The organism is Brevundimonas sp. UBA7506, assembly GCF_002479495.1.
GTDB lineage: Bacteria > Pseudomonadota > Alphaproteobacteria > Caulobacterales > Caulobacteraceae > Brevundimonas.
Map to the genome: position 1 here is coordinate 54,567 of NZ_DLNQ01000011.1, position 108,991 is coordinate 163,557.

Annotated in this window: 110 protein-coding genes, 1 tRNA gene and 1 other RNA gene (2 of these 112 only partly in view); 54 read left to right on the top strand and 58 right to left on the bottom strand. The window is 67.3% G+C overall.

What is annotated here, in order from left to right; translation table 11 throughout:
- From B3K53_RS11060 to B3K53_RS11075, 4 genes are all read right to left on the bottom strand, one after another.
- Nucleotides 1-10, bottom strand: partial view of an NAD(P) transhydrogenase subunit alpha gene (locus B3K53_RS11060; RefSeq protein WP_105562904.1) — the beginning only. It extends 317 nt beyond the left edge of the window; 10 of the gene's 327 nt are visible here — the first part of the coding sequence; it begins with the start codon at nucleotides 8-10; its stop codon lies off the left edge, out of view.
- Complete coding sequence (locus B3K53_RS11065) at nucleotides 10-237, bottom strand: hypothetical protein (protein ID WP_292084348.1); 228 nt, start codon at nucleotides 235-237, stop codon at nucleotides 10-12. Before B3K53_RS11065 ends, B3K53_RS11060 begins: the two co-directional genes overlap by 1 nt.
- A complete protein-coding gene (locus tag B3K53_RS11070; RefSeq protein WP_292084349.1) occupies nucleotides 234-1,367 on the bottom strand; it encodes a Re/Si-specific NAD(P)(+) transhydrogenase subunit alpha in 1,134 nt (377 codons plus the stop codon). The genes B3K53_RS11065 and B3K53_RS11070 overlap by 4 nt, the downstream gene beginning before the upstream one ends.
- Before the next feature lie 230 nt (nucleotides 1,368-1,597).
- Nucleotides 1,598-1,846, bottom strand: coding sequence for an aa3-type cytochrome c oxidase subunit IV (locus B3K53_RS11075; protein WP_292084350.1), 249 nt, complete (start codon nucleotides 1,844-1,846; stop codon nucleotides 1,598-1,600).
- A 160-nt stretch (nucleotides 1,847-2,006) separates the two neighbouring features.
- Between B3K53_RS11075 and B3K53_RS11080 the strand changes: the two genes are divergently transcribed.
- Complete coding sequence (locus B3K53_RS11080) at nucleotides 2,007-2,825, top strand: universal stress protein (RefSeq protein WP_292084352.1); 819 nt, start codon at nucleotides 2,007-2,009, stop codon at nucleotides 2,823-2,825.
- A 1-nt stretch (nucleotide 2,826) separates the two neighbouring features.
- On the opposite strand, the gene B3K53_RS11085 is transcribed toward B3K53_RS11080, so the two are convergent.
- Nucleotides 2,827-4,626, bottom strand: coding sequence for a M3 family oligoendopeptidase (locus tag B3K53_RS11085; RefSeq protein ID WP_292084354.1), 1,800 nt, complete (start codon nucleotides 4,624-4,626; stop codon nucleotides 2,827-2,829).
- Between the two features lie 114 nt (nucleotides 4,627-4,740).
- Here B3K53_RS11085 and B3K53_RS11090 point away from each other — a divergent pair, with 114 nt between their 5' ends.
- On the top strand, nucleotides 4,741-6,534 hold the full coding sequence (locus B3K53_RS11090) for a DUF4153 domain-containing protein (RefSeq protein WP_292084355.1): 1,794 nt from the start codon (nucleotides 4,741-4,743) through the stop codon (nucleotides 6,532-6,534).
- 112 nt (nucleotides 6,535-6,646) lie between these two features.
- Entirely contained in the window at nucleotides 6,647-8,104 is a 1,458-nt protein-coding gene (locus B3K53_RS11095) for a sigma-54-dependent transcriptional regulator (protein ID WP_292084356.1), read from the top strand.
- A gap of 7 nt (nucleotides 8,105-8,111) precedes the next feature.
- Here B3K53_RS11095 and B3K53_RS11100 read toward each other — a convergent pair whose 3' ends face one another.
- Nucleotides 8,112-8,693: a DUF805 domain-containing protein gene (locus B3K53_RS11100; RefSeq protein ID WP_292084357.1), complete on the bottom strand. Its 582-nt coding sequence runs from the start codon at nucleotides 8,691-8,693 to the stop codon at nucleotides 8,112-8,114.
- An 88-nt stretch (nucleotides 8,694-8,781) separates the two neighbouring features.
- Between B3K53_RS11100 and B3K53_RS11105 the strand changes: the two genes are divergently transcribed.
- Nucleotides 8,782-8,985, top strand: a complete 204-nt coding sequence (locus B3K53_RS11105) for a hypothetical protein (RefSeq protein ID WP_292084360.1) — start codon at nucleotides 8,782-8,784, stop codon at nucleotides 8,983-8,985.
- Nucleotides 8,986-9,032: 47 nt separating this feature from the next.
- Here B3K53_RS11105 and B3K53_RS11110 read toward each other — a convergent pair whose 3' ends face one another.
- Nucleotides 9,033-9,584, bottom strand: a complete 552-nt coding sequence (locus B3K53_RS11110; RefSeq protein WP_292084363.1) for a hypothetical protein — start codon at nucleotides 9,582-9,584, stop codon at nucleotides 9,033-9,035.
- Between the two features lie 737 nt (nucleotides 9,585-10,321).
- Here B3K53_RS11110 and B3K53_RS11115 point away from each other — a divergent pair.
- Entirely contained in the window at nucleotides 10,322-11,827 is a 1,506-nt protein-coding gene (locus B3K53_RS11115) for a serine hydrolase domain-containing protein (RefSeq protein ID WP_292084364.1), read from the top strand.
- A 5-nt stretch (nucleotides 11,828-11,832) separates the two neighbouring features.
- Here B3K53_RS11115 and B3K53_RS11120 read toward each other — a convergent pair whose 3' ends face one another.
- Nucleotides 11,833-12,276, bottom strand: a complete 444-nt coding sequence (locus tag B3K53_RS11120; RefSeq protein WP_292084507.1) for a SufE family protein — start codon at nucleotides 12,274-12,276, stop codon at nucleotides 11,833-11,835.
- Nucleotides 12,277-12,447: 171 nt separating this feature from the next.
- Between B3K53_RS11120 and B3K53_RS11125 the strand changes: the two genes are divergently transcribed.
- The 4 genes from B3K53_RS11125 to B3K53_RS11140 are packed head-to-tail and all read left to right on the top strand — an operon-like array spanning nucleotide 12,448 to nucleotide 16,012.
- Nucleotides 12,448-14,133 (top strand): sensor histidine kinase, encoded by a 1,686-nt coding sequence (locus B3K53_RS11125; protein WP_292084366.1) that lies wholly within the window; start codon nucleotides 12,448-12,450, stop codon nucleotides 14,131-14,133.
- A gap of 49 nt (nucleotides 14,134-14,182) precedes the next feature.
- Entirely contained in the window at nucleotides 14,183-14,449 is a 267-nt protein-coding gene (locus tag B3K53_RS11130) for a hypothetical protein (RefSeq protein WP_292084367.1), read from the top strand.
- A 9-nt stretch (nucleotides 14,450-14,458) separates the two neighbouring features.
- A complete protein-coding gene (locus B3K53_RS11135) occupies nucleotides 14,459-15,031 on the top strand; it encodes a hypothetical protein (RefSeq protein WP_292084369.1) in 573 nt (190 codons plus the stop codon).
- An 18-nt stretch (nucleotides 15,032-15,049) separates the two neighbouring features.
- Nucleotides 15,050-16,012 carry a hypothetical protein gene (locus B3K53_RS11140; RefSeq protein WP_292084370.1) on the top strand — a complete coding sequence of 321 codons (963 nt, stop codon included), beginning with the start codon at nucleotides 15,050-15,052 and terminating at the stop codon, nucleotides 16,010-16,012.
- 143 nt (nucleotides 16,013-16,155) lie between these two features.
- On the opposite strand, the gene B3K53_RS11145 is transcribed toward B3K53_RS11140, so the two are convergent.
- Entirely contained in the window at nucleotides 16,156-16,986 is an 831-nt protein-coding gene (locus tag B3K53_RS11145; RefSeq protein WP_292084371.1) for a hypothetical protein, read from the bottom strand.
- A 92-nt stretch (nucleotides 16,987-17,078) separates the two neighbouring features.
- Here B3K53_RS11145 and B3K53_RS11150 point away from each other — a divergent pair, with 92 nt between their 5' ends.
- The 3 genes from B3K53_RS11150 (at nucleotide 17,079) to B3K53_RS11160 (ending at nucleotide 19,875) form a co-directional block, all read left to right on the top strand.
- Nucleotides 17,079-17,411, top strand: a complete 333-nt coding sequence (locus tag B3K53_RS11150; RefSeq protein ID WP_292084373.1) for a DUF1491 family protein — start codon at nucleotides 17,079-17,081, stop codon at nucleotides 17,409-17,411.
- Nucleotides 17,412-17,850: 439 nt separating this feature from the next.
- Nucleotides 17,851-18,231, top strand: coding sequence for a hypothetical protein (locus B3K53_RS11155; protein ID WP_292084374.1), 381 nt, complete (start codon nucleotides 17,851-17,853; stop codon nucleotides 18,229-18,231).
- A 69-nt stretch (nucleotides 18,232-18,300) separates the two neighbouring features.
- The gene (locus B3K53_RS11160) at nucleotides 18,301-19,875 is read left to right on the top strand and encodes a tetratricopeptide repeat protein (RefSeq protein ID WP_292084375.1); all 1,575 of its coding nucleotides are present in this window, start codon (nucleotides 18,301-18,303) and stop codon (nucleotides 19,873-19,875) included.
- 13 nt (nucleotides 19,876-19,888) lie between these two features.
- On the opposite strand, the gene B3K53_RS11165 is transcribed toward B3K53_RS11160, so the two are convergent.
- Nucleotides 19,889-20,026, bottom strand: coding sequence for a hypothetical protein (locus B3K53_RS11165; RefSeq protein WP_292084376.1), 138 nt, complete (start codon nucleotides 20,024-20,026; stop codon nucleotides 19,889-19,891).
- Between the two features lie 144 nt (nucleotides 20,027-20,170).
- On the opposite strand from B3K53_RS11165, the gene B3K53_RS11170 reads away from it, so the two are divergent.
- Nucleotides 20,171-21,817 (top strand): peptide chain release factor 3, encoded by a 1,647-nt coding sequence (locus B3K53_RS11170; protein ID WP_292084377.1) that lies wholly within the window; start codon nucleotides 20,171-20,173, stop codon nucleotides 21,815-21,817.
- Here B3K53_RS11170 and B3K53_RS11175 read toward each other — a convergent pair whose 3' ends face one another.
- Both B3K53_RS11175 and B3K53_RS11180 read right to left on the bottom strand, forming a co-directional pair.
- Nucleotides 21,818-23,005 carry a Fic family protein gene (locus tag B3K53_RS11175; RefSeq protein WP_292084379.1) on the bottom strand — a complete coding sequence of 396 codons (1,188 nt, stop codon included), beginning with the start codon at nucleotides 23,003-23,005 and terminating at the stop codon, nucleotides 21,818-21,820. It lies immediately after the preceding gene.
- A 123-nt stretch (nucleotides 23,006-23,128) separates the two neighbouring features.
- Nucleotides 23,129-23,725 carry a YczE/YyaS/YitT family protein gene (locus tag B3K53_RS11180; protein WP_292084381.1) on the bottom strand — a complete coding sequence of 199 codons (597 nt, stop codon included), beginning with the start codon at nucleotides 23,723-23,725 and terminating at the stop codon, nucleotides 23,129-23,131.
- A 66-nt stretch (nucleotides 23,726-23,791) separates the two neighbouring features.
- Between B3K53_RS11180 and B3K53_RS11185 the strand changes: the two genes are divergently transcribed.
- Both B3K53_RS11185 and B3K53_RS11190 read left to right on the top strand, forming a co-directional pair.
- Nucleotides 23,792-25,243: a PLP-dependent aminotransferase family protein gene (locus B3K53_RS11185; RefSeq protein ID WP_292084382.1), complete on the top strand. Its 1,452-nt coding sequence runs from the start codon at nucleotides 23,792-23,794 to the stop codon at nucleotides 25,241-25,243.
- 57 nt (nucleotides 25,244-25,300) lie between these two features.
- Nucleotides 25,301-25,750, top strand: coding sequence for a hypothetical protein (locus B3K53_RS11190; protein ID WP_292084383.1), 450 nt, complete (start codon nucleotides 25,301-25,303; stop codon nucleotides 25,748-25,750).
- On the opposite strand, the gene B3K53_RS11195 is transcribed toward B3K53_RS11190, so the two are convergent.
- Complete coding sequence (locus tag B3K53_RS11195; RefSeq protein WP_292084385.1) at nucleotides 25,741-26,913, bottom strand: MFS transporter; 1,173 nt, start codon at nucleotides 26,911-26,913, stop codon at nucleotides 25,741-25,743. The genes B3K53_RS11190 and B3K53_RS11195 overlap by 10 nt on opposite strands.
- 53 nt (nucleotides 26,914-26,966) lie before the next feature.
- On the opposite strand from B3K53_RS11195, the gene B3K53_RS11200 reads away from it, so the two are divergent.
- The 5 genes from B3K53_RS11200 to B3K53_RS11220 all read left to right on the top strand — a co-directional run bounded on the left by B3K53_RS11200 (nucleotide 26,967) and on the right by B3K53_RS11220 (nucleotide 30,588).
- A complete protein-coding gene (locus B3K53_RS11200) occupies nucleotides 26,967-27,881 on the top strand; it encodes a LysR family transcriptional regulator (protein WP_292084386.1) in 915 nt (304 codons plus the stop codon).
- 111 nt (nucleotides 27,882-27,992) lie between these two features.
- Entirely contained in the window at nucleotides 27,993-28,334 is a 342-nt protein-coding gene (locus tag B3K53_RS11205) for a hypothetical protein (protein WP_292084387.1), read from the top strand.
- 132 nt (nucleotides 28,335-28,466) lie between these two features.
- Complete coding sequence (locus tag B3K53_RS11210) at nucleotides 28,467-29,717, top strand: hypothetical protein (protein ID WP_292084389.1); 1,251 nt, start codon at nucleotides 28,467-28,469, stop codon at nucleotides 29,715-29,717.
- A gap of 88 nt (nucleotides 29,718-29,805) precedes the next feature.
- Nucleotides 29,806-30,156, top strand: a complete 351-nt coding sequence (gene grxD, locus B3K53_RS11215; protein WP_292084508.1) for a Grx4 family monothiol glutaredoxin — start codon at nucleotides 29,806-29,808, stop codon at nucleotides 30,154-30,156.
- Nucleotides 30,157-30,162: 6 nt separating this feature from the next.
- Nucleotides 30,163-30,588, top strand: a complete 426-nt coding sequence (locus tag B3K53_RS11220; protein ID WP_292084390.1) for an acyl-CoA thioesterase — start codon at nucleotides 30,163-30,165, stop codon at nucleotides 30,586-30,588.
- A gap of 180 nt (nucleotides 30,589-30,768) precedes the next feature.
- Here B3K53_RS11220 and B3K53_RS11225 read toward each other — a convergent pair whose 3' ends face one another.
- Nucleotides 30,769-31,167, bottom strand: a complete 399-nt coding sequence (locus B3K53_RS11225; protein WP_292084391.1) for a hypothetical protein — start codon at nucleotides 31,165-31,167, stop codon at nucleotides 30,769-30,771.
- Nucleotides 31,167-31,295: a hypothetical protein gene (locus B3K53_RS11230; RefSeq protein WP_292084392.1), complete on the bottom strand. Its 129-nt coding sequence runs from the start codon at nucleotides 31,293-31,295 to the stop codon at nucleotides 31,167-31,169. Before B3K53_RS11230 ends, B3K53_RS11225 begins: the two co-directional genes overlap by 1 nt.
- 150 nt (nucleotides 31,296-31,445) lie before the next feature.
- On the opposite strand from B3K53_RS11230, the gene B3K53_RS11235 reads away from it, so the two are divergent.
- On the top strand, nucleotides 31,446-32,561 hold the full coding sequence (locus tag B3K53_RS11235; RefSeq protein WP_292084393.1) for an NADH:flavin oxidoreductase/NADH oxidase: 1,116 nt from the start codon (nucleotides 31,446-31,448) through the stop codon (nucleotides 32,559-32,561).
- Here the strand turns inward: B3K53_RS11235 and B3K53_RS11240 are convergent.
- From B3K53_RS11240 to B3K53_RS11255, 4 genes are all read right to left on the bottom strand, one after another.
- Nucleotides 32,531-34,915: a bifunctional diguanylate cyclase/phosphodiesterase gene (locus B3K53_RS11240; RefSeq protein ID WP_292084394.1), complete on the bottom strand. Its 2,385-nt coding sequence runs from the start codon at nucleotides 34,913-34,915 to the stop codon at nucleotides 32,531-32,533. The genes B3K53_RS11235 and B3K53_RS11240 overlap by 31 nt on opposite strands.
- A 102-nt stretch (nucleotides 34,916-35,017) precedes the next feature.
- Nucleotides 35,018-35,413 (bottom strand): hypothetical protein, encoded by a 396-nt coding sequence (locus B3K53_RS11245; protein WP_292084395.1) that lies wholly within the window; start codon nucleotides 35,411-35,413, stop codon nucleotides 35,018-35,020.
- A gap of 139 nt (nucleotides 35,414-35,552) precedes the next feature.
- On the bottom strand, nucleotides 35,553-36,170 hold the full coding sequence (gene rpsD, locus B3K53_RS11250; protein ID WP_292084396.1) for a 30S ribosomal protein S4: 618 nt from the start codon (nucleotides 36,168-36,170) through the stop codon (nucleotides 35,553-35,555).
- A 168-nt stretch (nucleotides 36,171-36,338) separates the two neighbouring features.
- On the bottom strand, nucleotides 36,339-36,950 hold the full coding sequence (locus B3K53_RS11255) for a superoxide dismutase (RefSeq protein ID WP_292084397.1): 612 nt from the start codon (nucleotides 36,948-36,950) through the stop codon (nucleotides 36,339-36,341).
- A gap of 193 nt (nucleotides 36,951-37,143) precedes the next feature.
- Here B3K53_RS11255 and B3K53_RS11260 point away from each other — a divergent pair, with 193 nt between their 5' ends.
- Together B3K53_RS11260 and B3K53_RS11265 are read left to right on the top strand one after the other, a co-directional pair.
- The gene (locus tag B3K53_RS11260; RefSeq protein ID WP_292084398.1) at nucleotides 37,144-37,332 is read left to right on the top strand and encodes a hypothetical protein; all 189 of its coding nucleotides are present in this window, start codon (nucleotides 37,144-37,146) and stop codon (nucleotides 37,330-37,332) included.
- 107 nt (nucleotides 37,333-37,439) lie between these two features.
- Nucleotides 37,440-37,703, top strand: a complete 264-nt coding sequence (locus B3K53_RS11265; protein WP_292084399.1) for a hypothetical protein — start codon at nucleotides 37,440-37,442, stop codon at nucleotides 37,701-37,703.
- Nucleotides 37,704-38,497: 794 nt separating this feature from the next.
- Here the strand turns inward: B3K53_RS11265 and B3K53_RS11270 are convergent.
- The 3 genes from B3K53_RS11270 to ykgO all read right to left on the bottom strand — a co-directional run bounded on the left by B3K53_RS11270 (nucleotide 38,498) and on the right by ykgO (nucleotide 39,614).
- Nucleotides 38,498-38,800, bottom strand: coding sequence for a hypothetical protein (locus tag B3K53_RS11270; RefSeq protein WP_292084509.1), 303 nt, complete (start codon nucleotides 38,798-38,800; stop codon nucleotides 38,498-38,500).
- Nucleotides 38,801-38,988: 188 nt separating this feature from the next.
- Complete coding sequence (locus tag B3K53_RS11275; RefSeq protein WP_292084400.1) at nucleotides 38,989-39,267, bottom strand: DUF2312 domain-containing protein; 279 nt, start codon at nucleotides 39,265-39,267, stop codon at nucleotides 38,989-38,991.
- A gap of 221 nt (nucleotides 39,268-39,488) precedes the next feature.
- On the bottom strand, nucleotides 39,489-39,614 hold the full coding sequence (ykgO, locus tag B3K53_RS11280; RefSeq protein ID WP_006274063.1) for a type B 50S ribosomal protein L36: 126 nt from the start codon (nucleotides 39,612-39,614) through the stop codon (nucleotides 39,489-39,491).
- A 367-nt stretch (nucleotides 39,615-39,981) separates the two neighbouring features.
- Between ykgO and B3K53_RS11285 the strand changes: the two genes are divergently transcribed.
- On the top strand, nucleotides 39,982-41,268 hold the full coding sequence (locus B3K53_RS11285; RefSeq protein ID WP_292084401.1) for a lytic murein transglycosylase: 1,287 nt from the start codon (nucleotides 39,982-39,984) through the stop codon (nucleotides 41,266-41,268).
- Nucleotides 41,269-41,304: 36 nt separating this feature from the next.
- On the opposite strand, the gene murB is transcribed toward B3K53_RS11285, so the two are convergent.
- Complete coding sequence (gene murB / locus B3K53_RS11290) at nucleotides 41,305-42,213, bottom strand: UDP-N-acetylmuramate dehydrogenase (RefSeq protein ID WP_292084511.1); 909 nt, start codon at nucleotides 42,211-42,213, stop codon at nucleotides 41,305-41,307.
- A 153-nt stretch (nucleotides 42,214-42,366) separates the two neighbouring features.
- Nucleotides 42,367-43,812, bottom strand: a complete 1,446-nt coding sequence (gene murC, locus B3K53_RS11295) for a UDP-N-acetylmuramate--L-alanine ligase (protein ID WP_292084402.1) — start codon at nucleotides 43,810-43,812, stop codon at nucleotides 42,367-42,369.
- A 297-nt stretch (nucleotides 43,813-44,109) separates the two neighbouring features.
- On the opposite strand from murC, the gene B3K53_RS11300 reads away from it, so the two are divergent.
- The 3 genes from B3K53_RS11300 to B3K53_RS11310 all read left to right on the top strand — a co-directional run bounded on the left by B3K53_RS11300 (nucleotide 44,110) and on the right by B3K53_RS11310 (nucleotide 48,639).
- Complete coding sequence (locus B3K53_RS11300) at nucleotides 44,110-45,189, top strand: site-specific DNA-methyltransferase (protein WP_292084406.1); 1,080 nt, start codon at nucleotides 44,110-44,112, stop codon at nucleotides 45,187-45,189.
- A 109-nt stretch (nucleotides 45,190-45,298) separates the two neighbouring features.
- On the top strand, nucleotides 45,299-46,411 hold the full coding sequence (locus B3K53_RS11305; RefSeq protein WP_292084408.1) for a glycosyltransferase family 4 protein: 1,113 nt from the start codon (nucleotides 45,299-45,301) through the stop codon (nucleotides 46,409-46,411).
- An 80-nt stretch (nucleotides 46,412-46,491) separates the two neighbouring features.
- A complete protein-coding gene (locus tag B3K53_RS11310; protein ID WP_292084409.1) occupies nucleotides 46,492-48,639 on the top strand; it encodes an amylo-alpha-1,6-glucosidase in 2,148 nt (715 codons plus the stop codon).
- On the opposite strand, the gene mutY is transcribed toward B3K53_RS11310, so the two are convergent.
- Nucleotides 48,636-49,655: an A/G-specific adenine glycosylase gene (mutY, locus tag B3K53_RS11315; RefSeq protein WP_292084410.1), complete on the bottom strand. Its 1,020-nt coding sequence runs from the start codon at nucleotides 49,653-49,655 to the stop codon at nucleotides 48,636-48,638. The genes B3K53_RS11310 and mutY overlap by 4 nt on opposite strands.
- Before the next feature lie 21 nt (nucleotides 49,656-49,676).
- On the opposite strand from mutY, the gene B3K53_RS11320 reads away from it, so the two are divergent.
- The 5 genes from B3K53_RS11320 to smc all read left to right on the top strand — a co-directional run bounded on the left by B3K53_RS11320 (nucleotide 49,677) and on the right by smc (nucleotide 55,709).
- Nucleotides 49,677-50,240, top strand: coding sequence for a DUF721 domain-containing protein (locus B3K53_RS11320; protein ID WP_292084412.1), 564 nt, complete (start codon nucleotides 49,677-49,679; stop codon nucleotides 50,238-50,240).
- A gap of 101 nt (nucleotides 50,241-50,341) precedes the next feature.
- Nucleotides 50,342-50,974, top strand: a complete 633-nt coding sequence (locus B3K53_RS11325; RefSeq protein WP_292084413.1) for a DsbA family protein — start codon at nucleotides 50,342-50,344, stop codon at nucleotides 50,972-50,974.
- A gap of 25 nt (nucleotides 50,975-50,999) precedes the next feature.
- Entirely contained in the window at nucleotides 51,000-51,605 is a 606-nt protein-coding gene (locus B3K53_RS11330; protein WP_292084415.1) for a DsbA family protein, read from the top strand.
- Nucleotides 51,602-52,258: a DsbA family protein gene (locus tag B3K53_RS11335; protein WP_292084416.1), complete on the top strand. Its 657-nt coding sequence runs from the start codon at nucleotides 51,602-51,604 to the stop codon at nucleotides 52,256-52,258. Before B3K53_RS11330 ends, B3K53_RS11335 begins: the two co-directional genes overlap by 4 nt.
- 10 nt (nucleotides 52,259-52,268) lie before the next feature.
- A complete protein-coding gene (gene smc, locus B3K53_RS11340; protein ID WP_292084417.1) occupies nucleotides 52,269-55,709 on the top strand; it encodes a chromosome segregation protein SMC in 3,441 nt (1,146 codons plus the stop codon).
- Nucleotides 55,710-55,848: 139 nt separating this feature from the next.
- Here the strand turns inward: smc and B3K53_RS11345 are convergent, their stop codons facing one another.
- Entirely contained in the window at nucleotides 55,849-56,709 is an 861-nt protein-coding gene (locus B3K53_RS11345) for a WecB/TagA/CpsF family glycosyltransferase (RefSeq protein WP_292084418.1), read from the bottom strand.
- A gap of 69 nt (nucleotides 56,710-56,778) precedes the next feature.
- On the opposite strand from B3K53_RS11345, the gene B3K53_RS11350 reads away from it, so the two are divergent.
- Nucleotides 56,779-57,234 carry a hypothetical protein gene (locus B3K53_RS11350; RefSeq protein ID WP_292084419.1) on the top strand — a complete coding sequence of 152 codons (456 nt, stop codon included), beginning with the start codon at nucleotides 56,779-56,781 and terminating at the stop codon, nucleotides 57,232-57,234.
- A gap of 122 nt (nucleotides 57,235-57,356) precedes the next feature.
- Here the strand turns inward: B3K53_RS11350 and B3K53_RS11355 are convergent, their stop codons facing one another.
- The 16 genes from B3K53_RS11355 to B3K53_RS11430 all read right to left on the bottom strand — a co-directional run bounded on the left by B3K53_RS11355 (nucleotide 57,357) and on the right by B3K53_RS11430 (nucleotide 74,724).
- Nucleotides 57,357-58,487 (bottom strand): mechanosensitive ion channel family protein, encoded by a 1,131-nt coding sequence (locus B3K53_RS11355; RefSeq protein WP_292084420.1) that lies wholly within the window; start codon nucleotides 58,485-58,487, stop codon nucleotides 57,357-57,359.
- 49 nt (nucleotides 58,488-58,536) lie between these two features.
- The gene (gene murG / locus B3K53_RS11360; RefSeq protein ID WP_292084421.1) at nucleotides 58,537-59,622 is read right to left on the bottom strand and encodes an undecaprenyldiphospho-muramoylpentapeptide beta-N-acetylglucosaminyltransferase; all 1,086 of its coding nucleotides are present in this window, start codon (nucleotides 59,620-59,622) and stop codon (nucleotides 58,537-58,539) included.
- 12 nt (nucleotides 59,623-59,634) lie between these two features.
- The gene (locus B3K53_RS11365; protein WP_292084422.1) at nucleotides 59,635-60,816 is read right to left on the bottom strand and encodes an FtsW/RodA/SpoVE family cell cycle protein; all 1,182 of its coding nucleotides are present in this window, start codon (nucleotides 60,814-60,816) and stop codon (nucleotides 59,635-59,637) included.
- Nucleotides 60,813-62,291 (bottom strand): UDP-N-acetylmuramoyl-L-alanine--D-glutamate ligase, encoded by a 1,479-nt coding sequence (gene murD / locus B3K53_RS11370; protein ID WP_292084423.1) that lies wholly within the window; start codon nucleotides 62,289-62,291, stop codon nucleotides 60,813-60,815. Before murD ends, B3K53_RS11365 begins: the two co-directional genes overlap by 4 nt.
- A gap of 4 nt (nucleotides 62,292-62,295) precedes the next feature.
- On the bottom strand, nucleotides 62,296-63,405 hold the full coding sequence (gene mraY, locus B3K53_RS11375) for a phospho-N-acetylmuramoyl-pentapeptide-transferase (protein WP_292084424.1): 1,110 nt from the start codon (nucleotides 63,403-63,405) through the stop codon (nucleotides 62,296-62,298).
- 59 nt (nucleotides 63,406-63,464) lie between these two features.
- Nucleotides 63,465-64,880 (bottom strand): UDP-N-acetylmuramoyl-tripeptide--D-alanyl-D-alanine ligase, encoded by a 1,416-nt coding sequence (locus B3K53_RS11380; protein WP_292084426.1) that lies wholly within the window; start codon nucleotides 64,878-64,880, stop codon nucleotides 63,465-63,467.
- A complete protein-coding gene (locus B3K53_RS11385) occupies nucleotides 64,873-66,333 on the bottom strand; it encodes a UDP-N-acetylmuramoyl-L-alanyl-D-glutamate--2,6-diaminopimelate ligase (protein ID WP_292084427.1) in 1,461 nt (486 codons plus the stop codon). Before B3K53_RS11385 ends, B3K53_RS11380 begins: the two co-directional genes overlap by 8 nt.
- The gene (locus B3K53_RS11390) at nucleotides 66,330-68,123 is read right to left on the bottom strand and encodes a peptidoglycan D,D-transpeptidase FtsI family protein (RefSeq protein ID WP_292084513.1); all 1,794 of its coding nucleotides are present in this window, start codon (nucleotides 68,121-68,123) and stop codon (nucleotides 66,330-66,332) included. The genes B3K53_RS11385 and B3K53_RS11390 overlap by 4 nt, the downstream gene beginning before the upstream one ends.
- 20 nt (nucleotides 68,124-68,143) lie before the next feature.
- Complete coding sequence (gene ftsL, locus B3K53_RS11395) at nucleotides 68,144-68,560, bottom strand: cell division protein FtsL (RefSeq protein WP_292084428.1); 417 nt, start codon at nucleotides 68,558-68,560, stop codon at nucleotides 68,144-68,146.
- Nucleotides 68,557-69,534, bottom strand: coding sequence for a 16S rRNA (cytosine(1402)-N(4))-methyltransferase RsmH (gene rsmH, locus B3K53_RS11400; RefSeq protein WP_292084429.1), 978 nt, complete (start codon nucleotides 69,532-69,534; stop codon nucleotides 68,557-68,559). Before rsmH ends, ftsL begins: the two co-directional genes overlap by 4 nt.
- Nucleotides 69,531-70,007 (bottom strand): division/cell wall cluster transcriptional repressor MraZ, encoded by a 477-nt coding sequence (locus tag B3K53_RS11405; RefSeq protein WP_292084430.1) that lies wholly within the window; start codon nucleotides 70,005-70,007, stop codon nucleotides 69,531-69,533. The genes rsmH and B3K53_RS11405 overlap by 4 nt, the downstream gene beginning before the upstream one ends.
- Before the next feature lie 386 nt (nucleotides 70,008-70,393).
- An RNA gene (gene rnpB, locus B3K53_RS11410) (RNase P RNA component class A) lies at nucleotides 70,394-70,784 on the bottom strand.
- A gap of 32 nt (nucleotides 70,785-70,816) precedes the next feature.
- A complete protein-coding gene (locus B3K53_RS11415) occupies nucleotides 70,817-71,578 on the bottom strand; it encodes a peptidoglycan recognition protein family protein (RefSeq protein WP_292084431.1) in 762 nt (253 codons plus the stop codon).
- A gap of 9 nt (nucleotides 71,579-71,587) precedes the next feature.
- The gene (locus tag B3K53_RS11420; RefSeq protein WP_292084432.1) at nucleotides 71,588-71,911 is read right to left on the bottom strand and encodes a hypothetical protein; all 324 of its coding nucleotides are present in this window, start codon (nucleotides 71,909-71,911) and stop codon (nucleotides 71,588-71,590) included.
- 123 nt (nucleotides 71,912-72,034) lie between these two features.
- Nucleotides 72,035-73,822, bottom strand: a complete 1,788-nt coding sequence (sppA, locus tag B3K53_RS11425; protein ID WP_292084433.1) for a signal peptide peptidase SppA — start codon at nucleotides 73,820-73,822, stop codon at nucleotides 72,035-72,037.
- A 149-nt stretch (nucleotides 73,823-73,971) separates the two neighbouring features.
- Entirely contained in the window at nucleotides 73,972-74,724 is a 753-nt protein-coding gene (locus tag B3K53_RS11430) for an SIMPL domain-containing protein (RefSeq protein ID WP_292084434.1), read from the bottom strand.
- 188 nt (nucleotides 74,725-74,912) lie between these two features.
- On the opposite strand from B3K53_RS11430, the gene B3K53_RS11435 reads away from it, so the two are divergent.
- A tRNA-Ile gene (locus B3K53_RS11435) sits at nucleotides 74,913-74,988 on the top strand.
- Between the two features lie 70 nt (nucleotides 74,989-75,058).
- Here B3K53_RS11435 and B3K53_RS11440 read toward each other — a convergent pair.
- Nucleotides 75,059-76,081: a tyrosine-type recombinase/integrase gene (locus B3K53_RS11440; RefSeq protein ID WP_292084436.1), complete on the bottom strand. Its 1,023-nt coding sequence runs from the start codon at nucleotides 76,079-76,081 to the stop codon at nucleotides 75,059-75,061.
- Between the two features lie 2 nt (nucleotides 76,082-76,083).
- The gene (locus B3K53_RS11445) at nucleotides 76,084-76,392 is read right to left on the bottom strand and encodes a hypothetical protein (RefSeq protein ID WP_292084437.1); all 309 of its coding nucleotides are present in this window, start codon (nucleotides 76,390-76,392) and stop codon (nucleotides 76,084-76,086) included.
- A gap of 1,387 nt (nucleotides 76,393-77,779) precedes the next feature.
- Here B3K53_RS11445 and B3K53_RS11450 point away from each other — a divergent pair.
- Nucleotides 77,780-78,307 carry a hypothetical protein gene (locus B3K53_RS11450; RefSeq protein ID WP_292084438.1) on the top strand — a complete coding sequence of 176 codons (528 nt, stop codon included), beginning with the start codon at nucleotides 77,780-77,782 and terminating at the stop codon, nucleotides 78,305-78,307.
- A gap of 60 nt (nucleotides 78,308-78,367) precedes the next feature.
- Here the strand turns inward: B3K53_RS11450 and B3K53_RS11455 are convergent, their stop codons facing one another.
- A complete protein-coding gene (locus tag B3K53_RS11455) occupies nucleotides 78,368-78,916 on the bottom strand; it encodes a recombinase family protein (protein WP_292084439.1) in 549 nt (182 codons plus the stop codon).
- 193 nt (nucleotides 78,917-79,109) lie between these two features.
- On the opposite strand from B3K53_RS11455, the gene B3K53_RS11460 reads away from it, so the two are divergent.
- Nucleotides 79,110-79,853: a hypothetical protein gene (locus tag B3K53_RS11460; RefSeq protein WP_292084440.1), complete on the top strand. Its 744-nt coding sequence runs from the start codon at nucleotides 79,110-79,112 to the stop codon at nucleotides 79,851-79,853.
- 33 nt (nucleotides 79,854-79,886) lie between these two features.
- Here the strand turns inward: B3K53_RS11460 and B3K53_RS16220 are convergent, their stop codons facing one another.
- Together B3K53_RS16220 and B3K53_RS11465 are read right to left on the bottom strand one after the other, a co-directional pair.
- Nucleotides 79,887-80,168, bottom strand: a complete 282-nt coding sequence (locus B3K53_RS16220) for an excalibur calcium-binding domain-containing protein (protein WP_414632906.1) — start codon at nucleotides 80,166-80,168, stop codon at nucleotides 79,887-79,889.
- A 264-nt stretch (nucleotides 80,169-80,432) separates the two neighbouring features.
- Nucleotides 80,433-80,612 carry a hypothetical protein gene (locus B3K53_RS11465; RefSeq protein WP_292084441.1) on the bottom strand — a complete coding sequence of 60 codons (180 nt, stop codon included), beginning with the start codon at nucleotides 80,610-80,612 and terminating at the stop codon, nucleotides 80,433-80,435.
- Between the two features lie 173 nt (nucleotides 80,613-80,785).
- On the opposite strand from B3K53_RS11465, the gene B3K53_RS11470 reads away from it, so the two are divergent.
- The 7 genes from B3K53_RS11470 (at nucleotide 80,786) to B3K53_RS11500 (ending at nucleotide 87,679) form a co-directional block, all read left to right on the top strand.
- Nucleotides 80,786-81,280: a GAF domain-containing protein gene (locus B3K53_RS11470; protein ID WP_292084443.1), complete on the top strand. Its 495-nt coding sequence runs from the start codon at nucleotides 80,786-80,788 to the stop codon at nucleotides 81,278-81,280.
- Entirely contained in the window at nucleotides 81,277-82,173 is an 897-nt protein-coding gene (locus B3K53_RS11475; protein WP_292084514.1) for an ROK family protein, read from the top strand. The genes B3K53_RS11470 and B3K53_RS11475 overlap by 4 nt, the downstream gene beginning before the upstream one ends.
- Before the next feature lie 65 nt (nucleotides 82,174-82,238).
- Nucleotides 82,239-82,916, top strand: a complete 678-nt coding sequence (locus B3K53_RS11480) for an SDR family NAD(P)-dependent oxidoreductase (protein ID WP_292084444.1) — start codon at nucleotides 82,239-82,241, stop codon at nucleotides 82,914-82,916.
- Complete coding sequence (locus B3K53_RS11485) at nucleotides 82,916-83,734, top strand: HpcH/HpaI aldolase/citrate lyase family protein (RefSeq protein ID WP_292084445.1); 819 nt, start codon at nucleotides 82,916-82,918, stop codon at nucleotides 83,732-83,734. The genes B3K53_RS11480 and B3K53_RS11485 overlap by 1 nt, the downstream gene beginning before the upstream one ends.
- A 219-nt stretch (nucleotides 83,735-83,953) precedes the next feature.
- Nucleotides 83,954-86,017, top strand: coding sequence for a capsular polysaccharide biosynthesis protein (locus B3K53_RS11490; protein WP_292084446.1), 2,064 nt, complete (start codon nucleotides 83,954-83,956; stop codon nucleotides 86,015-86,017).
- A gap of 149 nt (nucleotides 86,018-86,166) precedes the next feature.
- Complete coding sequence (locus B3K53_RS11495) at nucleotides 86,167-87,312, top strand: beta-ketoacyl-ACP synthase III (protein WP_292084448.1); 1,146 nt, start codon at nucleotides 86,167-86,169, stop codon at nucleotides 87,310-87,312.
- 100 nt (nucleotides 87,313-87,412) lie between these two features.
- Complete coding sequence (locus B3K53_RS11500) at nucleotides 87,413-87,679, top strand: hypothetical protein (RefSeq protein ID WP_292084450.1); 267 nt, start codon at nucleotides 87,413-87,415, stop codon at nucleotides 87,677-87,679.
- A gap of 85 nt (nucleotides 87,680-87,764) precedes the next feature.
- Here B3K53_RS11500 and B3K53_RS11505 read toward each other — a convergent pair whose 3' ends face one another.
- From B3K53_RS11505 to pelA, 6 genes are all read right to left on the bottom strand, one after another.
- Nucleotides 87,765-88,292 carry a porin family protein gene (locus tag B3K53_RS11505; protein WP_292084451.1) on the bottom strand — a complete coding sequence of 176 codons (528 nt, stop codon included), beginning with the start codon at nucleotides 88,290-88,292 and terminating at the stop codon, nucleotides 87,765-87,767.
- A gap of 231 nt (nucleotides 88,293-88,523) precedes the next feature.
- Complete coding sequence (gene ppdK, locus B3K53_RS11510; protein WP_292084453.1) at nucleotides 88,524-91,214, bottom strand: pyruvate, phosphate dikinase; 2,691 nt, start codon at nucleotides 91,212-91,214, stop codon at nucleotides 88,524-88,526.
- Between the two features lie 149 nt (nucleotides 91,215-91,363).
- Entirely contained in the window at nucleotides 91,364-92,098 is a 735-nt protein-coding gene (locus B3K53_RS11515) for a prephenate dehydrogenase/arogenate dehydrogenase family protein (protein WP_292084455.1), read from the bottom strand.
- A complete protein-coding gene (locus B3K53_RS11520) occupies nucleotides 92,095-93,432 on the bottom strand; it encodes a dihydroorotase (protein ID WP_292084456.1) in 1,338 nt (445 codons plus the stop codon). The genes B3K53_RS11515 and B3K53_RS11520 overlap by 4 nt, the downstream gene beginning before the upstream one ends.
- Nucleotides 93,433-93,497: 65 nt before the next feature.
- Nucleotides 93,498-94,454, bottom strand: coding sequence for a glycosyltransferase family 9 protein (locus tag B3K53_RS11525; RefSeq protein ID WP_292084458.1), 957 nt, complete (start codon nucleotides 94,452-94,454; stop codon nucleotides 93,498-93,500).
- 91 nt (nucleotides 94,455-94,545) lie between these two features.
- Nucleotides 94,546-95,853, bottom strand: a complete 1,308-nt coding sequence (gene pelA, locus B3K53_RS11530) for a pectate lyase (protein WP_292084459.1) — start codon at nucleotides 95,851-95,853, stop codon at nucleotides 94,546-94,548.
- A gap of 139 nt (nucleotides 95,854-95,992) precedes the next feature.
- Between pelA and B3K53_RS11535 the strand changes: the two genes are divergently transcribed.
- The 10 genes from B3K53_RS11535 (at nucleotide 95,993) to B3K53_RS11580 (ending at nucleotide 102,213) form a co-directional block, all read left to right on the top strand.
- Nucleotides 95,993-96,538 (top strand): hypothetical protein, encoded by a 546-nt coding sequence (locus B3K53_RS11535; RefSeq protein WP_292084461.1) that lies wholly within the window; start codon nucleotides 95,993-95,995, stop codon nucleotides 96,536-96,538.
- 209 nt (nucleotides 96,539-96,747) lie between these two features.
- Nucleotides 96,748-97,539 (top strand): YgfZ/GcvT domain-containing protein, encoded by a 792-nt coding sequence (locus tag B3K53_RS11540; protein WP_292084463.1) that lies wholly within the window; start codon nucleotides 96,748-96,750, stop codon nucleotides 97,537-97,539.
- A gap of 102 nt (nucleotides 97,540-97,641) precedes the next feature.
- Entirely contained in the window at nucleotides 97,642-98,112 is a 471-nt protein-coding gene (locus B3K53_RS11545; protein WP_292084466.1) for a hypothetical protein, read from the top strand.
- Nucleotides 98,109-98,309, top strand: a complete 201-nt coding sequence (locus tag B3K53_RS11550) for a helix-turn-helix transcriptional regulator (RefSeq protein ID WP_292033751.1) — start codon at nucleotides 98,109-98,111, stop codon at nucleotides 98,307-98,309. Before B3K53_RS11545 ends, B3K53_RS11550 begins: the two co-directional genes overlap by 4 nt.
- A 60-nt stretch (nucleotides 98,310-98,369) precedes the next feature.
- Complete coding sequence (locus tag B3K53_RS11555; protein WP_292084467.1) at nucleotides 98,370-98,534, top strand: hypothetical protein; 165 nt, start codon at nucleotides 98,370-98,372, stop codon at nucleotides 98,532-98,534.
- A 24-nt stretch (nucleotides 98,535-98,558) separates the two neighbouring features.
- Nucleotides 98,559-98,705, top strand: a complete 147-nt coding sequence (locus tag B3K53_RS11560) for a hypothetical protein (protein ID WP_292084468.1) — start codon at nucleotides 98,559-98,561, stop codon at nucleotides 98,703-98,705.
- A gap of 82 nt (nucleotides 98,706-98,787) precedes the next feature.
- On the top strand, nucleotides 98,788-99,768 hold the full coding sequence (locus tag B3K53_RS11565) for a TraB/GumN family protein (RefSeq protein ID WP_292084469.1): 981 nt from the start codon (nucleotides 98,788-98,790) through the stop codon (nucleotides 99,766-99,768).
- 86 nt (nucleotides 99,769-99,854) lie between these two features.
- On the top strand, nucleotides 99,855-100,451 hold the full coding sequence (locus B3K53_RS11570; RefSeq protein ID WP_292084470.1) for a DNA-3-methyladenine glycosylase I: 597 nt from the start codon (nucleotides 99,855-99,857) through the stop codon (nucleotides 100,449-100,451).
- A 261-nt stretch (nucleotides 100,452-100,712) separates the two neighbouring features.
- On the top strand, nucleotides 100,713-101,435 hold the full coding sequence (locus tag B3K53_RS11575; RefSeq protein WP_292084471.1) for a hypothetical protein: 723 nt from the start codon (nucleotides 100,713-100,715) through the stop codon (nucleotides 101,433-101,435).
- A gap of 127 nt (nucleotides 101,436-101,562) precedes the next feature.
- Entirely contained in the window at nucleotides 101,563-102,213 is a 651-nt protein-coding gene (locus B3K53_RS11580) for a ribonuclease HII (RefSeq protein WP_409515783.1), read from the top strand.
- On the opposite strand, the gene B3K53_RS11585 is transcribed toward B3K53_RS11580, so the two are convergent.
- From B3K53_RS11585 to B3K53_RS11605, 5 genes are all read right to left on the bottom strand, one after another.
- Complete coding sequence (locus B3K53_RS11585; RefSeq protein WP_292084474.1) at nucleotides 102,210-102,362, bottom strand: hypothetical protein; 153 nt, start codon at nucleotides 102,360-102,362, stop codon at nucleotides 102,210-102,212. The genes B3K53_RS11580 and B3K53_RS11585 overlap by 4 nt on opposite strands.
- A gap of 36 nt (nucleotides 102,363-102,398) precedes the next feature.
- On the bottom strand, nucleotides 102,399-103,439 hold the full coding sequence (locus B3K53_RS11590) for a DNA adenine methylase (RefSeq protein WP_292084475.1): 1,041 nt from the start codon (nucleotides 103,437-103,439) through the stop codon (nucleotides 102,399-102,401).
- A gap of 9 nt (nucleotides 103,440-103,448) precedes the next feature.
- Nucleotides 103,449-104,903 (bottom strand): pyruvate kinase, encoded by a 1,455-nt coding sequence (gene pyk, locus B3K53_RS11595; protein WP_292084476.1) that lies wholly within the window; start codon nucleotides 104,901-104,903, stop codon nucleotides 103,449-103,451.
- A gap of 149 nt (nucleotides 104,904-105,052) precedes the next feature.
- Complete coding sequence (locus tag B3K53_RS11600; protein ID WP_292084477.1) at nucleotides 105,053-106,741, bottom strand: alkaline phosphatase family protein; 1,689 nt, start codon at nucleotides 106,739-106,741, stop codon at nucleotides 105,053-105,055.
- A 108-nt stretch (nucleotides 106,742-106,849) separates the two neighbouring features.
- Nucleotides 106,850-107,605: a FadR/GntR family transcriptional regulator gene (locus B3K53_RS11605; protein WP_292084478.1), complete on the bottom strand. Its 756-nt coding sequence runs from the start codon at nucleotides 107,603-107,605 to the stop codon at nucleotides 106,850-106,852.
- A 115-nt stretch (nucleotides 107,606-107,720) separates the two neighbouring features.
- On the opposite strand from B3K53_RS11605, the gene B3K53_RS11610 reads away from it, so the two are divergent.
- Nucleotides 107,721-108,991: the 5' portion of an IlvD/Edd family dehydratase gene (locus B3K53_RS11610; RefSeq protein ID WP_292084479.1), read on the top strand. It continues 526 nt past the right edge of the window; the window shows 1,271 of its 1,797 coding nt (coding positions 1-1,271); it begins with the start codon at nucleotides 107,721-107,723; its stop codon lies beyond the right edge, outside the window.

Consider the following 108,991-nt stretch of genomic DNA (forward strand, 5'->3'; position numbering starts at 1 on the left):
CGTGTTCCATCAGCTTCTAGCCTCCAATCGCGCGTCAATGCTGACCAGCAGTCGCAAGATGCCGCCTCCCAGCAGACTCATCACAGCCATTTCGATGATGTTGCCCAGGGCTCTGCCGGCGACAACGCCTCCCTGGAACGAAAGCCCTACCAGAACCAGAAGCGCCAAAGCCGGGCCTACGATCATGATCAAGACGGCGAAGGCTGCGAGGCCGTCTCTCAACTTGGTCGAGATCATCCCTTCACGCCTTCATGCACGATGGCCCCGCCGTGCGTCACGACAGCTGCCTTGAGGATTTCGTCTTCCAGGTCCAGCGTCACGACACCGTCCTTCAGCATCAACCCGACGAAGGCGGTCAGGTTGCGGGCGTAGAGAGCGCTGGCGTCGGCGGCGATGCGGCCCGGCAGGTTGGTGTAGCCGACGATGGAGACGCCACCAGCCGTGGTCACGACCTCGCCCGCCTTGGCGCCCGCGACATTGCCGCCCGCCTCGACCGCCAGATCGATCAGGACCGAGCCCGGCTTCATCGAGGCCACCTGTTCGGCGCTGACCAGCACCGGCGCCGCGCGTCCGGGGATCAGGGCCGTGGTGATAACGATGTCCTGCTTCTTGATATGCTCGCCGGTCAGGGCGGCCTGCTTGGCCTGATATTCCGGCGACATGGGCTTGGCGTAGCCGCCCGCCGTCTGGGCGTTCTTGAACTCTTCGTCCTCGACGGCCAGGAACTTGGCGCCCAGGCTCTCGACCTGTTCCTTGGTGGCCGGGCGGACGTCGGTGGCGGTGACCACAGCGCCCAGACGCCGCGCCGTGGCGATGGCCTGCAAGCCCGCCACGCCCACGCCCATGACGAAGACCTTGGCCGGGGCGACCGTGCCCGCCGCCGTCATCATCATCGGGAAGCCCTTGCCGAAGGCGTAGGCCGCCTCGATCACCGCGCGATAGCCGGCCAGATTAGCCTGGGACGACAGCACGTCCATGACCTGGGCGCGGGTGATGCGCGGCACGAATTCCATGGCGAAGGCGGTGACGCCGGCGCCCTTCAGCGCCTCGACCGTATCCTTCTCGCGATAGGCGTCCAGCATGGCGACAACGATGGCGCCGGGCTTCAGCGCGCTGGTCTCCTGCGCCGTCGGACCGCGCACCTTCAACACAATGTCGGCGCCCTCCAGCACCGCACGGGTGTCGGGCTTCACCGTGGCCCCGGACTCGGCGTAGTCGGCGTCGGGAATGGACGAGCCAATGCCCGTCCCGGCCTCGACCGACACGGTCGCGCCCAGGGCGATCAGCTTCTTCACCGTCTCCGGCGTTACAGCGCAACGCGTCTCGCCTTCTCGGCGCTCGCGGGTCACGGCGATGGCGACAGCCAAGCGAATCCCTCCCAAATCCCCCAGAGCCGGAACGTTAGGACGAAGCCAAAGCGGGCGTCAAAGCGCAAATCGCCCCCTCGCCTGACAATTTGTTGCAGCGCGAGAGAAAATTATCCTCACAGACGCAAGTTTCAACCTTTTCCTGCGCGGCGCGAGACATGAAAAAGCCCGCCGAACGCGTGTCCGACGGGCCTTTCAAGTTTCACTGCGCCGCGAGCGCGGCGCCGAACTCAGTGCGCAGGCTTGGAGCGCAGGGCGAAGAAGCCCGCCACGAACACCACGACGCCGCTGATGGCGCCGGCCAGGAAGCCCGCGCCCACGGCGAACCATACCGTCAGCAGGACCAGGATCGCAGCCGTCAGCAACGAACCCCACTTGGCCATGAATTTGAACAGCTCCCAGGTCGAGACCTGTTCCGAGATTTCCATCGAGCCGTGCACATAGGCGTGTTCGGCATTGTCTGCGTGCTGGTCGGCCATTCCGGTCTTCCGAAAAAGAGTCAAGATTTCGACGGCTCTTATAGCGGTCGGGGCGCGAGGCTCAAGACCCGAGCACACGCGGTCCAGCTTGTCGCGTTGACGTCGCCCGATCAGCGTTCATGATGCGAGTGCGAACGTCTTGCCGGACCCAGGAGCTCCCATGCCTTCCTCGACCGTTCTCGTCGCCACCGACCTGACCGCCCGCAGCGACCGTCCGCTGGATCGCGCCGCCCTGCTGGCCGATCAGATCGGCGCCGGCGTCACCGTCGCTCATGTCATCGAAGGCCCAGGCTTCGACCGCGAGCAGGACGAGGACATCCTGCGCGCCGTCCGCGCCTCGCTGCCTCCCGCTCTGGACGAGGCCGCCGTGGTGTCGGATCATGGCGCCGCGCCCGCGGTTCTGGCCGCCTTGGCGAACAGCGAAAAAGCCGCCGCCATCGTTACCGGCACAGGCCGCTACAACGGGCTGAGCGACTTCTTCCTGGGCACCGCGGTGGACCATCTAGTGCGCCACGCCGAGCAGCCAGTGCTGGTGGTGAAGCGACGTGCGAGCGGCCCCTATCGCTCCATCCTGCTGGCCACCGACTATTCCGACGGTGCGCTGCAGGCCTTCCAGACGGCGCTGCGGCTGTTCCCCGACGCCGAGTTTGAACTGGTCAACGCCTACAGCGTGCCCTTCGAGACGCGCGCGCCCTCGGCCGACATCACCGAAGCGGCCCGCGAAGAGGCCGAGGCCGAGATGGCCGCCTTCGTCGCCCGCGCCGCCCCGCCTAAGCTCGACGCCGTCCACACCCTCGTCGCCAAGGGCGACGTCCAGACAGTGATCGAGCAGCGCGTCATCAGGGACGTCCCCGATCTGGTCGTCATCGGCTCGCACGGCCGCAGCGGCTGGGTGCAGGCGACCCTGGGCAGTCAGGCGTCGAACCTGCTGAAACGCCTGCCCTCCGACGTTCTGGTGGTGCGTCAGACCCGGGACTGAATCAGCCCAGCGCCTCGAACTGATCGACCAGACGCTCCAGCCGCTTCGTGCCGATGGTCCAGAAGGCGGGATCCCGCGGGTTGAGACCGAACGGCTTCAGCGCCTCGACATAGGTGTGGGCGCCGCCGCCCGACAGCAGGTCACGATAGAGGGGCGTGAAGGCCGCCGGGTCCTTGGCCCGTGTCTCCATCAGGGCAGCGACCAGCAGGTCGCCGAAGGCGTAGGCGTAGACGTAGAAGGGCGAGTGGACGAAGTGGCTGACGTAGGCCCACCAGTTCTCATAGCCGGGGTTCAGCGTCACCTCCGGGCCGAGGCTGGCGCCCAGTTCCTCCATCCAGATCTCGCCAAGGCGTTCGACCGAGACCTCGCCCGTCGCGCGCTCGTCGTGGAAACGGGTCTCGAAGCGGTGGAAGGCGATCTGGCGCACGACCGTGTTCAGCCCGTCCTCGATCCGACCGGCCAGCAGGGCGCGCTGATCCTGCGGCGTCGCCTCGGCCAGCAGACGGTCGAAGGTCAGCCCTTCGGCGAAGATGGACGCCGTCTCGGCCAGGGTCAGGGGGGTGTCGGCCAGCAAGCTGCCTTGCGCCGCCGCCAGGGTCTGGTGCACGCCGTGACCCAGTTCGTGGGCCAGGGTCAGCAGGTCGCGCCGCTCGCCCATCCAGTTGAGGAAGACGTAGGGGTGGCGGTCCGCCGTCACCGGGTGGGCATAGGCGCCCGACTGCTTGCCCGGCCGGGCCCTGGCGTCGATCCACGGCCGGTCGAAGAACCAGGCCGCGCGCTCGGCGAAGTCGCCGCCGAGGTCGGCGAAGCTGGCCAGCACCACCTCGCGCGCCTGCGCCCAGTCATAGGTGCGCGGCGGTGTGGCCTCGATGGGGGCGTTGCGGTCCCAGTGGTCCAGCGCCGTCTTGCCCATGGCCTTGGCTTTCAGCGCATAATAGCGGTGCGAGATGCGCGGATAGGCCACGGCCACGGCCTCGGCCATGGCGTCGACGCTCTCGCCGTCGACCTCGTTGCCCAGGTGGCGGCTGTCGGCGGGGCGTTTGAAGCCGCGCCACTTGTCTTCCAGCGCCTTGTCGGCGGCGACGGTGTTCATGACCATGGCCATGGTCTGGGCCTTGTCGGCGAAGGCCTTCGACAGGCCCTCGGCGGCCGAGGCTCGCTTGGCGGCGTCGGCGTCGCTGAGACGGTTCAGGGCTTCGGACAGGGTCAGGCTCTCGCCGTCGGCGTCAGCGCGCAGCGCCGCCAGGGTCTCGTCGAACAGGCGCGGCCACTGGGCCTGAATGGGGCCGCGCTCGGCGATGAAGGTTTCCAGCTCGGTGGACAGTTCGTGCGGCTTCATGGCCCGCACCCGGCGCAGCCAGGGCGACCAGCGCGTGGCGGCGGGATGGGCGGAAAGCGCCGCGGCGATCTCGGCCTCTTCCAACTGGTTGATCTCCAGCGTCAACCAGACGGTCGGGGTGGCGATGACCGTCATCTTCTCGCGGATATTGGCCTCGAAGCCCTGCGCGCCCGCGTCGTCGCGCGCCGTCGAGGCCGCGAGGAAGGCATAGGCGCCCAGACCGCCCATGACGTCCGCCGCCTGTTCATACAGATCAACGGCCTGATCCAGCGCCGCCCCCAGAGCCGCCGCGTCGCCGCGATGGGCGATCAACTGGCCCTGAAAGGCGTTCATCTGATCCACAAGGGCCTTGGCGCGATCGAGGTCGGCGCCGATGCGCGCATCCTCGCGCGAGGCGTAGAGGTCGGACAGGTCCCACAGGGGGGCGTCGGCGAAGTCGGTCGTGTTGACGGGCGCGTTCATGCTCTTGCTTGTGGGGACGCGAAGGCGATGGCGCAACTCCCAGAGAGGCCCAGATGGGCTTCCACTTCTGGCCGTCCCGGTCCACCCTGCCGGTGAAGCTTAAGGGGCCCCGCCATGACCGACCCGTTCCACGACCAGACCGGCCGCGCCTCGCTGGGCGGCGCGCGGGGGTTGGCCGTCGCCCGCCTCGGCATCGGTCTGGTGCAGGGGCTGCTGCTCTATGGCCTCTATCGCGGCATGGCGACTCACGACGCCCTGACCTGGCCCGCGACCCACCCACCGCTGTTCGCGGCCCTGGTTCTGGCCTGCGCCTTTACGCCCGTCATGCTGCTGGCCGGGGTCGGACGATTGTCGGTCAAGGCGCTGGCGATCTGGGGCGTGGTCGCCGCCGCCGCGCTGGCGCTGCTGGGCTGGCACGACGCGGCGCAACAGGCCAGCGGCTCCTTCCGGCCGCCCTATCTGCGCTTCCCCGTTGTCGCCTTCAGCGCCGCCGCCCTGTTCATCGCCCACCATCTGATCGTCCCGGCGGCGGCAAGTCGCCGCTGGATCGCCGACTTCGACGACTATTTCGACACGGCGTGGAAGGCGGGGGTGCAACTGGCCCTGTCGCTGGGCTTCACCGGCGCCTTCTGGCTGCTGCTCTTCCTCGGCGCGGCCCTCTTCCATGTCATCGGCCTCAGCTTCCTGTCCGACCTGATCGGCCAAGAATGGTTCGCCATCCCCGTCACCTGCCTGGTCTTCGCAGTGGCGGTGCAGTTGACCGACGTGCGCAGCGGTCTGATCCGCGGCGTGCGGACCGTGGCCCTGATGTTGCTGTCCTGGCTGCTGCTGGTGATCACGGTGCTGGTCGGAGGCTTCCTGATCGCCCTGCCCTTCACCGGGCTAGACGGATTGTGGAAGACGGGCAGCGCCACGGCCCTGGTGCTGTCGGCGGCGGCGGCCCTGATCATCCTGATCAACACGGCCTATCAGGACGGGCGCGAGGACAACCTCCCGCCCGTCGTGCTGCGCATGGCCGTGCGGGTCGCTTCGATCCTGCTGACGCCGCTGATCCTGATCGCCCTCTGGGGGCTGAGCCTCCGAATCGGCCAGCACGGCCTGACGCCGGACCGGATCATCGCCTCGGCCTGCGCCCTGGTCGGGGTCGTCTATGCGGCGGGCTATGGTTGGGCCGCGCTGTCGCCCTTCTGGAAGAAGTCGGCGTGGATGAAGCCGCTGGAGCGCACCAATGTCGCCGCCGCCGTCCTGACCGTCGGCGTCATCCTGGCCCTGTTCAGCCCCCTTCTGGATCCCGCCCGCCTGTCGGTCGGCGATCAGGTCGCCCGACTGAAACGCGGCGCGGTCAGCACGGCCGAATTCGACTACAGCTTCCTGAGGTGGAATGCGGGCCGGACCGGCCAGCGCGCGCTGGCCAAACTGTCGCGCTCCGACAACGCCGACATCGCCGCCCGCGCCAAGCGAGCACAGGCGTCCACGTCGCGTTACGACGACGATCAGGTCACGCCGCCGGGCAAGCCCCGCATCACCGCCTGGCCCAAGGGCGCCGTCCTGCCGGAAGGATTTGACGCCCCTGTCTCCAGCGGCGACCCGCGCTTCGCCTGCAGCGGGACCGAGGACTGCGTGGCGGTTCTGCGCGACATGAACGGCGACGGGCGCGACGAAGTTCTGCTGGCCACGCGGTTCCAGATCACCCTGTTCGCGGCCGAGGCCGGCAGCTGGAAACCTCAGGCCGATTACCGCGCCAACGGCTGCGTCGGCCCGCGCACTTCTGACCACCGCGAGTTTCTCAAGTCGCCGGACGTCGCCCCCGTGTCGTCGCCCTGGCCGGACCTTAAGCTGGGCGCGACCACCGCGCACCGTCAGGTTCGCATCGACTGCCCGCCGATCATCTCGCCCGTTAACCCCTGACTCAGTTCTCCGAAACCCGATCTTCACCCCCTTTGGTCTAGGGTGTGCTTGAAGCGAGCCGATCCCGATCAACGAGGACGGCCGTCACGGTGATGTTTAGGGTGTGTATCCAATGGCCAAGACCGTTCTGGTCGTCGACGATGATCCCACGCAGCGCCGCCTGATTCAGGCGGTGCTCGACCGCGAAGGCTATGCCGTCGTCCACGCCGAGAGCGGGGGCGAGGCCATTGACCGCCTGACCAAGGGCGGCGGCGCGGACGTGGTCCTGCTGGACCTCGTCATGCCCGGCCTGTCGGGGCTGGAAACCCTGGCGGAGATCCGCACGGCGGGCGTGGCCGTTCCGGTCATCGTCCTGACGGCCAACGGCGGCATCGAAACCGTGGTCAAGGCCATGCAGGCCGGAGCCCAGGACTTCTTCGTCAAGCCCGTCGGGCCCGAGCGACTGCTGATCGGCGTGCGCAACGCCCTGCAATTGACTCAGCTTTCAGCGGAAATCGGCCGCCTGAAGAAACACGTCTCGGGCCGCACCTCGTTCGACGACATCGTCGGCGACAGCCCGCCGATGCGGATGGTCAAGGCCCTGGGCGTTCGCGCCGCCAAGTCCGGCATCCCTGTGCTGATCACCGGCGAAAGCGGCGTGGGCAAGGAAGTCATCGCCCGCGCCCTGCACGGCGCCTCGGACCGGGCCGGCAAGCCCTTCGTGGCCGTCAACTGCGGCGCCCTGCCCGCCAACCTGGTCGAGTCCATCCTGTTCGGCCACGAGAAGGGCGCCTTCACCGGCGCCGTCGACAAGCACGCCGGCAAGTTCATGGAGGCCAACGGCGGCACCCTGTTCCTCGACGAGATCGGCGAACTGCCGCTGGACATGCAGGTCAAGCTGCTGCGCGCCCTTCAGGAGGGCGAGGTCGATCCGGTCGGATCGAAGCGCGCGGTCAAGGTCGACGTCCGCATCGTCTCGGCCACCAATCGCGACCCGGCCCAGCAGGTCAAGGAAGGCGCCTTCCGCGAAGACCTCTTCTATCGCCTGAACGTCTTCCCGATCGAGGCCCCAGCCCTGCGCGAACGGCGCGAGGACATCCCGGCCCTGGTCGAGCACTTCATCGCCCGCTTCAACGTGGAAGAGGGCAAGCGCGTCGCCGGTTGCGCCGTCGAGACCATGGCCCTGCTGCAGGGCTACGACTGGCCCGGCAATGTGCGCCAGCTGGAAAACTCGATCTATCGCGCCCTGGTGCTGGCCGATTCGCCGCTGTTGCAGCCCCACGACTTCCCGGCCATCTCGGGCGTCGCCATGCCGCTGACCTCCGGCGCCGCCATATCGCACGACCGCGCCGAGACGCCGCAAAGCCAAGACAGCGGCGAGGCCCAACCCGACAGCCCTGTGCGCATCATCGACGCGCGCGGCCACCTGCGTACGCTGGAAGAGATCGAACGCGACCTGATCCAGCACGCCATCGAGGTCTATTCCGGCCACATGAGCGAGATCGCCCGCCGCCTCGGCATCGGCCGCTCGACCCTGTACCGCAAGGTCCGCGAACAGGGACTGGAAGAGCAGTTGAAAGAAGCGGGCTGAAGCGGCCTCAGCCCGGCTCATGCCCATAGCGGTTAGGCCCCGTCGTGCCTTTCAGGCACAAAAGGACCACTAGGCCGATCAGGCTGGCCATGTAGAGCATATTGTTGGCGAACAGCAGGAAGAAGGGGCCGAGCGCCGCCTCGTCCGACTGCGTGAAACGCTCCATCACCCAGGGAAACAGGGTGGCTGCGATCACGCCGAACACCAGCGGCGGCAGACCCCACCAGCCGGGTCGCCCCGTGTCATGCAGCCGCCGCGTCACCGCCGCCGCCAGCAGGAGCCCCGCCGCGACGAACACCAGCCGCATCGCCCAGAACAGCCCGCTCATGTCCGGCATCAACTCGGCCTCGGGGTCGTTGATCCGGACCGAGTATTGGCCGGGCCCCGCCGTCACTGTCACCTGCTCCGGGTTTGCGGCGGCGTAGCGCGTCGCCTCCTCGAAGAAGCCGGACATGGCCGGGATCATGGCCGCCGCCATGCCGACATAGAGCAGGACCGCCACGACCAGGGCGTAGGGCCAGAAGCGCCCCCGCCGATCCCGCCCGCGGAAATCCGCCAACCGCCTGAACCCGTCCCATACCGCAGACATTTTCCGCCCCCGCGCACTTCCACTGGAAGCACAAGGTTACGTCAGACGTCGTGACGGGTCATCTGCAATGACGTGCTAGACTATGACCATGAACGACAAACGCGACGGCCAGCCCGCCTCCCTCGCCCCGGCGGACGCAGCGCCGACCGAGACCCCGATCCAGCGCGCCCTGCGTGAAAAGCAGGAAGCCATCGCCGCACGCCCCAAGCCCCCGCGCGGCGGCCGCTTCCAGCGCGAACAGGCCGCCCGCGTCAGAAGCGGCGCCGTAAGGCCCTGGAGCACCAAGGGCTGACCTCGAAGCGGACGGGCTGGATGTCGGTTAAGGGTGGGAAGCTGACATCACCTAGGTCCGTCCTCTCCTGTCCCGAAATAGAGAAGGTTAGGAGCGCATGTCTCCAAGAGAGCTAACAGCGTTCTCATGCGATCCAATGTCACTTTGCTCGGGTCTCTTGGATGGATCAAAACTGCGTCGTTGCCCGTCACCGAAAGCAGGTCGCCTCGTTCGGCGTTGCACGCGATTTCGACGCGGGCAGCAAAATCGCTCACACTCTCTTTCCCCGGATCGAACTCACGAAAAGCCGACAGGCCCTGCGTCTTGAGCCATTCGTGTTGCTGATTGAGTGCCTGATCTCGCAGCGCGACCAATCTGGGCAACTTTGAAAGTATGTCTTGAAAGGCTTTTTCTAGGTCTTCCGATGCGAACACGAAGCGACTTGGCCACGACAGATATAAATCGGCGAGGCCGATCAGCGCCGCATTTGGGATTTTGGATGCTGAAAAGGTGAGGACATCCTCTTGGCAGTCGGCATCCCATTCTACCTTTACTTCGACCGGTCTGATGCCGCATGAAATCAACGCATCTGCTAGGTCGCCTGTGGGGTGAGCGCACATGGTCTCAAATCCTTCCCCTGCTCTGACGTAACTCTAAGACGGCGCTCAGAGAGTCCGCAACGGGTCGTTAGCGGACGTTCCAGCACGGCGCGTCCTCGCCTCTTCGGGCGCACAAGGCTCCGGCCACCCAGGGCGAACGTGTTTCAAACCATTCATCCGATGCCTCAGCGCGATGGTGCGTCAGGATGAGCGGGTCAGGCGCTTCAGCCAATCCTCGGCGGCCCCTGTGGATAGTTCATCGGCGGCCAACCGCCTGACACCGGGCGCAATTCCTACATTCATCAACAAAAACCGCTGTTATCCACATTTGCTAACAATTGTTAAGGACTCGGGCTTCGACCGTATGGCTCCGTGATTCGCATGGAACCCATGGGGGAAGCCGATCGCGCGCTGGACGCTCTGTGGCGAGGCCTTTACGGCCAGCCGCTTCCGCTTCTCGGCGCGCCGGAACTGGCCCTCATGGTCATCATCGAAACCGAGAGGCCCCAATGGCTGCAAGAACCCGCCGACGTCGTTCCGCTTGGTCGCTTTCGCCGTTTGAGGCGCTGCTCCTGACGCTGGCCATCGCCGCCCTGATCGGAGCCTTCCTGTCCATCCTCTGACAGCCGGCCGGGGCCTCCGCTCCCGCCATCTCTCTTCTCTTCCGACAATCCGCTTTTCTTCACCTGCAGCATTGACGCGCGCCCTATCTCGCTACAACTGTAGCGCTACATTTGTAGCGAACAAGAAAGCGGTAGATGAGCAGGATGATCAAAGGGCTGACGCTGGCCGTTCTGATAACGGCTGCGACCGGATCCCATGCGGCCGCCGAAGACGGCGTCGCCGCTTCCGCACCCGCGTCACAGGTGCAGATCGCGCCCCTGTCCAGCGCCCTTCAGGCCGAGATCGACCGCTACGTCCTGGCCGAGATGGCGCGGCAACGCGCGCCCGGCCTCGCGGTCGGCGTCTATCGCCATGGCGTTCCTGTCCTGATGAAGGGCTATGGCCTGGCCGATGTCGAATGGGGCGCTCCGGTCGCCAGCGACACGCGGATGCAGACCGGATCCCTCGGCAAGCAGTTCGTCGCCGCCGCGATCCTGAAACTGGCCGAGGAAGGCCGGGTGGATCTCGACGCCCCCGTCGCCCGGTACTTCCCCGAGGCGCCACGCGGATGGGCCGGCGTCACCGTGGCCCATCTGCTGTCGCACACTTCCGGCATCGGCGCCTATGACGGGGACAAGCTGACCGGGCCGGGCGGGGCGTTCGACTACCGGAAGGATTTCACCGAGGATCAGCTGGCCGCCGCCATCGCCGCCCTGCCGACGGAGTTCGAGCCCGGGACGCGCTGGAGCTACAACAACGCCAACTATGTGCTGCTGGGCATCCTGATCCACCGGGTCACGGGCAGGCCCTACGGCGACTACCTGACCGAGGTCTTTTTCGCCCCGCTGGGGATGAGCGCCACGCGGGTGATTTCCGACGCCGACATCATCCCGCGCCGGGCCTCGGGCTATGAGATGCGCGACGGCGTCCTGCGCAATCAGGCCTGGGTGTCGCCGACCTTCAACGCCACCGCCGACGGCACCATCTATTCGACGGTCGAGGACATGGCCCGATGGGACCGCGCCCTGTACGGCGACGCCCTGCTGTCTCCGGAATCCCGGCGGAAGATGTGGACGCCCTTCGTGCTGAAGGACGGCAAGCCCAACGCCCAGGGCTATGGCTTCGGCTGGAACATCAATGTGTTGAACGGCCAGCGGCGCATCATGCACAACGGCGCCTGGCAGGGCTTCACCAGCACCATGACCCGCTATCCCGACCTCGGGCTGACGGTCGTGGTCTTCGCCAATCTGGACTCCAGCTATGGTCGCCCCGACCTGATCGCGCGCGTCGTGGCCGGACTGGTCGAGCCGGAGGTGATGCCGTCCCTGTCTCCCGCCCTGCCGGACGACCCGGCGCGGGCCGAACGCCTGCGCGCCTTTCTGGACCGGGCGGCGGCCGGGGAGGACCTGACCCAGGACTTCTCGCCCGGCTCGGGATACCGCCCCGACCCCGGACACGCCCGCGACCTGACGGCCGCCCTGCCGGAAGGATGGCGCGACGCCCCCATGACCCTGGTGCGGGACCTCAGCCGGCCGGACGGCGGCGGACGCTACAGCTATCGCGTCGGTCCGGTTGGAAACACCCGGCTGTTCACCGTCGCCCTGGCCCCCTCGGGCCGGGTGGCTGGCTACGGCGTGGCGGCGGACCCCGACAACCGATGAAGCGGCTAGGATTCGGCCGCGGCCTCGCGGATGCGGCCGACCATGCTGTTCAGGCCGTTGGCCCGCTGGCGCGTCAGGGCCGAGGGCAGGCCCAGGCGGTCCAGCGCCGCGCGCGCGTCGAAGCCCAGGATCTCGGCGGGCGTACGGCCGGAGTAGAGCTTGAGCAGCAGGGCGATATTGCCCTTGGACAGGGCGCTGTCGCTGTCGGCGTCGAAGAACAGTCGGCCTTTGGCGCGGCGGGTCGACAGCCAGACCTGGGCGGCGCAGCCCGGCACCTTGTTGGCCTCGATCCGCGCTTCCTCCGGCAAGGGGGCCAGGCCCTTGCCCAGGTCGATGACGTATTCGATCCGCCCCTCCCAGTCGCCCAGCAAGTCGAATTCCTCGACCAGTTCAGCCAAGGCTTCATCGAGGGTTTGGGTCGGGCCCAAGGGGGGAAGGTCGCCGGTCATGCTCATGCGGGCGACATAGGCCCCGCCGCCCGCCACGCCAAGCCCCAAGGCCCGACACACAGCCGGCTCCTGCGCCAGTTTGGGACAGTCGCCTGCGAGGCGAGCGACCTAGGGGCGGGGCCGCTCCGGGTCTAGACTGCGCCCCTTGAATCAACCGCGCAAAGCCCCGGATTGACCGCTCCCGCCGCCCTGCCCGCCACGCCTGATCCCGCCGCCGACGAGGCGCGCGGCGGATCGGCGCTGGCCGCCTGGCACGCGGGATGGGCCGCGACGGTCGGGCTGTCGGCGCTCGCCGCCGCCGGACTGGGCCAGCCCGCGACCGTTCAAGGCTTGAGCGTTCCTGCGGCCCTGACCATGGCGACGCCGGGCCTGCTGGGCCTCATCCTTCTGGGCCGCGACGGGCGGGCGGTGCGCGCCGCCCTGCTGGCGGCCTGGTCGCTGGCGGCGATCGCGGCGTCCGGCCTGTCAGGCGGACTGACCGGACCGCTGGGAGGCTTCCTCTTCATGCCTCTGGTCGCCGCCGTGGCCCTGGGGTCGTCGCGGCTGGTCCCGTTCGGCGCCCTGGGGGCGGCGCTGGCGGTTCTGGCCGGTCTGATCGCCGTCGCCGTCCATGGCCCGCCCGAGGCCTCGCCCGGCATGGCGGCCGTCGCCGCCCTGCTGACGGGGGGCGCCGCCGCCCTGGCCCTGCGCCTGAGCGCCGCGCGACAGGCCCGCCGTCTCGCCGCCGCCGAAGGGGCCGTGACCCGGATCGAAAAGATTCTGGCCGGCCAGCCCGGCCTGACCCTGGTGCTGGACGCCTCGGGCGCGGCCCTGGCCGCCTATGGCGCGGCGCCCGCCGCCCTGCCCGTCGATCCCCTGTTCGACGAGGGGCTGATCGCGGCTGTCCATGCGCCCGACCGCCCCGCCGTCCAGGCCGCCCTGGCCAAGGCGCGGGCGGGCGTCGAGGCCCAGGTCCGTTTCGCCCCGCGCCTGGCTCTGGATCGCCGCATCCTGCTGGTGCTGCGGCGACTGGATCAGGGCGACCCGCCGCGCCTGATCGCCCTGGCCCTGGACGCCACCCTGGCCCACGCCCGCGAGGCCGGACTGGAGGCCGCCCGCGCCGAGGCCGAGGCCCAGAACGCCGGCAAGTCCCGCTTCCTGGCCAATATGAGCCACGAGCTGCGCACCCCGCTAAACGCCGTGCTCGGTTTCTCGGACATCATGCGTCAACGCCTGTTCGGGCCCATCCCCGACCGCTACGCCGACTACGCCCGGTCGATCCACGAGGCGGGCGGCCACCTGCTGGACCTGATCAACGACGTGCTGGACGTCAGCCGCATCGAGGCGGCGCGCTACGACCTGACCATCGAGCGCTTCGACGTGCGCGAGATGGTGTCCGAGGCCCTGTCCCTGGTCCGCGTGCAGGCCGACGACAAGGGGGTCGATCTGGCCGCCGTCCTGCCGCCCCAGCCGCTGACCGTCGCCGCCGACCGCCGGGCGCTGAAGCAGATCGCGCTGAACCTGCTGTCCAACGCGGTGAAGTTCACCCCGGCGGGCGGCTCGGTCACCGTTCGCGCCGAGGCCCTCGGGCCGGTTCTGGAACTGACCGTGGCCGACACAGGCGTCGGCGTCGCGCCCGAGGACCTGGCCCGTCTGGGCCGTCCCTTCGAACAGGCCGGCGGCGCCGAACAACGGGCGCAGGGCACGGGCCTGGGCCTGTCGCTGGTCCGAGCCCTGGCCGAACTGCATCACGGCGCCATGAGCATCGACAGCACCCTGGGCGAAGGCACGGCGGTCACCGTCCGCCTGCCGGTCGTGGTGGCGCGCGAGCCGATCCTCGGCGACGCCGAGGTCATCCCCCTGAACCGCAGCGCCTGAGCGGAGACGCAGCCTTGCCGCGCCCGGCGGCGCGCCCTATGACATACCCATGGTCATCGAGCTTCTGTATCTCGCGCTGGGATTGGCGCTGCTGATCCGCCCCCAGGGGTTCGCCGGGATCCCCGAGAGCCGACGTCAGCGTCGGCTGGCGGCGCTCGAAGCTGGAGCAACCGAGGCCTTCTTTGAGGAAAAGAGGGCGCTCGAAACCTATCCGGCGCGGCGTTCGGGCCTGGGCCTGTGGCGCCTGCTGGGCGGCCTGATGGTCCTGACCACGCTGGCGCTTCTGCTGCTGCCGCTTTTTCCGACCAACACCTGAGGCCTGTCCATGATCGCCCTGCTTTTCGCCGCCGTGGTCGCGACGAACCCCGTGGTCAGCGAGCCTCAGACCCTGAGCGAATGCGTCTGGTCGCGTCTGCCCGCCGGGGACCGGTCGCAGGTCCTGACCGCCTACGAGCGCGGCATGAACTCCGGCATGAACGCCCTCAACCATCATGACCTGAAGGTCATGGCCGCCGCGCCGACGTGCGCGGGCCGCGCCGACCTGCCGGCCATGTGGGTGCGCTCCGCCGTCGCCGCCCATGTCATCCAGACGGGGGCTTCGGCCTCTGTCCTGTCGGAGAAGGGCCTGGACCGCGCGCGGCTGGACGCAGCCTGGGACGCGGCCCCGCTCGAGGCCCGCAACTGCACCCTGGCCAACGCCGCCAAGGTGTTCGGCATCGACGGCCCGGCCTGCGCGGACCGCCGCGCGCCGCGCGCCTTCGCCGAGAGCCTGGGCCTGACCCATTCAATCCGCGCCGACCGCAAGGCGGCGGAACAGACTCTGATCTATATGAACGCCAAGGCTCAGGAGCAGATCGCCCTGACCCTGATCGCCCGCATGCCGCCTGCCCGCCAGTAACATGGAGCCCGACCGGCCATGATGTTCCAAAGGCTGTTGCCTCTCGTCCTGATCGCCCTGGCCGCCTCGTCGCCGGGCCAGGCCCAGTCGGTTGAGACCCCGCAGCAGGACGCCGCTGCTTCGCAGGTGGAAGACATCCTGGTCCAGGGCCTGCGGAACGACCAGATCGCGCAACAGTTCGCGTCGACGGTCGGTGCGCCGGCCACCGGCCGAAAGCTGGCCGTCTGGCGTATGCCGATCTGCGTCGGAACGGTGGGAATGCGGGGCGAGCCGGCCCGCGCCATGATCGACCGGGTTTCCGACTGGGGGTACAGCCTGGGTCTTCGCATCGGCGCCCCGGGCTGCAGACCGAACATCCTCATCGTGACCGCGGAGAACGGCGACGAGGCCGCACGATCCATGGCGGTCACCCATCGCCGCGTCTTCCGAACCGGCACCTCGGGCACGACCGCGGGCGCGGCCGCGTTGCGCGCCTTCCAGACATCCGGCCGCCCGATCCGCTGGTGGCACACCAGCATGCCGATCAACACCGACACCGGCAAACCCGCCGTTCGCGTACGCGGCGAGGATCCATTCGGCGCGAGAGAGATCCGTACGCCTGCGGACCTCGGCCCCTACGGCGTAATCGTCCAGCCTTCCCGTTTGCGCGACGAAACCCAGGACGACCTGCGCCAGGCCCTGATCATTCTCGAGAACTCGGCTCTGGATCAGGCCGATTTCATGCAGGTCGCCGACTATGTGGCCATGGTCGCCCTAGCCCAGATCAGTGCAGACACCTCGCCGCCGACCGCCTCGATCCTGCACCTGTTCGACGCGGCAAAGGCGCCGTCTGAAACCCTCACCGCCTGGGATCAGGCCTATCTTCAGGCCCTCTACGCCAGCGACCAGAGCAAGGCCTCTCAGGGCGCGAATGAAGCCACGATCGCCTCAGCCATGGTCCGCATCGTGGAGCGGGACAACGCCGCGAGCCAGGCGGATTAAGCCGCCCCGCAAACCCCCGCCGCTTGCGCGACGGGGGCCTACCCGCTGGCTGGCGGATATGGGCTGACGGGACCTTGGAAACGCCAGCCCGAAGATAGAATTCTGGCCGGTGTCGCGGGGTTCCAAACGGCTCAGTCAGACGTCTAGATGGCGCCCATGGCCAGGAAGGCGCGTCCGGCGGCGAAGTCCCCCGCCTCGAAGCGAGCCTCGGCCACGCTGTCGTCGCGGAACAGAAACTGGATGACGAAGGTCTCGCGCGGGTCCAGTTGGGCCAGGGCGTCGGCGGCTTCGGTCGAGAATGTCCAGACCTCGCCCTGACGCGCGCCCTCGGGCAGCAGGCCCGGCGCGGCGGAACGGGCCGAGGCGGCGAAGAAGGCCCGGCGCACCGATTCCGGCGGCAGGCCGCCCCCGGTCAGCCAGACGCGCGGCGCCTGTTCGCGATCGCGCATGACCAGCCGGGCGGCATAGGGCCTGGGCCGTCCGACGAAGGAGACCACCGCCACCGGCGTCGTCGCCTTCGGGTGCGTGCCCGCCAGACCGAAGCGCACCGGCGAGCCGCCGGTGGCGCTGTCCTGCACCAATCGCCAGCCAAGGGTCTTGCTTTCGTAGCGGTCCCCGCGCCAGGCGGCGCGATCGCCGGGGAAGCTCATCCGGGCCGCGCGCGACCAGCCGGCGAAGCCCGCCTCGACCCGCGCCCGCACCCGGCTGAGATCGCCGTCGTCGCAGGCCGTGATCGACGCCTTGGACCGTGCCCGCGCCGCCGCCGCCGACAGGTCCGCCGCCGGCGTCCCCGCGCGCAGGGCCGCATTGCGCGCCTGCAGGGCCGCTGCATCCAGGGCGGCGATCAGTTGAGGCTCGAACAGGTCGCACTTCTGATGCGCGGCCAGCATGAAGGCGCGATCATAGAAGGCGTCGGTCACGGCCGCGCCGACGGGCGTCGCCAGCGTCGTCGCGACGATCGTGGCGGCCAGCATTCTGCTGACGGAACGGGGAGAAAGGCCTATCCTCATACTGATGACCCTAGGGCCGCAAGGTTCCGGTCCCGTGTCCAAGCAGGGTTAGCGAATTGCTTCTATCCACCGACGTCTGGGCCGGCGCCCTGATCCGCCGCGCCGAACTGGAGGGCGCCTACGCCACCGTGGTGAAGAAGGGCGACGCGCGCGGCGGGGCCGTGATCGTCAAGGCCTACAACACCGCTGATCGCACGGCCCGCCTCTATACCGAGGCGACCGGCCAGGACGGCGAGCCCCTGTGGATCCAGCCGGTCGTCAGCGAGATGGAGGACGAGTTGGACGCCTATATCGAACGCCAGCGCCGCTACGACCCCGACCTCTGGGTCGTCGAGATCGAGGACCGCCAGGGCCGGCACTTCCTGACCGAGAAGGTGCAGGAGGCGTAACGGCCGAGAGGATAGACTCGACACCAAGGGGGAATGACATTGAAATTAAAGATTTTTCTTCAGTTATCAATGATAACGTCAATTTTTATATCTATATACATATACAACTATGAGAGCATTACCCACAAAACTGGGATCATGATTTATCCAGTTTCATTCTTCGGGACATGGAAATACACAAGCTTTGTTTTATTTTGCATATATTGGCTCTGGGCAGCATCACTGATTTTGAACGCGGTATACTTCTCAACGAAAGGAAAAGAGCCCTAGACATCCTATTTTCACGGCCCACTTGCCCCGAGGATGACGACGGAAAAAGGTCTGCCTGACCTAAAAATGGTAACCGTCCTGTTCACCGCGTTCGTGAACGGGACCGCAAGTGAGACGGCTTAAACCTGTCTCATCGGGCCAGAAGGGCCTGCGTAGCGGTGGACGGCCCATGCTGTTTCTCTTGAACGACGTCGTCTTCGATCTGGACGAGGCCTGCCCGGCCCCGAGCCACGACGTGCGGCGCTTCGAGAAGCTGGACTTCGACTATGTGCTGGAGATGGGCTGCGACCTGTTCGCCGAGGACCCGATGCTGCACCGGAACGATCCGGCCCGCGCGCGACGTCTGGCCTGGCTGATCGCGCACAAGACCGAGGGCGTGAACGCCGCCCTGTTCGCCGCCCCTGTCGTCGGCTGCGCCCCCGAACTGGTCGAGCCGCGCTTCTGCGCCCTGCCCGAAATGATCATGCGTCAGCTTCAGGTCCGCGCCGCCCACGGCGGCCTCAGCGCCGTCGCCGCCGACAAGGCGGTTTGGGGCCGAATGGCGGCCTGACGCCGCAGCCCCTTCCGTCGAACAACGTGGTTCGCTATCCCTGAGACATAGCTATCAGGGACCATCGACGTGAAACTCTTCAACGCCATGCTGCTGCGCCTGAAACGCGGCGCCGCGGTTTCCGTCCTGTCGGCCCTGGCTGCGACCGCAGCCGGCGTCGCTCCCGCCCACGCGGACTGGCTGAAGGCCGAGAGCGAACGCTTCATCGTCTATAGCGACGGCGGCGAGAGCAAGCTGCGCGACTTCGTGCAGGAACTCGAGGCCTATGACCGCTTCCTGAGGCTGCGTATGGGGCTGGACGCGAACGAGGCGCCCCCGCGCAAGCTGCCCATCTATCTGGTCGCTTCGCGACGCGGCCTGACCCAGGTGCGTCCCGACCTGCCCGAGAATGTCGCCGGCTTCTACATGGCCACCGACGAGGACATTTTCGGCATCGCCCTGCGTGACCAGACCGTCAACACGCTGAAGCACGAATATGCGCATCACTTCATGATGCAGAACTTCTCCTATCCCTATCCGGGATGGTTCGTGGAGGGCTTCGCCGAATACTACGCCACGGTCGAGGTCGAGAAGTCGCGGATTCTGGTCGGCAAGTACAATGAGAACCGCGCCTACTGGCTTCAGGCGGCGTCGTGGATGCCGATGGCCGAACTCTTGTCCAAACGTCCGCTCGAGCGCGCGCGCAACCGCGACACCTATTACCCCCTGGCTTGGCTCCTGACCCATTGGTTCATCGGCGACGCCGACCGGCAGAAGGCGCTGGACGCCTATCTGCGCGACGTCGGGGCGGGCGGCGATCCGGTTGAGGCCATGGAAAGGGCCACCGGGTTGAACCCGACCGAGCTGCAACGCACCCTGCGCCGCTACATGAATGGACGGATCCCCTATCAGGCTGTCACCGTGGCCTACCCCCCGACGCCACTGACCGTGACCCGCCTGCCGCGGTCGGCCGACGACCTGCTGTTGCTGAACCAGAGGCTGAAGGTCGGCGTGCCGGAAGACAAGCGCGCCGCCACCGCCGAGGAGGTGCGCCGCGCCGCCGCTCGCCATCCCGACGATCCGCTGGCGCTTCTGGCGCTCGGCCACGCCGAACTGCACTTCGGCGACCCCGCCGCAGCCGAGGCCCCGCTGCAACGTCTGCTGGCGCTGGACCCCAACCACGTCGAAGCCCTGCAATACCTGGCCCGCGCCCGCTTGAAGGCCGCCGCAGACGCGGACAGCCTGGAAGAGACAGACCGACTGAACGGCGAGGCCCGCGCGTTCCTGCACCGTGCCTATCGCGCCGACGACGCCAACTACGCCACCCTGATGCTGATCGCCGAGAACCGGAACGGCGGGGAAGGCTATCCTAACGACAACGACGTCGCCGTGCTGGAACAGGCCTTCGCCCTGGCCCCGCAACTCGGCGAGGCCCGGATCAACCTGGCCCAGGTGCTGATGATCCGCGACCGCAACGCCGAGGCCGTGCCTCTGCTGGAGCCCCTGGTCAACGACCCGCACAGGCCGTCGGCGGGCGCCCGCGCCTTGCTGCTGCGCGCCAAGGGCATGACCGAGGCCGAGGCGGACGCGGAGGAGGCCGAGATCCTGAAGAAGGGCGAGGCTGAGGGCGAGGACACCCCTTCGGACAGCCCCGCCGGCGACTGACCCAGCGGCGGGCCTAGATCAAGCCGAACAGGATATGGACCGCCGTCGCCGCCAGGGCGATCAGGCCGAAGCCGCAAATCAAGCCGATAACGGGGTGGAGTTCCCTTTCGCTGCGCGCGGGCGGGACCTTGCCCGGATGCACCAGAGCCATGTCGTTTCCTTTCCCTTGCGGCGTCGATCTCATGGACCGGCGTCTCACAGAAACGAGCATGCCTCTAAAAGCCCCGCTTCGCGAAGGGTCTTTCACGGCATCGTGACAATCGACTTTCGGTCCCGCGCGCGCTAGGTCCGCGCCATGTCGAAACTGACCCTGCCCGAAGAAGCTGCGCGCCGTCGCACCTTCGCCATCATCGCCCACCCGGACGCCGGCAAGACGACCCTGACCGAGCACATCCTGCTGGCGGGCGGCGCCGTGCGCGCGGCCGGCGCGGTCAAGGCGCGGGGCGACAACCGCCGGGCGCGCTCGGACTGGATGAAGATCGAGAAGGAACGCGGCATTTCGGTCACCGCCTCGGTCATGACGTTCGAGCACGACGGCAAGATGTTCAACCTGCTGGACACGCCGGGGCACGAGGACTTCTCGGAAGACACCTATCGCACCCTGACCGCCGCCGACTGCGCCATCATGGTGCTGGACGCCGCCAAGGGCATCGAGCCGCAGACGCTGAAGCTGTTCGAGGTCTGCCGCCTGCGCGACATTCCGATCATCACCTTCATCAACAAGCTGGACCGCGAAGCCCAGGACCCGATGGTCCTGCTGGACGAGATCGCCAGCCGCCTGCAGCTGGACCCCTCGCCCATCTGGTGGCCGGCCGAGAGCGGCAATCGCCTGCGCGGCATGGTCGAGGTCGGCGGCGACGGCCGCTTCCAGCCCTATACGAAGAAGCCTGCCGGCTCGACGGAGGACGTCCCCCACCCCGACGCCCTGCCGCTGGGCGAGGCCGCGCAATACTTCGAGGGCTCCGAACAGGCCGACCTGACCGACGCGCTGGAACTGGTCGAGGCGGGCTACAAGCCGTTCGACCGTCAGGCCTTCCTGGAAGGCCACATGACGCCCGTGCTGTGGGGCTCGGCCCTGCGCCACTTCGGCATCGAGGAGCTGCTGAAGGCCATCGGCGAATGGGCGCCGCCGCCCAAGGTCATGTCGGCCCGCAAGGAGGCCCCGCCCGAGACCCGCAACGCCCCCGCGCCCGAGGACCTCACCGTCGAGCCGGGCCGCGACGAGGTCACCGGCTTCGTCTTCAAGGTCCAGGCCAACATGGACCCCAACCACCGCGACCGCATCGCCATGTTCCGCATGGCCTCGGGATCGTTCAAGCGCGGCATGAAGCTGAAGGTGCAGAACACCGGCAAGCAGCTGAGCGTCAACGCCCCCATCATGTTCTTCGCCTCGGACCGTGAACTGGCCGAGGACGCCTATGCCGGCGACGTGATCGGCATTCCCAACCACGGCGTCCTGCGCGTCGGCGACAGCCTGTCGGAAAGCGGCCTGGTGCGCTTCGCCGGCCTGCCCAACTTCGCCCCGGAAATCCTGCAGCGCGTCCGCGTCAAGGACCCCCTGAAGGCCAAGCACCTGAAGAAGGCGCTGGAGGGTCTGGCCGAGGAAGGCGTGACCCAGCTGTTCCGCCCCGAACTGGGCTCGGACTTCATCGTCGGCGCCGTCGGCCAGCTGCAGTTCGAGGTCATGGCCGACCGCCTGGGCGAGGAATACAACCTCGACGTCGTCTTCGAGCCCAGCCCCTACGCCGAGGCCCGCTGGGTCGCCCCGGCTGGCGACGGGACCAAGGCCGATCTGGAAGACTTCGCCGGCAAGTACCGCCCGCAGATGGCCGTCGACATCGACCAGAACCCGGTCTTCCTGGCCAAGTCGGCCTGGGAGACGGGCTATGTCGCCGAACGCTTCCCCAAGATCAGCCTGACCAAGACCCGGGAACGGGGCTGATCAGATATCTCGGAACAGGGCGAGATAGCGCTCATAGACGAACAGCCTGTGTCGCTTCTGTCCCGTGACTTCCCGCAGGATTCCAAGTCGCTCCATCTCGGCCACGATGTTGTTGGCGTTGACGAAGCTCACCCCTAAGGCCTCGGCCGCCTGGTTCACATCCAGATATGGATCCTGGAAAAGCCCCTCCAACAGGGTCAGCGCCTTGCCGACTCTCGCCCCCATGGCACCCACCACTGCGTCCCGATGCTCTTCTCTTAGGGCCAGAATGTTGCGCACCGTGCGGGCGGCATCCTGCGCAGCCTCGGTGACACACTCCAGAAAGAAAACGAGCCAGGGTTCCCACTCGCCACGATCCCGAACCGCCTGAAGCCGCTCGTAGTATTCCTGCCGTCGCTTTTTCAGCGCCAAGGAAACATAAAGCACCGGCTTGCTGAGCACTTGGTTCTCACAGAGCAGGAAGGTGATCAGCAGTCGTCCCAGCCGCCCGTTCCCGTCCACGAAGGGGTGAATGGTTTCGAACTGAGCGTGCGCCAGGCCGATGCGGATCAGCAAGGCCAAGTCGCTAGGCGCATGCAGGAAGCGCTCCAGATCAGCCACATGCTCCGCCACCGTTTCAGGCGGGGGCGGCACGAAGACAGCGTCGGCCAGGGTCGCATTCTGCGGGCCGATCCAATTCTGCGTCGTGCGAAACTCACCTGGGGTCGCATGCCCTCCCCTGACATCCTGCATGAGCCGCGCATGGATCTCTCGGAGCAGGCGCGACGACAGTGGCAGCGTCTTGAGTCGCTCGATGCCGGCGGTGAGCGCAGCGACATAATTGATGACTTCGTTAACGTCTCCAACCGGCCGTTCGCCTGAGAAACGGGCCTCAGCTGCGACCAGATCGTCCATCGATGCTTGCGTGCCCTCGATCTGACTCGACAGCACCGCCTCACGTCGCACGTACATGGCGGTGAACAATTCTGGATGCGGCAGCGTGGCGACAGCCCCATCGAGACGACCTAGAGCCACATCCGCCTTGCTGAGCGCGGCGGCCATTGCCCCTGCAGCATCAAGGGTCAATGGTGGCAAAGGCGCTGGAATGAAGGCGCGATAACCGCGCAACTGGCGGACATATCGTCCGGCACGGTTGGCTTGCAGCTCACCACTCATGTTTTCCGTCCGGCGAATATGTTCAACGATCAAGAGCCATACTATCCAGATCGTTTAACATGGCTAGGCCCGTACGTTTTAATTGTCGGTTCGAACAACACGAAAGCCGTCGCCTCAACGGCAACGGCTCTTTTCGAATCGAAGATTCAGTTCAACTCACGCTGAAGCCGCCGCCTCCCGCTTCGGGGCGATCTCGAAGCGGGCCATGAACCACTGGACCAGAGGGCCGTTGGCCAGGGCGTAGAGGACGGTTCCGACCCCGGCCACGCCGCCCAGCAGCCAGCCGAGGCACAGGACCGCAACCTCGATCGCCGTGCGCGCCCAGCCGATGCGCCAGCCGGTGATCCGCACCAGGCCTGTGGTCAGTCCGTCGCGCGGACCGGGGCCGAGGCCTGCGCCGATATAGGCCGCCGTCGCCGCCCCGTTCAGCACGATGGCCGCCGCCAGGAAGGCGATCCGCAGCGCCAGCCCCTCGATGGGCGGCAGGGCCCACAGGGCCACATCCGCCGCCGTGCCGATCAGCAGGACGTTGCAGATGGTGCCCACGCCCGGCTTCTGGCGCAGGGGGATCCAGACCAGCAGGACCAGCAACCCGACCAGGTTGACCACCATGCCGAGACTGATCCCCGTCCGTTCCGACAGGCCCTGATGCAGGACGCTCCACGGATTGAGGCCCAGATCGGCCCGGACCATGAGGGCCAAGGACGCTCCATAGAGCAGGAGGCCGATCTGGAGCTGGATGAAGCGACGCATGAACATGGGGCCATAGAGCGCGTCATTGGCCTTGTTTTATAGGGCCGCTTTCGCAAGGATGGCCTTATGCGCGACACCCTCGTCAACGCCGCCTCCCTGTCGCGTCAACTGAACGGCTGGCGCGGGCCGGACGGCGAGCCCGCCTATCGCCGCCTGTCCGAGGCGCTTAAACTGATGATCCTGGACGGGCGGCTGTCGCTCAACGCGCGCCTGCCCGGCGAGCGACGCCTGGCCGAGACCCTGGGCGTCAGCCGCATCACCGTCAGCGCGGCGCTGGACCGGCTGCGGGCCGACGGCTTCGTCGTCAGCCGCACGGGATCGGGCAGCGTCACCGCCCTGCCCGCCAGCGCCGCCTCGCGGCCGGTGCGGCTGGACGGGCCGATGCAGGGCGACGACACGCCCGGCGTCATCGACATGGCCACCGCCTCCATGCCCGCCGACGAACAGGTTCACGCCGCCTACGCCCGGGCGCTGGAGGCCCTGCCCGCCCACCTGCCGGGTCGGGGCTATGAGCCGGTGGGGATCGAGGCCCTGCGCCGCGTCGTCGCCGACCGCTACGCCGCCGAAGGTCTGGCGACATCGCCCGATCAGATCGTGGTCACGGCCGGGGCGCTGGGAGCCCTGGCCATCCTGCTGCGAGCCGTGACCCGGCCCGGCGACCGGGTGGTGGTCGAGCACCCCGGCTATCCCCATGCGCTCGACGCCCTGGTGCAGGCAGGCCTCGACCTGACGCCTGTGGCCATGACGCCGCTGGGCTGGGACATGGACGGGATGCTGGCGGCCATCGCCCGCGTCCGCCCGCGGCTGGTCTATCTGATCGGGGCGCACCAGAACCCGACCGGCAATGTCCTGTCGGCGGGCGACGAGGCTGCTCTCGCGGAGGCGGCCGCCCGCGTCGGCGCCCTGCTGGTGCTGGACGACACCCTGCGCGAGCTGTGGTTCGACCGACCGCCGCCCCCGCCCGTCGATCACGGCCCGCACGTCATTCGGCTGGGTTCTACCAGCAAGCCCTACTGGGGGGGCTTACGCGTCGGCTGGCTGCGCGGCCACGCCGACGTCATCGACAGGGTGATCCGCCGCCGCCCGTCGCTGGACCTCGGCGTGCCGGTGATGGAGCAACTGGCCGCCGCCGTCCTGCTGAGCGGCGATCCCGCCCCGCTGGAGGCGCGGCGCAGAACCATCGCGCGGCAGGAAGCCCACCTGCGCGCCCGGCTGGCCGAGGTCCTGCCGGACTGGAAGACGCGCCGACCCGAGGGGGGCCTGTCGCTCTGGGTCGAGCTGCCCCGGCCCGACAGCACCCGCCTGGCCCTAGCCGCGCCGGACCACGGCGTGCGCATCGCGCCCGGCGTTCGCTTCGGGATCAACGGCGCCTATGAGCGCTTCCTGCGCCTGCCCTTCAGCCGCAACGAGGCCGATCTGGACCGCGCGGTGGAGGGCCTGACCGCAGCGTGGAACACGCTGGATCGCAGCAAGCCGCGCAAAGCGCTCATCCGGGCCGACGCCGAGCCGGTGATCTAGGTTCGTCGAAAACCCGCGCGTTGCCATAGGTTGCAACAGACGCCACGGTCATCCGCCATGCAAATCAGAACCCATACGAAACGGTCGATACGCTTTGCGACTGCGTTCGCCGCCTGTTTCGTGGTCGGCGGGTCGCTGGCGTTCCTACTTCCGCGTCAGTACGCCAGCCTGCTGATGACCTTAAGTCTGGCCCTCGCCTTTCCCTTGATATTGCTGGGCCGAAAATCTCAGCGCATCGTCACGGTGACTACAGCCATATCCACAGACGAACGAAACAGGTTCATCGCGCGAAATACCTTCTGGCTATTCGTTTTTCTTGCCGGATTGGGCTTTTCATCGTGGTGCGCACTTTTCGCTCCATCTTTCACTTCGAGACCATTCGTCGGACTCGGCTCGGTCATGGTTGCTGCCGTCGGCCTCTGCATGATGTGGAAGACCACGATGGATCACGTCGCCAAGCTGACCGCCGCAGAAACCGACGCTCCGAGTGAGGCCCATCATCCATGAGGCGATACTAGAGCTCCATTCCTCCGCTCCAGCCCGAAGGTCATGGCGAACATCAGGACGCATACGAGGCTGGACGCCAGCAGAGCCAGCGTCGCGGAGCGGTCCAGCAGGACCCCGTAGCTGAGCGGCGCCGCCGCCTGAAGGAAGCGCGCCGGGGTCAGGATCAGGGCCTGACGCGTGGCGTAGTTCTCTTTGCCGAACAGGTGCAGCGGCAGGACGCCCGAGGCCACCGACAACAGGCCGTTGCCCGCGCCCTGTCCCAGAGACACCGCCCCAGCCAGCGACTTGCCGCCGAAGAAGGCGATGGCCGCGCCCAGCGGGTGCAGCAGGGTGGCGAAGCGCAGCACCATGACCGGCGAACCCTTGCCGGATGTGAGGAAGGACAGCAGCCGCACGACCACCGCCGCGCCCGCCATCAGGCTGGCCGCGCCCGCCGCCTGGGCCGGATCCAGCCCCAGCCGACCCAGCAGACGCGGCAGATGGGCGCTCATGGCCGTGGCGATCCACCAGGCCCCTGCGAACAGCACCGCCAGCCGGATCATCCGTCCGTCCCAACGCACCGGCTCGCCGTCCGCCGAAGGTCGCGGCCCGGCGCGCCCATCCGGCAGCAGGGTCAGATACAGCGGCAGACAGACCAGCAGATGCAACCCCGCCCAGCCGAAGCAGGCCCCGCGCCAGCCGACCGTCTCGGTCATGGCCAGGGTCATGGGCCAGCCCAGCGCCCCGCCAAAAGCTCCGATCAGGGAGACCGCCGTGATCGGCTTCTTCGCCTCTTCGCCGTGGATGGCGACCAGCACAGCATAGGCCGGACCGTAGAAACCGACGCCCATGCCGACCCCCAGCGTCAGGATCGACGCGATCACGCTGACCGGCCCCTGCGACAGGCCCAGCCCCGCCAGCCCTAATGCAAAGACCACCGAGGCGACTGTCAGCGCCTCGCGCCCGCCGCGCCGGTCGACCCAGCGCCCGCCAAAGGGACTGAGCGCCGCCGAGACCAGAAAGGCCCCCGACAGCCCGGCGAACACCAGCGACGGCGTGGTCCCGGTCCCCGCCGCCAGCGGCTCGGCCAGCACCCCCAGCAGGTAGTAGCTGGAGGCGAAGGCGACGATCAGGCCGAAGCCGAGGACGGGGACGATCAGATGATGAGCAGCGGACGACGACATGGGCCGGTGTCACCGCATTGCCGCCAGGGCGAAAGCGACCTATCGGGAAGGGTATGTTCGAAAACCTCACATCCGGCGCCGCCCTGCCCTCGCTGAATGCGCTGCGGGCCTTCGAGGCCATGGCGCGGACCGGCAGCGCGACCCTGGCCGGGGCCGAACTGAACGTGACCCACAGCGCCGTCAGCCGTCAGGTCAAGGCGCTGGAGGCGCAGATGGGGGTGCGGCTGTTCGAGGGGCCGCGTCATGCCCTGACGCTGACGCGGGCGGGGCGGGACCTGCTGCCGGGCCTAACCGCCGCCTTCGACGGCCTCGCCGCCGCCGTGGCGCGGGCCCGCAGCGAGGGTCAGGACCTGCACGTCGCCGTCAACGCCAGCCTGTCGGTCAAGTGGCTGATCCCGCGCCTGGCCGATTTCGGGCGGCTGCACCCCGAGATTCGGGTGCATCTGGTCGAACTGGCGCCCCACGCCGTCAGCCGGCGCGGCGCCGACGTGGTGCTGCGCCTGCTGGACCCCGACCGGATCGAGACGTTGCACGCCGAGCGGATCATCCCCAACGCCGTCGGTCCGGTCATCGCCCCTTCTCTGGTCGGGGCCCTGACGGGCAATGACCCGCGTGCGGCGGTGCTGAACGCCCCGCGCCTTGTGGCCCGTACCCACCTGAGCGGGTGGAAGGACTGGTCGGCGTTCAGCGGCCGGCAATCCGTCGCGGCGTCCGAGCGCCCCGTCGCCCACCTGCATTTCGCGCTGGACGCGGCCCTGGCCGGCTGGGGCGCGGCGGTTCTGCCCTGGGCCCTGGCGGCCGAGGCGGTCGCGGACGGGCGGCTGCTGGCGCCCTTCGGCTTTCACGCCGACGGCGGGGCGGTCGCCGCCATTCCCGGCGCGGGCGAGGCGTCGCGGGCGCGCCGCGCCTTCGTCCGCTGGCTGGTCGATCAGGGCAGGGCCATGCCGGCCGCGCCGATCCCGAACTGACTGCAACCTGAAGTTTGGCTGAACGCGTCTTTCATCCGACACACGACCGTGGTTCTCTAGGGACGTGCGGCGCCGGGTTTTCATCCTCGTCGGGGCGCCGTGGAGTTTTTGATGTTCATCGCTGTCGTCACCGCCGCGCTTGCGGTTCTGGGTCCGCCCCAGACGACCCGACTCGTCTCCTATGACGAGGCGGTGCGGTGCGCCGGGCTGACCCAGGCGGCGTCTGAACTCGAAGGCGGCGAGAGCCGCTATGGCCGCACCCTCTATGACGCGGCCCTCTACTGGTCGCTGGCGGCCATGCAGGCGGCCACGGCGGCGGGACGTGACCCGACGGTGGCCGAAAACGACCAGACCCGCGCTCGCCTCGATTCGGTGAAGCGCCTGTCCGCCGGTGAAGCCGAGGCCCGCACCGTGCTGCAACGCTGCCGTCAGAAGACCCCGCGCCTGGGCTGATCCGGCCCCGCGCCGGCCCCCGCGCGAGGTCGGCGATTATGCTCAAGCCGAACCCATCCGGCGGCGCTGCGTTTGCTTGTGCGTCTGCAGGATCGCCCCCGCGATCCCGAAGCGGGACGACGAAGGTCTGGAATGTTCGAATTCGGCAGAGATCTGCGACGGCTGTTCGAGAAAGCGCGCGACAGCGACGATCTCGGCTGGCTGGAACTGATCGGCGTCGGCCTTGTCGAGGTCGAAGCCCGACAGCAGTCGATCGAGGCCGGACGCGTCTCCTGCGCCCGCCCCCATGACGCCGCCCTGCGCGCCTCGGCCCTATGGCGTGAACACGCCCGCCGCAGCGGCGCCGCCCTGAGCCTCGACAAGGCCGAGGCGGCCGCTCGTGACGCCGTCCGTCACGCCCGCCACGACGACGAGACCATTCGCGCCACGCTGGAGCTGGCCCAAAGCGGGATGCTGGCCTTCGACCTGTGCGGCGAGCCCGCACGGCTTGACGCCGTCCTGGCCCTGTTGGCGGCCCTGCCCGCCGCCCGGCGCGGCGACACCGCCGCCGCGGTGGCCGCCCTGCACGCCCGGCTGCGGGCGCGCCAGGCCTCGCTCTCGGGCGAGGCGGCGACGCTGCAGGACGCCGCCGTCATGCTGGACAGCGCCCTGCACGGCCTCAAGGGCCAGCAACGTCCGGTCGAGGACGATCTGAGGCTGGACCGCGCCGCCCTGATGCTGGAGGCGGGTCTGGCCGCGCGCGACCCGCGGATGCTGGATCAAGCCGGCGCCGACCTGCGCGCCCTGGTCGAAGCGGCCACGCCGGAGCAGCGTCCCCTCAGCCGGGCCCGCGCCTTGGCCCTGTGCGCGACCGGGATGGCGGCCCTGGCGGCCGTCGCCGACGATGTCCTGGCGCGCGATCAGGCCCACGCCCTGTTCGACGCCGCCGCCGACCAGTTCACCCCCGACCACAGCCCGCTGGACTGGGCCGCCATCCAGGTGTTGCGGGCCGAGCGCGAGACCCTGCCCCTGCTCGTCCTGGTCCAGGCCGAGGCCCTGACCGAAGGCGGCGGGCTGGTGCTGGGCGCCCTGGCCCATGAACGCCGCGTCGCCCAGGAGGCCTCGCGCGCCGGATCGATCGGCGACCTGACGGCCCTGCTGGAGATAGAGACGGGCCTGCGCCGCCGCCTCACCCGCCCTTCGGTGGTCTCGACCCCGCTGGACTGGGCCTCGGACCAGATCGGCATGGCGCGGATCGCCCTGGCCCGCGCGCGCTGGACCGGCCAGACCCCGCGCGGCCTGGGGTTGATGCTGACCGAGGCCGCCGCCACGGCGCGCGAATACGGCGCCCCGGCCCTGGCCCAGCGCGCCGAACGACTGGCCCGGGCGCCGGAAACCGCCTGAGCTCTTACGCCGCAGCGGCCTTGACCCGGCCCCAATGGGCGCCTAGCTGACGGGCTTCCCTGAAAGGCCCCTTACCGTGACCGATCAAATGACCGCTGACGCCGCTGCCGACCCCGTCCACGCCTTCATCGCCCAGACCGTGGCGGAGCATGACGTGGTCCTGTTCATGAAGGGCACGCCGGATGCGCCGCGCTGCGGCTTCTCCTCGCTGGCGGTGCAGATTCTCGACCACGTGGGCGCGGCCTTCGTCGGCGTCGACGTGCTTCAGGACGAAGCCCTGCGCGACGGCATCAAGAGCTTCACCGACTGGCCGACCATCCCGCAGCTCTACGTCAAGGGCGAGTTCGTCGGCGGTTCGGACATCGTGCGCGAAATGTTCCAGGCCGGCGAACTTCAAGCCCTGATGGCCGAGAAGGGCGTCGCCCTCGGCGAGGCCTGAGACCGGATGGCCCGGCCGCAGTTGCAACCGCGCGAGGACCGCGAGGTCTTCGTCGTCCCCCTGGACGTGCGGCCGGAGCACATCGACGAGAACAACCACGTCAACAACGTCGTCTATGTCGGCTGGCTGCAGGACGTCGGCACGGCCCACTGGAACGCGCGCTTCGACGAGGACACGCGGGCGAAGTGGTCCTGGGTCGCCCTGAGGCACGAGATCGACTACCTGCGCGCCATCGCGCCCGGCGCGACCGGCGTTGTCGCCCGCACCTGGGTCGGCGACCCGCAAGGCCCGCGCTTCAACCGCTATGTCCGTATCGAGGACGGCGAAGGCCGCCTGTGCGCCCAGGGCGTTTCCGAATGGTGCCTGGTCGACGCCGCCACCCTGCGCCCCGCCCGAATCCCTGCGGAAATGCTGGGGCCGTTTTCGGCCTGAGCTTCCCTTCTCCCCTTGCGGGAGAAGGTGGCCCGTCAGGGCCGGATGAGGGGTGTCGGCGCTACGGCCAACCATTCGACAATCAGGCGGCGAAGCCTTCACAGGATGCGAGGCGCTGACACCCCTCATCCGTCAGGCTTCGCCTGCCACCTTCTCCCTCAAGGGGAGAAGGACTTTTTCTTAGAGGCTGACCGGGTTCAGCACGCGCACGTGCTGGCCGGTGTTCAGGCCCAGTTCGGCGTAGGTCCAGCTGACGGCGACGCCTTCGCGAACGATGGCCTTGCACAGGTCAGGGGCGCGGCGGATCAGGCTGAGCTCGGCCGGATCCGTGTCCTTGATCTTGACCTCGAAGCTGGACGCCTCGGTGCAGCCGTTGGAGCCGACCACGACGGTCAGGCGCTGGCCGTCGAAGTCGACCTTACGGACGGCTTCCAGAACTTCAGCCTGGGACACGGCCTGACTGGCGGTGTTGATGTTGACCTTCCGCTCGCCGCCGTCGTTCGAATAGATGACGCAGCCGCCCAGCAGCGGCAGCAGGGCGACGGCCGCGACGGCTGCCCTGATGGTGGCTTGGCGCATCAGTTGGCCTCGGCCGGGGTCGAGTGGATGACGCGGGTGGTCGGCTTGTCGCTGGCGATGATGATGCAGCCCGACAGCACGGGCGCGGCGATGGCGGCGACGGCGAGAGCGATGATGATACGGCGCATAGGTGTTCCCCTTCTTTGCTGGTGGGGAAACTGCCAGCGTCGCCGTTCCAGATCACGTGAATAATCGGAAAGGCGGGGCTTGAACCGAACCGCCACAGTCATAGCTACTATGCCCCGTCTCCCCCGGGACATCATCCGAAAGTTCTCTGCATGAGCCTGCTGTTCACCCCGCGCGCCGTCGGCCCCCTGACGCTTAAGAACCGCATCGTCGTCGCCCCCATGTGCCAGTATTCAGCCGTGGACGGCGTTCCCCAGCCCTGGCACGCCCAGCATGTGGCCCGTCTGGCCCTGTCGGGCGCCGGTCTGGTGGTGATTGAAGCGACCGGGGTCGAGGCGGCGGGCCGCATTTCGTGGGCCGACACCGGTCTGTGGAACGACGAGCAGGAAGCCGCCTTCGCGAAGATCATCCGCGACATCCGCACCTATTCGGACACCCCCATCGGCGTCCAGCTGGCCCACGCAGGGCGCAAGGCCTCGACCAATCCGCCGTGGATCGACCGGGGCGGCCCCGCCCCCTCCGAAAAGGCCTGGGAGACCTTCTCGGCTTCGGGGCAAGCCTTCAAGCCCGACTGGCACACGCCGACGGCGCTGGATCGCAAGGGCATGGATCGCGTGGTCGACGCCTTCGTCGATTCGGCCAAGCGCGCCGACCGGGCGGGCTTCGATCTGGTCGAGTTGCACGCCGCCCACGGCTATCTGCTGACCCAGTTCCTGTCGCCCCTGTCGAACGAGCGGACGGACGAGTTCGGCGGCTCGCTGGAGAACCGGATGCGTTTCCCGCTGCGCGTGGCCCAGGCCCTGCGCGACGCCTGGCCCCGGACCAAGGCGCTGGGCGTGCGCTTCAACGGCTCGGACTGGACCGAAGGCGGCATCACAGTGGAAGAAGCCCAGGCCTTCGGCGCCGCGCTGCACGCCATGGGTTACGACTATCTGCACCTGACCAGCGGGGGCAATGTCGCCACGGCCCGCATTCCGGGCGATCAGCCCAACTATCAGGTCGCCTTCGCCGAGGCGGTCAAGGCGGCCGCGCCCGAGGCCAATGTCATGGCCGTCGGCATGATCGTCACCCCGCAACAGGCCGAAGACCTGCTGGCCGAGGGCAAGGCCGATCTGATCGCCCTGGCCCGCGCGGTGCTGGACGATCCCAACTGGGGCCACCACGCCGCCGTGGCCCTGGGCCAGCCTGAGGGCCTGCCCGTCCAGTACGAACGGGCCGGCGCCGGTCACTGGCCGGGTTATGCGACTGCGCGGGCGGCCTTGAGCTGAGTCTCGTCTGACGGCGTCGTCGCCACTGCGGCGGCGCCGTTGGCCAAGGCGTCGGCTTCCGGCTGGGGCCGGCCCAGCAGATAGCCCTGGACCTCGTTGCAGCCCTGATCGCGCAGGAAGGCCAGCTGTTCGGGCGTTTCGACGCCCTCGGCCAGCACCGGAATCGACAGGCTTTCACCGATGGTCAGGACGGCCCGGATGATGGCTCGCGACTGGGGCGCGGCGCCGTCCAGCTCGGTCATGAAGGACCGGTCCAGCTTGATCTTGTCGAAGGGGAAGGCCCGCAACGTCGACAGCGACGAATAGCCGGTGCCGAAGTCGTCCATGGCGATGGTGACGCCCAGAGCCTTCAGCTGACGCAGCACATGGGTGGTGCGCTCCATGTCGCTGATCATGGCCGTCTCGGTGATCTCCAGCTCCAGCCGCGAAGGCGCCAGCCCGGTCTCCAACAGGACCTGGTGCACCAGCCGCGGCAGATCGACGTGACCCAGTTGCACCGGCGACAGATTGACCGCGATGCGATGCGGCTCGGGCCAGGCGGCGGCCTGTCGGCAAGCCTGACGCAGCACCCACTCGCCGATCGGCAAGATCAGGCCGGTCTCCTCGGCCACCGGAATGAAGTCTGACGGCGGGATGTTGCGCCCGGTCTCGTCCTTCCAGCGCAGCAGGACCTCGTAGCCGATGGCCTTGCCGGTCTCGACCGAGGCCTGGACCTGATAGTGCAGCTCGAACTTCTCGTTATCCAGGGCCTCGCGCAGGGCCTGGGTGACGCGGCGGCGGGCGCGCACGGCCTGATCCATGTCCGCCTCATAGAAGCAGATATCGACCGTCAGCGAGCCCTTGGCGCGGTACATGGCCAGGTCGGCGTTGTTGATCAGGGTCGAGATGTCGTCGGCGTCCTCGGGCCACAGCGAGACGCCGATGCTGGCGCCGCACGACAGGTCCGCGTGATCGATGGTGACGGGCTGGAGGATGGCGGCGCGCAGGCGCTCGGCCACGGCCTGGGCCTCCGCGCGGGACGACACCTGTGCCATGGCCACGAACTCGTCGCCGCCCTGGCGAGCCACGAACTCGCCCTCGTGCAGGGCCTCGCGCAGACGGTCGGCGATGCGGCACAGCAGCAGGTCGCCGACGGCGTGGCCGTACAGGTCGTTGACCTCCTTGAACCGGTTCAGGTCCAGGGCGAACAGGGCCAGGGTCTCGCCGGGCTTGATGGTGGCGGTCTGGCGGCTCAGGCGCTCCAGGAAGGAGGCGCGGTTAGGCAGGCCGGTCAGGCTGTCATTGCGCGCCAGATGGGCGATGCGGCGTTCCTGGGCCTGGCGGGCGCGCAGGTCGCGCACGGAATACAGCATGACCTCGCCTTCGCTGACGTGATCGCGCTTGGCCGCCAGTTCGACCGGCAGGACCTCGCCCGAGACGGTCTTCAGCGACGACTGCACCATGTCGCCGTCGGCCAGACGCGCCGCGTCCTCGGCCCAGCGCGACAGGCTGTGGCCGATCGCGGCCTCGCGTTCGGCGCCGAGCAGGGTCAGCAGGGCGCTGTTGACGCCGACGATGACGCCGTCGCGCTCGACCGCCATGCCGTCCACGCTGCCCTCGATCAGATGTTGCAGGCGCACCTCGGCCTGGCCGCGCGACTGGCTGTCCAGGGCGTAGCTGGCCGCACCGGCGCCCAGCACCAGCAGGCCCACGCCCGCCACGCCGATGGCCAGGATATGCTTGGCGTCATTGCCCGTCAGCGCCCCGTCCAGCGGCGTGAAAGGCAGGATGGTCATGGCCGACATGGCGGTGAAGTGCAGCACCACAATGCCCAGAACCATGAAGAGGATGGCCAGCCAGCGTCCCTCGACGGTCGGCCACAGCTTGTCGGCCTTGAAGGCCAGGGCGGCGAACACGACCGAGCCGCCCACGGCGAACGCCACATAGGGAACCGACCACTGGATCACGGCGTCGACGGCGAAGGCGGCCATGCCGATGAAGTGCATGGCGGAGACGCTCAGGCCGAACAGGACGCCGCCGACCAGACCCGATCCCGGAAAGCGTTGCGCCGCGATGTACTGGGCCGTCCCAGATCCGAGGATGGCGACCAGCAGCGACAGGCCCGTCAGCCCCGGCTCATAGGCGACGGCGATCCCCGGCTCATAGGCGATCATGGCGACGAAGTGGGTGCACCAGACGGTCGCGCCGCCCGCCACCGCGCCCAGGAAGACCCAGGCGGCGCGCGCGCCCGCCCGCGTGCTGCGGACCCGCTTCAGCAGGCTGATGGTGATCCAGCTGCCCAGCACGCAGACAAGAGCGGCCAGGGCGACCAGCGCCAGATTGTGGGCGGTGGTCAGACAATCGACGAGACGCATGGAATCCGGGGGGAAAGATACTGAAACGATCCTTTCCCTAACGGCTCAACTCTTAATCCGACGTCGTCCGAAATGGCTAACGAAGCCTTGCGACGAACCCGATCAGGAAGCCTCGTGCGGCTTGTCGTTCTGACGCATCAGATAGGGGTTGTTGACCGAAACCTCGGCGCCCGGAGGCAGGCCCAGCTCTTCGAAGCTCCATTGCAACTGCACCCCGTCGGATTTGGGATTTTCGCAGCGGTCCTCGTCCAGACGACGCAGGGTGATGACGGCGCTGTCGCGCAGGCGGGTGATGAAGGGTTTGACGTCCGCCTTGCTGGTGCAGCCGTTCGAGCTGACCCAGAAAACCGCCGTGTCGCGCGTGAAGGCGGCGGCGTGGATCGGCTCCAGCTGGCCCGGCATCCCGGCGGTGCGCACGGGCTGATCGCCGGTCACGGCGCAAGCCCCCGCCAGGGCGGCGACGGCGGCGACAGCGCAAAGAGCGATGATTCGTCTCATCTCGACCTTCCGGGGCGGAGCCTGTCCACCCGGTCAGAATGCGCTGCTTCCTTCCCCAAGGGAACAGCGAATGCTGAATAAGAAAGAAGCCCCGGTTCGCACCGGGGCTTCCATCAACTCTATCGTCGATCGCCTGAAATCAGGACGAGTAGTATTCGACGACCAGGTTCGGTTCCATCTTGACCGGGTACGGCACGTCCGACAGCTCCGGAACGCGGACGTAGCGGACCGAGAAGCCGCGGTCGCCCAGTTCCAGGTAGTCGGGGATGTCACGTTCCGACGACTGCTGGGCTTCGAGCACCAGAGCCATGTTGCGCGACTTTTCCTTGACCTCGATGACCTGGCCCGGCTTGACGCGGTACGAACCGATGTCGACCTTCTTGCCGTCGACGGTCACGTGGCCGTGGCTGACGAACTGGCGAGCGGCCCAGACGGTCGGGACGAACTTGGCGCGGTAGACGATGGCATCCAGGCGCGATTCCAGCAGACCGATCAGGTTTTCCGAGGTGTTGCCCTTGCGGCGGCCGGCTTCGGCGTAGATGGCCGAGAATTGCTTCTCGGTGATGTTGCCGTAGTAGCCCTTGAGCTTCTGCTTGGCCTTCAGCTGCAGGCCGAAGTCCGAAACCTTCGACTTACGACGCTGGCCGTGCTGGCCCGGGCCGTACGAACGCTTGTTGACCGGCGACTTGGCGCGGCCCCACAGGTTTTCACCCATGGCGCGGTCGATTTTGTACTTGGCGCTATGGCGCTTGGACATAGATCACTCTTCATGCTGATGCGGCCCGGCCCCTCCCCGATTGGAGCGGCGATCTCAACGGCGGTCCACGCATCGTCCGTAGTCAGTTCGCGCCTCGGGCCGAAACCCGATGCGAGAAGGGCGGGCTTATGAAGGCCCGCCCTCCCAGAGTCAAGCCAGACGGGCGTTTCAGCCCTTGGCGGCGGCGTACAGCTCGTTGACCTTGTTCCAGTTCACGATGGACCAGAAGGCGGCCAGGAACTCGGCGCGACGGTTCTGATACTTCAGGTAGTAGGCGTGCTCCCAGACGTCGGCGACGAGCAGGGGCGCGCCCTTCTCCTCGGCGAAGTCCATCAGGGAGTTGTCCTGGTTCGGCGTCGAGATGATCTTCAGCTTGCCGTCCTGCACGATCAGCCAGGCCCAGCCCGAACCGAAGCGGCCCAGACCCGCCGCGTTGAAGGCCTCCTTGAAGGCGTCCATGCCGCCCAGGTCGGCGTCGATGGCGGCGGCCAGTTCAGCCGAGGGCGCGCCGCCCGTGCCGACGGGGGCCAGGCCTTCCCAGAAGAAGGTGTGGTTCCACACGCCGCCGGCGTTGTTGCGCACCGCGACCGGCAGGGTCGACATCTTGGCGAACAGCTCGTCGAATGACTGGCCTTCGACGCCGGCGGCGGCCACGGCCTTGTTCAGGTTGTCGACGTAGGTCTGATGGTGCTTGTCGTAGTGGAAGCCCATCGTCTCCTTGTCGATGACGGGCTCCAGCGCGTCATGGGCGTAGGGCAGCGGGGGCAGGACGAAGGCCATGGGAGGTTCCTCTCGGCGGTTTTGATTCTTCCGGCCCCTATCTAGGGCCGCGCGCTGCATACCCAAGCCTTTACCGCCGAGTTTGTTCAGATTTTCCGCTCGGCAAGGGCCGATTGGGAACCGGACGGGCGAAATGTCCGTTTCGCCAAGGTGATTTCAGCGCCCTCAGCCCCCTCCCGAAAGGAGGATCGCCATGCCCGTCAGATCACTCCGCCGGCCGGCTCCCCTGACCGACGCCGAGGCGGAAACCCTGCGGCTGCAACTGCTGGAGATCGTTCCCCGCCTGCGCCGTCACCACCTGCTTGACCTGGCCGACACCCTGCACGACGCCGCCCGCGAACGGCGCGACGGCGAACCGCGCCATTTTGACGTGAGAGTGTAGGCGGCCGCTCCTGCTCAAGACAGGGCAGGATACAAGAACGGCTGGCTCTTGCGCAGCGCAGTCCTTCAGACAAACTGGCGAGAACGGGAGTGGTGAGGAGCATCGCCATGCTGAAGTCTTGCGCCATTACGGCCGCCGTGCTGGCGACCGGGCTGACCCTGTCCGCCTGCGCCGCCGGTCCGGCAGAGACGGTGCGGTCAGCGGACGCCGCCAAGGCCCAATGCCGGATCACCTCGCAACCCGGCGGCGGCTCGTCGATGGACTGCACCCTGTGGGAGCGAACCGCCACGACAACCACGACGACGACCACCCGGCCCAATGGCGAAACCACCACGACGGTCGAGCGAATCCAGACAGGCGGCGACGCCTAGGCTTTCAGCCCACAGCCAGTGCTTGCCCCTTGAGAGGCCTGAGCGTCGAAAGCGGCGGGGTCGAATGTCCGCAACGGGTGGGAAGCGGTCATGAAGGGTCTGATGAAGGTAATTTAGACCGGCAAGCAACTCTCACGACGAGACTTGCCAATATGAGAAACAATCCCGCATCGAATAATGTCGTAAAAAATATATAACTGCTAGGGCATTTCTTTATCTTTAAGAGCTGAAACCCTTGATGGGGAAATGGAAGAACGTCACAATACGTGTCAGCCCAACCGAAGTAAGGGTTTGCACCCACAAGCAGGATGCAGAGGACACCCAATACTGCAAGCGCGTGCACCAGCCGCGACTTACGGCATGGCCAAGAACGTACGCACGCGGCAACGGCCCAATAGATCGACGCTATTACTAATAGCAACTCGGCGATGCTGCGAGCGGCCCATTGAGCATACCCATCCCCGTTTCCAATCAAAGCATACGCACCAAAGTGCATCACCAAGTAAAGTCCAAAAATGGACAGGCTACAAAGTAAGAAGCCCTTCCGTGCTGATCGCCACCCCTGTCCCATCCGAACCCCCAAGCTGTTCCTGGAGTGTGGTTACGCTTATGGATGTCTGCAATGGGTCGAAAGCGGACTGCCGTCCTTTCGCCGTCACCCCGGACGGCCTGGAGGGGCGATCCGGGGTCCAGGCGCCAAGTGCATTGGCATGGACGGAGAAAATAGCAGTCGCCTGGGCTCCGGGTTCGCTGCGCGCCCCGGAATGACGGAAGGGGGCGGCGAGAGCGGTTCCTTATTCCTCCGCCTTCTTCACCTTGCGCATCCAGGGGCGGGTTTCCTCGCCTTTGGCCTTGGCGGTGATTTCCTTGAGCTTGCGGGTCTGCATGGTCGAAAAGGCCTGCCCCGGAGCGCCCTTATCGGGGTCGGCGAAGGCGCGGCCGTGAGTTTCGATTCGCTCGCCGACAGAATCGAGGAACTCGCCCTCCCATTCGGACAGCGAAACGCCCGCCTTCTCGGCCGAGCGGCGGGCGCGTTTCAGGGCGTTGAGCGCCGAGCGCTTCGCCGCCTCACGCTGTTGCTCCCAAGGAGACAGCAGCGTCTTCTTTTTAGGGGCGCTACCGTCCTTCGGACTACTTGAGCGCGTCTTGAGGGCGCTATCGCCGTTCGGGCTGCTCTTGAAGCCGCTCGACCGCAGCCTGGACGCGTCGTCGCCCTTCAGGCTGCTGGAGCGCGAAGGGCGGTCGCTGGGGGGCTTGAAGGGCGTGCGCTTCAGGCCCGCCTCCCTCAGACCTCGCCGAGAGCCGACAGGTAGAGGTCCAGAATCGCCTCTTCCTCCTGGCGCTTGGCCTTGTCCTGCTTGCGGATGCGGATGACCTTGCGCAGCGTCTTGACGTCGTAGCCCTCGCCCTTGGCCTCGGCGAAGACCTCCTTCATGTCGACCATGACGGCCTGCTTGTCCTCTTCGAGGCGCTCCAGGCGTTCGATGATCGAGCGCAGACGGCCCTGGGCCGTGGCGGTCAGGACGTCCGAGGCGGCGTCAAAGGCGGGGGCGTCGTCGGCCATGAGGAAAGCTCCGAAACTTGAATTGGCCGGCGGGCGACCTTGAGATCACTCTCAAGCAGACCGGGGGGCGCGAGGGCAAGAAGGGAATCGCCCGAAGGGGCCTCTGGCGCGAATCGCGTCCGATTCCGAGGCCTGACGCCGGACACGAAAAAGGCTGCAGGCGAAGCCTGCAGCCTTTGAATATCGTAACCGCGGCGCCGTTGCAGGCGCCGACGCGGTTCTTAGCCTTGCTTGGCCTTGAAGCGCGGGTCGGTCTTGTTGATCACATAGACCACGCCCTTGCGGCGAACGATCTTGCAGTCGCGGTGGCGACCCTTGAGCGACTTGAGCGAGCTGCGGACCTTCATGGTCGGACGTCCCGAAGATTGGAGGCCCGTGAGGGCGGTCAAAAACAAATGCGCGAAACCCTGCGAGCAGGACCTTGCGGCGGAGCGGTGCGTATAGAGAGGCCCCGGCCTTTCGTCAACATTCCGCGCGGGGATTCCGCTGGAGGCCTGGCCTCCGAGTTGAACGGAGGGTCTCCGGACATGCACGTCCGGCGCGTCGCCCCTCCGCCACCAGGCCGTGTCCAGGGGAGCCGAAATGTAAAACGCAGTTCGTTAAGGCGCGACTTTCGCAAAGGGTTAGCGACGACTTAACCCTTTTCACGGAAACCCCTTTTGGCTTCGCGCGCTTGTGATTGGTCGTGGAATTCGGGGGCGTTAGCCTGTGGTCATGCGTATCGCCTATCGTCTTGCCCTGATTGGATCCGTTGCGGCCTGCGCGCCCATGGTGCCGACGCCGCCTCAACCGCAGCCCGCACCGCCCGCCGTCGTGGAGCCCGCGCCCGCAACGCCCGCGCCGCCGCCGCCGCCCGCCGCCGTCGACCTGTCGGACGCCTATGATCAGGCCAGCTTCGAGTCCTGGAAGCAGAGCTTCCTCGACCGCCTCGGCGGATCGCGGAAGTGGGAATATTCGCGCGAGCTGAACGGCGTCACGCCTAACGCCAGCGTCATCCGGCTGGACCGCAACCAGCCCGAGTTCTCGCGCCCCGCCGGCGCCTATATCCAGAGCGCCACCGCCCCGGCCCGAATCGCCATGGCCCGCCAGCGCGTCGATCGCGTGCCCTGGGAGGTGACCCAGAAATACGGCGTGCCGACCGAGATCCTGCTGGGCGTCTGGGCGCAGGAGAGCGCCTTCGGCCAGGTTCAGGGTGACTTCGACGTCATCCGCTCCCTCGCCACGCTCGCCTATGACGGCCGCCGCCGCGCCTGGGCCGAAGACCAGCTGAAGAACGCCCTCGACATCGTGGTGGACGGCAAGCGCGCCCGCAGCGGCCTCAAGGGCAGTTGGGCCGGCGCCATGGGCCAGACCCAGTTCATGCCCGACAGCTATCTGAAGCTGGGCGTCGATCAGAACGGCGACGGCAAGGTCGACATCTGGGGCTCGGACGCCGACGCCCTGGCCTCGGCCGCCAACCTGCTGGCCCAGGCCGGATGGAAGCGCGGTCAGGGCTGGGCCTATGAGGTCATCCTGCCCGCCGGCTTCGACTACAGCCAGGCAGAAGGGCCCAAGCACGACTGGGCCTTCTGGTCGGCGCGCGGCGTGCGTCTGGCCAACGGCGCGACCCTGAACGCCGCCGAGGCGGCCGAGGGCGCAACCATCCTGCTGCCGCAGGGCGCCAAGGGGCCGGTCTTCCTGGCCCTGCCCAACCACTATGTGATCCGGCGCTACAACAACTCGGTCAGCTATGCCCTCGCCATAGGTCTGATCGCCGACGGGGTGGCCGGCAAGCCCGCCCTGACCGCGACCTGGCCCAACGACGGACCCCTGACCCGCGAACAGCGCGTCGGCGCCCAGACGGCCCTGACGCGCATGGGCTTCGACACGCAAGGGGTGGACGGCGTCATCGGTTCGAACACCCGCGCCGCCCTGCGCCGCTGGCAGCAGGCCAACGGACGGACAGCGGACGGCTATCTGACCGACGTGCTGGCGGACGAGCTGATCCGGCGGGCGCGGTAGTCCGCCTCACAACCCGGGCAGGGCGAGGACGTCACCTTACTTCCGGCCGATGCGCTTGATTTCCCAGTCCAGCTGCACGCCGGTCTTTTTCAGGACGTCCGCGCGGACGGCTTCGCCCAGGCCTTCGATGTCGGCGGCGGTGGCTTCGCCCGGGTTGATCATGAAGTTGGAGTGCAGCTCGCTGAACTTGGCGCCGCCGCCGGTTTCAGCGTGCAGCTTGCCGCGCCAGCCGGCCTCGTCGACCAGCTTCCATGAGGAATGACCTTCGGGGTTCTTGAAGGTTGAGCCGCCGGTCTTTTCACGGATCGGCTGGGTCGTTTCGCGGCGGCTGGTGATTTCGTTGATGCGGGCCGCGACGGCCTCAGGCGCGTCCGCTGTGCCGCGATAGGTGGCCTCCATCCAGATGACGCCCGCCGGGGCGTTGGAGTGGCGGTAGGTGTAGCCGAAGTCGGCCAGGGCCAGCTCGATCCGCTCGCCCTGACGGGTCAGCCCCCAGGCCGAGACCAAGACGTCCTTCGTCTCCGATCCATAGCAGCCCGCGTTCATGGTCAGGGCGCCGCCGATGGTGCCGGGGATGCCGGCGTAGAACTCCAGCCCGGCGATGCCCGCCTTGGCCGAGGCCTTGGCCACCATGGAGTCCAGCGCGCCCGCGCCCGCCGTAATGGCAGCGCCGTCGGTCGTGATGGCGGCGAAGGCCCGTCCGGCCAGACGGATCACCACGCCCTCGACCCCGCCGTCGCGGACGATCAGGTTGGAGCCGACGCCGATGATGGTGACGGGCACGGTTTCGGGCAGGGCCTTGAGGAAGTCAGCCAGATCCTCGGCGTCCGCCGGAATGAACAGGGCGTCCGCCGCTCCGCCGACGCGGAACCAGGTGTAGGGCCCCAGCGGCTCGTTCAGCAGCAGCTTGCCGCGCACGGTGGGAAGATTATCGCGCCAGGACATCATTATTTCCGCTCATCCCCGCGGAGGCGGGGACCCAGTAAGAGCTACTGCGATGCCCGGTTGAGCATTTCCGCGCAAGACCCTGAGCGTCGTGGCTTGAGGCCAAAGCACTGGGTCCCCGCCTCCGCGGGGATGAGCGGATGGTGGAAAGCCTCAGCCGAGGGCTTCGAGTTGCGCCGGCAGGGCGTAGGCCCAGCTGGTGATGTCGCCGGCGCCCAGCAGGACGACCAGATCGCCCGGCTTCGCCTCGTCCTTGATGACGCGCGGCAGGACGGCGGCGTTTTCCAGAGCGGCGACATTGCGGTGACCGTAGCGGCGGATGCCTTCGGCCAGGGCGTGCTTGTCGACCCCCTCGATCGGCTGCTCGCCGGCCGGATAGACGTCGGCGACCAGAACGCTGTCGGCGTCGGCGAAGCAGGTCGAGAAGTCCTGCATCAGGTCGCGCAGGCGGGTGTAGCGGTGCGGCTGGACCACGGCGATGACGCGGCCCGGATTGTCGGCCGACTGGACCACCTGACGGGCGGCCTTGAGCACGGCGGCGATCTCGACCGGGTGGTGGCCGTAGTCGTCGATGACGCGCACGCCGCCGACCACGCCCGTGGTGGTGAAGCGGCGCTTGACCCCGCCGAAGCCGGCCAGGCCCTGACGAATGGAGTCGTCGTCCACGCCCAGCTCACGCGCCACGGCGATGGCGGCCAGGGAGTTGGAGACATTGTGCCAGCCGGCCATCGGCAGATAGAGGCCCTCGATCCGCATCGGTTCGTCCAGCGCGGCCAGACCCTGCCCCTGCACGACCACGTCGAAGCGCGAACCGTCGGGCGACATCTGCACGTTCTCGGCGCGGACCATGGCCTGGGGGTTCAAGCCGTAGGTGACCAGACGACGGTTATCGATCTGGGCCGCCAGCTTCTGCACCTCGGGATGGTCCAGGCAGACCACGCCGAAACCGTAGAAGGGAATGTCCTCGATGAAGTCACAGAAGGCCTTCTTGACCGCATCGAAGTCGCCGTAGTGGTCCAGGTGTTCCGGGTCGATATTGGTGATGACGGCGACCGTGCACTTCAGGCGCAGGAAGGAGCCGTCGCTCTCGTCGGCCTCGACCACGATCCAGTCGCCCTCGCCCACCTTGGCGTTGGTGCCGTAGGCGTTGATGATGCCGCCGTTGACCACCGTGGGATCCAGCGAGCCCGCGTCCAGCAGGGCCGCGACCATGGAGGTCGTCGTCGTCTTGCCGTGGGTGCCGCCGACGCCGACCGAGAATTGCAGACGCATCAGCTCGGCCAGCATCTCGGCGCGACGCACCAGGGGAATGCGGCGCTCTCGCGCCACGACCAGTTCCGGGTTGGTCGCCTTGACCGCCGTGGAATAGACCACAGCCGAGACGCCCTCGGTCACGTGGGCGGCGTCGTGGCCGATATAGATGCGGGCGCCCAGCTTCTCGAGCCGCTCGGTGTTGGCGCTGGCCTTGGCGTCCGAACCGGACACCTGATAGCCGATCTTCAGCATGATCTCGGCGATGCCGCTCATGCCGATGCCGCCGATGCCGACGAAGTGGACAGGCCCGAGGGCGAACGGAACGGGGCGAAGGCGTGCGATCATCCTCGCCTCATAGCTCAGGCACGGTCGATTGTGCACCACTCTTCGTCGCTCATCCCGGCGAAGGCCGGGACCCAGATCATATGACTGGGCGCGTGCCTCCTGCGGCGCGACTGCGTCAGCTCGGGCGACCGGTGCGCCTTACAATCTGGATCCCGGCCTTCGCCGGGATGAGCGGGGTTTGGGGTGGCGAGCCGGGGCGAAGGATTCTCTCGATCTGTCGGGATCTTAAGTTTGGTTACTCCGCCTTAACCGTAAGGATTCACCATAAGCCCCTCATCTGTCCGGGGCCGCTTTTCCATGTCCGAGTTGAAGACCGACGTCATCCTGCGTGGCGACTGCATCGAGGTGCTAAAGGGCCTGCCGGACAAGTCGGTGGACATGGTCTTCGCCGACCCGCCCTATAATCTGCAACTGGGCGGCGACCTGCTGCGGCCCGACAATTCCAAGGTCGATGCGGTCGATGACGACTGGGACAAGTTCGACAGCTTCGCCGCCTATGACGCCTTCACCCGCGCTTGGCTGACCGAGTGCCGCCGCGTGCTGAAGGACGAGGGCAGCCTCTGGGTCATCGGCAGCTATCACAACATCTTCCGGCTCGGTTCGGCGATGCAGGACCTGGGCTTCTGGGTGCTGAACGACATCATCTGGCGGAAGTCGAACCCGATGCCGAACTTCAAGGGCACGCGCTTCACCAACGCCCACGAGACCCTGATCTGGGCCGCCAAGTCGCGCGAGCAGAAGCGCTACACCTTCAACTACGACGCGCTGAAGGCCTTCAACGAAGACACCCAGATGCGCTCGGACTGGACCCTGGCCCTGTGCACCGGCAACGAGCGGCTGAAGGACGACAACGGCGACAAGGCCCATCCGACCCAGAAGCCCGAGGCCCTGCTGCACCGGGTGCTGCTGTCGGCCAGCCGCGTCGGCGACGTGGTGCTGGACCCCTTCTTCGGCACCGGCACGACGGGCGCCGCGGCCAAGCGCCTGGGCCGCCACTTCATCGGCATCGAACGCGACGAGACCTACGCCAGGCTGGCCGAGAAGCGCATCAAGGCGGTCATCCCCGCCGCCCCCGAGGACCTGGTCGTCACCGGCTCCAAGAAGGCCGAGCCCAAGGTGCCGTTCGGCGCCCTGGTGGAAGCCGGCCTGCTGGCCCCCGGCGACAAGCTCTACTGCCCCAAGGGCGACCATGAGGCCCGCGTGCGCGCCGACGGTTCGCTGGTCTCCGGCTCCATGACCGGCTCGATTCACAAGCTGGGCGCCCTGCTGGAAAACGCGCCGGCCTGTAACGGCTGGACCTACTGGCGCTTCAAGACCGACACGGGCCTGCGCCCCATCGACGCCCTGCGCGCCGAGATCCGCGCCGGGATGCAGTAGGCGCAAGCTAGCGTAAAGCTTGCGACTATCGTTTCAGCCAAGCTGGAACCCCGGTCGTTGACCCGTGTTGACGATTCCAGTGCGCCAGCGGGGGCGCGGGAGTCGGTCTATGAAAATTGCCCAGGTCACGCCCCTCTATGAGGCGGTGCCGCCGCGCCTTTATGGCGGCACCGAGCGGGTCGTCGCCCATCTGACCGACGCCCTGGTCGAACTGGGCCACGAGGTCACCCTGTTCGCCAGCGCCGAGGCCGAGACACGGGCCCGGCTGATCCCGGTGCGCGATCAGGCCATCCGGCTGGACCCGGAGCCGCTGAAATCCGACCTGGCCGCCCACATGACCATGTTGGCCGAGGTGCTGGATCGCGCCGACGACTTCGACGTGATCCATTTTCATACCGACATGGCCCACTTCCCCTTCTTTCAGGGGTTGGCGGACAAGACCGTCACCACCCTGCACGGTCGGCTGGACCTGAAGGACCTGCCGGAGGTCTATGAGCGCTGGCCGCAGTTCGGCCTGGTCTCCATCTCCGACGATCAGCGCCGCCCCCTGCCCGCCGCCAACTGGAAGGCGACGGTGCATCACGGCATGCCGGGCGATCTCTATCGCTTCTCGCCGAAGTCACAGGGGTACCTTGCCTTCCTCGGCCGCATCTCGCCCGAGAAACGCCCCGACCGCGCCATCGAGATCGCCACGCGTCTGGGCAAGCCGCTGAAGATGGCGGCCAAGGTGGATGCGGCGGACAAGACCTATTGGGAGACGGTCATCCGGCCCCTGGTCGAGGGCAATCCCCTGATCGAGTTCGTCGGCGAGATCGGCGACGACCGGAAATCGGCCTTCCTCGGCGGGGCCGAGGCCCTGCTGTTTCCCATAGACTGGCCCGAGCCCTTCGGTCTGGTGATGATCGAGGCCCTGGCCTGCGGAACGCCGGTCGTGGCCTTCCGCTGCGGCTCGACGCCCGAGATCATCGAAGACGGCGCCACCGGCTTTCTGGTCGACACCATGGATCAGGCCATGGCCGCCGCCGGACAGGCGCACCGTCTGGACCGCGAGGCCATCCGGGCGCGCTTCGACCTGCGCTTCTCGGCCACGGCCATGGCCCGGCGCTATCTCGACGTCTACGGCGACCTGCTGGCCCGCCGTCCGTTCGCGGCCCATGTTCTGGACGGCGGCCGGGCGTCGCGGGTCGCCAACGAAGATCGCAGCTTCGCGGCCATAGGCTGAGTTCCGGCTGAACCCTTCACCGCTTCGGCCATTTCCCTGAGGGGCGCCTGAGCGACTTTCGCGCAGCAGCGAGGCAGACGATGGACGACGCCTATTCGGTCCAGACCACGGCCGCCGACAACAGCGATCAGGACGGTCTCGAGACCCTGATGGCGCTGAAGGACGCCGACACCTTTCTGGTGGCGGACCACTGGGGCGACGTCAAAAGCGGCGCCGACGGCCTGTTCGACCGGGACACGCGGCTGCTGTCGCATTTCGTCCTGACGGTGGGGCGGGCGCGGCCGTCGCGGCTCAGCTCTGGCGTGACCGAGGACAACGTTTTCTTCACCTGCCATTCGACCAACCGCCCCCTGCCGCCGATGGGGGGACGCTCGGCCCCGGCAGGCGTGCTGCATCTGGAGCGGCGGCGCTTCCTCTGGGACAAGCGTCTGTTCGAGCGGGTGCGGATGGTCAACCACGGCGTCGAGGACATCCTGCTGCCGCTGTCGTTCGAGTTCGGCGCCGATTTCGCCGACATCTTTCAGGTGCGCGGCACGCCCCGCCTGAGGCGCGGCGAGGTCCACGCCCCGATCATGGACGGACGGCGCGTCACCTTCGGCTACACCGGGTTGGACGGCGTGACCCGAACCAGCTGTCTGGCCTTTTCCGAACCGCCCGCGCGCCTCAGCGCCAACCGGGCGGAGTTCATGTTCAGCCTGCCCAAGGGCAGGCGGCTGGACCTCTACATCGAATGCGGCATCGACGTCTGCGACGCCCCGGATCAGGAGCGCTGGCGCTGGAACTCCATCCAGGCCCGGCTGGCCATGCGTCGACGGATGCGGCGCGGGGCCGGGGTGGCCGCGCCGCGCGATCCGCGCATCAACGACTGGCTGACCCAGTCGCGCACCGATGTCGCCCTGCTGACCACCGACCTGCCGACCGGCCCCTATCCCTATGCCGGGGTGCCGTGGTTCTCGACCCCGTTCGGACGCGACGGCATCATCACCGCCTGGCAGATGCTGTGGGTGGACCCCAGTCTGGCGCGCGGGGTGCTGACCTATCTGGCGGCGCGGCAGGCGACCGAGGTGGACGCCTTCAAGGACTCCGCCCCCGGCAAGATCATGCACGAGACGCGCGGCGGCGAGATGAGCGCCCTCGGCGAGGTGCCGTTCAGCCTCTACTACGGCGGGGTCGACACCACCTGCCTGTTCATCGCCCTGGCCGGCGCCTACGCCAGGCGCACCGGGGACATGGAGACCATCCGCGCCCTGTGGCCCAACCTGATCGCGGCGGCGGGCTGGATGAGCGACTACGGCGACAGCAACGGCGACGGCCTGATCGACTACGCCCGCGCCGCCGAGACCGGCCTGTCCAATCAGGGCTGGAAGGACTCGGAGGATTCCATCTTCGACAGCGACGGCCGCTTTCCTAAGGGGCCGGTCGCCCTGCTGGAGGTGCAGGGCTACGCCTTCGCCGCCTGGATGGCCCTGGCCGAGATGGGCGTGCAGATGGGCGACGAACGGGCCAGCCAGTGGCGGGCGCAGGCTGAAACCGTGCGGTCCCTGGTCGAGGACCGGTTCTGGATGGAGGACCAACAGTTCTACGCCGTGGCCCTGGACGGCGACGGCAAGCAGATGCAGGCCGTCGGCTCCAACGCCGGGCACCTGCTGTTCAGCGGCCTGCCCTCGCCCGAGCGCGCCCGTCTGGTGACGCGAAGGATGCTGACGGCCGAGTTCCGTTCCGGTTGGGGCCTGCGGACCCTGGCCAAGGGGCAGGCCCGCTTCAATCCGATGAGCTACCACAACGGTTCGGTTTGGCCGCACGACACGGCCATGGCGGCGGCCGGCATGGCCCGCTACGGCGAACGGCGCGCGGTGGCCATGCTGCTGGGCGAGATCTATGGCGCGGCGGCCCATTTCCAGCTGCGCCTGCCCGAGCTGTTCTGCGGCTTCATCCGCGAAACGGGCGAGCCTCCGATCGCCTATCCGGTCGCCTGCCTGCCGCAGGCCTGGGCGGCGGGTTCGGTCTTCCTGATGCTGCAGGCGGCGCTGGGCCTGTCGATCGACGCGCCCGAGCAACTGGTCGAGATCGCCGACCCGACCCTGCCGCCGGGGGTGGATCGGCTGTCGGTGACGCGGCTCAGGGTCGGCGACGGGGTCATCGACCTGCACTTCCAGCGGCTGGACGGTCAGGTCGTGGTCATGCCGCGCGAACGCAGCGGCATCGTCAACCTGCGGGTGACCGGCTAGGCCGCCAGGCCGCGCTCCAGCGCCTTGCGGAAGACGGTCGGCAGGGCCGCCAGGGCGTCGTCCGCAGGGGTCCAGACGAAGTCCCCCTCGCCTGCGCCGACATGGACGGTCAGGGTCAGGCTGAAGTGGGTGAAGACGTGCTCGACGGCCCCGGCCTGGGCCCAGTCGGCGGCGGCGGGCGGATCAAAGGCGGGCGCGGCGCTCCAGTCGGAGGTCGGCAGGCCGACCATCCCGCCCAGCAGGCCCTTGTCGGGACGACGCACCAGACCGATCCGCCCCGCCGCGTCGCGCAGGACAAAGGCGTGACCGAGACGATGCGGGCGCTCGGCCTTCTTCGTTTTCAGCGGATAGCGCGCCGGGTCGCCGGTCTTCAGCCCCTCGCAGCCGAAGGCCAGTGGACAGAGCTCGCACGACGGCCACTTGGGCCGACAGACGCCCGAGCCGAGGTCCATCAGGGCCTGCGGCCAGTCGCCGGGGCGTTCGTCGCTGACGAAGAGGGCGGCCAGTCGCTTCAGCTCGGGTCGGGCGCCGGGCAGAGGCGTCTCAACCGCGAACAGGCGGCTCATGACCCGCTCGACATTGCCGTCGACGACGTTGGCGGGTCGGTCAAAGGCGATGGCGGCCACGGCGGCGGCGGTATATGCGCCCACACCCGGCAGGGCCAGCAGGGCCGCCTCATTGTCGGGAAAGACGCCGCCGTGATCGCGGGCCACGGCGCGGGCGGAGGCCAGCAGGTTGCGGGCGCGGGCGTAGTAGCCCAGCCCGGCCCAGGCGGCCATCAGGTCGCCGTCCTCCACCGCCGCCAGATCGCCGACCGTCGGCCAGCGCGTGGTGAAGCGCTCGAAATAGGGGGCGGCGTGCGGCACCGTCGTCTGCTGCAGCATGACCTCGGACAGCCAGACACGGTAAGGGTCCGTGCGCGTCTTCGCCCCCGGCGGCGCGCGCCACGGCAGGGTCCGCGCATGGGCGTCGTACCAGTCAAGCAGGGCGGCGCGGAGGGAAGAGACGTCGAGCATGGGCCGAGCTATATAGGACGAATGCGTCGTCCTCTGCCCACCGAAAGCGAAGCCCGCGAAATCCTGACGAGGCGCCGGACGCGGCCGCAACTGCGCCCGCCGCCCCCGGCGGGTCGGTCGCTGGCCCCGCTGATCAAGAAGCTGGACGCCCAGTTCGGGCGCGGCGTCAGCGCACTGGAAAGAAACTGGTTTGAGATCGTCGGCGAACGCCTAGTCGGCGCCACCCTCCCAATAAAACTGATCAAGGCGCGAGGCGACACCCCAGGCATTCTCGAACTGAGAGTCGCCAGCGCAGTCGCGTTCCTCATCCCCTATGAGGAAAAGGGTATCGTCGAACGGGTGAACCTGGCTCTGGGTCCGAAAACCATAGGCAAAGTCCGCATAACCCAAGGCCCGGTGAAGCCCCTGCCCGTCGCCGGTGCCAAGCCCCGCGCGCGCGGCAAGGCGGTGCTGCCGCCCCTGCCCGCCTCGGTCGAAGCCGAGTTGGCCAACTCTGTCGAGGACGCCCCCGACAGCCTGAAAGCCGCCCTGCGCAAGCTGGGTCGCGCCGTGCTGTCGCAGCCGCCGGAAAACGAGCGCCGTTGACAAACCTTCGCCGCACCTGTTCTCGACAATTGAGCTGATCGCGCGCGTCCCAGGGAATCGCGCCATCCTTTTTGAGTCACACTCTCGTTCAAGGACGACCCATGGCTACGTTCCGTTACGCATCGATGAGCCGCCGCGCGGCCCTGACCGCCGCCGCCCTGGCCGCCATGGCCACGGTCGCCGGCTGCACCGCCAAAACCGGCGGCGCCGCACAGGGCGACATGGGCATGGGCGCGGGCGAAGACGCCAAGGTCACGGTCGTGGAATACGCCTCGGTCACCTGTGGTCACTGCGCCGTCTGGAACGAGGAAGTCTGGCCCGAATTCAAGACGAAATACGTGGACACCAAGAAGGTGCGCTACGTCTTCCGCGAGTTCCCGACCCCGCCGCAGGACATCGCCGTCGCCGGCTTCCTGATCGCGCGCTGCGCCGGCCCGGACAAGTATTTCGACGTCGTCCACGACATCATGGCCAGCCAGAAGGAATGGATGGCGGGCGTGGCCCCGCGCACCACCCTGTTCCGCGCCGCCGCAGCCGCCGGCCTGAGCCAGGAACAGACCGAGGCCTGCATCAGCGACAAGGCCGCCATCGAAGAGATGAGCAACCGCATCAAGGCCGGCATCGACGCCGGCGTGACCGGCACGCCGACCTTCCTGGTCAACGGCACCAAGGTTCTGGACAGCAGCCTGTCGGGCCTGTCGGAAGCCATCGACGCGGAACTGGCCAAGAAATAACTTCAACCAACCGGGGGGCGTGGACATGCTGAAGAAGCTGGTCGGGGCCGCGAGCCTTGGCGTCGCGCTGGCGCTGACGGCCTGTAGCGGCAAGGACGCGCCCCCCGCCGAGGGCGACATGGCTCTGGGCGCGCCCGAGGGCGCCAAGGTGACGGTGGTCGAATACGCCTCCGTCACCTGCTCCGGCTGCGCCGCCTGGAACGAACAGGTCTGGCCCCAGTTCAAGGCCAGGTATGTGGACACCGGCAAGGTGCGTTACGTCTTCCGCGAGTTCCCCACCCCGCCTCAGGACGTGGCCGTCGCCGGTTTCCTGCTGGCGCGCTGCGCGGGCGAAGACAAATACTTCCACGTCATCGACCAGATCATGCGGTCCCTGCCCGAACTTCATTCCGGCACACCGCCGCGCGACATCCTGCTGCGCACCGCGCGCGACGCGGGACTGAGCGAAGCCCAGTTCCAGACCTGTGTGGCCGATCCGGCTGGCGTCGCGGGGATGGAAAAACGCATCAAGGCGGCCCAGGACGCGGGCGTGACCGGCACGCCGACCTTCATGATCAATGGCGAGGTCGTGGCTGATCGCTCGCTGGACGGCCTGTCGCAACGGATTGATCCCCTTTTGAGCGCGAAATGACCATGAAGACCCTGTGGCGCACCCTGCCCCTGACGGCGGCTCTGACACTGGCGGCCCTGCCCGTCTTCGCCGCCGAAGCTTCGCCCACCGCCGCGACCGCGACGACGACCGTCGCCGCCGTGCCGGCCGTGACCGCCGCCGACCGCGTCCTGGGCCGCGCCGACGCCCCGGTGACCGTGATCGAGTACGCCTCCTTCACCTGCAGCCACTGCGCCGACTGGACCAACGAGGTCCTGCCGACCTTCAAGGCCCGCTATATCGACACCGGCAAGGTCAAGCTGGTGTTCCGCGACATGCCGACCCAGCCGGCCCAGATCGCCGCCACCGCCGCCGCCATCGGCCGCTGCGCCGCGCCCGACAAGTTCTTTGACGTGGCCCATCACTTCATGGCCGGTCAGGCCACCGCCTTCGCCAGCGGCAACGCCCGGCAATGGTACATAGGCGCCATCGGCGTCAGCGGCCGCACCCAGGCCCAGGTCGAAGCCTGCCTGGCTGATCCCGCGACGGGCCAGGCGCTGGAACGCGATATCGAGGCCGCCGTAGCCGCCGGGGTCGACGGCACCCCGACCTTCTTCGTCAACGGCCGTCGCACCCTGGACCATTCTCTGGAAACCCTGTCGGCAGCCATAGACCCGCTGCTCAAGGGGCGCTAAGCCCCCGCCGATGCAGTTCCAGAGACTGAAGCTCGTCGGCTTCAAATCCTTCGTCGACGCGGCGGAAGTTCAAATCGAGTCCGGCCTGACCGGAGTGGTCGGGCCGAACGGCTGCGGCAAGTCCAATGTGTTGGAAAGCCTGCGCTGGGTCATGGGCGCCAACTCGGCCAAGGCCATGCGCGGCCAGGGCATGGACGACGTCATCTTCGCCGGCGCCGCGGGCCGTCCGCCGCGAAGCCACGCCGAAGTCGTCCTGACCATCGACAACGCCCAGAAGCGCGCGCCCCAGCCCTTCACCGACAGCCCGGTGCTGGAGGTCTCCCGCCGCATCGACCGGGGCCAGGGCTCGACCTATCGCATCAACGGCAAGGAGGTCCGCGCCCGCGACATCCAACTGCTGTTCGCCGACGCCTCGACCGGGGCGAACAGCCCGGCCCTGGTGCGTCAGGGCCAGATTTCGGAACTGATCGCCGCCAAGCCGCAGAACCGACGCCGGATTCTGGAAGAGGCCGGCGGCGTGGCCGGCCTGCACACCCGCCGTCACGAGGCCGAACTGCGCCTCAAGGCCGCCGAGACCAATCTGGACCGGCTGGACGACATCGGACGCGAGCTGGAAACGGCGCTGAACCGGCTGAAGCGCGAGGCGCGTCAGGCTGAGAAGTACAAGAAGATTTCGGCCGAGATCCGCGCCCTGCAGGCCGCCCTGCTCTATGTGCGCTGGAACGACGCCAAGGCGGCCGCCGAGGTCGCGGCCCAGGAACTGCGCGACGCCGACCGCGCCGTGGCCGAGGCCAGCGCCGCCGCGACCAAGGCCGAGGCCGACGCCCTGAAGGCGCAGGAGGCGATGAAGCCCGCGCGCGAGGAAGACGCCGTGGCCGGCGCCCTGCTGCACCGGGCCACGCTGGAACGCGATCGCCTCGACATGGCCGAACAGGCCGCCCGCGCCGAGGTCGAGCGCCTGAAGGCCGAGGCGGCCCGCATCAACGCCGACGTCGAGCGCGAAGAACGGATGGCCGCCGACGCGAAACGCGAACTGGACCGGCTGGACCACGAGCTGACCAGGCTGAAAGCCGAGATCGCCGCCGCGCCCGAGCGCGGGCCGGAGCTGGAAAAGGCCCTGCTGGCCGCCGAGGACGCGCGCAAGGCCGCCGACGCCGAGGTCGAGCGTCTGGCCGGGACCCTGGCCGCCGTCGAGGCCCGCGCCAACGCCGAGAGCGCCCGAAAACGCGACGCCGAGGCCCGTCTGGCCCGCGTCGTCGGCCAGTTCGAACAGGCCAAGCGCGACCGCGAGGCGCTGGGTCCGCTTGAGACGCCGGAACTGGCCGTCGCCCGCACGGCGCTGGAAACGGCCCAGGCCGAGCTGATCGCCGCCCGCGAAGCCGTCGAGGCCGCCGAGGTCGCGCGCGGCGATCTGGCCCGCGTCGAGGCCGAGGCCCGCACCCATGCCCGCGCCGCCGAGGACCGGCTGGGCCGGTTGCAGACCGAGGCGCGGGGACTGGCGCAACTGCTGGTGACCGGCAAACGCGATCACCCGCCCGCCCTGGACAAGGTGTCGGCGGCCAAGGGGTATGAGGCCGCTCTGGCCGCGGCCCTCGGCGACGATCTGGACGCCGCGCTGGACGCCCGCGCCGCCGCCCATTGGGCGGGCGCCGATGCGCCCTCGCCCGTCTGGCCCGAGGGCGTGACGCCGCTGGCCGCCCATGTGACCGCCCCCGCAGAACTGGCCGCGCGCCTGGCCCTGTGCGTCGTCGCCCGCCAAGCCGATGCGCCGCTTCTGGCCAAGGCCCTGCCGACCGGCGCACGCCTGGTGACGGTGGAAGGCGACCTTTATCGCTGGGACGGCTTCGTCAGCCGGGCCGAGGCCCCGCGTCCCGCCGCCGTGCGTCTGGCCCAGCGCACGCGTCTGGCCGAGCTGGAAGCCGAGATCGACACCGGCAAGCCCGCGCTGGAGGCCGCACAGACGGCCCAGAAGACGGCGACCGAGGCCTTCCGCGCCGCCGAGGAGGCGGTGAAGACCGCCCGCCTCAAACCCTTCGCCGCCGACAAGGCCGTGGTCGCCGCGCGCGACCGGGTCGAAAGCCTGATGCGTGACCAGACCCGGCGCGAGGCCCGGGCCCAGGCGCTGGACGAGACCGTCGCTCGGCTGGACAGCGAGGTGGCCGAGGCCAAGACGGCGCTGGAGGCCGCGCAGTCGGTCGAGGCCCCGTCCGAGACCATCGCCGGTCTGCGTGACGAGCTGGCCGCCGCCCGCGTCGCCGCCGATGCGGCCCGGCAAGCCGCCCAGACCGCCCGCTCGACCCGCGACGAAGAGGCCCGCGATCGCGCCGGACGCGAGCAGCGGCTGGGCAGCCTGACCCGTGCTCATGAGGGCTGGGCCGGGCGCTCGAAGGAAAGCGCCGCCCGCGTCGCCGCCCTCGGCAAGGACGCCGACAAGACCGCCGCCCTGCTCAAGCAGGCCGAGATCGCGCCGCAGGGCTTCGCCGAACAGCGCGGCGCCCTGATGGACGCTCTGATCGCCGCCGAGACGCGCAAGAGCGCCGCCGCCGAGGCCCTGTCCCTGGCCGAGGGCACGGCGGGCGAGAGCGACCGCGCCAGCCGCGCCGCCGAGGCCGCCGCCGGGGCCGCGCGCGAAGCCCGCGCCGGTCTGGCCGCCCGCGCCGAGGCCGCGACCGAGCGTCTGGCCGAGGCCGAGGCCAATGTCCGCGAAACGGCGCAGATGTCGCCGGACGAACTGGGCCAGAAGCTGATCGACGACGCCATCGCCCGCCCGCCGGACACGGCCGGCGCCGAAAGCCTGCTGACCGGGCTGGAGCGCGAGCGCGAGGCCCTGGGCGCCGTCAACCTGCGCGCCGAGGAAGAGGCCGCCGAATACGGCGAGCGTCTGGGCGCCATGAAGTCCGAACGCATCGACCTGACCCAGGCGATCGCCAAGCTGCGCGACGGCATCGACGAACTGAACGCCGAGGGCCGCGAGCGGCTGGTGGCGGCCTTCGACGTCATCAACGCCAACTTCAAGGCCCTGTTCGAGGCCCTGTTCGGCGGTGGTCAGGCGGAGCTGAAGCTGGTCGAGAGCGACGATCCCCTGGAAGCGGGCCTTGAGATCTACGCCTGCCCGCCCGGCAAGCGCCTGTCGGTCATGAGCCTGATGTCGGGCGGCGAACAGGCCCTGACGGCGGCGGCCCTGATCTTCGGCGTCTTCCTGGCCAACCCGGCGCCCGTCTGCGTGCTGGACGAGGTGGACGCGCCGCTGGACGATGCCAACGTCGACCGCTTCTGCCGGATGCTGCACGAAATGCGGTCGCGCACCGACACCCGCTTCATCGTCATCACCCACAATCCCGTGACCATGAGCCGGATGGATCGCCTGTATGGCGTCACCATGCCGGAACGCGGCATGAGCCAGCTGGTCAGCGTCAACCTGAAACAGGCCGAGCAGATCGTGGCGGCGTAGAACGGGTTTCTCCTCCCCATTTCATGGGGAGGTGGATCGGCGGCGAAGCCGACGAGACGGAGGGGCTCGGTTGAGCCTGGCGCATCGCCCCTCCACTGCTACGCGGTCCCCCTCCCCACAGAGTGGGGAGGAAAGAGGGTCAGCGCGGCTTGCGCCGCATCGCGGCTCGCACGTCCCCCAGGGCCGGGCCGATCAGGAACCAGGGCTCGACGCAGTAGCGGGTGAAGAGGCGTTTCGGGTCGGCGAACAGACGGAACAGCCATTCAACGCCAAGCCGCCCCATCCAGCGGGGCGCCGCCTTCTGGACGCCCGCCTCATAGTCAAAAGCCGCGCCGACCGGCAGGATGACGGCCTCGGGCATGGCCTCGATGTTGTCAGCGATCCACAACTCCTGACGCGGCATGCCCATGCCGACGAAGAGGACGTTGGGTTGGAAGTCACGCACGGCGGCAAGGACGGCGGTATTGCCGGCCGATCCCGGCGTGGCGTCGAAATAGCCCGACAGACCCTTGATAGCGGCGCCGGGATAGCGCGCGCCCAGACGCTCCGCCGCCGTGGTCGCCACACCGTTTGCGCCGCCGACATAGAGGACGCGCCAGCCCTGACGGTTCGCCATGCTCCAGAACTGGTCGCGCCAGTCCAGATAGGTGCAGCGATGGAAGGGCCGGCTGTGCAGGCCCAGCAGCCGCGTGAAGTGGATCAGGGGGGTGGAATCCAGCTCGACCACATCGGCCAGATCATAGAGCCGCCGCATGCCCGCCGTACGCGGCAGAAGGTAGAGGCTGTGCAGGTTGTGGTTGGCGATGATGCTGCGCTGGCCCGTCTCGATGCAGCGCTCGACGTGCAGCAGCACCTCCTCGGGCCGCATCAGGTCGACCATCTCGCCCAGAATGCGGACGCGCTCTTCGGGGCGGCGTTTCTGCCGGAACGGACGACGCTCACGCGCCCGCCGGTCGGGCGGGGCGAGGGCGGCGTCGACTCCGAGCGGTTCCTGATACATGGCTTGGCTATAGACGCGGCGTCTCAACACGTGGTTTGCGGATGCGGTTAACAAACACAGGATGCCACGATGACGCGAGCCCTGACGCTCCTGACGGCCGCCGTCGCCCTGTCCGCGACCAGCGCGACGGCCCAGGATCACGCGATGGTCCTGACCGGCGTGGGACGGTTCGCCATCTTCGCCGACGCCGCCTCGACCACGCCCGACGGCGAAGGGGTGCGGATGCGGTCCCTGCAGGTCAGCGAGGAGGACATGGTGATCGGCGGCGTCGCCTATGCCGGCGGCTGGTCGTGGTGGCGGTTCGACTGCGCCGGCCAGACGGCGGATCGGCTCGACTTCGCGTCATTGAGAGCCGACGGGATCGAAGGGCCCATCACGCCGGAGAACGCTCCGCCTTTCGCCATCGCGCCCGGCGGGGACGCGGCGGAACTGGCGACGGTGGCTTGCAGTCGCGAGCCGCGGACGGCGGATGCGCTCAGCACGGCCGACGCCGTGCGCATGGGGCGCGAGCGGATGAAGGACTAACAGCCCTTCTCCCTCCCCTTTCATGGGGAGGGTGGTCGCGCAGCGACCGGGTGGGGAGGGCTTGGCGATAAAGGGGCCAGCGGCTGAATTGCCGAGCGCCCCCACCCGTCTGACGCTGCGCGTCAGCCACCCTCCCCATGAAGGGGAGGGAGAATTCCGCGACCGTTACGATCCAGGTCCACCCGATCCCTCGGCAGGGCCTGCGGGCATTCGTCCCGCATGAAGGCCAGCATCTTCTCGCGCACTTCGCAGCGCAGATCGAAGGCGACCGAGGCGTTCCTGGCGCTGGTCAGGCAGCGGACCTGGGCCACGCGGTCGGTGATGTCGGTGACCTGCAAGGCCACCACGTCGCCGTCCCACAGGGGCGAGGCGTGGGCGATGGATTCCAGCTTGACCCGCAGCCGGTCGATCGGCGCCTCGTAGTCCACATAGAGGAAGGCCACGCCGATCAGGCGGCTGTCGTCGCGGGTCCAGTTCTGGAACGGCTTCTGGATGAAATAGGTCAGCGGCAGGACCATGCGCCGCCAGTCCCACAGCTTGACCACGACATAGGTCGAGGTGATCTCCTCGACCCGGCCCCACTCGCCCTCGACGATGACGGCGTCGTCCAGGCGGATGGGCTGGGCCGTGGCGATCTGGATGCCGGCGATCAAATTGGTCAGGAAGGGTTGCAGCGCCAGACCGGCGACGATGCCCACCACCCCTGCCGAGGCCAGCAGGGACAGCCCCCACTGGCGCACGCCCGGAATGGTCATCAGCGCCAGCCCCAGGGTGATCAGTCCAATAAGGATGGCCGCCACCCGCTGCAGGATGCGCGTCTGGGTGACGTGCTTGCGGGCCAGGAGGTTGTCCTCCGTGTCCATGTTGAACTTCTTCAGGTGGACGACGGCCCCCATGTCCACGGCCCCGGCGATCATCCACCCGCACACCAGGATGAAGCCGAACAGCAGGGTGCGCCGGATCAGCAGCGACGGCTCGGGGTCCAGCGGCGAGACCGTCACCGCCAGGGCCAGGGCGATGATCATGACGGCGATGCGGACCTTGAGCCGGGCGCGGCCCAGCATCCCCTTCCAGAAGACGTCGCGGTTGCGCACCGCCAGCTTCAACAGGGCGAAGACCACCTGATTGGCCGCCCAGCCGATGAAGACGAAGACGACGGTGATGATGGTCACCACGGCCCATTCAGGCAGCCAGTGGAACTGGTTCCACAGGGCGAAGACGTTGTTGGTCAGGTCGACGACGAACTGGGGCATGGGCGCAGCCTAGCCAGCTTCGCCGCCCGACCCAAGGCCGTGCGGCGCTTCAGCGCGCCGCCGCTTCGACCAGATCAGCCAGGCGGGCGGCGGCGTCGGGGATGGCGACCGAGCGGGCGGCGGCGGACATGGCGGCCAGCCCGGCCGGGTCCGACAGGACTTCGCTCAGAACGGCGGTCAGGCTGTCGACCGTCACATCGTCCTCGGCGATGACGCGGGCGGCGCCGGCCTCGGACAGGGCGCGGGCGTTCAGGGTCTGGTGGTCGTCCATGGCGATCTTGAGCGGGATCAACACCGACGGCAGGGCCGCCACCGCCAGCTCCGAACAGGTCGAGGCCCCGGCGCGGCCGATGACCAGATGGGCCTTCGACAGGCGCTCGGCCATGTCGCGGAAGAAGGGGGCGACCTCGGCGTTAATGCCCGCCTCCAGATAGATCTGGCGGGCGCTCTCCAGGGTTTCCGGGCGCGACTGCTGCTGGACGTGCAGGCGGCGGCGGATGGCCTCGGGCAGGGCCGCCAGAGCGCGCGGCGCGGTCTCGGACAGGATGCGGGCGCCCTGACTGCCGCCGGTGACCAGCACATGGATGGGGCCGTCGCCTTCCGGCGCGACATAGGCGCGGTCGAACAGGGCGCGGATGTCCGGGCGGACCGGGTTGCCGACGACCTGGGCGCGAGCCTTCACCGCCTCGGGCGCGCGGCCCAGCGTCGGGAAAGCCGAGGCCACGGCGCCGACGCGCGGGGCCAGCATCCGGTTGGTGCGGCCCAGGACGGCGTTCTGTTCGTGGATCAGGGTCGGACGCTTCTGCAGGATGGCGGCGACCAGAGCGGGAGCCGACGGATAGCCGCCGAAGCCGACGACCACGTCGGCGCCGGTGCGGTCAAAGGCTGACTTGGCCTGGCCCACGCCGCGCATGATGGCGAGGCCCGCCTTCAGCAGACCGATGGGGCCGCTGCCGGTGGCGGCGTCCAGCGCCAGACGCTCCTCGGCGGGAAAGGCGTGGGCGTACTGCTCGCCGCGCGCATCGGTGGCCAGCACCACGCGCCAGCCACGCGACGCCAGTTCGCGGGCCAGGGCCTCGGCGGGGAACATGTGGCCGCCAGTGCCCCCGGCGGCGACGACGCAGACCTTGTTCATGCGGATACTCTCTTACGGCAGCAGGCGACGGCGCGGCGGGGAGATGTTGGAGCCCGGCTCATAGGCCCCCGGACGACGGCGTGTCAGGGCCAGGGCGAAGCCCATGGTCAGGCCCATGGCCATCATCGACGATCCGCCATAGCTGATGAACGGCAGCGTCATGCCCTTGGTCGGGATCAGGTTCAGGTTCACCGCCACATTGATGCAGGCCTGAAGCCCGATCAGCATGAAGAGGCCCGCCGCCGCCGTCTGCTCGAACGGGTCGTTCAGCTTCATCGCCTTCTTCATCCCGCGGATGACGATGAAGGCGTAGAGGCCGATCATGAACAGCGACAGGATCAGGCCGAACTCCTCGGCGCCGACCGAATAGATGAAGTCGGTGTGCAGGTCGGGCACCCGGCGCTTCATGACGCCCTCGCCGATGCCGCGTCCGACCAGACCGCCGGCACGGATGGCCTCGGAGGCGCGGTCGATCTGGTGGGTGTCGGTCGTCTCGGGCGACAGGAAGCGGCTGAGGCGGTCGCGCATGTGGCTGAAGGTGAAATACAGCGACACCACTCCGCCCGCACCCATGGCGGCGATCACGGCCACCCATTTCAGCGGCACCCCGGCCATGAAGAAGACGGCCATGAAGGTGGTGGTGATCAGCAGGGTCTGGCCGATGTCCGGCTGGATCAGCAGCAGGCCGACGGTCAGGGCCCACAGACCGAAGGCGATGCTGACGCCCGGAACCCCCTGCCCCTTCTGGGCCTCGGCGAACATCCAGGCGGCGAAGACGATCAGGCCGGGCTTGGCGAACTCCGACGGTTGCAGGCTGAACGGGCCGAGGTTCACCCAGCGCGCCGCGCCCTTCACCGTGTCGCCGATGAAGGGCAGGGCCGCCATGACGACGATGGCCCCGAACAGGGCCAGGACCGCGATCCGCCGCACCCCGCGCGGCGACAGCAGGGAGGTGGTCAGCATCAGGCCCGTGCCCATGCTGGCCCAGACGATCATCCGCCACGAATAGTGGAAGGGATCGGTGATGGATTCGTCGGCCAGGATGGCGGCGGGGCTGGAGGCGAAGCTGAGCGATACGCCCAACGCCACCAGGGTCAGGGCCGCGCCCAGCAGGCCGCGATCCACGGTCCAGAACCAGCGCGCGATCAGGCTCTGGTCGTTGCGCGAGAAGGGATGGCTGTAGCTCTGGCTCATGCGGCGGGCTCAGGCTTGGCGCCCAGCGCCAGGACGGCGGCGCGGAAGGCTTCGCCCCGCACCTCGAAATCAGGGAACTGGTCGAAGCTGGCGCAGGCAGGCGACAGCAGGACGACCTGCTCGCCGCCGGCTTTCGCCGCGTCGGCGGCGGCCAGTTCGACCGCGCGCTCCATGGTGCGGGCCACGACGTGCGGCGTGTCGGCCAGGGTGACGGAGAAGGCGTCCGCCGCCTCGCCGATCAGATAGGCCTTGGCCACATGACGGAAGAGGTCGCGCAAGCTGTCGATGCCGCCCTCCTTGGCCTTGCCGCCCGCGATCCAGAAGACGGAGGGGTAGGAGGCCAGGGCCTGACGCGCGGCGTCGGCGTTGGTGCCCTTGGAGTCATTGATGAAGCGGACGTCGCCGAGACGGCCCACGGCCTCCATGCGGTGCGCCAGACCAGGGAAGGTCAGCAGGCCCTCGACCGCCGCCTCGTGCGACACGCCCAGCGCGCGGGCGGCGGCGTAGGCGAAGGCGGCGTTTTGGGCGTTATGGCGACCGGGCAGAGAGCGGGCCTTCGTCAGATCAGTAATCATGACGTCGTCAGCGGTCAGTTCGCCGGATGCAGCCTCTATCCCGCTCATCCCCGCGGAGGCGGGGACCCAGTTCTTTGTCTGCAAGGACTCGGTCGGCGTGGTGGACGCGGCTCTCACTGGGTCCCCGCCTCCGCGGGGATGAGCGGAAGTGGAAACCGTGCAGACGCGCCGCCCCTGCGCGCGCAGGTCCGTCGCGATCCCCTGCCCCCAGGCTTCGTCCACGCCGACCAGGGCCAGCGCCTCCGGACCCTGCGCCTGGAAGATGCGGCGCTTGGCGGCGACATAGCCTTCCATGCCGCCGTGGCGGTCCAGATGGTCGGGGCTGATGTTGGTCAGGATGGCCACGTCGGGCGCGAAAGTCGTGGTCAGGTCCAGCTGATAGGACGAGACCTCGATGACATAGACGGCGTCGGGCGTCGGGGCCGGCAGGGCCAGAACCCCGATGCCGATATTGCCGCCGATGTGGACGCTCAATCCCGCCGACTTCAGCACCCAGCCGATCAGGGCCGTGGTCGTGGACTTGCCGTTGGTGCCGGTGATGGCGACGACGCGGGGGCGCCGGTCTTGCGGCAAGGCGTCCAGGGCGCGGGCGAACAGCTCGACGTCGCCGATGACCGGCACGCCCGCCGCATGGGCTCGCTCGACGGTCCAGTGCGGCTTGGGATGGGTCAGGGGCGCGCCCGGCGACAGGACCAGGGCGGCGAAGCCCGACCAGTCGGCGCGGGTCAGGTCCTCGACGAGGAAGCCCTCGGCCTCGGCCTGCATCCGGCCCGAGACGCCGTCGTCCCAAAGGACCGGGACGGCGCCGCCGGCCTGAAGCGCGCGTGCAGCCGTAATCCCGGACCGGCCAAGGCCGAAAACCACGACGCTACGCCCCTCGAAACCGGGAACCGGGATCATGGGATCAGCGCAGCTTCAGCGTAGCCAGACCGAGCAGCGCCAGCATGGCGGCGACGATCCAGAAACGGATGACGACGGTCGATTCCGGCCAGCCCATCTTCTCGAAATGGTGGTGGATGGGCGCCATCAGGAAGATGCGCTTGCCGGTCAGCTTGAAGTAGCCGACCTGGATCATGACCGAGGCCGCCTCGACCACGAACAGGCCGCCGACGATGCCCAGGACCAGTTCGTGCTTGGTAGCCACGGCGATGGAGCCGAGCGCGCCGCCCAGAGCCAGCGAGCCGGTGTCGCCCATGAAGATCTTGGCCGGGGGGGCGTTGTACCAGAGGAAGCCCATGCCGCCGCCGATCATGGCGGCGCAGAAGATGGCCAGTTCGCCCGCGCCGGGCACGTGGTGGACCTGCAGATAGTCGGCGAACAGGAAGTTGCCGACCAGGTAGGAGATGATGCCGAAGGCGCCCGCCGCCATCATGACCGGCACGATGGCCAGGCCATCCAGACCGTCGGTCAGGTTCACGGCGTTGGAGAAGCCGATGATGGTGAAGGCCGCAAAGGCCACATAGAACCAGCCGATGTTCAGCAGGATGGCCTTCAGGAAGGGGAAGGCGATTGAGGTTTCCAGACCCGGCGAGGTCGGCGAATAGGTCATCCAGACGACGGTCAGCACGCCCGCGATCACGGCCACGACGGCCTGGGCCGCCAGCTTCTGTTTCGAGGTCAGGCCCGCCGAGGTCTGCTTGGTCACCTTGGCGTAGTCATCGATGAAGCCCAGAACGCCGAAGGCTGCCGTGACGCCGGAAACGATCCAGATATAGGGGTTGGTCAGGTCGCCCCACAGCAGGACAGCCACGCCGATGCCCGCCAGGATCATCAGCCCGCCCATGGTCGGGGTGCCGACCTTGGACAGGTGCGAAACTGGGCCGTCTTCGCGGATCGGCTGACCCCGGCCCTGCTTGGCGCGGATCCAGTTGATGAAGCGGCTGCCCATGGCGACCGCGACGATCATGGCCGTGGCCATGGCCAGGGCGACGCGCACCGTCTGATACTGGATCAGGTGCAGCAGCGGATATTCCTGAGCGATATCCGCGTAATAGAGATAGAGCAGGTAGAACATGGCTTTTTAGTCCCCTATCGGACCGCGCGCGGCGCGGTCCTGCTTGAGGGGGTCTCTCCTCATTTCTCTATCGGTCCGCGCGCGGCGTCATGCAATCCGGCCAGGGCCGCCGCGACCAGCGAGGCGCGCGACCCGTTCGATCCCTTGACCATGACCACGTCGCCGGGCTGGACCAGGCGGGCGGCCTCAGCGGCCAGTTCGGCGGCGGTTTCGCGCCATTGGCCCCGCAGCGACGGCGGAAGCATGTCGTAAAGCTGGCGCATCTGCGGTCCGGCGGCGTGGACCACGTCCAGCCCGGCGGCCTCGATCGCCGGGGCCAGGCCCTCATGCAGGGCGCGGCTGTGCTCGCCCAGCTCCAGCATGTCGGTCAGGACCACGACGCGGCGACCGCCCTGCCCGACGGGCTTGGCGCCCAGACTGACGAAGCCCGCCTTCATCGACAGGGGATTGGCGTTGTAGCTCTCGTCGATCAGGGTGAAGGCGCCGCCGGGGATGGCGACCGTCTTCATCTGGCCGCGCCCGGCCAGAGGCTGGAACCCGGCCAGGGCTTGCAAGGCCGTGTCCAGCGACACGTCCAGCGCCTGCAGCATCAGGATGACGCACAGGCTGTTCAGGCCCCAGTGCACGCCCGACTGGGCCAGCCGATATTCGATGCGCTGACCGTCCAGCTCGGCGACAACCGTCGCGCCCTCGCTGTCGGGCGTGAAGCCCAGCAGGCGGGCGTCGCAGCCGGCGTCATGGCCGAAGGTGCGCAAGGTCGCCCCGGCGTCCAGCGCGCCCTGACGCACGATGTCGGCATGGGCGTCGGCGGCGTTGACCACGGCGATCCCGCCGGGGATCAGACCCTGGAAGATGGCGGCCTTTTCACGCGCCACGCCCGCCTCGCCGTCGGCGAAGGCTTCGATGTGGACCGGGCCGACCGTAGTGACGCAGGCGGCGTGGGGGCGGACGAAGGCCGACAGCGGGCCGATCTCGCCCGGATGGTTCATGCCGATCTCGAACACGGCGCGGTCGGTGCCGTGCGGCATCCGCGCCAGGGTCAGCGGCACGCCGATGTGGTTGTTGTAGCTCTTGATCGAGGCGTGGGCGGAACCGGCGAGGTCCAGACCCGCCTTGATCGCCTGGGTCACGCTGGTCTTGCCGACGCTGCCGGTGACGGCGCCGCGCAGGGGTGCGCGCTCGCGGGCGGCGACGCCCATGGCCTCCAGCCCCTTCAGGGTGTCGGGGACCAACACATAAGGTCCGCCCTCGACCGGGCGGTCGACCAGGGCGACGGCAGCACCCGCGGCGAAGGCGGCGGCGGCGAACTCATGCCCGTCGCGCGCGCCGTGCAGGGCGAGGAAGAGGTCGCCCGGCTGGATTTCGCGGCTGTTGTAGGTCAGGCCCGAGACATCAGCGTCGGGTCCGTGGAGCTGGCCGCCGGTCGCCGAGGCGATGGCTTCGGCGGTCCAGAGCGGCGTTTTAATGTCAGGCATGATCGCGCAGGGCTTCGGTCGCTTCGGTGGCGTCGTCGAAGGGATGCACGACCCCGGCGACGATCTGTCCCTGTTCATGCCCTTTTCCGGCGATCACCACCACATCTCCTTCGCGCATCAGCGATACGGCGTGGCGGATGGCCTCGCGACGGTCGCCGATCTCCAGCGCGTCGGGGCAGCCGGCGCGGACCTGGGTGCGGATGGCGGCGGGGTCTTCCGAGCGCGGATTGTCGTCGGTGACGATGGCCACGTCGGCCAGACGTCCGGCGATCTCGCCCATCATCGGTCGCTTGGCGCGGTCGCGATCACCGCCAGCGCCGAAGACGACGATCAGTTTGCCCGTCGCGTGGGGACGAAGCGCGTTCAGCACCGTCTCCAGACCATCGGGGGTGTGGGCGTAGTCGACATAGACCTCGCCGCCGCGAGAGCCTTCGCCCGGGATGCGTTGCAGACGCCCCTGGGCGCCCTGGATGAACTCCATGGCCGGGATGACCCGGTCGGGGTCTTCGCCGCCCGCGATGCACAGGCCCGCCGCGACCAGGGCGTTCGAGGCCTGGAAGGCGCCGGCCAGGGGCAGCAGGATGTCGTGGATGCGGCCGCGCGCGTCGATGGTCAGGCGCTGGCCTTCCGGCGTGGCCCGGCGCGCCAACAGGCTCAGGTCGCGCCCGCGCTCGCCCACGCCCATGACGCCTAGACCCGCCATGATCGAGGCCGAGGCGAAGGCCGAATAGGCGTCGGAGTCGGCGTTCAGAACGGCGGTGCGGCCACGCGGCAGCAGGGCCTCGAACAGGCGCAGCTTGGCGGCGCGATAGCTCTCCATCGTGCCGTGATAGTCGAGGTGGTCCTGGGTCAGGTTGGTGAAGCCGGCGGCGCGAATGGCCACCCCGTCCAGACGGCGCTGCTCGATGCCGTGCGACGAGGCTTCCAGCGCCAGGTGGGTCACTTCCTTGGCGGCCAGTTCGGCCAGCAGGCGGGCGGCGTCGGCGGCGTCAGGGCTGGTCAGGCCGGGGCCGGTCAGGGCGTAGGTCTTGTCGCCCTTCTGACCGACCACGCCGAGCGTGCCCATGCTGGCCGACTTCAGACCCAGACCGGCCCAGATCTGGCGGCAGAAGTTGGCCACCGAGGTCTTGCCGTTGGTGCCGGTGACAGCCACGCAGGTCCTGGGCTGGGCGCCGTAGAAGCTGCGCGCCGCCAGGGCATAGGCGCGGTGCACGTCGCCCGAGGCGACCAGCAGGGGCGCGGCGCCCGCCGGGGTGTCCGCCGGGGCCAGGATGGCGGCGGCGCCCTTGGCCAGGGCCTGCGGGATGAAGGCGCGGCCGTCGGCGGACGCGCCCGGCAGGGCCACGAACAGGGCGCCGGGGACGACCTTGCGGCTGTCGGCGGTGACGGCGGTGATCTCGGGGTCCGAGGAGACGTCGCGACGCAGCAGTTCGGAGAGACGAAGCGCGCTCATCGACCGTCGCCCTCTACGTCCTCGAACTCGGGGATTTTTTCGCCCAGGGCCGTGGCCCAGCGGTCGGCCTTGCGCTCGACGCCCAGGAAGGGCGCGATGCGGTCGGCGATCTTGCCGACGGCGGGCGCGGCGACATAGCCGCCGGTGCGCGGATAGGAGGACGGCTCGTCCACCAGGACGAAGATGGTGTAGCGCTTGGCCGTCACCGGGCCGTCGGCGGGGAAGACGGCGGCGAAGGAGCCGACGGCGTGGGTTGGATCATAACGGCCGTTGACCAGCTTGTTGGCCGAACCGGTCTTGCCGCCGACCCGCAGGCCCGGCGCATCGGCGAAGCGGCCCGAGCCGCGCGTCACGTTGCGGCGCATCAGGTCCAGCATGGTGGCCGAGGTCTCGGGCGAGACGACCTGACGGGTGCGGGCGTTGGGCAAGCCGCCCTTGCGCAGGGTCAGGGGCACATAGCGCCCGCCGTTGGCCAGAGAGGCGTAGGCGGCCACATACTGGATCGGCGTGACCATGATGCCGTAGCCGAAGGACAGCGAGGCCAGGGTGCTGTCGTCCCACTTGCGCACCCGCGACGGGCGGGCCGATTCCTTGAGTTCGATCGGCGCGGCGTCCAGCAGACCCAGCCGCTGGAAGTAGTCGCGCATCACGTCGCCGCCCATTTCGACGGCCAGACGCGAGGTGCCGATGTTGGACGAGTGCAGATAGACTTCCTCCAGCGTCAGCACCTTGTTGGTGGCGTGGAAGTCCTTGATGCGGCGCTTGCCGATCTGCAGCGCCTGGGAGGCGTCGAACAGGGTGTTCATGTCGGCGCGGCCGGTGTCGATGCCGGCGGCGACGGTGAAGCTCTTGAACACCGAGCCCATTTCATAGTGGCCCGAGGTGACGCGGTTCAGCAGGGCCTCTTCCGGGGCGCTGTTGCGGCGGTTGGCGTCGTAGGTCGGCCAGCTGGCCATGGCCAGAACCTCGCCGGTCTGGACGTCCGTGACCACGGCGACGGCGCCCTTGGCCCCCGCGGCCTCGGCGGCGGCGGCCAGTTCGTTCTCGACCACGCCCTGCACCCGAAGGTCGATCGACAGCTGGAAGTCCTCGCCGGCGGCGCCGGCCGCGCGGATTTCCTGGTTGAAGGCCAACTCCGAACCGGACACGCCCTCGCCGCCCGTGTCGGCGCGGCCGATCAGGTGCGCCGCCGAGGTGCCCAACGGATAGACGCGGCGATCCTCAGGCTCGAACGAGACCCCGCCCAAGGCCAGGGCGTGGACGGCGCCACGCTCGGACGGGGTCAGGCCGTTCAGGACCAGCAGACGGCGGTCGCCGCTCAGCACCCGATCCAGACGATGGGCCGAGACGCGCGGCAGGGCGCGACGCAGCTGGACCTTGGCGCTGGCCGGGTCCCAGATCTCGCGCGGGTCGATATAGAGGCCGTAGTGGGTGATGTTGGTGGCCAGCAGCTGGCCGTTGCGGTCCACCAGATCGGCGCGCGTCAGGGCGTTGGCGTTAAAACCGGCGCCCGCCGCACCGCGCGGCGCAAAGAGGGCGGCGTGGGCCGCGCCCAGGGCCAGGCAGGCGAAGACCGCGCAGAAAACCGCCATGATCAGGAAGATGCGGACGCGGGTGTCTTCCTCGGGACGACCGTCGGCGCGGGCGCGCTCGAACGAGTGCTCCATCCACCAGACGCAGTTGGCGACCCAGCGCCCCCAAGCGGCGAACAGGCCCCCGACCGAAGGCCCCACCGAGGGGCCTTGCGCGCGCGACTGCGGGCGGCCCGGCGCGGGTCGGCGATAGTCCATGCCGTGATGATCATGCACGCTCAATGCAGGCTCTCCCCGGCGACGGGTTCAGCCGCCTGAGCGACTGGCGCGGCGGCCACGGGCGCAGGCGCCGCGACGACGGCCGGCGGCGGGGCGATGGCGGGCAGACCCGCCTCGACCGCCTGACGATGAACATCGACCGGCCCCAGGCCGATTTCGCGCGACAGGGCCTCCAGCCGCGCGGGCTGCTCCAGCCGGGTCGCCTCGGCGCGCAGCAGGCGGACCCGCTGGCGGTTCTCGCGGATCTCGCTCTCGATCCGGCTGATCTCGGCGCTTTCGCGGGCGGCGGCGGCCTTGGCGATATAGACCGAGAAGACCAGGGCGGCGACGCAGACCACGCCGATGATCTCGACGCAGCGCACGCCGCGGACCTTCCAGTCGAACAGGCGCTTCACCGGAACGGGAACGGCGATCATGCGCGCTTCCCTCCGCCAGACCTTCCCTCAATCGCGCCCCAGGCCGGAGCCTCGGTGCGGACGGCGGCGCGCAGGCGGGCGGACCGGGCGCGGGGGTTGGCGGCCAGCTCGGCCTCGCCCGCTTCGCGCGCACCCTTGAACATCAGGTCGAAGCTGGGCTTGCGCAGCTCCACCGCGACGGGGGCATGGCGCGAACCGCCCGGCGCATTGCCGGTGCGCTCGGTCAGGAAGGCCTTGACGATGCGGTCTTCCAGCGAATGGAAGGTGACGACGACCAACCGGCCGCCCGGCGCCAGGGTCGCCTCGGCCGCTTCCAGTCCGCGCTCCAGCTGGCCCAGCTCGTCGTTGACGGCGATACGCAGGGCCTGGAAGACGCGGGTGGCCGGATGAATGGCCGCGCCGCGACGACCGCCCAGAGCCTTCTCGACCACCTCGGCCAGATCCAGGGTCCGACTGAACGGCTGCTCGACGCGGCGGCGCAGGATGGCGGTGGCGACGCGGCCCGACTGACGTTCGTCGCCGTACTGCTTGAAGATGTGGGCCAGCGGCCCGTGATCCCAGGTGTTGACGATGTCGGCGGCGGTCGGCCCCGTATCGCCCATACGCATGTCCAGCGGCCCGTCGCGCATGAAGGAGAAGCCGCGCTCGGCCTGATCCAACTGCATCGACGAGACGCCGATATCGAAGACAGCGCCGTTCAGCTGAGCCTTGCCGCTCTCGGCGAAGGCCTCGGCCAGGCCCGAGAAGGGGGTGCGGATCAGCTGGAACTGACCCGGCCAGGCGGCGGCGACCGCGTCGGCGTGCGGCTGGACGGTCGGGTCCCGGTCCAGACCGATGACCTGGGCACCGCGCTCCAGAATGGCGCGGGTATAGCCGCCGGCGCCGAAGGTGGCGTCGATGATCAGGTCGCCGGGCTGAGGGTTCAGAGCGTCAAGAACTTCGGCCAGCAGGACGGGCGCGTGCGGAGACGTCATGCCGCGCCACCGGTCTTGGCGGCCGCCGCCTGACGGCGCATTTCGCCGAACTGCTTCAGGCCCTCGCGCGCCATGCGGCGCTGCTCGGCGCGGTGCGCCGCCCACTTGTCCTTGTTCCAGATCTGGAAGCGCTCGCCGACGCCGTAGATGACGACCGTGTCGGACAGGTCGACCTCGGCGCACAGGTGTTCCGGCAGGGTGATGCGGCCCGCCGAGTCGTAGGACAGCGGCTTCTGCTCGCCGAAGATCGAAGCTTCCAGCGCCGAGCGATAGGGATCGCCGAAGGGCAGGCTTTCGATGACGGCGCGATATTCGGCGAACAGCTTGTCGCCGCCGGCTTCCAGGCAGTCGGCCTCAATGGAGGGGAAGCAGAAGACGCCGTGCTCGGCGCCGTTTTCAGCCGTGCGGAATTCCTGGGGGATCAGGAGACGGCGCTTGCCGTCCAGCTGCTTCTCGTAGGTCGAGAGAAACACGCCCTGCCCCAATCGAGCCCCTCGGCCCGTCCCTGAAATCCGTTGATGACACCACGCGTCGGGCGACAGCCCCTACTCATGAGGTTGTGGGATAGCATGGGATCAGATGGGCCTCAATGGGATTAGTTGACACCCTTTAACCAAATTTGCAGTTCGCCGAACGGCTCACACAGTCAAAAATGAGAACATACAAGCAACATCAAGAGTATTCACAGCCTGTGGAGCGCTTTTTCCGCCATGTTTTCAACGCAGGGGTTAATGAGCGCCTCGCCAGCGAGGACGAGCACGCATCCACGCTCGATCCTCGGGTCAAGCCCGAGGATGACGGCGGAAGTTGAACGGAGAACGGGCCTCAAGTAGCGCGAAGCGCGGTAGGCCCAGGAAAATATGCCAGACGGCCTGTAAGCCGGGTTCTGTTCCGCCCCGAAGGGCGGCGACGATCATTCCTCTGGACCGCCCATTGCTGAGCGGTTCTCGCGACCTACCCGGACGCCTCGGGCGGTGAACCCTGCGGCCCAGAACGAATCTTGGCCCGCGCGACGTCCCTATTCGGTCTTGCTCCAGGCGGGGCTTGCCATGCCGCCGACGTTGCCGCCGACGCGGTGGGCTCTTACCCCACCCTTTCACCCTTCCCCGGGCCGGAGCCCAGGCGGTTTGCTTTCTGTGGCGCTATCCCTCGGGTCACCCCGGGCGGGAGTTACCCGCCGCCTCTTCACCGTGGAGCCCGGACTTTCCTCGACAAGAGCAAGCTCTCGCCGCGACCGCCCGGCCGTCTGGCGGGGGCTAAGTGCGCGCGAACGCGCCGCGCGTCAATCCAGAACGCCGGTGACGCTCTCGACGCTGGCCAGTTGCAGCAGGCCGACCAGGCGGGCGCGGGTCTCGCCGTCGGCGATCCCGTCGATGCGTTCAGGCCGCCAGTGGCGCTGGAAGGCCTCGACCGTCAGGCGGGTTTCGTCGTCATAGTCGCCGCCCGGCTTCAGAGCGTAGCCCAGTCGGTGCAGGCCCGAACGCAGGACGATGACGCCCAGCCCCTCGTCGCCCGGCGACAGGTCAGCGCCGAGGGCGGCGACGCGTTCGGGGGCGGGATCGAACCACAGGCCGTGCCCGACCTCGGCCAGACGCCGCCACGGGAAGAGCTCGCCCGGATCCTGCTTGCGGTCAGGCGCGGCGTCGGAATGGCCGATGATGCGCGCGTCGGGAATGGTCCAGCGCGAGCGGATGTCGGCAATCAGGGCGATGACGGCCTCGATCTGGACTTCGGGAAAGGCGCGGTAGCCGAACTCGTGGCCCGGATTGACGATCTCGATCCCGATGGAGGCGGCGTTGACGTCGGTCTCGCCCTGCCAGGCTCCGCGACCGGCGTGCCAGGCGCGGCGCTCTTCCGGCACCAGACGCAGGATCACCCCGTTTTCGTTGACGACATAGTGGGCCGAGACCTCGGCGGCCGGGTCGCGCAGGCGGGCGACGGCTTCGTCAGCCGTCCTCATGCCGGTGTAGTGCAGCACGACCATGTCCGGCGGACCGCGCCGGGCGTTGAAATTGGGAGACGGGGCGTCGATGAAGCTCGGCATGGCGCCCGATCAGCGCCCTTCGCGTTCCCAGCCGTAGGCGACCCAGGTGTCGCCGACCTTCTGGGCGTCGATCACGCCCTCGTCCTGACGGGCGCGCGCGGCGCGGGCGCGGCGGGCGCGGAAGGCGAAACCGGCGAAGAAGACCACCACGCCGGCGATCAGGGCGATCACCGCCACGGCTGCGGCGGTCAGAACAGCCAGAACCGCGCCCACGGTCACGGCGATGGCCGTGGCCACAAGGCCGCCGAGCCAGACGAAGGGCGCCAGCAGGCCGCCGCCGGCGCGGCGTCGGGCGTTGAAGCCGATCTGAACAAAGGGGTCGGACTGGATCATGGAACTGCCTTTCGCGGCGCGCCGATGAAGGAACGCCTGAATCCCAATGTCGGTCCATCGACCTGAACGGTCAATGGACTGCGACATCACGCATCAGTCAGGGTCTTTTCGCGGTTACGGCCATCAAAATGCCGGCTGGTCGGCCAGCACCACCGCGCCGCGGCTGCGCAGGCGCTCTGCCTCGACCCGGTTCAGCATGGCCTGGGCCGCCGGATCGCCCATGACCCGCCCCACCGAAACCATGGCGTCCGCCGCCTGCCCCGATGCGCCGAAGGCGCTGGCCAGGGCCTCCCACGGCGACTGCGGCGTGGGGAAGCGCTTGAAGCGCACGGACTCGCTGGTCGGGATATTGGCCAGCTTGCGGGCCTTGATGATGGCTTCGTTGAGGCCGCCCAGCTCGTCGACCAGACCCAGCGCCTTGCCCTGAGCCCCGGTCCAGACCCGGCCCTTGGCGATTTCGCGCACGCGCTCGACCGGCAGCTTGCGGCCCTTGGCGACGCGCGCGACGAACTCCTCGTACACGCGGTCCATCGAGGCGGCGAAGGCGGCGCGCTGGCCCTGATCGAAGCCCTGCACCGGCGAGAAGGCGTCGGCGTAGTCGCCGCCGACCGACAGGCCGCGCATGTCCAGGCCAAAACGACCCAGGGCGTCGGCCAGCACGAACTTGCCGCCGAAGACGCCGATGGAGCCGGTCAGGGTCGAGGGCTGGGCCACGATCCAGTCGGCTTCCGAACTGATCCAGTAGCCGCCCGAGGCCGCATAGGCCCCCATGGACACGACCACCGGCTTGCCCGCCGCCTTGGCTGCGCGCACGGCGGCCAGGATCTGCTCAGACGCTTCGGGCGAGCCGCCCGGCGAGGAGACGCGGAAGACGATGGCCTTCACAGCCTTGTCCTCGATGGCGTCATAGATGGCCTTGGCCGTGTCGTCCGACCGGATGTCCGAGCCCGAGCCGAAGGGCGAGGCGCTCTGGCCGCGCCCGGTCATGATCGCGCCCTCGCCGCCGACGATGGCGATGGCCGACTTGCCCGAGCCGTTGCGCGCGCCCTGCATCGAGGCGTAGTCGCCGAACTTGATGATCTTGGCGTCCTTGCCCGCCTTGGCCTTGGCGGCGGCTTCGGCGTCCTCGACCTGACCGATCTTGTCGACCAGCTTCAGCGACAGGGCCTGTTCGGCGGAATAGGGACCGGCCTCGATGGTCGCCTTGAGCGCCTCGGGCGTGGCCTTGCGGTCATGCGCCGTATTGGCCAGGGCGCTGTCGTAGATGGAGGTCATCCAGGCCAGCATCGCCTCACGGTGCGGACCGGTATAGTCGCTCTGCGTGTATTCGTTGACGGCGTTCTTGTACTCGTAGCGCTGCTCGAACTCGGCCTGCACGCCGTATTTCTGGAAGGCGCGGCCCAGGAACAGGCTGTCGCTGGCCAGACCCGTCACCTGGAAGTTGGCGGTGTTCTGCATCCACAGCTGATCGGCGCTGGCCGCCACCATGTAGCTGGAGACCACCGCGCCGACGGGCATAAAGCCCTGGCTATGGGCGATGACCGTCTTGCCCGAGGCGCGGAACCGGTTGATCGCCTGGCGCACCTCGTCGGCGGCGGCCGGCGTCATGCCGCTCTCGGGCGCGCGAACCAGCAGGACCTTGACGCTGTCGTCCTTCTCGGCCTGGGCCAGGGTGTCGACGATGTGGACCACCGACAGGCCGGAACCACCGAAGGCCGCGAAGGGATTGCTCGGCTGCTGATCGGTCAGCCCCTCGCGCAGGTCCAACTCCAGCACCGAGTTGGCCGGCGTGGTGGGCTTGGACGCACCGGCCGCCGCCGCAAAGAACAGAAGGGCCGCAATCGGCAGGACGATGAAGAAGGCCACGAGCCCGGCGAAGACGCCGAGCATGGTCAGGAAGAACTGTTTCATAAAAAAGCCGGCCGTCCCGTAAGTGGCCACGCGCGGCCTGCCGCGAGCATAGGGCGCGGAAGGCGAGCGTCAAATGAAGCCGCGGTAATGGAAATGGAAAAGGGCCCGCCGTCGCCGGCAGGCCCTCCCCTCGTCTTGGTTTCAACCGATCAACGACCGATGTCGTAGGTGCCGCTGATGTCGATGCGGACCGTCAACTCGCCCGCGGAGACCGGGGTCGAGGCGTTTCCGGCGTCCATGGCCATGGCGCGAGCGTACATCGGGCGCGGCGGCTCCGGCATATAGCCGCCGCCCTCGGTCAGGGTGCGGACGCTACCCAGTTGAACGCCCAGGGCCTGGGCGTAGAGCCGCGCCTTGTCCTGCAGGGCGCGCACGGCCAGCTGACGGGCCTGATCCTCGGCCGCCTTGGCGTCCTTCAGGCCGAAGGCGATGCCGTCGATCTGGTTGACGCCCGCCGCGACCACGGCGTCGGCGGTCGTGCCGACCTTGGTCAGGTCGTTGATGACGACAGTGACGCGGTTCTGGGCCTGATAGCCGCGCAGCTTGGGCGGCTGGTTCTGCTGATAGTCATACTGAGCCGACAGGTTCAGGCCCGAGGTCTGGATGTCGCGCTCAGCAATGCCTGCCCGGCGCAGGGCGGCGACCACGCGGGTCATCTGCTGGGCGTTCTGGGCCATGGCCTCCTGGGCCGTGGCGGCCTCGGTGACGACGCCGAAGTTGATCGTCGCCTGATCCGGCGCGACCTTGACCTCGCCAAAGGCCGACAGGTTGAGAGCGGGTTGTTGCGCCATGGCGTGCACCTGCATCGGAGAAGCGCCCGTAGCCTGGGCAGAGGCGACGGCGGGAGCCGCCAGGGTCATCAGGGCCGTGCCCAGCATCAGGGCGCGTGCGGTGCGGGTCATCATCGTCTCCGTCGAAAATTCATCGGCCAGCCGCATTCGCCAGCCACGACCCTACCTTGGCCGTTTCAAGCTGAACGAACGCAGAAGACCCCCGTGCAGGTTCCGTTCATCGTCATGAAAAGCGCGACAGGTCAGCGGCGGCTTTGCAGCGGACGCATCCCCTGCTAGGCACGTCCTCCCTGCTTCGGGGGCCTGTAGCTCAATGGTTAGAGCCGACCGCTCATAACGGTCTGGTTGGGGGTTCGAGTCCCTCCGGGCCTACCACCCCCACCATTTTTCCCTTACATATCAAATCGCATCAGCGGGTTTGACAGCAAGGTTTGACACCTGCCGTTCACCCTTTGCCCTCAAGCCGAACAAAAGCATCATCCGCAAGACGCCCCTGATCCGCATCGCGGGTGTAAGTCTCAACCTCGTGAAGCGTCTGATGACCAAGGACCGCAGCAATCTGTTTTGCTGAGCAGCCAGCTTCAGCCAGCCTCCGACCACATGCCTTCCTCAGTCCGTGCGGGGTTCGATCTTGAAGACCTGCCATACGGGCTCGCTCGACAAACCACTTCGTAAAGCCCGCCCTCGTGAAGGGCCTCCCATACTGGGTCATCAGGAATGTCAGACCACCGACCTGATCTATTTCTGCCTGCAACTTGTGATGGACCGGGATACGGACGCGAGCATCAGTTTTGGCCTGAACGACGCTAATTCGCCCCTCTGCGACATGCTGCCATCCGAGCGTCACCACGTCCGAGCGTCGCATCCCGGTATGGAGCAGAAGAGCCAAGGCTAGCCTCTCCCTAGTACCCGAGGGCCACCGCCTTTCGAAGGCTGCGATATCCTCCTCTGACCACGGAATGAAGCCCTGCGACTGACGCTTGCGCTGCTTGGTTTCCCTCACAGGATTATCTTTTCGCCACCCAAGATCGACGGCGACTGCAAAAGCAGTGGATAGCCGCTTTCGAAGCGTTCGAACCGCTCCGGGTGTTGAGGCCATCTCATGAAAAATAGCATTGAGATGGGTCGGGCCAATCTGGACAGCACTACGATCACCATATTTCGCTCGAAAGCGATCAAGGATGCGTAGATAGTTTTGCTGGGTCGCAGGCGCCAAACTCAGAAACGCCTCTGATCGATAGTACTCGATAAACAGCGCATTGATGGATCGCGGCTTCACTGAAGGGTGCTGACGCGCATCGACCACATCAATGGACCTGCCAGCGACTGCATATGCCTTCATGAATTCGGCTGAACCCGGCAGACCGGGGAGCTTCACGCGAGCGAAGCCCTTACGACGGTAATAGAAGCGAGCCTTGCCGTGCCGGTCTTTGAAAGACTGGACGTGGCGGATTTCGATCTTTGCCATCTTCATGCTCCCTCTCTCCCAATTAGGACGTCATCCCATTCATTTGTCGATACGGGACCGGCTGCGTGGGTGGTCAGGAGCAGTGAAAAGCCGTCAAAGCTCACGGCCCCAACGGTCTTGCCCTGCTTCTCCAGCGCCTTAACTGCGCGGTTGATGTCTCGCTGGGTGAAAGCAGACCTGCTGCGCCCTTTGGATGCCTCCTGTTTGCGGCTCTCTTGGGCATGAGGACGAGTCTTTCGGCTTGTGGTGCGGCGTAGGGTGACTGACTTGGTGATCCGCTTCTGCGCGGACTTGCGGGCTGTCTGGTTCATGCATTCTCCTGTTCTGGGCATGAAAAAGGCCCGAGACGGAATGTCAGGGGCCGATATGGGTAGTAGTAATGTTGTCACTTATATTAGAAATTATATGTAAAACTTCCCCATATCACTTGCCGACGGAGCAGTTACCCCCCCGCGACAGGAACCTATATACGGGAAACGGCGCCCCTCAGCAACACTATTTCACCATTTTTTCTCCAATATTTGCAATCCTATACCTATAATTAGCTTCAACCAGAATATGAATAGCTAGATTATTGTTGCAACGATTGCACTGGAAGTTTCAGGCATATTATCTAACCTCCCTGAATAAGCCCGACCTTCCTTTCTTGATAACCACTCTCAACAATGTGTAGGGCCATCTCGCTCAGAGGGTGTCGTTCACCACCCCTTCAATCTGATACTGCCTGTTATACGCTCGGCCATCGGCTCGACTGTTAGGCTAGCTATGCATCTGGGTAAGCGGTGCCATTACCCTCGCTTTCGTAGCAGGGGCATGGGGCAAGGCTTTGCGATGCTAGAGGGCAGCCTCATCCGGTTCGGGATTCTACATGCGGCGAGGGCTGTCGTCAGATTTAGGCTTGGATATACCTTGGCAAGAATTCTCCGGCCCACAGCACCTTTGACGGGTCGCCGTTGATGAGGTCGGTTTCTTTCGAGCAGTATGCGACCCAGCCTTCGGGGTCGGTGAGAGGCTTGATTAGAAGTGAGCCGCCTGCGTGGATAGCGGCGAACTGCTCATTGTAGAGGCTTGCTAGGCCCTCAAATCCGCACCGCTCAAGGTCGTCGGCGGGTAGCCGGATGAGGCCGTGATAGTGCGGGTGTCCAGCATCGAATAATTCGGGGGACGCCAAGATGGCTAGACGGTCGTTAGGGGGTTTTTGGTAAAATCGGCCACCGAGTCTTCGCTCATCCACATTGGCCTGAAAATTCTTAACTATCGCCTTTGTGGCGGAGTGGGAAAATGACGATCTGTTAAATACGATTGATATCGCTGCTGGATTTGGTGAGTACCAATCAACGCATTCTTTTACTATTCTTCTTCTGCTCAATAATATTATCCATTTGTATCTCTTTTTTCATTGTTCATCCCGGAATTTGGACGAAGTTATACTATGTCAATTGGACCATTTCGTCAAGCCGATACTTGAGAAGGTCCTTACGCGAGGGTGAAATTTTGCAGCGCGTTTAACCCCGCCCCAGAAAGAGGCCGGGCGGGTGTGATTGCTGGATTTGAATCATGCAGCCGCTCGCGCGCCCCACTGGCAACGGCACGTTCGGTGCTAGGCTTTGATTCTATAACTCTTAGCCGACCCATTGCAGGTCTTTGCAAATTTTTTAGTTCAACAAACGACGCACAAATTACAGTCGAGGATAAAAAATGGAATCGAGCGAACTTCCACACTCTGAATATTATGAGGCCGTTGGTCGCGGCATCAGTGCATGGCAACAAGTCGAGGCGCAGCTAACCGGATTGTTTTCTAGGCTGCTTATATGCGCCTTTCACGGAACCATGATGAGATCGTCATACGAACACATGTGGATAACGAGCAATATACTAAATTCTATAACTAATGTGAACACAAGAGTTGACATGGTCGGATCAACTTTTGGACGCCTAGTTATGGATGAAGCTCTTTCTAAGGAATGGAACTCAATTAAAAACAAAATAAAAGAAAAATACAAATATAGAAACGTTCTTGCGCACTGGTCTCCTTACGGTAATGAGGGAGGCATCTCTATAATAGGAACGCCCTTCGCGGCTAGAAAAGATGATAGCTATCCAGCAGAACAATTAAAGCAATGGGAAGATGTGTTCAAAAAACTTGCGGATAGAATCGAGAAGCTCGCCATTGATGTTAATAGGTACTTGGTGGAGAACCCGCTTCCTGAAGTCCGTCGAACGTAATACATATATGAATGCACTGAGGTTTGATGGATATTTAAAGGCAGGCGGTTTTCCTGTGGGTCAGCTAGGCGTTATGGCCCTGTAGACGCTGGCGCGGCCAATCTGGAGCCGTCTAGCTATCTCTGCTGGCCCAACCCCCTCCGCGTGTAGCTTTCTAACTTCATCGGTAGGGACAGATGGCTTTCTGCCCTTGTAGACACCCTTAGCCTTGGCCTTATCGATACCTTCCCGCTGGCGTTCACGCCTGAGGTCCAGTTCGAACTCTGCGAAGCTGGCGAGCATATTGAGCATCAGGCGTCCTGAGGAGGTGGTGGTGTCAATCGCGCCCTGTTGAAGAACCTTGAACTGGACTTTCTTCTCTGTGAGGCGATCCACCACCTCCCGTAGGTCGATCATTGAGCGGGCGAGACGATCTAGACGGGTGACGATCAGCACGTCCCCCTCGCGCAGGTAGTCGAGAGCTAGGGCTAGTTGCTCACGCCCCTCCTGACTGCCCCCGCTCCGCTTCTCTTCGAAGACCTTCTCGCATCCAGCTGAGGCAAGCTGCTCACGTTGAAGCTCAAGAGACTGCCCGGTAGAGCTAACCCGCGCATAACCGACAATAGCCATAACAGCTGTCCCAATAGGTTCTAGACCATCCGAACCTATGGTGTCCGAAATTTCAGGTCAACCCTATTGGGACGCTAAAGCTGCCTCAACCCAATGACTCAAATGGGTATAGTCAATTGAGGCGATAGATCGCTCTCGTTGCGCAACTTCCGTATCGCGGGTATCTCACAGAGCGCATACGGGAGGCGGCACGATGTTCTGGTGGATTGTTCTGACTGTTGTTTTGATAGCTTTCGCGAGCTTTCTCGCGCTTGCTGCGTCTTACAAGCCACCAAAGAAGTCTCTGGAAGACTATTGGAACGAAGAGCGCAGCAAACCGGAACCTATAATTCAAAAATACAACCAAGACATTGGAATATTTGACGATTCCGAAGAGGTAGAGAAGGCCAGACTTCAAAAAGCTCGATTGGAATCTAGAGATAGATTTTACAAGGAATTGCTAAGAGGACTTCCAGTTACCTTGTGTCGCTCTGGAGGTAATGGAGCAGCGATATCCATTGATGAAAAATCAAATGAAATAATAATGCTTGATTACAAAATAGAAACAGAAGGACACATTGTAATTGATCACAAGTGCATCTCCGCCAAAAACATAATCAAAATAGATGTAATTCAGCTAAAGAAAACAACAACCGTACCTGTTGAGTCTTACGTTCCCGTCGTCACAACTAAGAAAAAAAGCGCCCTTGGAAGAGCAGCTGTAGGTGCCGTAGTTCTCGGACCCGTTGGGGCTATCGTCGGTGCGGTTTCCGCTGTTCCAGCTACCAATATCACGGAAAACAAAAAAGTCATCTCAATGGAACAGAGAGAAATTGACGGCGATATCGTCCTCTCCATATGGGAAAAGGGCAACCTCACAAGCCCTAAAAAGTTTATATTTTCTAATACAGACGCCGCTCTTGCAGTAAAATATCACATAGAATCTTTGAACACCTAGATAACCGAGAACCCTAGTTAATCAGGCTCTCTTTTATCTTCTCCTGCGTGGCACGGGCTCACAAGCCCAGCCGTCACGGTCCCTATCGTGTTCCAAATGGTAGCCCGGCTCCCCCCTTCTCGCAGGAGCTAGGCGAACTAGACGGGTTGCTGAACAGTTCGGCTTTGCGAGGACGTGCCTCACGTTTTCGATTGTTGAGAAGGGACGCTCGTAAGACGGCTTGTCAGGCCAGAGAACCACCGCACCGAACAGGCCAATGCAGAGCACTCCTCCCAGCAGGGCCTCAACGCTCAGCCTTCGTCTAATTCTCGACACCCAGCCCCTCCCACAGCGCAAGTCGGGTTGACGATGACGGCCTAACCCTTTGATTGCGTTAAGCTGGCTATAGACCCGTTTGACCTGCTTGCGTCTTGATATGCCTTGGGAAGCCTCGGCCCTCCGGGCCTACCACCTTCTTCTTTCGCGCGGCCGCCTCGGCGGCGCCCTCGGCGAGACGGTGCAGGTCCCGGCCAGAACAGCGCGACCAATCGATCTCGTCCAGCCTCAGGCGGCTTAGCGCCGATGGCGCCGCACTCGCGATCACGACGACGCCTTCCCGCCGCGCGTCATGCCCGCGACCAGACCGATCAGCAGACCCACGGCCAAAGCCCGGTTGCCGGGATCACCCGATCGCGCCTCCTCGACCCGCAGGGTCAGTTCGCGATCCAGCCACGCCAGTTGCCGCGCGAAATTCTCGTCGGGCCGCGATGCGCTGCTCATTTTACATTCCCCTGAACCAGCCTGCAGGACAGGCATGGACTGAAGCTAACGCGCGGTCGACGTTCCCCTCAAGTCAATTGTTCCCTTTATGTTCTAATTTTCACTGCGCACCGCCTCCCCCTTTGTAGAGCGGTGGCGGAGCCTATATGGCGGTCTCAAGAAGGAGAGCCGCCATGTCCTATGTCGCCCGCGACGACCGCCCCGCCGACAAGGCCGAACGCTATGCGGAGGTCGAGGCCGAGATTCTGGCGGTGCTGGACGGCGAGCCGAACCGGACGGCGAGAATGGCCACCGTCGCCTCGATGCTGGCGGACGCCTTCCCCGCCTTCTTCTGGACCGGCTTCTACGTCGTGGACGAGACGAAGCCTGAGGAATTGGTGGTCGGTCCCTATCAGGGGACGCTGGGCTGCCTGCGTATTCCCTTCGGGCGCGGCGTCTGCGGCGCGGCGGCGAAGACGCGCCAGACCCAGGTGGTCGAGGACGTTCACGCCTTCCCCGGCCACATCGCCTGCGACAGCCGTTCGGCCAGCGAGATCGTCGTGCCGGTGCTGGACGCCTCGGGCGGGCTGATCGCGGTGCTGGACGTGGACGCCACCGAAAAGGCCGCATTCGACGCCGTGGACGCCGAGGCGCTGGAGCGTCTGATGGCCAGGGTGTTTTCCGCCTGATGCGGATCGGGGTCGATTTCGGCGGCACCAAGATCGAAGCCGCCGCCCTGAACGACGAGGGCGCCTTCGCCGCGCGGATCCGCGAGCCCAATCCGGGAAGCTATGACGCCGCTCTCGCCCTGGTGTCCGACCTGATCACACGGGTCGAGACCGAGGCGGGACCGGCACGGTCTGTCGGCCTGGCCATTCCCGGCTCGCCGTCGCCGCGCACCGGCCTGATCCGCAACGCCAACTCCGTCTATCTGAACGGCCGTCGCTTCGGCCAAGACCTGGCGGCGACGCTGGGCCGCCCCGTGCGGCTGGCCAACGACGCCAACTGTCTGGCCCTGTCGGAAGCGGTGGACGGTGCAGGCGCCGACGCGGCCAGCGTCTTCGGCGTCATTGTCGGCACCGGCTGCGGCGGCGGACTGGTCATCGACGGCAAGCTGGTCGAGGGGGCGCACGGCGTGGCGGCTGAGATCGGCCATATCTCCCTGCCCTGGCCCGCCGCTGAAGAAGCGCCCGGCCCGGCCTGCTGGTGCGGGCTGAACGGCTGTCTGGAGACCTGGGTGTCGGGCACGGGCTTCCAGCGCGATCACGAAGCGACGACGGGAAGGGCGTGGAAGGCGCAGGCTGTCGTCGAGGCCGCCCGCAGCGGCGACGCGGGCGCAGCGGCGGCTCTGGCCCGCTATATCGACCGCCTGGGTCGGATGGTGGCCATGGTGGTCAACCTGGTCGATCCCGAGGTCTTCGTTCTGGGCGGCGGCATGTCGAATGTGGGCGAGTTGTATGAGCGCCTGCCTGAAGTCGTGGCCCGCCACGCCTTTTCCGATCATTGGGGCGGTCGAATCCTGGCGGCCAAGTGGGGCGATTCCTCGGGCGTGCGCGGCGCCGCTCGGCTTTGGTCCGGCTGATCCCCGATTGATCGCGCCACGGGCGCCGCTATGGTCCGCCGCCTGAACTTCAAGGGAGCGGGACAATGAGCCAACGGGTCGTGGCGATCACCGGCGGACACGGCGTGCTGGGCAAGGCCGTGGTCGAGGTCGCGCTGGCGCAAGGGCTGATGGTCGCGGTCATCGACCACGCCAGCGGCCATGCCGTCCCCGAAGGCGTGCTGGAGGTCGGCGGCGTCGATCTGACCGACGCGACGGCGGCGAAGACGGCGATCGAGGCCGTGGCCGCCCATTTCGGCCAGCTGGACGCCCTGTTGAACATCGCCGGCGGCTTCGTCTGGCAGGGGATCCAGGACGGCGGGGATGAATGGGACCGGATGTTCGCCCTGAACCTGACCACCGCCCTGAACGCCAGCCGCGCCGCCCTGCCCCATCTGAAGGCTTCGCCAGAGGGCCGGATCGTCAACGTCGGGGCCAACGGCGCGCTGAAGGCGGCGCACGGCATGGGCGCCTATGCGGCATCGAAGTCGGCGGTGCATCGCCTGACCGAAGCCCTGGCCGAGGAGCTGAAATCCACCTCGGTCACGGTCAACGCCGTCCTGCCCTCCATCATCGACACGGCGGCCAATCGGGCGGACATGCCCGACGCCGATCCGGCGAAATGGGTCGCCCCCGCCGATCTGGCGACGACCATCCTGTTCCTGGCCTCGCCCGAAGCGCGCGCGATCACCGGCGCCCTGCTGCCGGTCACGGGCCGCGTCTGATGCGGGCGCGCAGCGTCCTCTACCTGCCCGCCTCGAATCCGCGGGCGATCGAGAAGGCCCGCACCCTGCCCTGCGACGTGGCGGTGCTGGATCTGGAGGACGCGGTCGCACCCGAGATGAAGCTTGAGGCGCGCGCGGCGGCGGTTACGGCGGCGCGCGAGGGCGGTTTCGGCCCGCGCCTGGGCGTGCGGATCAACGGGTTGGACACGCCCTGGGGCGCCGACGACCTAGCCGCGCTACGCGACGCGCCGGTCGATCTGATTGTCGCGCCCAAGGTCGAGAGCGCCGCGACGGTGCGCGCGCTGTCGGACGGGATGCGCCCCGGCGTCGATCTGTGGGCCATGATCGAGACGCCGCGCGCCCTGGTCGACCTGCGCGACATCGCCGAAGCCGGCGGGGCGCTGAGCGGCCTGATGATGGGCGTCAACGATCTGGCCAAGGAGTTGAGGACGGGCCCTTCGACGGATCGGGAGCCGCTGAAACCCTGGCTGGCGGCGGTCGTGGCCCATGCGCGGGCCAATGGCCTGAGCGTCATCGACGGCGTGTTCAACCGCATCAAGGACGAGGCCGGTTTCGCGGCCGAGTGCGCACAGGGCAGGCTGTACGGCTTTGACGGCAAGAGCCTGATCCATCCGTCGCAGATCGACGGCGCCAACGCAGCCTTCGGGCCGTCGGCCGAAGAGGTGCAGTGGGCGAAGACCGTGGTCGCGGCCTTCGCCGCGCCCGACGCCGAGGGCTTGGGCGTCATCCGCGTCGAGGGCGAGATGGTGGAGCGGCTGCATCTTCATGCTGCTAAGGAATTGCTGGCGGGACTCTGACCCTTCTCCCCTTGTGGGAGAAGGTGGGCGCCGGAGGCGCTCGGATGAGGGGTGTCGGCGGCGCCGTTTGAATATTTGGCGACTTGGCTTGGAGCACTTTTCGGATAGGGGGCGCGCTCACACCCCTCATCCGTCAGGCTCCGCCTGCCACCTTCTCCCACAAGGGGAGAAGGAAGAGCGGGGGTGGCGTCCTGCTACGGCAAACCGTAGACAAACCCCATGACCGCACCGCTTCCGCCCTCGTCCAAAACCCGCGCCTGGGTCTGTGCGCCGGGGGTGTTGAGGGCGCCGTTTCTGTCCGCCTTCCTGCCTGACTACGAGTTGGCGGCCCTGCCGGGCGTCCAGACCGAGGCGGTGCTGGGCTGGGGCATGAAGCCGACGGCGGCGGCGGGGCGGCGCTGGGCGGAGAAGCAGGGCAAACCCTATGTCGCGCTGGAGGACGGCTTCCTGCGCTCGGTCGGCATCGGCGAGAGCGGGGCGACCAGTCTCAGCCTGATCGTCGATGACATCGGCGTCTATTACGACGCGACCCGGCCTAGTCGGCTGGAGCAGCTGATCGCGACCGCCCCCGACTGGTGCGACGACACGATGCGCGGACGCGCGCGCGGCCTGATCGACACGATCGTGGCCTCGGGCGTGTCCAAGACCAATATGGGCGGGGCGTTAGACACGAGCATGCTGAAACCCGGCCGCCGGGTTCTGATCGTGGATCAGACCTTTGGCGACGCCTCCATCGGCTATGGGCTGGCCAGCGAGCAGAGCTTCTCGGACATGCTGGCGACCGCGCGGCGCGACGAGCCGGGCGCCCAGTTGATCGTCAAGCGTCACCCGGCGGTGGCGGCGGGTCGCAAGCAAGGCTGTATCCCGGCCAGCGAACTGGACGGCGTCACCCTGATCGACACCGACGTGCGGCCCGCCGACCTGCTGGCGGCGGTGGACGCGGTCTATGTCGTGACCTCGGCCCTGGGGTTCGAGGCCCTGTTGCGCGGTCTGCCGGTGCGCTGCTTCGGCGCGCCCTTCTATTCGGGCTGGGGCCTGACGACGGACGCGGTGCAGACCGGGCGGCGCGGCGAGGCGCGGGATCTGGAGCAGGTCGCGGCGGCGGCGCTGATCGCCTACACCCGCTATGTCGATCCGATCACCGGCCGGCGATGTGAGGCCGAGGCGGCGCTGGAGCGTCTGATCGCCCTGCGCGACCGGGCCGACCGGCTGGCGGGGGATTGGGCCGCCGTCGGCTTCGCCCCGGCCAAGCGGCCGCCGGTGCGTCGCCTGCTGAACTCGCCCAAGGGCCGCGTCCGCTATTTCTGGCGCTCCTCAGCCGCCGTCGCCCATGCGCTGACGACGGGCGGCAAGCTGATCTGGTGGGCCGGCAAGGAAACGCCGCAGATCCGCGCCGCCGCCGACGCCTTCGAGGGGCCGGTCGTGCGTATGGAGGACGGCTTCATCCGCTCGCGCGGGCTGGGGTCCGACTTCTTCGGCGCCCTGTCGGTCGCTCTGGATGATCAGGGCGTCTATTACGACCCGACCCGGCCCAGCCGTCTGGAAAGCCTGATCGAGGCGGGCGAGCCGTCCCCGGATCAGGCGGCGCGGGTCGAACGCTTGCGCGCCCGCGTGGTCGAGGCGGGCCTGTCGAAATACAATCTGAAGGGGGCGGGCGTTCCAGCACACTGGCCCAGGGACAGGCCCATCCTGCTTGTCGTGGGTCAGGTCGAGAACGACCGCTCGATCATGATGGGATGCGGCCCCGATCTGCGCACCAACTCGGCTCTGGTGAAGGCGGCGAGGGCGGATCATCCCGAGGCCTTCCTCATCTATCGCAATCACCCCGACGTGACGGCGGGCAACCGGCCCGGCCTGCTGGACCATGCGGCGATGGAGGAGGTCGACGCCTCGGCCGACGATCTGGACATCGTGGACTGTCTGAACGCCTGCGACCGGCTGGCGACCCTGACCTCGCTGACGGGGTTCGAGGCCCTGATGCGGGGCAAGCCGGTCAGCGTCTATGGCCGCCCCTTCTATGCGGGCTGGGGCCTGACCGACGACCGACTGACCTTCGAGCGCCGCACCCGCCGCGCCTCGCTGCAAAGCGTCATCCACGCCGCCCTGATCGGCTATCCGGTCTATGTCACGCCCGAGGGCTGGCCGTGCGAGGCCGAGGACCTGGTCGAGGCCCTGATCGCGGCGCGCGACCATCCCCTGCCCGCCCCGCCGCGCGGCCGGATCAATCGCTGGATGCGGGGCGTAAAAGCCAGTCTCGACCGGAGCCTTCCACCGGCCTATTGAGAAAGTTCGTCATCGCAACGGACTGAGTCCGGCCCGCGAGGCGCCCGAACTTCGCCGCGAGGCGCCGACATAAGACTTGTCGAGCGCCGGGGACTCCATGTTCCTTCATGCAGCGAGGCGCCGCGCGCCGAGCGTTAGGGAACTACACTGTGCAAAAAGCCGTCATCTCCGCCACCGGCCTGTTCACGCCGGAGCAGTCGATCTCGAACGAAGAACTGGTCGCCGCCTACAACGCCTGGGCGGAAGGCTGGAACGCCGAGAACGCCGAGGCCATCGCCGCCGGCGAACTGGAGATGAAGACGCCGTCGTCGGAGGCCTTCATCGAGAAGGCTTCGGGCATCAAATCGCGCTTCGTCATGGACAAGTCGGGCATCATCGACCCCGAGCGGATGCTGCCCCACCTGCCCGCGCGCGGCGACGACGAGCTGTCGATCCTGGCCGAGATGGCCGTGAAGGCGGCTGAGGACGCCATCAAGGCCTGGGGCAAGCCGGTCAGCGAGATCGGCGCCGTCATCTGCGCCGCGTCCAACATGCAGCGCCCCTACCCCGCCATGGCCATCGAGGTGCAGCAGGCCCTGGGGATCGAGGGCTTCGCCTTCGACATGAACGTAGCGTGCAGCTCGGCCACCTTCGGCATCAAAACGGCGGCGGACTTCGTGGCCTCAGGCTCGGTCAAGGCCGTGCTGATGGTCAACCCGGAGATCTGCTCGGCCCACCTGAACTTCAAGGATCGCGACAGCCACTTCATCTTCGGCGACGTGGCCACCGCCGTCATCATCGAAGCCGAGGATCAGGCCGGACCGGGCGGCTGGGATATTGTCGGGACCAAGCTGAAAACCAGCTTCTCGAACAACATCCGCAACAATTTCGGCTTCCTGAACCGCGCCGCCCTGCCGACGGGGGCGAACGAGCCGGTGTCGTCCGACGGCCTCAGCGACAAGATGTTCGTCCAGCAGGGCCGCAAGGTCTTCAAGGAGGTGGTGCCCATGGTCTCGGAGATGATCCTGGACCACGCGGCTGAGTTGAACCTGGACCCGCACGGCCTGAAGCGGATGTGGCTGCACCAGGCCAACATCAACATGAACACCCTGATCGGCAAGAAGGTGCTGGGCCGCGAACCCGAGCCCGAAGAGAACGTCATCATACTGGACGACTACGCCAACACCTCGTCGGCCGGATCGATCATCGCCTTCCACCTGAAGCACGACGGCTTCGCTCCGGGCGAGACCGGCCTGATCTGCAGCTTCGGCGCGGGTTACTCGGCGGGCACGGTTTTTGTGCAAAAGCGCCCCTGAGGCCAGATAACGGGAATCATTATTTCCGGCGGCGCTTGCACTGTTCGGAAAATTTTGCAAACCGTAACAGGTGTTGAGAGCGAGGGGGGATGGCGCCCGAATGACTCAGACCGTTTCACCGTGGGCAGAAAAGCTCAGCGATCCGTTGGCCCATGACGTGGCCACGGTGCTGAAACATATGGGCGGATCGGCTCATCAGGACATCGTGGTCAACTGCGTGGCGGCGCTGAAACGTCAGCGCGGCGAGTCGGTGACCCAGGACCTGAAGACGAAGATCATCGAGGTCTTCGAACGCTACCGCGACTTCTTCATCAAGCCCTTCGGCGAGAACTCGCTGCGCTGGGCCCTCGCCCCGGGCCTGGCCTAAACACCTTCTCAGACGAACGAAAAGGCCCGCTCCTTCCGGAGCGGGCCTTCGTCGTATCCAGCGCCAGACTGGACGTCAGACAGACCTAGAAGCGACGGACGTAGCTGACCGAATAGGCGTCGGCCTCCCCGCCGTTGTCGCGGAAGTCGCGACGGGTCCAGTCGGCGCGGACGCCGTTCTTGCCGTCCAGGTAGTAGTTGGCGCCCACGCCGTAGTTCCAGCTGTCGCCGCCCACGTCGGTGTTAGCGCCCGGGAACTCCTGTTTCAGCTCGGTGTGGCCGTAACCGCCGCGCGCGAACAGCTCGAGCTTGTCGCTGACCGGGTACTTGCCGACCACGTAGCCGGCGGCGTCCCATTCGTGCTTGATCGAGCCGTCGACGCCGGCTACGGCGAAGTCGTCGTCCTTGACGCCGACCGAAGCCTCGGTCTCGACGGCCAGATAGCGGTTCAGGTTGACGCCCAGGCGGCCGGTCACGGCGCCGGTCGTGGCGTTATCCCCTTCAACATGCGTGTAGCCCAGCGAGCCGTATCCACGGGCGTCCGGGCCCGACTGAGCGAAAGCCGGAGCGGCGATAGAAGAAATGGCGGCGGCAGCGAGAAGAATGTTACGCATTGTTTCTATAACTCCTAGTAGAACTAGATGCGGTGACTTCTGCGGTCACCGGCCCCATCCAGCGAGTAGTTAAATGGTCATCCCGCACAGCCGTTCCATATGAGATCGAATACACAGCCCCACCCGTGTGCAGCTTGACACACACATCGTTACGCCGATCACGACCTTATTCCGGCACGAAAAAGGCGGCCCCGAGGGGCCGCCTTTGCACGCTCAAGCCTGAAGCAGGCTCTAGCGGTCCTTTTCGCGCTCCTCGCCGGAACGGGCCGCCAGCGCGGCCTGGGCCGCCGCCAGACGGGCGATCGGCACGCGGTAGGGCGAGCACGACACGTAGTCGAGGCCCACGCTCTCGCAGAAGGCGATGGAGGACGGATCGCCGCCGTGTTCGCCGCAAATGCCCATCTTGATGCCCGGCCGGGCGCCGCGACCGCGCTCGGCGGCGATGCGGATCAGGTCGCCCACGCCGTCCTGATCCAGACGCACGAAGGGATCGGTCTCGAAGATGCCCTTGTCCAGATAGGCCTGCAGGAAGTGGCCGGAATCGTCGCGGCTGATGCCGAAGGTCGTCTGGGTCAGGTCGTTGGTGCCGAAGCTGAAGAACTCGGCGTGCTCGGCCAGATCGGCGGCGCGCAGGGCGGCGCGCGGCAATTCGATCATGGTGCCGACCAGATATTCGACGCTGTCGCCCGCATCGGCGAACACGGCCCTGGCGGTGCGGTCGGTCAGTTCACGCAGGAACTTCATCTCCAGGCCCAGGGCGACCAGCGGGTGCATGATCTCGGGGATCGGGGCGACGCCCGACGCCTTCTTGACCTCCAGCGCCGCCTCCAGGATGGCGCGGACCTGCATCTCGTAGATCTCGGGATAGGCGACGCCCAGGCGGCAGCCGCGATGGCCCAGCATGGGGTTGGTCTCGTGCAGTTCACGCGCGCGACGCTTCAGCTTGGCGGCGTCCAGACCCGAACCGGCGGCCAGGGCGTCGATGTCGGCGTCGGTGTGCGGGATGAACTCGTGCAGCGGCGGGTCCAGCAGGCGCACCGTCACCGGCAAGCCGCTCATGATGGTGAACAGCTCGGCGAAGTCGGCCTTCTGGAAGGGCGCGATCTTGGCCAGGGCGACGCGGCGGCCCTGCTCGTCGTCGGCCAGGATCATCTCGCGCACGGCGGCGATGCGGGCCTCGTCGAAGAACATGTGCTCGGTGCGCGACAGGCCGATGCCCTCGGCGCCGAAGCCGCGCGCGGTCTTGGCGTCCAGCGGGGTCTCGGCGTTGGCGCGGACCTTCAGGCGGCGCACGCCGTCGGCCCAGGCCATCAGGGTCTGGAAGTCGCCCGTCAGTTCAGGCTCGATCATGGGCACGGCGCCGTCCAGCACCTCGCCCTTGCCGCCGTCGATGGTGATGACCTCGCCCGCCTTGAAGGTGCGGCCGCGCGCGGTGAAGGTCCCGGCCTTCTCGTTGATCGAGATTTCACCGGCGCCGGAGACGCAAGGACGGCCCATGCCGCGCGCCACCACGGCGGCGTGGCTGGTCATGCCGCCGCGCGCCGTGACGATGCCGCGCGCCGCGTGCATGCCGTGGATGTCTTCGGGCGAAGTTTCCTCGCGCACCAGGATGACCGCATCCCCGACCTGCGACAGGCGCTCGGCCTCGTCGGCGTCGAAGACGATCTTGCCGGTGGCCGCGCCGGGCGAGGCCGGCAGGCCCGCCGCGACGACGGTGCGGGCGGCGTTGGGGTCCAGGGTCGGGTGCAACAGCTGGTCCAGAGCGGCGGGCTCGACCCGCGACACGGCCTCTTCCTGCGAGATCACGCCTTCCGAGGCCAGGTCAACGGCGATCTTCAGCGCCGACTTGGCCGTGCGCTTGCCGTTGCGGGTCTGCAGCATCCACAGACGGCCCTGCTCGACCGTGAACTCGATGTCCTGCATGTCGCGATAGTGGCTTTCCAGCCGGTTCACGACCTCGACGAACTGGCCGAAGACCTCGGGCATGGCCTCTTCCATCGAGGGAGCGGTCTCGCCCATCTCCTCGCGGCCGGCCTTGGTCAGGGACTGCGGCGTGCGGATGCCCGCGACCACATCCTCGCCCTGGGCGTTGATCAGGAACTCGCCGTACAGGCGCGCTTCGCCGGTCGAGGGGTTGCGGGTGAAGGCCACGCCCGTGGCGCTGGTCTCGCCCATGTTGCCGAACACCATGGACTGGATGTTGACGGCGGTACCCCAGCTTTCGGGGATGTCGTGCATGCGGCGATAGAATTTCGCGCGGTCGTTCATCCAGCTGGCGAAGACGGCCGAGACGGCGCCCCACAGCTGGTCATGCGGGTCCTGCGGGAAGGGCTGGCCCAGCTCGCGCTCGACCAGGACCTTGTAGTCGGCAACGACCTTTTCCCAGTTCTCGGCGGTCAGCTCGGTGTCGACCGAGACGCCCAGACGATCCTTGTGGTCGTCCAGAACCTCTTCAAACTGATCGTGGCCGATGCCCAGGACCACATTGGAATACATGGTGATGAAACGACGATAGCTGTCGAAAGCGAAGCGGCGGTCGCCGGACAGTTTGGCCAGACCCTCGACCGTCTGGTCGTTCAGGCCCAGGTTCAACACCGTGTCCATCATGCCCGGCATCGAGGCCCGCGCGCCCGAGCGCACCGAGACCAGCAGGGGGTTGGCGGCGTCGCCGAAGGTCTTGCCGACGATGCCCTCGACGGTCTTCAGACCGGCGGCGACCTGATCAGCCAGCTCAGCGGGATAGGACTGACCGTTGGAATAATAGTGGACGCAGGCTTCCGTCGTGATCGTAAAGCCGGGCGGCACCGGAAGGCCCAGCGACGACATTTCCGCGAGGTTCGCGCCCTTGCCGCCGAGAAGGTTCTTCATCGACGCATCGCCGTCAGCGGATCCCCCGCCGAAGCCGTACACCCACTTGGTCATCTTGCAGTCCCTGAGCCGTGGTCGTCGCGGGATCTGTTGAGTCCCGCTTACGGGGGACTTCACTAGCGCGCTGCACCTGCGAAGGCGAGGCCGGGCGCGTAACAATCCGTGAGAGGATGTATCGGAAACGCCTGTTCGCCCCTCTCCGATCAGCCGTCCAGCTCGGCCCGCGCCTGTTCGGCCAGGTCGAAGAAACGGCGACGGACCTCGGCGGCGTAGGGGTTGTCGTGCTCGATGGCGCGGAACACCGCCGCGCTGTCGTGGCGGACCATGTCCACGCCCTGCATGACCCGCTCGAAACTGGTCGTGGTCATGCGCGTCGGCAACGGCTCCATGGCCAGCAGGACCTTGGCGATCAGGTGGGTCAGGCCCTGCACCGTCGCCGCCTCGCGGTCGTGATCCTGGGGCGTGACGACGAAGACCTTGAGCCCCAGCGCCTTGCGGCAGAAGGCGGCGACGCGCCATGCGACCTTGTCGCCGCGCACCGGACAGACGGCGATGCGCAGGCCGACGATGCCGTCCTTGCCACTCTGGGGGCCGAACAGGGGGTGGGTGCCGACGACATCCACGCCCTCCGGCAGCCCCTCCAGCATGACCTGGGCCGGCTTCACCTTCACCGATCCGACGTCGAGGATCAGGGCGCCGGGCGTCACATGGGGCGCGATGGACGCGACCGTTTCCGCCAGAACCCCGACCGGCACGGCCAGCACCACCACCGGACAGGCCGCCGCCTCATCCAGCGTCGTCAGCCGCGCCACCCCCTCGCCGTCGCTGACCGCCAGGTCATGGGCGAGGATGTCGAAATATGGCGACAGATGCCTGGCCGTCAGCCGCCCGAAGGCGCCGAAGCCGATCAGTCCAAGCTGAGGCCGGGCGCTGGTCACCCCGCCAGGGTTTCCTGGAACCTTACCGGCTGGCCGTGGGCCTGACCGATCAGTTCGCCGTCCTTCATCACCACCCGGCCGCGCACGATGGTGGCCACAGGCCAACCCGTCGTTTCGAAGCCGTCGAAAGGCGTCCAGCCGCAACGGCTGGCTTGCTGGTCGTGGGTGATGGTCTTCTTCGCCTTCAGGTCGACAATGGTCAGGTCGGCGTCGTAGCTGACGGCCATCCGCCCCTTATTGGCCGTGCCGAACACCCGCTGCGCCCCGCCCGAGGTCAGGTCGATGAAGCGCTCCAGCGACAGGTGACCGTTGGCCACATGGGTCAGCATCAGCGGCACCAGGGTCTGCACCCCCGGCATCCCCGACGGCGAGGCCGGATAGGGCTTGGACTTTTCTTCCTTGGTGTGCGGCGCGTGGTCCGAGCCCAGGACGTCGGCCACCCCCTGCTGCATGCCCCACAGCCACAGGGCGTCGACATGCTCCTGCGAGCGGATCGGCGGGTTCATCTGGGCGTAGGCGCCCAGCCGCTCATAGGCCTCGGGCGCCACCAGGGTCAGGTGCTGGGGCGTGATCTCAACCGTGGCGACATCCTTGTGGAAGCGCAGGAACTCCATCTCGTCCTTCGTCGTGACGTGCAGGACGTGGATGCGGGCGCCGGTCTCCTTGGCCAGTCCCACCAGACGGCGGGTGGACATGATGGCGCTCTCGGCGTCGCGGACTTCGGGGTGGCTGGTCCAGTCGCCGGTGCGGGCCAGGCTGCGGCGCTCGACCAGTCGGTATTCGTCCTCGGAGTGGAAGGTGGCGCGGCGGCGCACGTTCGACAGGACCTTGCGCACCCCCTCGTCGTCAGCGATCAGCAGGTCGCCGGTCGATGCGCCCATGAAGACCTTGACCCCGCAGCAGCCCGGCAGGCGCTCCAGATCGGCCAGATGCTCGGCGTTCTCGTGCGTGCCACCGACGTAGAAGGCGTGATCGGTCCACATCCGGTTGTTGGCCCGGACCAGCTTGTCGGCCATGGTCTCGGGATCGGTCGTATTGGGATTGGTGTTCGGCATCTCGAACACGGCGACGACGCCGCCAAGAGCCGCCGCGCGGCTGCCGGTCTCGAGGTCTTCCTTCCACTCCAGCCCCGGCTCGCGGAAGTGGACCTGGGTATCGATGACGCCCGGCAAGACCGTCAGGCCCGTGGCGTCGAACACCTCGCCCGCCGAGGCCTGGCTCAGGTCGCCGATGAAGGCGATGCGCCCGTCGATGACGCCGACGTCGGCCATGCCGCGTCCGGCGTGGTTGGCGACTTCGCCGCCTCGCACGATCAGGTCATAGGTCTGGGTCATGGGCGCATCTCCTGAGGTCGAGCGCTTATGCGCGCCCGACGCCCCAGGGGACAACCCCCGAAGGCTCAGCCGGCCAGTTGGGCCAGCAGCTTCTTGGACGCCTTCAACACCCGCTCATAGGGCAGGTCCATCATGTGCTGGATGTGCTGATTCAAGCGCGGGTCCAGGTCGATGAACTCCTGCAGGCTGCGCGGCCCGCGCACGGCCACCCCGGTCCAGGGTCGGCGCAGGGTCTCGTCCGAGGGGCCGAACACCCCCACCGTCGGCACGCCCGCCGCGACCGCCAGTTGGGTCCATAGCGAGTCGCCGCCGATGTAGAAGTCAGCCCGCGACAGGGCCGCCACCGTCTGCAATCGCGTCAGCCGGCCTTGCAGTTCGATCACCCGCTCGCGCTTGACGGCGAAGCGGATGGAATGGGCCGCGTCGCGGTCCGCTTCCTCGCCGACGATCATCAGCCGCCCGCCGGCCAGAGGTCCGTCCTCGCCCAGCAGGGACAGGGCCACCTTGGCGAAACGGTCGGCGGGCCAGCGCTTGCCGATCCAGTCCACGCCCGGCCCGATGGCCAGGATCGGACCCTCGCCCGGCGGGATCAGGGCTTCGGCGGCTTCCTGCGCATCGCGCCCGACGAACAGTTTCGGCCCCGGGATCTCGTCCAGTTGCAGCACCCGCGCCGCCTGTTCGACCAGATGGACGTCGGGCAGGACCTTGCCCTTCACCGCCCGCTTCTGACGCCGCAGCTTGCCCGACAGGGTCGATCCGCGCATGTCGACCACCAGGCCCCAGTTGGTCTCGCGCACCTGGTTCCACAGGGCGATCCAGTCCCAGCGCCCGTCGCGATCCAGAACGATCAGCCGCTCCAGCCGCGGCAGGTCCGCGAACAGGGGCGCGCTGGCCGGTGATCCGACGACGGTGAAGGTGGCGTGCGGAATGGCCTCGACCAGATGGGCGAGCGCCCCCGACGAGAGGACCGCGTCTTCTGCGTCCGCCTCGGCGATATAGAGGATCGGGAAACGCCCGTGCATGGGGCGACCCTAGAGGGATTCTCTACGAAATTCAGTAGATGCGACAGGAGCCGCCATCCGGTTTGGAATGGCGGCCCGTTTGGCTCAAGTTCTAGGGATTCGCCGCCGACCAGGTCGCGAAGCGATCCAGCGCGCGCTGCGGCGCGGCCAGCCACCACGAATAGCCGTTGCGACGGCCGATGGAGATGCCGTTGACGTCGTCGTGGATGGTCTGGTCCTTGTCGCCGAAGATCGGACGGCCGGTGACCAGGTCGTAGTTGCGCGACCAGATCGGGCCGGCGCCCGGCTTGTCGATCAGCTTGCGGCCGTCGTCAGTCATCTCGAAGGATTTGTCGTAAACGCGCACCGATTCCAGCCAGGCCACGCCGCCACGGATCGCCGCCTTGACCTCGGGCGACGGGTTGGGCTCGCCCATCAGGAACTCGAGAATGTCCGTTGTCTCGCCGCTGGCGATCGAGCGCGGTTCATAGTTGCGAGCGCTGGTGGGGACCAGGCGCATGGGTTCGACCTGCTGGGGCCAGCCCTGAAGCTGATCGCCCTTGCGCACTTGGGCGGCGAGGGTGACGTCGATGGCCTTCTTCACCGCTTCGGCGGCGCGGGCTTCCAGTTCCGGCGGCACGAAGCCGAAGCCTTCCGTGCCGTTGGCCACGTCCCGCAGCACCATGGCGGCCTCGGCTACGGCGTTGTCGTTGAAGGTGATGGAGTCATGGAAGCCGCCTTCCAGCGGCCAGATCTGCGGCCAGCCGCCGTTCGGATACTGGGCGTTCAGCAGGTAGTGGACCCCCTTGATGATGCTGGCCCGCCAGGCGTCGCCTTCGCGTCCGGGTGCCTGGGCCGCGACCTTGGCCAGGTAGCGCATCTCGGTCCAGGTGGCGTTGTTGTCGAGCGTGCCGACAAAGGTCCAGAAACGGTCCGCCGGAGCGTCGAAGTTGGCGGGGTTCTGCTCCATGGTCTCGGCGTCGTTGGAGAAACGCTGGCCGGGCAAACGCTTGAGGCTGCGGTCCTGGTTCTTGCTCCAGCCGCCGGCGGGGGTCTGGAAACTGACCACGGCGTCAGCCACGGCGCGGGCCTCGGCCGAGCCATACCAACGCGCCGGACGATCCAGCGGCATGTGCGAACTGTTGCCACGAATGGCCAGGGGCGGCGGCGGCGGGGTGGCGCCAGGCGGCAGTTCGGCGGCCAGGGCGGCGCGATCGGCCAGGTGCTGGGCTTGCGACCGCGCCAGATAGTCCGCCCAGGCACCGCGCTCGGCGTCCGGCAGGGCGCCGATCCGGTCGATGGTCAGACCGACGGCAGGCGTATTGGCGCGAATGACCTCGGCCTTGGCGGCGCCGGCGTGAAGACCAGAGCCCGCCATGGCGGCGAGGGCTGCGAACGAAATGGCGAAGACGTGTCTCACTGGATGCGTTTCCCGACTGCGTTTCGGCTTGAGCGCCGTTCTCATTATGTCAAAAGTTATTCTACATAATGATACGAACGCAAGACCTCGTCGTCGGCGAGGTCTGCGCTTTTGCCTCCTGATGCGCTAAGGCGGCATCATGAGCCTGCCCCTTCTTCCCGACCGGTCCTGCGGCGGCTGCGTCGAATGCTGCCGCGTGATCCCGCTGAACCTGCCCGAACTGGCCAAGCCCACGGGCGAGCTGTGCGGCTATTGCGTCGACGGAGCAGGCTGCTCGGTCCATGAAATCCGGCCCCAGACCTGCCGAGTCTGGTTCTGCCTGTGGCGGGCGGTCGAACTGTCCGACGACTGGCGGCCCGACCGCAGCGGCGTCATCATCCGCCCCGACGGCGTCGAGCGCGGCGAGATCACCCTCTATGTCGTGCGCCGCTCCGACTTCCTGGCAGGCATGGACTTCTTCGCCACGGTGGCAGGCTGGATCGCCGAGGGGGTCGAGGTGGCGCTCAGCGTTCCCGGCCCGGTCGGGACCTACCCCGCCCGCGCCGTGGTCACCGACTGGCTGCGTCCCGCCATCGAAGAGGGCGATCCCGAGGACTTCGTCGCCCGCGTCCTCGCCTCGCTGGACAAGCTGGCCGAGCATGACTTCCAGACGGACGGGGTCATCGCGCGATACGCGGTCGTTTAGTCCCTTCTCCCCTTGTGGGAGAAGGTGGCTCGCGAAGCGAGACGGATGAGGGGTGTCGACGACGCGGCTTGATACCGTGAACGCTCCGTCCAGACTCCGGGCCCAACGTCGCGCTCACCCCCCTCATCCGAGCGCCTCCGGCGCCCACCTTCTCCCTCAAGGGGAGAAGGACTGTGGTGTAGAGGCCTCCCCCTCCCTATCTTGGCCGCATGCCCATCGCCCGCCTCGACAGCCGCGCCCTGATCCGCGTCACCGGCCCTGACGCCCGCCCCTTCCTGCACAACCTGCTGACGCAGGACGTGGAGACGCTGGAACCCGGCGCCCTGCGCTTCGGCGCCCTGTTGTCACCGCCCGGTCGGCTGCTGTTCGACCTCTTCCTCTGGGGTGAGGAAAACGGCGTGGTGCTGGATGTCGCGGCCGAGCGTCGCGACGCCCTGATCCAGCGTTTGTCCATGTATCGCCTGCGCTCCAACGTCGAAGTCATGCCCATCCCCGACGCCGTCTTCGTCGCCTGGAACGAAGCGCCCGACGCCTTCGTCCCTGACCCCCGCCTGCCCGAACTCGGCGGTCGCCGCTGGGGCGACCAGTGCGAGACGAATGCGACCCAGGCCGACTGGCAGGCGCACCGGCTGGCCCTCGGCGTGCCCGACCCCACGGCGGACACCCTGCTGGACAAGACCTATCCCATCGAGGCCGACTTCGACCTGCTGAACGGCATCGACTTCCACAAGGGCTGCTTCATCGGTCAGGAGACCACCTCGCGCATGAAGCGGCGCGGCACGATCAAGAACCGCATGATGGCCATCGCCTTCGACGGCCCCGTCCCCGAGCGCGGCGCCGAGGTGCTGAACGGTGAACTTCGGGCCGGCGAGGTCATGACCGGCGCCGACGGCCGCGCCATCGCCCTGATGCGTCTGGACCGTCTGGAGGGCGATCTGAGCATCGACGGCCGCCCTGTACGCGTCGAAAAGCCCGGCTGGATCCCTGAATTCCAAGGCTAATTTCGGCCAAACGGAAAATCTGCTTGTCACGATGTAAAAGTCGCTTGACGCAGAACGCGGCATTGGTAAAGTTCACTTGTCACAACGACAGGGGAGCTTGTCATGAACACCGTCACCAAGACCGCCGCCGCCAACAAGAAGAAGATGGACGACCTGACCGTGGGCCTGTGCGCTCTGGTGGTCGTCTCTTCCGGCCTGACCGTCGCCGCGCCCTTCTGGCCCGCCCAACTGGGCGACGCCCCTCAACTGGGCGACGCCCCTCAACTGGGCGTGGTCCTGCTGGCCGCCGCCGTCGCCGTCTTCTCCGCCATCCACAGCCTCTACTGGTGGCGCGCCCTCGATGAAGCCGCCAAGGAAGCCCACAAGTGGGCCTGGTGGTGGGGCGGCAATCTGGGCCTGGTCGTCGGCGGCGCCGGCGTCGTGGCCGCCACCTTGATGGACGTGAACCTGCTGCCGGCCTTCGTGCAGCGCTCGGACGCGGCCCTGGTCGCCGTCGGCGTCGTCGGCCTCTTTGCCGCCCAGGCCGTCGGCTACGGCATCGCCTGGTGCGGCTGGTGGATGGCCCGCCGATGACCAGCGAGTTCGTCAACCGCCTCAAGGTCTTCCGCGCCGAGCGCAACTGGACCCAGGCAGACCTCGCCGAACAGCTCGGCGTCTCCCGTCAAACCGTCCAGGCGCTGGAAAAGGGCCGCTACGATCCCTCCCTGCCTCTGGCCTTCCGCATCTCCCGCCTCTTCGGCCGACCGATCGAAGCCATCTTCGTTCAGTGATACCGACGAGCCCGACGCTCGCTAACCTTCAAAACACCACGACATTCAAAGGACTAACCAATGACCTGCGCCAACCGCATGGGCCAAGCGGCCAAACACGTCTCCGACTTCGCCCTGGGCGTCTGCGGAGCCCTGCTGATCTGCATCGCCGTGATGCTGATCCCCAGCCCTGGCCAGGCCGCCGCCTGGTTCGACGCCCCCGCCGCCGCCATCGCCGCCCGCTAGCCCCTCTTTTTCAGGATCAGACCCATGTTCAATCTCTACTCCGCCATCGTCGAACGCTTCTCGGGCTTCGCCCTCGGCCTCTGCGGCGCCTTCCTGATCGCCACGGCCGTCGAGGCCGTCCCCACCTTCGGCCAGGCCCAGCCCGCGGCCGCCGTCTCGACCACGCACTGACCTTCCGGCCCCTTCGGGCCGACGCCTTCGCCGACCCGATCGGCGCCCTTTCCCGACACCCCGACAATCCAAGGACGATCCAATGACCCTCGCCAACCGCATGGGCCGTACGGCCAATCACGTCTCGCGCATGGCCGTCGGCGCCTGCGCCGCCCTGGCCGCCAGCGCCGCCCTCGCCGCCTTCCCCGGCGCCGCTCACGCTGAGCAAGCCGCCGTCCCGGCCGCCGCTGTCGCCGCCGCCCCCATCCCCCGCGCCGAGGGTGCCGGTCCGCCGCTGTGGGTGGTCAGGGACGCGGACTCCACCGTCTATCTGTTCGGCACCATCCACTATCTGCGCCCCGGCACGGCCTGGGGGTCGGACAAGGTGGACGCGGCCTTCGCCGGCGCCGACCAGTTCTGGGTCGAGGTGGCTGATCAGGACGACCCGAACGTCGCCGCCAAGGTGGCCCAGCAGCACGGCGTCACCCCCGACCGCCCCCTGTCGTCCATCCTGTCGGCCGAGGACTTCGCCGCCTTCGACAAGGCCGCCCAGGGCGTCGGCGCCAGCGGCGCGGCCCTGGACGCCTATCGCCCCTGGCTGGCCGCCTTCATCGTTGCAGGAACCGCCCCTATGCAGGCCGGCTATCGCCCCGACCTGGGGGTCGACAAGACCCTGATGGACCGCGCTCGCGCCGAGGGTAAGACTATCCACGGCTTCGAAACCGCCGACCGCCAGTTGCGCCTGATCGCCGGCATGAGCGAGGAGGCCCAGATCGCCTATCTGAATAACTATGTCCGCAACGGCGGCCAGATCGTGCCCAAGCTGGATCAGACCGTCGCCGCCTGGCTCAAGGGCGACGCCGCCGAGGTCGGCCGCCTGAACCGCCTCGACACCCGCGACATCCACGAAGACGTCCACCGCGCCGCCCTGATCGTGCGCAACGCCGACTGGACCGACCAGATCGAGACGATGATGAAGGGCTCGGGCAGCGCCTTCGTCGCCGTCGGCGTCGCCCACCTGGCCGATCAGGACAGCCTCATCGACATGCTGAGGGCGCGCGGATACTCGGTCGAGCAGTTGTAAGCGTCAGCTTCAATCCGGCGAGAGGCCCGGCGGAAACGCCGGGCCTTTTCGCTTGCCTCACAAGAACATTCCAGCAACATCGCGCCATGACCGAATCCGAAAAGGCCGAAGGCCGCTGCGGCTGGTGCGGGACGACCGACCCGCTCTACATCGCCTATCACGACACCGAATGGGGCGTGCCCGAGTACGATCCCCGCGCCCTGTGGGAGAAGCTGGTGCTGGACGGGTTTCAGGCCGGACTGGCCTGGATCACCATCCTGAGAAAGCGCGAGGGGATGCGCGAGACCTTCCACGACTTCGATCCCGAGATCATCGCCCGCTACGACGACGCCGACCGCGAGCGCCTGCTGGCCGACCCGCGCATCATCCGCTCCCGCGCCAAGATCGACGCCGCCATCAACGGCGCCCGCCTCTGGCTGGAGATGAGGGACAGCGGCGAGGACTTCTCGGGCTGGCTCTGGTCCTTCGTCGAAGGAAAGCCATTGGTGAACCAGTGGAGCCATTTCCGCGAAGCCCCGACCCAGAGCGCCGAAAGCGTCGCCATGGCCAAGGCCCTGAAGGCGCGCGGCTTCAAGTTCTGCGGCCCGGTCATCACCTACGCCTTCATGCAGGCCGTCGGCATGGTCAACGATCACCAGACAACGTGTTTCCGGCATGGGGAGGTGAGCGCGGCGGGCGGCTAGAACTGCCGCCAAGGCCTGATTATCGGCGGTGAAAGCGGCCTGCGCCTGACCCTTCGTTGTCATTCCGGGACGCGAAGCGAGCCTGGAACCCAAGCGATTCCAACTTCCCCGGCCATGCCATTAAGTTGAACACTTGCCCCCCGGATCGCCCCTTCGTGCCACCCGAGGTGACGACGAAGTCGGAGCAGGAAGTCTGCTTTCGTCCCATAGACGACACCTGATAACATCGTTATTCACATCGCCTTTCTACAGGGGAATTCGATGCTTATCGTCGCCGCACTCTCGTTGGCCCTGCAACTGCCGGAACGCCCGGCCGCTCTCGTGTTGCCCGGAGAAGAAGAGGCCTACATGAGCTTTCTGAAAGGTGAGGCCGTCGTAGCAGCCGAACTGCTTTCAGGACGAAAATGCGAAGCATTCGATATTGTTAACACCTCAAGTCGGTCAATTACCGTCAATGGAGGCAGCACACCCGATGCCAATGAGCGTGTAATTCTAGAAGGCTGCGGCATTCGTCACGTTCAGAACGTAGAAGTAGCTCGCTTCGGAGCAGAACCTGAATGGCAAGCACGCCTCGGCGTTGTCGGCGAAAGTCTCACGAACAATTGGATTCAATCCCAGTTCATACCAGATATGTTTGGTTACGCTCGACTCAACACCAACATTAAATGCGACGATAGTTTTTTAGTTTTGGATACATATGTCGCGGCAAATCCAGGCAATGTTGAATTTCCAATAGAAAGATATTCGCCGGCGGATCCAGGTCAGCCATGGATAAAATATGACGGCCTGGTTTCAGAGATATCTGAGGGAGCCGATCTCACGCAGAGCTGGGCGGAAGTCTGGAATCTAAGAATTTGCGATCAAAATATTACAACCCTGATCATATTCATTCCAATGCAGAACGGAAAATTTTCTCAAAAATATTTGGATATTTCAAGCATTAGCGCCCTTGATAAGCCCAAGCGGGCCATACCAATCTTTTAAGTGACATCAACCGGCACTCCATCAACTTAAAAGCGGGCCTCCACCCTTGCCTGCCACTCAGCACATCTGCTCCACGCAACCACACGCCCGCCTTCCGCCCCGCGCCCGTTCGTGGCACTGACGCGCGATGAAGCCGCCCAAAGCCGTCCTTAAGATCGACCGCCCCTTCCCCACCCTGATGCTGGAGCTGGAGGCGCGCGCCGCGTGGAACGGCCATGTCTGCGGCGTGGACGAGGCGGGGCGCGGGCCCTGGGCCGGGCCGGTGTCGGCGGCGGCGGTGATCCTGAACCCCGACGACCTGCCGCCCGGCATCGACGACTCCAAGGCCCTGACGGAAAAGCGCCGCGCCTTGCTTGAACCCGAAATCAAGGCCCGCGCCCTGGCCTGGGGCGTCGGCTTCGCCTCGGTCGAGGAGATCGACGAGTTGAACATCCTGCACGCCACCGGCCTGGCCATACGTCGCGCGGTCGAGGCCCTGGCCCATCCGCCGGTTCACGCCCTGGTGGACGGCAACTACCGCTTCAAGCTGCCCTGCGCCGTGACCCCCGTGGTCAAGGGCGACAGCCGCTCGCTGTCGATCGCGGCGGCCTCCATCCTGGCCAAGACGGCGCGCGACCGGCTGATGATCGAAATGGATGCGACCTATCCGGGCTACGGCTTCGCCAGCCACAAGGGCTATAACACCCCCATCCACCAACAGGCCCTCAACACCCTCGGCCCCTGCCCCGAGCACCGCCGCAGTTGGGCGCCGATCAAGGCCTTGCTGGCCGCGGCCTAGCCGACCGTCGCGCCCGCGACCAGCAGGCCCAGGATCACGACCACCGCCGCGACCAGAAGGAAGAACAACCAGTTGGGCAATCCGCTGGACGACCGTCGGGGATGCTCGGAGGGCGTGGAAGAGGACGAACGGTCGGTCGAGGCACTCATGCTGCCTGTAACCGGAACCTCGCGGCTTGGTTCCCGTCAGGCGGCGACCGGCAGGCTCAGTGGCTTTTGCGTCACGACGAACAGGTGCTCGACGTTGCGCAGCCGCCCGACGGCCCCGACCTTCTCGCCCTTCAGGTTGTGGATGCCGATGCGGGCGCCGACGTAGCGGGGGCGCGGGATCTCGACCACCTGCACATGGCCGCGCGCCGACAGCATGGCGACCAGGTCATCGCGGCTCAGATAGCCCTCGTCGTTGAAGCTGACGATCAGGTTGGGCGTTTTCAGCCGCTCGACCACGGATTGCAGGGCCGGGCCGATGCCGGGACGGCTGTTGAACGGGCTCTTGCGGGTCTTCACGTCCACCCGCTTGTTGGCCACGCCATAGGTCTCGGGCTTGTCCCACAGCACCAGGCTTTCCCAGCAGTGGTAGTTCCCTAGATAGGAATGCTGGTTATAGGGCGGGTCCAGATAGACCAGATCGGCCTCGACCTGATCGGCGATCTCGACCGCGTCGCCCTGGGTGGCCTTGCACGGTCCCGCCGCCACGCTTGGCCGCAGATCCGGCAGCCGCAGCTCCAGCGGTTTCAGCGCCCGCGGCGCCCATTGCTTCATGTAGGCCATCTGCAAACCGGCCGTGGAATCCACCCGGTCCGCCGCCTCCATCAGGGCGACCAGAACCACGGCCTTCAGCTCAGGCTCCAGCCCCATGGCCTCGATGCGGGTGCGCATGGCGTCGATGCGGGCGCCGTTGTCGGGATGAAAGAAGCGGGCGTCCTCGCAGAAGGCCTTGGTGAACCAGCCGGCCTCGGGCGTCACCGTCCGCAGCTCAGCCAGGATGCCTTCTGCCTGCGCCGCCCAGCGTTCACGGTCGGCCTGGACATAGGCCGTGGCGAGCGTGTGGGCATAGGCGTTGTGGTCGTTCGACCAGACGCGGAAGCCCTGCCCCTTCAAGGCATGACCGACGCGGGCCGAGCCGGAAAACAGGTCGCAGACCGTCCCGCCGTCCGGCAGGGCGGCGCGCACCGCACCCGTGACATGGCCCAGAAGCGCGCGCTTTGAGCCGATGTACTTGATCATTCCGTCCCGTCAGGTCTTCCGGGCGCGCTTCGCCCCTTGCGGAACATGGGCCGGAGCATGGGCCAGACGCAACAGATTCGCGGCTCCCGGCGCGCCGAAAGGCGTTCCGGCCAGGATCAGGATGCGCTGACCGGCCTCGGCCAGGCCATAGGTCATGGCCGCTTCGACCGCGTCGTCGGTCAGGCCTTCCAGCGAGGACGGCTGGTCGCCCAGACGCGGCTCCAGCCCCCAGACCAGGGCCAGACGACGCGCCGTCTCGGGCTTGGGCGTCAGGGCCAGAACCGGTTGCAGGGGCCGCTCGCGCGACATCCGCCGCGCCGTGCCGCCCAGGGTCGTGAACACCACCATACAGGCGGTCGAGGCCGCTTCCGCCGCCTTCCTCGCCGCCGCCACCAGGGCGTCAACGTCGTGGATGTCCATGCCCGCGTGCTCGGCGTCCATCAGGCCGGGCCACAGGGGATCGCGCTCCACCCGCTCCATGATGCGGTTCATGATGGCGACCGACTCCAGCGGATAGTCGCCCGAAGCGGTCTCCGCCGACAGCATGAGGGCGTCGGCTCCTTCATAGACGGCGTTGGCCACGTCGGACGCCTCGGCCCGGGTCGGGGCGGGCGAACTGGTCATGGATTCCAGCATCTGGGTGGCGACGATGGCGGGCACGCCGCGCTGGCGGGCGGCGCGCAGGATCTTCTTCTGGGCCACCGGTACTTCCTCCGGGTCCATCTCGACGCCCAGATCGCCGCGCGCGACCATGACGCCGTCGCAGTAGTCGAGGATGCTCTCCAGATCGTTCAGGGCCTGCGGCTTTTCGATCTTGGCCAGACAGGCGGCCTGACCGTTCACGATGCGCTTCAGCTCGGCCATGTCCTCGGCCTTCTGCACGAAGCTGAGGGCCACCCAGTCGACGCCGAGGCGAAGGGCGAAGGCCAGATCCTCGCGGTCCTTGGGCGTCAGGGCCGAGACCGGAATGACGGCTTCAGGCACGGCCACGCCCTTGCGGTCCGACAGCTTGGAGCCGCTCTCGACCGTGACGTCAGCCCATTCGTCGGTGCGCTCGCCGACCCGCAGGCGGATGCGCCCGTCGTCGATCAGCAGCAGCATCCCGGTGCGCAGGGCCTTGAAGATTTCCGGGTGCGGCATCTGCACCCGCGTCTCGTCGCCGAGCGCCGGGTTCAGGTCGAACCGCATCCTGTGGCCCGGCTTGATGGCGATCTCGACGTCGGCGAAGCGGCCCAGCCGCAGCTTCGGTCCCTGCAGGTCGGCCAGAACCCCCAGCGGGCGCCGCAGCGCCATCTCGGCGCCGCGCACGGCCTTCAAGGCCGCCGCGTGATCTTCATGTGAGCCGTGGCTGAAGTTCAGGCGGAAGACGTCCACTCCGGCCTGGGCCAGCGCCTTGACGGTCGCGGGCGCGCGGCTCGCGGGTCCAAGGGTCGCGACGATGCGCGCGCGGCGGGCTCTGTTCATAATGTTTCCTCAAGGCGGCTCTGACGGCCATGGCCTCCCCTCAGAGGCCTTGATCCCTTGTGCCAATGAAAAGCCGGGGGCGTAAGACCACGCCCCCGGCCGGAAACACGAGTTTATGAGGCTGAAACACGACGTTATGGCCGTGAGGCCTATTTGGCCTCGCAACGCCCCGTGGCGAACTGCGGCATGTCCATGCAGCGGCCGTCCACTTCGCCCGTCGGCTTGACGCCGATCAGATGGGCCAGCGTCGGGGCGATATCGATGGTGCGCATCGGCAGGAAGCGCTCCTGACCATTGGCGCCCGGCCACCAGAAGATGATCGGCACGCGGCGGTCATAATCCCAGGGCGAGCCATGGCTGGAGATGGCGCCGCCGACACGTCCCGACCCGGTCAGACCGGGCTGATAGGATCGCATGATGTCCGGCGAGCGTCCGGCCACCGCCGACAGACGCAGACGCTGGCGCAGGCTCAACTCCTCGGGATTGTCCGAAGCGGGCAGCGGCTCGGCCAGCAGTTCGTCGCGCGACACGGCCAGGGCCACCTGGGGCTCGGCGTTCAGCAGTTCGACCGCGGCGGCCAGGACCTGGCTGCGCAGGGGCTCGGCCAGCGACTTCTTGTCCTTGTCGACGACGATCAAACCGCCCGCCGAGGAGACCAGCGGATTGGCGTCCAGCTTGAACCGGGCCTTCAGCGCGTCATTGACGCGCGGCATCAGGGTGCGGTCCACCCGGCCCGACGCCGGATAGCCCTCGACCGAGGACCGCTCGGGGAAGTCGGAGCCGCCATGGTCGGCGGTCAGCACGACGACCACGCCGCCGGGCACGGTCGACAGCTTGTCGAGGAAGACGCCCAGGGCCGCGTCGAGACGCAGCATCTGCTCGCACATCTCGGGGCCCTGCGTGCCGTAGCCGTGGCCGATGCGATCGGTGGCCGACAGGCTGACGCCCAGCATATCAGTGACGCCGCGACGGCCCAGTTGCTGCTCGTCCAACAGTGCGGCGGCGCCTTCCAGCGTCAGCTCGTCCAGCAGGGGCGAGCCGTCGATCGTGTCGTCGGCCGGCGGCAGGGTCGAGTTGAAGGTCTGGCCGCCGATGACCCACTGGCCCTCCAGGCGGCGGCAGGCGTCGTTAGTGTAATTCCAGATCGGCGCCTGGCGCGAGAAGCGGTCGATCATCCGGGCGTTGATGGCCGCGACCGGCGCCAGCTTGGCCTCGGCCGACTGGCCCGGCTCGACATAGGTGGTGAAGCCAAAGTCATTGGTCAGCCAGAAGGCGCCGTCGGCCTTGTGCCCGGCCAGGTTGATGGCGCCACGATCCTTGCCGGAGATGCCGAAGACGCGGCTGTTGGGGCTGACGCTCTTCAGCCAGTCGCCGAGCGTCGAGGCCTTCAGCTGGTCCGGGCCGACCGGGCCGTTGTCCGTATTCTTGCCGTGCGCCAGCGTGTTCTGCGGGGCGGCCAGGCAATAGGTCTCCTCGCCCGTCGTGGTGTCGATCCAGTCGTTGGCCGGGATGCCGCTATGCGTCGGATGCACGCCCGTCAGGACGGTCGAGTGACCGGCGCAGGTCACGGTGACGCCGTGGGTCTGATAGCCGTTGATCGAGACCATGCCCTGATCGGCCAGGGTCTTCAGACCCCCGGTGAACTGGCTGCGGTACTGGTTGAACAGGTTGGCGCTCAACTGATCGATCACGAGGGTCACCACCAGGGCCGGGGCCGCACGCTCGGCGGCTGCGGTCGCCGCTGCGGGCTGAGCCGCCTGCTGAGCCATGGCCGGAAGAGCCGCTCCCGCCAGAAGGGCGAGCGCCAGGGTCGGAGCCAGAACGCGGCTGAAGATCATTTTGAACACCGGAAACGCTGAGGATGCAGGTGACTACCCCCCCAGCGTAACGGCGCCAAGACAACGGCCCGGATTGGTTGGGCGTAGGCCGGCCCGCCGCCGCATTTCCTAGCGGCCGGGCGATTGCTCCGCCTCGACCCTCTGATAGCCGGCGTCGATGACGGCCAACATGGCCTGGGCGGCGCCGGCTTCGTCTCCCGCGGCGATGCGCTCGACGATCCGGGCGTGGGCCTCGACGGTTTCATGATGCAGAGCGGGCGCCTGGGTCGGCGGGCTGAGCGTGAAGGCCTCCAGCAGGGCCGTCTCGATCACCCCCGCCACCGAGCGGATCATCGGATTCTGCGACGCGGCGCCGATGGCCAGGTGCAGGGCCAGGTCGGCGCGGGCGAACTCATGGGCGGAGGCGTCCTCGCGACGCATCCATTCGAGGGCTGCACGCATGGCGGCGAGGTCCGCTTCCGTGCGGTGGCGCGCGGCGAGGGAGGCGGCCGTGGGCTCCAGGCTGCGCCTCACCTCGGCCAGATGCTGCCGGAACCGGGCGTCCATGCCGATGGCCACCCGCCAGGTCAGAACCTCCTTGTCGAAGAAGTTCCAGTGGACGCTGTCGCTGACCCGCGTGCCGACGCGGGTCTTCACGTTCAAAAAGCCCTTGGCCGACAGGGTCTTGAGCGCCTCACGCAGGGCTGTGCGCGACACGCCGAACCGCTCCAGCAGGTCCGCCTCAAGCGGCAGCTTGTCGCCAGGCGCCAGCGCGCCCGTGAGGATCTCCTGCGCCAGGGCGCGCACGATCTGGTCGTGGGCCGAGACCACGTGACCGCTCACACGGGTCGAAGCGGTCGAAGAAGCGGGCGAGGACATATCCATATCTGATCCTCTAGCGGTCTGGTCGTTTAGGCGCAAAGGCGCTGGTCAATCATTAGTATTATGATATTCACATTAAAGTCGCCACCGTCGGCGACGCACAGCTTCCCCACGCCCCATGACCCAGACCTCGCCCAAGCCGCTGCGCAGCCGGGCCTGGTTCGACAATCCGTCGAACCCCGACATGACCGCCCTCTATCTGGAGCGGTATCTGAACTATGGGTTGACGCTGGAGGAGCTGCGCTCGGGCAAGCCGATCATCGGCATCGCCCAGACGGGATCGGACCTGTCGCCATGCAACCGCCACCATATCGAACTGGCCAAGCGCGTGCGCGAGGGTATCCGCGAGGCGGGCGGCATCGCCCTGGAATTCCCGGTCCATCCGATTCAGGAAACGGGCAAGCGCCCGACCGCCGGACTGGACCGCAACCTAGCCTACATGGGTCTGGTCGAGCTGCTGTACGGCTATCCGATCGACGGGGTCGTCCTGACCATCGGCTGCGACAAGACCACGCCCGCCTGTCTGATGGCGGCGGCGACCGTGGACATTCCCGCCATCGCCCTGTCGGTCGGCCCCATGCTGAACGGCTGGCACAGGGGCGAGCGCGTCGGCTCGGGCACCATCATCTGGAAGGCCCGCGAAATGATGGCGGCGGGCGAGATCGGCTACGAGGAGTTCATCAATCTGGTCGCCACCTCAGCGCCCTCGGTCGGCTATTGCAATACCATGGGCACGGCGACGACGATGAACGCGCTGGCCGAGGCCCTAGGCATGTCCCTGCCCGGCTCGGCGGCCATCCCGGCCCCCTATCGCGAGCGGCCCCAGGTCGCCTATCTGACCGGCAAGCGCATCGTCGACATGGTCCATGAGGACCTGAAGCCGTCGGACATCCTGACCCGCGAGGCGTTCGAGAACGCCATCATCGTCAACTCGGCCATCGGCGGCTCGACCAACGCCCCCATCCATCTGACGGCCCTGGCGCGCCACGCGGGCGTCGACCTGCCCCTGCAGACCTGGGAAGAGGTCGGTCACAAGACGCCGCTTCTGGTGAACCTGCAGCCCGCCGGCAAATATCTGGGCGAGGACTTCCATCAGGCCGGCGGCGTCCCCGCCGTGGTGGCCGAGCTGATGCGGCGCGGTCAGATCCACGAGGACGCCCTGACCGTCAACGGACAGTCCATCGGCGACAACTGCCGGGGCGCCGCAGTGGTCCTGCCCGACGTCATCCGCGACTTCGACACGGCCCTGGTGCAGGACGCGGGCTTCCTGGTCCTGTCGGGCAATGTCTTCGACAGCGCCATCATGAAGACCAGCGTCATCAGCGCCGAGTTCCGCGACCGCTACCTGTCCGATCCGGCCAGCCCTGACGCCTTCACCGGCAGCGTCGT

What these genes read in the sequence shown, in the direction of transcription:
- B3K53_RS11065 (WP_292084348.1), bottom strand. Translation starts at nt 237, where the DNA reads ATGATCTCGACCAAGTTGAGAGACGGCCTCGCAGCCTTCGCCGTCTTG.
- B3K53_RS11075 (WP_292084350.1), bottom strand. Translation starts at nt 1,846, where the DNA reads ATGGCCGACCAGCACGCAGACAATGCCGAACACGCCTATGTGCACGGC.
- B3K53_RS11080 (WP_292084352.1), top strand. Translation starts at nt 2,007, where the DNA reads ATGCCTTCCTCGACCGTTCTCGTCGCCACCGACCTGACCGCCCGCAGC.
- B3K53_RS11085 (WP_292084354.1), bottom strand. Translation starts at nt 4,626, where the DNA reads ATGAACGCGCCCGTCAACACGACCGACTTCGCCGACGCCCCCCTGTGG.
- B3K53_RS11090 (WP_292084355.1), top strand. Translation starts at nt 4,741, where the DNA reads ATGACCGACCCGTTCCACGACCAGACCGGCCGCGCCTCGCTGGGCGGC.
- B3K53_RS11095 (WP_292084356.1), top strand. Translation starts at nt 6,647, where the DNA reads ATGGCCAAGACCGTTCTGGTCGTCGACGATGATCCCACGCAGCGCCGC.
- B3K53_RS11100 (WP_292084357.1), bottom strand. Translation starts at nt 8,693, where the DNA reads ATGTCTGCGGTATGGGACGGGTTCAGGCGGTTGGCGGATTTCCGCGGG.
- B3K53_RS11105 (WP_292084360.1), top strand. Translation starts at nt 8,782, where the DNA reads ATGAACGACAAACGCGACGGCCAGCCCGCCTCCCTCGCCCCGGCGGAC.
- B3K53_RS11110 (WP_292084363.1), bottom strand. Translation starts at nt 9,584, where the DNA reads ATGTGCGCTCACCCCACAGGCGACCTAGCAGATGCGTTGATTTCATGC.
- B3K53_RS11115 (WP_292084364.1), top strand. Translation starts at nt 10,322, where the DNA reads ATGAGCAGGATGATCAAAGGGCTGACGCTGGCCGTTCTGATAACGGCT.
- B3K53_RS11120 (WP_292084507.1), bottom strand. Translation starts at nt 12,276, where the DNA reads ATGACCGGCGACCTTCCCCCCTTGGGCCCGACCCAAACCCTCGATGAA.
- B3K53_RS11130 (WP_292084367.1), top strand. Translation starts at nt 14,183, where the DNA reads ATGGTCATCGAGCTTCTGTATCTCGCGCTGGGATTGGCGCTGCTGATC.
- B3K53_RS11135 (WP_292084369.1), top strand. Translation starts at nt 14,459, where the DNA reads ATGATCGCCCTGCTTTTCGCCGCCGTGGTCGCGACGAACCCCGTGGTC.
- B3K53_RS11140 (WP_292084370.1), top strand. Translation starts at nt 15,050, where the DNA reads ATGATGTTCCAAAGGCTGTTGCCTCTCGTCCTGATCGCCCTGGCCGCC.
- B3K53_RS11145 (WP_292084371.1), bottom strand. Translation starts at nt 16,986, where the DNA reads ATGCTGGCCGCCACGATCGTCGCGACGACGCTGGCGACGCCCGTCGGC.
- B3K53_RS11155 (WP_292084374.1), top strand. Translation starts at nt 17,851, where the DNA reads ATGCTGTTTCTCTTGAACGACGTCGTCTTCGATCTGGACGAGGCCTGC.
- B3K53_RS11165 (WP_292084376.1), bottom strand. Translation starts at nt 20,026, where the DNA reads ATGGCTCTGGTGCATCCGGGCAAGGTCCCGCCCGCGCGCAGCGAAAGG.
- B3K53_RS11170 (WP_292084377.1), top strand. Translation starts at nt 20,171, where the DNA reads ATGTCGAAACTGACCCTGCCCGAAGAAGCTGCGCGCCGTCGCACCTTC.
- B3K53_RS11180 (WP_292084381.1), bottom strand. Translation starts at nt 23,725, where the DNA reads ATGCGTCGCTTCATCCAGCTCCAGATCGGCCTCCTGCTCTATGGAGCG.
- B3K53_RS11185 (WP_292084382.1), top strand. Translation starts at nt 23,792, where the DNA reads ATGCGCGACACCCTCGTCAACGCCGCCTCCCTGTCGCGTCAACTGAAC.
- B3K53_RS11190 (WP_292084383.1), top strand. Translation starts at nt 25,301, where the DNA reads ATGCAAATCAGAACCCATACGAAACGGTCGATACGCTTTGCGACTGCG.
- B3K53_RS11195 (WP_292084385.1), bottom strand. Translation starts at nt 26,913, where the DNA reads ATGTCGTCGTCCGCTGCTCATCATCTGATCGTCCCCGTCCTCGGCTTC.
- B3K53_RS11200 (WP_292084386.1), top strand. Translation starts at nt 26,967, where the DNA reads ATGTTCGAAAACCTCACATCCGGCGCCGCCCTGCCCTCGCTGAATGCG.
- B3K53_RS11205 (WP_292084387.1), top strand. Translation starts at nt 27,993, where the DNA reads ATGTTCATCGCTGTCGTCACCGCCGCGCTTGCGGTTCTGGGTCCGCCC.
- B3K53_RS11210 (WP_292084389.1), top strand. Translation starts at nt 28,467, where the DNA reads ATGTTCGAATTCGGCAGAGATCTGCGACGGCTGTTCGAGAAAGCGCGC.
- grxD (WP_292084508.1), top strand. Translation starts at nt 29,806, where the DNA reads ATGACCGCTGACGCCGCTGCCGACCCCGTCCACGCCTTCATCGCCCAG.
- B3K53_RS11220 (WP_292084390.1), top strand. Translation starts at nt 30,163, where the DNA reads ATGGCCCGGCCGCAGTTGCAACCGCGCGAGGACCGCGAGGTCTTCGTC.
- B3K53_RS11225 (WP_292084391.1), bottom strand. Translation starts at nt 31,167, where the DNA reads ATGCGCCAAGCCACCATCAGGGCAGCCGTCGCGGCCGTCGCCCTGCTG.
- B3K53_RS11230 (WP_292084392.1), bottom strand. Translation starts at nt 31,295, where the DNA reads ATGCGCCGTATCATCATCGCTCTCGCCGTCGCCGCCATCGCCGCGCCC.
- B3K53_RS11235 (WP_292084393.1), top strand. Translation starts at nt 31,446, where the DNA reads ATGAGCCTGCTGTTCACCCCGCGCGCCGTCGGCCCCCTGACGCTTAAG.
- B3K53_RS11240 (WP_292084394.1), bottom strand. Translation starts at nt 34,915, where the DNA reads ATGCGTCTCGTCGATTGTCTGACCACCGCCCACAATCTGGCGCTGGTC.
- B3K53_RS11245 (WP_292084395.1), bottom strand. Translation starts at nt 35,413, where the DNA reads ATGAGACGAATCATCGCTCTTTGCGCTGTCGCCGCCGTCGCCGCCCTG.
- rpsD (WP_292084396.1), bottom strand. Translation starts at nt 36,170, where the DNA reads ATGTCCAAGCGCCATAGCGCCAAGTACAAAATCGACCGCGCCATGGGT.
- B3K53_RS11255 (WP_292084397.1), bottom strand. Translation starts at nt 36,950, where the DNA reads ATGGCCTTCGTCCTGCCCCCGCTGCCCTACGCCCATGACGCGCTGGAG.
- B3K53_RS11260 (WP_292084398.1), top strand. Translation starts at nt 37,144, where the DNA reads ATGCCCGTCAGATCACTCCGCCGGCCGGCTCCCCTGACCGACGCCGAG.
- B3K53_RS11265 (WP_292084399.1), top strand. Translation starts at nt 37,440, where the DNA reads ATGCTGAAGTCTTGCGCCATTACGGCCGCCGTGCTGGCGACCGGGCTG.
- B3K53_RS11275 (WP_292084400.1), bottom strand. Translation starts at nt 39,267, where the DNA reads ATGGCCGACGACGCCCCCGCCTTTGACGCCGCCTCGGACGTCCTGACC.
- ykgO (WP_006274063.1), bottom strand. Translation starts at nt 39,614, where the DNA reads ATGAAGGTCCGCAGCTCGCTCAAGTCGCTCAAGGGTCGCCACCGCGAC.
- B3K53_RS11285 (WP_292084401.1), top strand. Translation starts at nt 39,982, where the DNA reads ATGCGTATCGCCTATCGTCTTGCCCTGATTGGATCCGTTGCGGCCTGC.
- murB (WP_292084511.1), bottom strand. Translation starts at nt 42,213, where the DNA reads ATGTCCTGGCGCGATAATCTTCCCACCGTGCGCGGCAAGCTGCTGCTG.
- murC (WP_292084402.1), bottom strand. Translation starts at nt 43,812, where the DNA reads ATGATCGCACGCCTTCGCCCCGTTCCGTTCGCCCTCGGGCCTGTCCAC.
- B3K53_RS11300 (WP_292084406.1), top strand. Translation starts at nt 44,110, where the DNA reads ATGTCCGAGTTGAAGACCGACGTCATCCTGCGTGGCGACTGCATCGAG.
- B3K53_RS11305 (WP_292084408.1), top strand. Translation starts at nt 45,299, where the DNA reads ATGAAAATTGCCCAGGTCACGCCCCTCTATGAGGCGGTGCCGCCGCGC.
- B3K53_RS11310 (WP_292084409.1), top strand. Translation starts at nt 46,492, where the DNA reads ATGGACGACGCCTATTCGGTCCAGACCACGGCCGCCGACAACAGCGAT.
- mutY (WP_292084410.1), bottom strand. Translation starts at nt 49,655, where the DNA reads ATGCTCGACGTCTCTTCCCTCCGCGCCGCCCTGCTTGACTGGTACGAC.
- B3K53_RS11320 (WP_292084412.1), top strand. Translation starts at nt 49,677, where the DNA reads ATGCGTCGTCCTCTGCCCACCGAAAGCGAAGCCCGCGAAATCCTGACG.
- B3K53_RS11325 (WP_292084413.1), top strand. Translation starts at nt 50,342, where the DNA reads ATGGCTACGTTCCGTTACGCATCGATGAGCCGCCGCGCGGCCCTGACC.
- B3K53_RS11330 (WP_292084415.1), top strand. Translation starts at nt 51,000, where the DNA reads ATGCTGAAGAAGCTGGTCGGGGCCGCGAGCCTTGGCGTCGCGCTGGCG.
- B3K53_RS11335 (WP_292084416.1), top strand. Translation starts at nt 51,602, where the DNA reads ATGACCATGAAGACCCTGTGGCGCACCCTGCCCCTGACGGCGGCTCTG.
- smc (WP_292084417.1), top strand. Translation starts at nt 52,269, where the DNA reads ATGCAGTTCCAGAGACTGAAGCTCGTCGGCTTCAAATCCTTCGTCGAC.
- B3K53_RS11345 (WP_292084418.1), bottom strand. Translation starts at nt 56,709, where the DNA reads ATGTATCAGGAACCGCTCGGAGTCGACGCCGCCCTCGCCCCGCCCGAC.
- B3K53_RS11350 (WP_292084419.1), top strand. Translation starts at nt 56,779, where the DNA reads ATGACGCGAGCCCTGACGCTCCTGACGGCCGCCGTCGCCCTGTCCGCG.
- B3K53_RS11355 (WP_292084420.1), bottom strand. Translation starts at nt 58,487, where the DNA reads ATGCCCCAGTTCGTCGTCGACCTGACCAACAACGTCTTCGCCCTGTGG.
- murG (WP_292084421.1), bottom strand. Translation starts at nt 59,622, where the DNA reads ATGAACAAGGTCTGCGTCGTCGCCGCCGGGGGCACTGGCGGCCACATG.
- B3K53_RS11365 (WP_292084422.1), bottom strand. Translation starts at nt 60,816, where the DNA reads ATGAGCCAGAGCTACAGCCATCCCTTCTCGCGCAACGACCAGAGCCTG.
- murD (WP_292084423.1), bottom strand. Translation starts at nt 62,291, where the DNA reads ATGATCCCGGTTCCCGGTTTCGAGGGGCGTAGCGTCGTGGTTTTCGGC.
- mraY (WP_292084424.1), bottom strand. Translation starts at nt 63,405, where the DNA reads ATGTTCTACCTGCTCTATCTCTATTACGCGGATATCGCTCAGGAATAT.
- B3K53_RS11380 (WP_292084426.1), bottom strand. Translation starts at nt 64,880, where the DNA reads ATGCCTGACATTAAAACGCCGCTCTGGACCGCCGAAGCCATCGCCTCG.
- B3K53_RS11385 (WP_292084427.1), bottom strand. Translation starts at nt 66,333, where the DNA reads ATGAGCGCGCTTCGTCTCTCCGAACTGCTGCGTCGCGACGTCTCCTCG.
- B3K53_RS11390 (WP_292084513.1), bottom strand. Translation starts at nt 68,123, where the DNA reads ATGGACTATCGCCGACCCGCGCCGGGCCGCCCGCAGTCGCGCGCGCAA.
- ftsL (WP_292084428.1), bottom strand. Translation starts at nt 68,560, where the DNA reads ATGATCGCCGTTCCCGTTCCGGTGAAGCGCCTGTTCGACTGGAAGGTC.
- rsmH (WP_292084429.1), bottom strand. Translation starts at nt 69,534, where the DNA reads ATGACGTCTCCGCACGCGCCCGTCCTGCTGGCCGAAGTTCTTGACGCT.
- B3K53_RS11415 (WP_292084431.1), bottom strand. Translation starts at nt 71,578, where the DNA reads ATGCCGAGCTTCATCGACGCCCCGTCTCCCAATTTCAACGCCCGGCGC.
- B3K53_RS11420 (WP_292084432.1), bottom strand. Translation starts at nt 71,911, where the DNA reads ATGATCCAGTCCGACCCCTTTGTTCAGATCGGCTTCAACGCCCGACGC.
- sppA (WP_292084433.1), bottom strand. Translation starts at nt 73,822, where the DNA reads ATGAAACAGTTCTTCCTGACCATGCTCGGCGTCTTCGCCGGGCTCGTG.
- B3K53_RS11430 (WP_292084434.1), bottom strand. Translation starts at nt 74,724, where the DNA reads ATGACCCGCACCGCACGCGCCCTGATGCTGGGCACGGCCCTGATGACC.
- B3K53_RS11440 (WP_292084436.1), bottom strand. Translation starts at nt 76,081, where the DNA reads ATGGCAAAGATCGAAATCCGCCACGTCCAGTCTTTCAAAGACCGGCAC.
- B3K53_RS11445 (WP_292084437.1), bottom strand. Translation starts at nt 76,392, where the DNA reads ATGAACCAGACAGCCCGCAAGTCCGCGCAGAAGCGGATCACCAAGTCA.
- B3K53_RS11450 (WP_292084438.1), top strand. Translation starts at nt 77,780, where the DNA reads ATGGAATCGAGCGAACTTCCACACTCTGAATATTATGAGGCCGTTGGT.
- B3K53_RS11455 (WP_292084439.1), bottom strand. Translation starts at nt 78,916, where the DNA reads ATGGCTATTGTCGGTTATGCGCGGGTTAGCTCTACCGGGCAGTCTCTT.
- B3K53_RS11460 (WP_292084440.1), top strand. Translation starts at nt 79,110, where the DNA reads ATGTTCTGGTGGATTGTTCTGACTGTTGTTTTGATAGCTTTCGCGAGC.
- B3K53_RS11465 (WP_292084441.1), bottom strand. Translation starts at nt 80,612, where the DNA reads ATGAGCAGCGCATCGCGGCCCGACGAGAATTTCGCGCGGCAACTGGCG.
- B3K53_RS11470 (WP_292084443.1), top strand. Translation starts at nt 80,786, where the DNA reads ATGTCCTATGTCGCCCGCGACGACCGCCCCGCCGACAAGGCCGAACGC.
- B3K53_RS11480 (WP_292084444.1), top strand. Translation starts at nt 82,239, where the DNA reads ATGAGCCAACGGGTCGTGGCGATCACCGGCGGACACGGCGTGCTGGGC.
- B3K53_RS11485 (WP_292084445.1), top strand. Translation starts at nt 82,916, where the DNA reads ATGCGGGCGCGCAGCGTCCTCTACCTGCCCGCCTCGAATCCGCGGGCG.
- B3K53_RS11490 (WP_292084446.1), top strand. Translation starts at nt 83,954, where the DNA reads ATGACCGCACCGCTTCCGCCCTCGTCCAAAACCCGCGCCTGGGTCTGT.
- B3K53_RS11500 (WP_292084450.1), top strand. Translation starts at nt 87,413, where the DNA reads ATGACTCAGACCGTTTCACCGTGGGCAGAAAAGCTCAGCGATCCGTTG.
- B3K53_RS11505 (WP_292084451.1), bottom strand. Translation starts at nt 88,292, where the DNA reads ATGCGTAACATTCTTCTCGCTGCCGCCGCCATTTCTTCTATCGCCGCT.
- ppdK (WP_292084453.1), bottom strand. Translation starts at nt 91,214, where the DNA reads ATGACCAAGTGGGTGTACGGCTTCGGCGGGGGATCCGCTGACGGCGAT.
- B3K53_RS11520 (WP_292084456.1), bottom strand. Translation starts at nt 93,432, where the DNA reads ATGACCCAGACCTATGACCTGATCGTGCGAGGCGGCGAAGTCGCCAAC.
- B3K53_RS11525 (WP_292084458.1), bottom strand. Translation starts at nt 94,454, where the DNA reads ATGCACGGGCGTTTCCCGATCCTCTATATCGCCGAGGCGGACGCAGAA.
- B3K53_RS11535 (WP_292084461.1), top strand. Translation starts at nt 95,993, where the DNA reads ATGAGCCTGCCCCTTCTTCCCGACCGGTCCTGCGGCGGCTGCGTCGAA.
- B3K53_RS11540 (WP_292084463.1), top strand. Translation starts at nt 96,748, where the DNA reads ATGCCCATCGCCCGCCTCGACAGCCGCGCCCTGATCCGCGTCACCGGC.
- B3K53_RS11545 (WP_292084466.1), top strand. Translation starts at nt 97,642, where the DNA reads ATGAACACCGTCACCAAGACCGCCGCCGCCAACAAGAAGAAGATGGAC.
- B3K53_RS11550 (WP_292033751.1), top strand. Translation starts at nt 98,109, where the DNA reads ATGACCAGCGAGTTCGTCAACCGCCTCAAGGTCTTCCGCGCCGAGCGC.
- B3K53_RS11555 (WP_292084467.1), top strand. Translation starts at nt 98,370, where the DNA reads ATGACCTGCGCCAACCGCATGGGCCAAGCGGCCAAACACGTCTCCGAC.
- B3K53_RS11560 (WP_292084468.1), top strand. Translation starts at nt 98,559, where the DNA reads ATGTTCAATCTCTACTCCGCCATCGTCGAACGCTTCTCGGGCTTCGCC.
- B3K53_RS11565 (WP_292084469.1), top strand. Translation starts at nt 98,788, where the DNA reads ATGACCCTCGCCAACCGCATGGGCCGTACGGCCAATCACGTCTCGCGC.
- B3K53_RS11570 (WP_292084470.1), top strand. Translation starts at nt 99,855, where the DNA reads ATGACCGAATCCGAAAAGGCCGAAGGCCGCTGCGGCTGGTGCGGGACG.
- B3K53_RS11575 (WP_292084471.1), top strand. Translation starts at nt 100,713, where the DNA reads ATGCTTATCGTCGCCGCACTCTCGTTGGCCCTGCAACTGCCGGAACGC.
- B3K53_RS11580 (WP_409515783.1), top strand. Translation starts at nt 101,563, where the DNA reads ATGAAGCCGCCCAAAGCCGTCCTTAAGATCGACCGCCCCTTCCCCACC.
- B3K53_RS11585 (WP_292084474.1), bottom strand. Translation starts at nt 102,362, where the DNA reads ATGAGTGCCTCGACCGACCGTTCGTCCTCTTCCACGCCCTCCGAGCAT.
- B3K53_RS11590 (WP_292084475.1), bottom strand. Translation starts at nt 103,439, where the DNA reads ATGATCAAGTACATCGGCTCAAAGCGCGCGCTTCTGGGCCATGTCACG.
- pyk (WP_292084476.1), bottom strand. Translation starts at nt 104,903, where the DNA reads ATGAACAGAGCCCGCCGCGCGCGCATCGTCGCGACCCTTGGACCCGCG.
- B3K53_RS11600 (WP_292084477.1), bottom strand. Translation starts at nt 106,741, where the DNA reads ATGATCTTCAGCCGCGTTCTGGCTCCGACCCTGGCGCTCGCCCTTCTG.
- B3K53_RS11605 (WP_292084478.1), bottom strand. Translation starts at nt 107,605, where the DNA reads ATGGATATGTCCTCGCCCGCTTCTTCGACCGCTTCGACCCGTGTGAGC.